Annotated in this window: 89 protein-coding genes; 36 read left to right on the top strand and 53 right to left on the bottom strand. The window is 60.1% G+C overall.

Annotation, left to right across the window (positions count from 1 at the left end):
• Window positions 1-122: 122 nt before the first annotated feature.
• The 5 genes from MRBLMU1_RS15315 to MRBLMU1_RS15295 form a co-directional block, all read right to left on the bottom strand.
• A complete protein-coding gene (locus MRBLMU1_RS15315) occupies window positions 123-413 on the bottom strand; it encodes an AraC family ligand binding domain-containing protein (RefSeq protein WP_363502804.1) in 291 nt (96 codons plus the stop codon).
• A 615-nt stretch (window positions 414-1028) separates the two neighbouring features.
• A complete protein-coding gene (locus MRBLMU1_RS15310) occupies window positions 1029-3077 on the bottom strand; it encodes a hypothetical protein (protein ID WP_363502802.1) in 2049 nt (682 codons plus the stop codon).
• 135 nt (window positions 3078-3212) lie between these two features.
• Window positions 3213-5789 (bottom strand): HD domain-containing protein, encoded by a 2577-nt coding sequence (locus MRBLMU1_RS15305; RefSeq protein ID WP_363502800.1) that lies wholly within the window; start codon window positions 5787-5789, stop codon window positions 3213-3215.
• Between the two features lie 191 nt (window positions 5790-5980).
• Complete coding sequence (locus tag MRBLMU1_RS15300) at window positions 5981-6376, bottom strand: hypothetical protein (RefSeq protein WP_363502798.1); 396 nt, start codon at window positions 6374-6376, stop codon at window positions 5981-5983.
• Between the two features lies 1 nt (window position 6377).
• Window positions 6378-7019 (bottom strand): hypothetical protein, encoded by a 642-nt coding sequence (locus tag MRBLMU1_RS15295; RefSeq protein ID WP_363502796.1) that lies wholly within the window; start codon window positions 7017-7019, stop codon window positions 6378-6380.
• A gap of 103 nt (window positions 7020-7122) precedes the next feature.
• Here MRBLMU1_RS15295 and MRBLMU1_RS15290 point away from each other — a divergent pair, with 103 nt between their 5' ends.
• Together MRBLMU1_RS15290 and MRBLMU1_RS15285 are read left to right on the top strand one after the other, a co-directional pair.
• Window positions 7123-7461, top strand: coding sequence for a hypothetical protein (locus tag MRBLMU1_RS15290; protein ID WP_363502794.1), 339 nt, complete (start codon window positions 7123-7125; stop codon window positions 7459-7461).
• A gap of 117 nt (window positions 7462-7578) precedes the next feature.
• Window positions 7579-7809: a hypothetical protein gene (locus tag MRBLMU1_RS15285; protein ID WP_363502792.1), complete on the top strand. Its 231-nt coding sequence runs from the start codon at window positions 7579-7581 to the stop codon at window positions 7807-7809.
• Between the two features lie 160 nt (window positions 7810-7969).
• Here MRBLMU1_RS15285 and MRBLMU1_RS15280 read toward each other — a convergent pair whose 3' ends face one another.
• Complete coding sequence (locus MRBLMU1_RS15280) at window positions 7970-8851, bottom strand: hypothetical protein (RefSeq protein WP_363502790.1); 882 nt, start codon at window positions 8849-8851, stop codon at window positions 7970-7972.
• A 261-nt stretch (window positions 8852-9112) separates the two neighbouring features.
• Here MRBLMU1_RS15280 and MRBLMU1_RS15275 point away from each other — a divergent pair, with 261 nt between their 5' ends.
• The 5 genes from MRBLMU1_RS15275 (at window position 9113) to MRBLMU1_RS15255 (ending at window position 18631) form a co-directional block, all read left to right on the top strand.
• On the top strand, window positions 9113-11206 hold the full coding sequence (locus tag MRBLMU1_RS15275; RefSeq protein ID WP_363502788.1) for a CHAT domain-containing protein: 2094 nt from the start codon (window positions 9113-9115) through the stop codon (window positions 11204-11206).
• Window positions 11207-11517: 311 nt separating this feature from the next.
• A complete protein-coding gene (locus tag MRBLMU1_RS15270) occupies window positions 11518-12018 on the top strand; it encodes a hypothetical protein (RefSeq protein WP_363502786.1) in 501 nt (166 codons plus the stop codon).
• The gene (locus tag MRBLMU1_RS15265) at window positions 12002-12862 is read left to right on the top strand and encodes a YecA family protein (RefSeq protein ID WP_363502784.1); all 861 of its coding nucleotides are present in this window, start codon (window positions 12002-12004) and stop codon (window positions 12860-12862) included. The genes MRBLMU1_RS15270 and MRBLMU1_RS15265 overlap by 17 nt, the downstream gene beginning before the upstream one ends.
• Before the next feature lie 592 nt (window positions 12863-13454).
• Window positions 13455-14612: a response regulator gene (locus MRBLMU1_RS15260; RefSeq protein ID WP_363502782.1), complete on the top strand. Its 1158-nt coding sequence runs from the start codon at window positions 13455-13457 to the stop codon at window positions 14610-14612.
• A gap of 8 nt (window positions 14613-14620) precedes the next feature.
• The gene (locus tag MRBLMU1_RS15255; protein ID WP_363502780.1) at window positions 14621-18631 is read left to right on the top strand and encodes a response regulator; all 4011 of its coding nucleotides are present in this window, start codon (window positions 14621-14623) and stop codon (window positions 18629-18631) included.
• 26 nt (window positions 18632-18657) lie between these two features.
• Here the strand turns inward: MRBLMU1_RS15255 and MRBLMU1_RS15250 are convergent, their stop codons facing one another.
• From MRBLMU1_RS15250 to MRBLMU1_RS15235, 4 genes are all read right to left on the bottom strand, one after another.
• Window positions 18658-20244, bottom strand: coding sequence for a hybrid sensor histidine kinase/response regulator (locus MRBLMU1_RS15250; RefSeq protein WP_363502778.1), 1587 nt, complete (start codon window positions 20242-20244; stop codon window positions 18658-18660).
• Between the two features lie 91 nt (window positions 20245-20335).
• Complete coding sequence (locus MRBLMU1_RS15245) at window positions 20336-20593, bottom strand: hypothetical protein (protein ID WP_363502776.1); 258 nt, start codon at window positions 20591-20593, stop codon at window positions 20336-20338.
• Window position 20594: 1 nt separating this feature from the next.
• Entirely contained in the window at window positions 20595-21383 is a 789-nt protein-coding gene (locus MRBLMU1_RS15240) for a metallophosphoesterase family protein (protein WP_363502774.1), read from the bottom strand.
• A gap of 142 nt (window positions 21384-21525) precedes the next feature.
• Window positions 21526-22062: a hypothetical protein gene (locus tag MRBLMU1_RS15235; RefSeq protein WP_363502772.1), complete on the bottom strand. Its 537-nt coding sequence runs from the start codon at window positions 22060-22062 to the stop codon at window positions 21526-21528.
• A gap of 584 nt (window positions 22063-22646) precedes the next feature.
• Here MRBLMU1_RS15235 and MRBLMU1_RS15230 point away from each other — a divergent pair.
• On the top strand, window positions 22647-22907 hold the full coding sequence (locus tag MRBLMU1_RS15230; protein WP_363502770.1) for a helix-turn-helix domain-containing protein: 261 nt from the start codon (window positions 22647-22649) through the stop codon (window positions 22905-22907).
• Between the two features lie 7 nt (window positions 22908-22914).
• Complete coding sequence (locus MRBLMU1_RS15225) at window positions 22915-24087, top strand: hypothetical protein (RefSeq protein WP_363502768.1); 1173 nt, start codon at window positions 22915-22917, stop codon at window positions 24085-24087.
• Window positions 24088-24405: 318 nt separating this feature from the next.
• Here the strand turns inward: MRBLMU1_RS15225 and MRBLMU1_RS15220 are convergent, their stop codons facing one another.
• The 12 genes from MRBLMU1_RS15220 to MRBLMU1_RS15165 form a co-directional block, all read right to left on the bottom strand.
• Window positions 24406-24879, bottom strand: coding sequence for a hypothetical protein (locus MRBLMU1_RS15220; protein ID WP_363502766.1), 474 nt, complete (start codon window positions 24877-24879; stop codon window positions 24406-24408).
• Window positions 24876-26849 (bottom strand): hypothetical protein, encoded by a 1974-nt coding sequence (locus MRBLMU1_RS15215; protein WP_363502764.1) that lies wholly within the window; start codon window positions 26847-26849, stop codon window positions 24876-24878. Before MRBLMU1_RS15215 ends, MRBLMU1_RS15220 begins: the two co-directional genes overlap by 4 nt.
• Before the next feature lie 2 nt (window positions 26850-26851).
• Window positions 26852-28819, bottom strand: coding sequence for a hypothetical protein (locus MRBLMU1_RS15210; protein WP_363502762.1), 1968 nt, complete (start codon window positions 28817-28819; stop codon window positions 26852-26854).
• Window positions 28812-30056, bottom strand: coding sequence for a tyrosine-type recombinase/integrase (locus MRBLMU1_RS15205; RefSeq protein ID WP_363502760.1), 1245 nt, complete (start codon window positions 30054-30056; stop codon window positions 28812-28814). The genes MRBLMU1_RS15210 and MRBLMU1_RS15205 overlap by 8 nt, the downstream gene beginning before the upstream one ends.
• Before the next feature lie 42 nt (window positions 30057-30098).
• Window positions 30099-32441, bottom strand: a complete 2343-nt coding sequence (locus MRBLMU1_RS15200; protein ID WP_363502758.1) for a DNA internalization-related competence protein ComEC/Rec2 — start codon at window positions 32439-32441, stop codon at window positions 30099-30101.
• A gap of 201 nt (window positions 32442-32642) precedes the next feature.
• Window positions 32643-33443, bottom strand: coding sequence for a CsgG/HfaB family protein (locus MRBLMU1_RS15195; RefSeq protein WP_363502756.1), 801 nt, complete (start codon window positions 33441-33443; stop codon window positions 32643-32645).
• A gap of 95 nt (window positions 33444-33538) precedes the next feature.
• Window positions 33539-34333 (bottom strand): TatD family hydrolase, encoded by a 795-nt coding sequence (locus MRBLMU1_RS15190; RefSeq protein WP_363502754.1) that lies wholly within the window; start codon window positions 34331-34333, stop codon window positions 33539-33541.
• Between the two features lie 4 nt (window positions 34334-34337).
• The gene (gene lolD, locus MRBLMU1_RS15185; RefSeq protein WP_363502808.1) at window positions 34338-35033 is read right to left on the bottom strand and encodes a lipoprotein-releasing ABC transporter ATP-binding protein LolD; all 696 of its coding nucleotides are present in this window, start codon (window positions 35031-35033) and stop codon (window positions 34338-34340) included.
• Window positions 35034-35058: 25 nt separating this feature from the next.
• Window positions 35059-36324: a lipoprotein-releasing ABC transporter permease subunit gene (locus MRBLMU1_RS15180; RefSeq protein ID WP_363502752.1), complete on the bottom strand. Its 1266-nt coding sequence runs from the start codon at window positions 36322-36324 to the stop codon at window positions 35059-35061.
• A 108-nt stretch (window positions 36325-36432) separates the two neighbouring features.
• Window positions 36433-37698 carry a lipoprotein-releasing ABC transporter permease subunit gene (locus MRBLMU1_RS15175; protein ID WP_363502750.1) on the bottom strand — a complete coding sequence of 422 codons (1266 nt, stop codon included), beginning with the start codon at window positions 37696-37698 and terminating at the stop codon, window positions 36433-36435.
• Between the two features lie 129 nt (window positions 37699-37827).
• Window positions 37828-38520 carry a PEP-CTERM sorting domain-containing protein gene (locus MRBLMU1_RS15170; RefSeq protein WP_363502748.1) on the bottom strand — a complete coding sequence of 231 codons (693 nt, stop codon included), beginning with the start codon at window positions 38518-38520 and terminating at the stop codon, window positions 37828-37830.
• Between the two features lie 62 nt (window positions 38521-38582).
• A complete protein-coding gene (locus tag MRBLMU1_RS15165) occupies window positions 38583-43313 on the bottom strand; it encodes an SdrD B-like domain-containing protein (RefSeq protein WP_363502746.1) in 4731 nt (1576 codons plus the stop codon).
• A gap of 360 nt (window positions 43314-43673) precedes the next feature.
• Here MRBLMU1_RS15165 and MRBLMU1_RS15160 point away from each other — a divergent pair, with 360 nt between their 5' ends.
• The 5 genes from MRBLMU1_RS15160 (at window position 43674) to MRBLMU1_RS15140 (ending at window position 47995) form a co-directional block, all read left to right on the top strand.
• The gene (locus MRBLMU1_RS15160) at window positions 43674-44753 is read left to right on the top strand and encodes a hypothetical protein (protein ID WP_363502744.1); all 1080 of its coding nucleotides are present in this window, start codon (window positions 43674-43676) and stop codon (window positions 44751-44753) included.
• The gene (gene recJ / locus MRBLMU1_RS15155; protein ID WP_363502742.1) at window positions 44750-46444 is read left to right on the top strand and encodes a single-stranded-DNA-specific exonuclease RecJ; all 1695 of its coding nucleotides are present in this window, start codon (window positions 44750-44752) and stop codon (window positions 46442-46444) included. Before MRBLMU1_RS15160 ends, recJ begins: the two co-directional genes overlap by 4 nt.
• Before the next feature lie 81 nt (window positions 46445-46525).
• Window positions 46526-46963 carry an antitoxin Xre/MbcA/ParS toxin-binding domain-containing protein gene (locus MRBLMU1_RS15150; RefSeq protein WP_090319512.1) on the top strand — a complete coding sequence of 146 codons (438 nt, stop codon included), beginning with the start codon at window positions 46526-46528 and terminating at the stop codon, window positions 46961-46963.
• Complete coding sequence (locus tag MRBLMU1_RS15145; protein WP_363502739.1) at window positions 46964-47653, top strand: RES family NAD+ phosphorylase; 690 nt, start codon at window positions 46964-46966, stop codon at window positions 47651-47653. It begins immediately after the preceding gene.
• Window positions 47654-47665: 12 nt separating this feature from the next.
• The gene (locus MRBLMU1_RS15140; protein ID WP_363502737.1) at window positions 47666-47995 is read left to right on the top strand and encodes a DUF2288 domain-containing protein; all 330 of its coding nucleotides are present in this window, start codon (window positions 47666-47668) and stop codon (window positions 47993-47995) included.
• Window positions 47996-48002: 7 nt separating this feature from the next.
• Here MRBLMU1_RS15140 and MRBLMU1_RS15135 read toward each other — a convergent pair whose 3' ends face one another.
• Window positions 48003-49847, bottom strand: a complete 1845-nt coding sequence (locus MRBLMU1_RS15135; protein ID WP_363502735.1) for a carbohydrate-binding module family 20 domain-containing protein — start codon at window positions 49845-49847, stop codon at window positions 48003-48005.
• A gap of 278 nt (window positions 49848-50125) precedes the next feature.
• On the opposite strand from MRBLMU1_RS15135, the gene MRBLMU1_RS15130 reads away from it, so the two are divergent.
• Entirely contained in the window at window positions 50126-51058 is a 933-nt protein-coding gene (locus tag MRBLMU1_RS15130) for a glycoside hydrolase family 43 protein (RefSeq protein ID WP_363502733.1), read from the top strand.
• Window positions 51058-51762 carry a hypothetical protein gene (locus tag MRBLMU1_RS15125; protein WP_363502731.1) on the top strand — a complete coding sequence of 235 codons (705 nt, stop codon included), beginning with the start codon at window positions 51058-51060 and terminating at the stop codon, window positions 51760-51762. Before MRBLMU1_RS15130 ends, MRBLMU1_RS15125 begins: the two co-directional genes overlap by 1 nt.
• A 157-nt stretch (window positions 51763-51919) precedes the next feature.
• Here the strand turns inward: MRBLMU1_RS15125 and MRBLMU1_RS15120 are convergent, their stop codons facing one another.
• The 8 genes from MRBLMU1_RS15120 to MRBLMU1_RS15085 all read right to left on the bottom strand — a co-directional run bounded on the left by MRBLMU1_RS15120 (window position 51920) and on the right by MRBLMU1_RS15085 (window position 59881).
• Window positions 51920-53944 carry an alpha/beta hydrolase domain-containing protein gene (locus MRBLMU1_RS15120; protein WP_363502729.1) on the bottom strand — a complete coding sequence of 675 codons (2025 nt, stop codon included), beginning with the start codon at window positions 53942-53944 and terminating at the stop codon, window positions 51920-51922.
• A gap of 65 nt (window positions 53945-54009) precedes the next feature.
• Complete coding sequence (locus tag MRBLMU1_RS15115; protein WP_363502727.1) at window positions 54010-55083, bottom strand: DUF4272 domain-containing protein; 1074 nt, start codon at window positions 55081-55083, stop codon at window positions 54010-54012.
• A gap of 14 nt (window positions 55084-55097) precedes the next feature.
• A complete protein-coding gene (locus MRBLMU1_RS15110; protein WP_363502725.1) occupies window positions 55098-55937 on the bottom strand; it encodes an aldo/keto reductase in 840 nt (279 codons plus the stop codon).
• 50 nt (window positions 55938-55987) lie between these two features.
• Window positions 55988-56392 carry a hypothetical protein gene (locus MRBLMU1_RS15105; protein ID WP_363502723.1) on the bottom strand — a complete coding sequence of 135 codons (405 nt, stop codon included), beginning with the start codon at window positions 56390-56392 and terminating at the stop codon, window positions 55988-55990.
• 669 nt (window positions 56393-57061) lie between these two features.
• Window positions 57062-57322: a hypothetical protein gene (locus tag MRBLMU1_RS15100; RefSeq protein WP_363502721.1), complete on the bottom strand. Its 261-nt coding sequence runs from the start codon at window positions 57320-57322 to the stop codon at window positions 57062-57064.
• A 436-nt stretch (window positions 57323-57758) separates the two neighbouring features.
• A complete protein-coding gene (locus tag MRBLMU1_RS15095; protein WP_363502719.1) occupies window positions 57759-58589 on the bottom strand; it encodes an Imm49 family immunity protein in 831 nt (276 codons plus the stop codon).
• A gap of 64 nt (window positions 58590-58653) precedes the next feature.
• Window positions 58654-58851: a hypothetical protein gene (locus tag MRBLMU1_RS15090; RefSeq protein ID WP_363502717.1), complete on the bottom strand. Its 198-nt coding sequence runs from the start codon at window positions 58849-58851 to the stop codon at window positions 58654-58656.
• A 46-nt stretch (window positions 58852-58897) separates the two neighbouring features.
• Window positions 58898-59881 carry a hypothetical protein gene (locus MRBLMU1_RS15085; protein WP_363502715.1) on the bottom strand — a complete coding sequence of 328 codons (984 nt, stop codon included), beginning with the start codon at window positions 59879-59881 and terminating at the stop codon, window positions 58898-58900.
• Window positions 59882-60011: 130 nt separating this feature from the next.
• On the opposite strand from MRBLMU1_RS15085, the gene MRBLMU1_RS15080 reads away from it, so the two are divergent.
• The gene (locus MRBLMU1_RS15080; RefSeq protein ID WP_363502713.1) at window positions 60012-60281 is read left to right on the top strand and encodes a hypothetical protein; all 270 of its coding nucleotides are present in this window, start codon (window positions 60012-60014) and stop codon (window positions 60279-60281) included.
• Here the strand turns inward: MRBLMU1_RS15080 and MRBLMU1_RS15075 are convergent.
• From MRBLMU1_RS15075 to MRBLMU1_RS15050, 6 genes are all read right to left on the bottom strand, one after another.
• On the bottom strand, window positions 60278-61000 hold the full coding sequence (locus tag MRBLMU1_RS15075; protein WP_363502711.1) for an ABC transporter ATP-binding protein: 723 nt from the start codon (window positions 60998-61000) through the stop codon (window positions 60278-60280). The two genes, MRBLMU1_RS15080 and MRBLMU1_RS15075, sit on opposite strands and share 4 nt — an antisense overlap.
• An 11-nt stretch (window positions 61001-61011) precedes the next feature.
• Window positions 61012-62961 carry a branched-chain amino acid ABC transporter ATP-binding protein/permease gene (locus tag MRBLMU1_RS15070; protein ID WP_363502709.1) on the bottom strand — a complete coding sequence of 650 codons (1950 nt, stop codon included), beginning with the start codon at window positions 62959-62961 and terminating at the stop codon, window positions 61012-61014.
• A 3-nt stretch (window positions 62962-62964) separates the two neighbouring features.
• A complete protein-coding gene (locus MRBLMU1_RS15065) occupies window positions 62965-63855 on the bottom strand; it encodes a branched-chain amino acid ABC transporter permease (RefSeq protein WP_363502707.1) in 891 nt (296 codons plus the stop codon).
• 83 nt (window positions 63856-63938) lie between these two features.
• Entirely contained in the window at window positions 63939-65096 is a 1158-nt protein-coding gene (locus MRBLMU1_RS15060) for an ABC transporter substrate-binding protein (RefSeq protein WP_363502706.1), read from the bottom strand.
• Between the two features lie 223 nt (window positions 65097-65319).
• A complete protein-coding gene (locus MRBLMU1_RS15055; RefSeq protein WP_363502705.1) occupies window positions 65320-65835 on the bottom strand; it encodes a tetratricopeptide repeat protein in 516 nt (171 codons plus the stop codon).
• Window positions 65836-65858: 23 nt separating this feature from the next.
• Window positions 65859-67859, bottom strand: coding sequence for a bifunctional 2',3'-cyclic-nucleotide 2'-phosphodiesterase/3'-nucleotidase (locus MRBLMU1_RS15050; RefSeq protein ID WP_363502703.1), 2001 nt, complete (start codon window positions 67857-67859; stop codon window positions 65859-65861).
• A 281-nt stretch (window positions 67860-68140) separates the two neighbouring features.
• On the opposite strand from MRBLMU1_RS15050, the gene prfB reads away from it, so the two are divergent.
• The 5 genes from prfB to MRBLMU1_RS15025 all read left to right on the top strand — a co-directional run bounded on the left by prfB (window position 68141) and on the right by MRBLMU1_RS15025 (window position 74333).
• Window positions 68141-69245, top strand: a protein-coding gene (prfB, locus tag MRBLMU1_RS15045) for a peptide chain release factor 2 (protein ID WP_363502701.1) whose coding sequence is annotated in 2 segments (ribosomal slippage) — window positions 68141-68221 and window positions 68223-69245 — 1104 coding nt in all. Because the reading frame shifts where the segments join, the coding sequence is not laid out codon by codon here.
• A complete protein-coding gene (locus tag MRBLMU1_RS15040; protein ID WP_363502699.1) occupies window positions 69246-69953 on the top strand; it encodes an HAD family hydrolase in 708 nt (235 codons plus the stop codon).
• 26 nt (window positions 69954-69979) lie between these two features.
• The gene (gene lysS / locus MRBLMU1_RS15035; protein ID WP_363502697.1) at window positions 69980-71509 is read left to right on the top strand and encodes a lysine--tRNA ligase; all 1530 of its coding nucleotides are present in this window, start codon (window positions 69980-69982) and stop codon (window positions 71507-71509) included.
• Between the two features lie 152 nt (window positions 71510-71661).
• Window positions 71662-72459: a glucose 1-dehydrogenase gene (locus tag MRBLMU1_RS15030; RefSeq protein WP_363502695.1), complete on the top strand. Its 798-nt coding sequence runs from the start codon at window positions 71662-71664 to the stop codon at window positions 72457-72459.
• On the top strand, window positions 72459-74333 hold the full coding sequence (locus MRBLMU1_RS15025) for a glycoside hydrolase family 15 protein (RefSeq protein ID WP_363502693.1): 1875 nt from the start codon (window positions 72459-72461) through the stop codon (window positions 74331-74333). The genes MRBLMU1_RS15030 and MRBLMU1_RS15025 overlap by 1 nt, the downstream gene beginning before the upstream one ends.
• Window positions 74334-74425: 92 nt before the next feature.
• Here MRBLMU1_RS15025 and ppnN read toward each other — a convergent pair whose 3' ends face one another.
• Window positions 74426-75796, bottom strand: a complete 1371-nt coding sequence (gene ppnN, locus MRBLMU1_RS15020) for a nucleotide 5'-monophosphate nucleosidase PpnN (RefSeq protein ID WP_363502691.1) — start codon at window positions 75794-75796, stop codon at window positions 74426-74428.
• Window positions 75797-76062: 266 nt separating this feature from the next.
• Here ppnN and MRBLMU1_RS15015 point away from each other — a divergent pair, with 266 nt between their 5' ends.
• From MRBLMU1_RS15015 to MRBLMU1_RS15005, 3 genes are all read left to right on the top strand, one after another.
• Window positions 76063-77562, top strand: coding sequence for a peptide MFS transporter (locus MRBLMU1_RS15015; protein ID WP_363502689.1), 1500 nt, complete (start codon window positions 76063-76065; stop codon window positions 77560-77562).
• A gap of 226 nt (window positions 77563-77788) precedes the next feature.
• A complete protein-coding gene (locus MRBLMU1_RS15010; protein ID WP_363502687.1) occupies window positions 77789-78703 on the top strand; it encodes a lipase family alpha/beta hydrolase in 915 nt (304 codons plus the stop codon).
• Between the two features lie 9 nt (window positions 78704-78712).
• Window positions 78713-79642, top strand: a complete 930-nt coding sequence (locus tag MRBLMU1_RS15005) for a lipase secretion chaperone (protein ID WP_363502685.1) — start codon at window positions 78713-78715, stop codon at window positions 79640-79642.
• A gap of 17 nt (window positions 79643-79659) precedes the next feature.
• Here the strand turns inward: MRBLMU1_RS15005 and glpD are convergent, their stop codons facing one another.
• A complete protein-coding gene (gene glpD / locus MRBLMU1_RS15000; RefSeq protein WP_363502683.1) occupies window positions 79660-81195 on the bottom strand; it encodes a glycerol-3-phosphate dehydrogenase in 1536 nt (511 codons plus the stop codon).
• A gap of 195 nt (window positions 81196-81390) precedes the next feature.
• Between glpD and MRBLMU1_RS14995 the strand changes: the two genes are divergently transcribed.
• On the top strand, window positions 81391-83745 hold the full coding sequence (locus tag MRBLMU1_RS14995) for a penicillin-binding protein 1A (protein ID WP_363502681.1): 2355 nt from the start codon (window positions 81391-81393) through the stop codon (window positions 83743-83745).
• A 29-nt stretch (window positions 83746-83774) separates the two neighbouring features.
• Here the strand turns inward: MRBLMU1_RS14995 and MRBLMU1_RS14990 are convergent, their stop codons facing one another.
• Window positions 83775-84455, bottom strand: coding sequence for a TetR/AcrR family transcriptional regulator (locus tag MRBLMU1_RS14990; protein ID WP_363502679.1), 681 nt, complete (start codon window positions 84453-84455; stop codon window positions 83775-83777).
• A 163-nt stretch (window positions 84456-84618) separates the two neighbouring features.
• Here MRBLMU1_RS14990 and MRBLMU1_RS14985 point away from each other — a divergent pair, with 163 nt between their 5' ends.
• Genes MRBLMU1_RS14985 through MRBLMU1_RS14975 form a run of 3 tightly spaced genes read left to right on the top strand, consistent with a single transcriptional unit; the run spans window position 84619 to window position 86983 of the window.
• Complete coding sequence (locus MRBLMU1_RS14985) at window positions 84619-85176, top strand: YfiR family protein (protein ID WP_363502677.1); 558 nt, start codon at window positions 84619-84621, stop codon at window positions 85174-85176.
• Window positions 85173-86429, top strand: coding sequence for a diguanylate cyclase domain-containing protein (locus MRBLMU1_RS14980; RefSeq protein ID WP_363502675.1), 1257 nt, complete (start codon window positions 85173-85175; stop codon window positions 86427-86429). Before MRBLMU1_RS14985 ends, MRBLMU1_RS14980 begins: the two co-directional genes overlap by 4 nt.
• An 8-nt stretch (window positions 86430-86437) precedes the next feature.
• On the top strand, window positions 86438-86983 hold the full coding sequence (locus MRBLMU1_RS14975) for an OmpA family protein (protein WP_363502673.1): 546 nt from the start codon (window positions 86438-86440) through the stop codon (window positions 86981-86983).
• A 7-nt stretch (window positions 86984-86990) separates the two neighbouring features.
• Here MRBLMU1_RS14975 and MRBLMU1_RS14970 read toward each other — a convergent pair whose 3' ends face one another.
• Together MRBLMU1_RS14970 and MRBLMU1_RS14965 are read right to left on the bottom strand one after the other, a co-directional pair.
• A complete protein-coding gene (locus tag MRBLMU1_RS14970; RefSeq protein WP_363502671.1) occupies window positions 86991-87548 on the bottom strand; it encodes a hypothetical protein in 558 nt (185 codons plus the stop codon).
• Window positions 87549-87791: 243 nt separating this feature from the next.
• Window positions 87792-88925: a GGDEF domain-containing protein gene (locus tag MRBLMU1_RS14965; protein WP_363502669.1), complete on the bottom strand. Its 1134-nt coding sequence runs from the start codon at window positions 88923-88925 to the stop codon at window positions 87792-87794.
• A gap of 162 nt (window positions 88926-89087) precedes the next feature.
• Between MRBLMU1_RS14965 and MRBLMU1_RS14960 the strand changes: the two genes are divergently transcribed.
• The 4 genes from MRBLMU1_RS14960 (at window position 89088) to MRBLMU1_RS14945 (ending at window position 95333) form a co-directional block, all read left to right on the top strand.
• On the top strand, window positions 89088-90032 hold the full coding sequence (locus MRBLMU1_RS14960) for a 5'-nucleotidase (RefSeq protein WP_363502667.1): 945 nt from the start codon (window positions 89088-89090) through the stop codon (window positions 90030-90032).
• 138 nt (window positions 90033-90170) lie between these two features.
• Entirely contained in the window at window positions 90171-93614 is a 3444-nt protein-coding gene (gene mfd / locus MRBLMU1_RS14955) for a transcription-repair coupling factor (protein ID WP_363502665.1), read from the top strand.
• Between the two features lie 67 nt (window positions 93615-93681).
• Entirely contained in the window at window positions 93682-94524 is an 843-nt protein-coding gene (gene serB, locus MRBLMU1_RS14950) for a phosphoserine phosphatase SerB (RefSeq protein ID WP_363502806.1), read from the top strand.
• Window positions 94525-94547: 23 nt separating this feature from the next.
• Window positions 94548-95333, top strand: coding sequence for an EAL domain-containing protein (locus MRBLMU1_RS14945; RefSeq protein WP_363502663.1), 786 nt, complete (start codon window positions 94548-94550; stop codon window positions 95331-95333).
• Here MRBLMU1_RS14945 and MRBLMU1_RS14940 read toward each other — a convergent pair.
• The 3 genes from MRBLMU1_RS14940 to MRBLMU1_RS14930 all read right to left on the bottom strand — a co-directional run bounded on the left by MRBLMU1_RS14940 (window position 95308) and on the right by MRBLMU1_RS14930 (window position 97391).
• Window positions 95308-96288, bottom strand: a complete 981-nt coding sequence (locus tag MRBLMU1_RS14940; protein WP_363502661.1) for an NAD(P)/FAD-dependent oxidoreductase — start codon at window positions 96286-96288, stop codon at window positions 95308-95310. The genes MRBLMU1_RS14945 and MRBLMU1_RS14940 overlap by 26 nt on opposite strands.
• Before the next feature lie 64 nt (window positions 96289-96352).
• Complete coding sequence (locus MRBLMU1_RS14935) at window positions 96353-96913, bottom strand: GNAT family N-acetyltransferase (RefSeq protein WP_363502659.1); 561 nt, start codon at window positions 96911-96913, stop codon at window positions 96353-96355.
• A gap of 1 nt (window position 96914) precedes the next feature.
• Window positions 96915-97391 carry a low molecular weight protein-tyrosine-phosphatase gene (locus MRBLMU1_RS14930; RefSeq protein WP_363502657.1) on the bottom strand — a complete coding sequence of 159 codons (477 nt, stop codon included), beginning with the start codon at window positions 97389-97391 and terminating at the stop codon, window positions 96915-96917.
• 80 nt (window positions 97392-97471) lie between these two features.
• On the opposite strand from MRBLMU1_RS14930, the gene MRBLMU1_RS14925 reads away from it, so the two are divergent.
• On the top strand, window positions 97472-98443 hold the full coding sequence (locus MRBLMU1_RS14925; RefSeq protein WP_363502655.1) for an AraC family transcriptional regulator: 972 nt from the start codon (window positions 97472-97474) through the stop codon (window positions 98441-98443).
• Between the two features lie 140 nt (window positions 98444-98583).
• The gene (locus tag MRBLMU1_RS14920) at window positions 98584-98946 is read left to right on the top strand and encodes a DUF4870 family protein (protein WP_363502653.1); all 363 of its coding nucleotides are present in this window, start codon (window positions 98584-98586) and stop codon (window positions 98944-98946) included.
• Here the strand turns inward: MRBLMU1_RS14920 and MRBLMU1_RS14915 are convergent.
• The 5 genes from MRBLMU1_RS14915 to rimO form a co-directional block, all read right to left on the bottom strand.
• Complete coding sequence (locus MRBLMU1_RS14915) at window positions 98943-100373, bottom strand: UdgX family uracil-DNA binding protein (RefSeq protein WP_363502651.1); 1431 nt, start codon at window positions 100371-100373, stop codon at window positions 98943-98945. The genes MRBLMU1_RS14920 and MRBLMU1_RS14915 overlap by 4 nt on opposite strands.
• Window positions 100370-101599, bottom strand: a complete 1230-nt coding sequence (locus MRBLMU1_RS14910; protein ID WP_363502649.1) for a putative DNA modification/repair radical SAM protein — start codon at window positions 101597-101599, stop codon at window positions 100370-100372. Before MRBLMU1_RS14910 ends, MRBLMU1_RS14915 begins: the two co-directional genes overlap by 4 nt.
• Window positions 101600-101831: 232 nt before the next feature.
• Window positions 101832-102890 carry a histidinol-phosphate transaminase gene (gene hisC / locus MRBLMU1_RS14905; RefSeq protein WP_363502647.1) on the bottom strand — a complete coding sequence of 353 codons (1059 nt, stop codon included), beginning with the start codon at window positions 102888-102890 and terminating at the stop codon, window positions 101832-101834.
• Window positions 102887-104056 (bottom strand): cystathionine beta-lyase, encoded by a 1170-nt coding sequence (locus tag MRBLMU1_RS14900; RefSeq protein ID WP_363502645.1) that lies wholly within the window; start codon window positions 104054-104056, stop codon window positions 102887-102889. The genes hisC and MRBLMU1_RS14900 overlap by 4 nt, the downstream gene beginning before the upstream one ends.
• A gap of 63 nt (window positions 104057-104119) precedes the next feature.
• Entirely contained in the window at window positions 104120-105529 is a 1410-nt protein-coding gene (gene rimO, locus MRBLMU1_RS14895) for a 30S ribosomal protein S12 methylthiotransferase RimO (RefSeq protein ID WP_363502643.1), read from the bottom strand.
• A 131-nt stretch (window positions 105530-105660) separates the two neighbouring features.
• On the opposite strand from rimO, the gene MRBLMU1_RS14890 reads away from it, so the two are divergent.
• On the top strand, window positions 105661-106689 hold the full coding sequence (locus MRBLMU1_RS14890; protein ID WP_363502641.1) for a LacI family DNA-binding transcriptional regulator: 1029 nt from the start codon (window positions 105661-105663) through the stop codon (window positions 106687-106689).
• A gap of 15 nt (window positions 106690-106704) precedes the next feature.
• On the opposite strand, the gene MRBLMU1_RS14885 is transcribed toward MRBLMU1_RS14890, so the two are convergent.
• The 3 genes from MRBLMU1_RS14885 to MRBLMU1_RS14875 form a co-directional block, all read right to left on the bottom strand.
• Window positions 106705-107667 (bottom strand): xylanase, encoded by a 963-nt coding sequence (locus MRBLMU1_RS14885; RefSeq protein WP_363502639.1) that lies wholly within the window; start codon window positions 107665-107667, stop codon window positions 106705-106707.
• Window positions 107667-108719 carry a bifunctional UDP-4-keto-pentose/UDP-xylose synthase gene (locus MRBLMU1_RS14880; protein ID WP_363502637.1) on the bottom strand — a complete coding sequence of 351 codons (1053 nt, stop codon included), beginning with the start codon at window positions 108717-108719 and terminating at the stop codon, window positions 107667-107669. The genes MRBLMU1_RS14885 and MRBLMU1_RS14880 overlap by 1 nt, the downstream gene beginning before the upstream one ends.
• Window positions 108716-109365, bottom strand: a 650-nt coding sequence (locus tag MRBLMU1_RS14875; protein ID WP_363502635.1) for a formyltransferase family protein, incomplete at its 5' end; no start/stop codon positions are given. The genes MRBLMU1_RS14875 and MRBLMU1_RS14880, both read right to left, overlap by 4 nt.

Genomic DNA, 109365 nt, shown 5'->3' with positions numbered 1-109365 from the left:
TTCTGCCTGCTTCAGGATGGCGATGATTTGGCTGTCGGTGAATCGGGAAGTCTTCATTGCAGAACTTTCAAAAAGCTAATTGAGAAAATTCTACTTCTGATGGCGATCATTTGCAGGGGGGATTACCGCTCGATAAACAGGCAATAACATTCCGTTTCTCCCGCCCCCCGGGCCGAGTGGAGCAAGTCTCCCGGTATCCATACGGCGCATTGCGGCGGAACGATCCAGACGCCGTCTTCGATTTCGCAGTTGAGGATGCCGCGCACGGAATAGATTAGCTGCGCCTTGCGGTGCTGATGCCTGGCATTTTCCCAGTCTTTTGTTACCGATGTAGCACCCAAGGCAACAACGGGGCGCGAGACGCTGTCGATGTCCCTAGGCACAGTTAGATCGGTGATGGCAATGCTCGACATGATGTATAGAGCCTCGGAGGGAAGATGAGGCGTTGGCCTGATTGCAAAATATTATGATCAACTTATTCAGTAACGTCCAGCCATTACACCGGAGAACCTCGAATTAACGATTTCGGCTTAAACAAATTTCCCGAAAAGCGGAGACGGCGCCGATCATCTTGATTTGGTGGTTGTGTTGCGCTCCGGAGCCGGCGTTCCGGACGGACATCGGAGTTAGAACGACACCCGCCACGTGTCGCCAAGCACGTTGAGCTTCGCTTCGCGTTCTTGGTTGGAACAGGCTGTATCTGATCATTGGAATCAGGTCAAAGTCGGGTCGCCAACGTAACGGCAAAACTGGGAAGGTTTTTCGAGGCGCCCGAATGCGATTAATTAACTAAGAAACCCAGGCCTCGCCACACACAAAATTTCTGACAGGTCCGATGGGCCGCTTGAATTACCTAAAACGCTAATATTTCTAGGCATCGTGACTCTACACTTTGTGATACCGCAGGTCTTCTATCGGCCATAGCGAACATGATTCTGTTCGCTTCTGGCAAGGCTTTGACGCACACTCAGCTGCGTAAGAAATACGATCGCCGCAGTTCTGAGGGCTGATCTCTGTTGAAATCCTGCTCAAGGAAGCGCTTTCACATTAACATATAGAGCTCTTAAATGTGACGATCCCATATCCAAAATGGGCTCATACATAAACGAGTTCAAATGAATATTTTCCGGAGTCATAAGATTGACTTGCTCAAGTTTTTCTATCTCATCCGGATTTCCAAGACTACGTCCTTTATATTCATTGAAAAGTTTCATTGTTTGATTATTATTGATCGAATTAACAAATTCTTGATTGTCAATTCTTTTAATCATGTGCTTTTCGGCAACCAATCGGATCGCGATAGAAATCACAATTTTCTGCTCTAACTCGATGTGATCGTCAGCCCCGGCAGCGATTTTTTCTGCTTCCTGAAGGAGAACGTTGATAACTGCCTGGTCTTCCGAAGGAAGAACCAATTCCGTTTTATCGGAAAGAACTTTCTTGTAAATGCTACAAAGATCTCCAATAGTAATTGTTTCGGAATCTCCTTTAACATGCAGTAACGAGGTCAATTTTGAGTATTCTGCAGCGTGACCGCAGTATTCGGCCAAATTCCGGACAAATGGAATAGCAGAAATACAATATGATGGTTCTTGCAAGTTATCCCTCCAGAACATAAAAGGATTATTCTGATATTTTTCTTGGTTTAGGATTAACTTTCTTCCACTTTTGGAAGCCATCAACTTGCACTCCCTCTTCAGGTTAAGGCGTCCGCTGATACTTCTATAAAAGTCGAAATTGTGCGATAGAAAAATGCAGTAGAATTTTCCTGATTGACTAATTTCTCTGAGGTACTCAATAATTGCATACTTATTTTTATAATCAAAAGAATCAGCAATATCATCTACCAAAAGAATTGTTATGGCACCTTGTTTCTGCCGAGACTGTATTTCAAAGAGCAAATTTAATATGTATAATGCTCTTTTTTCACCTTGACTAAGAACCTTCAATAACGAGTCTCTTGGAACTTCACCTTTACTTTCACCATCAGAAAACATAAATGCAATGGATGGTTTAGTTCCTTTAAGGATGACGTCTTCCTGATTTGCAACAGACATGGTGAACGGAACAAAAAATCGCTTATTAAAGGTAGAAACAACTTTTTCCCAGTCCGTTTGCTCTTCCTTGGCCTGCTTGACAGCCGCCTCAATAGTTACTTTGCCAGCCTTGTATTGGATTAAGAATTGATCGAATAATTCTTTCTGATTCACAAGATAGGCTACCCAAACATCTTTTTGTAATTGCCTAAAATTTTTCAATTCAGGCAACAGGTCTTGGTTGTCGAAAAGATAGTCTCGGAATTTGCGAAGTTCGACGTTTTGAATCTTTTTATCAATTGCATCGAATTTGGTTGCCAGGTCCTTATCAGAAAATATTTTTTGTCTTTCATCTTCAATTTTTTGTGCCAGCTCCTCGGCCGAACTGACTTCCTTCTTACCGCCTTTTGTATTCAGATTTATAGTGTGCTTAGCGGCAAAAAACCCGTTGTCCGTTAGCTGCTTATTGACAGTTCCGGCGCTATAGTGATTAAATTGTTTACTAAGAACATCTGACTTCGATACGAGATCATTATATTTTTGAATATACTCTTCAAGCTGATCTTTTATTGTCCCTGATTCAAGAAAAGCCGTAGTTTTTTCATTAAAAATCTCAGCATAGACTATGTCAGCCAACTTACTTGGCGCCGTTTCCCCTACTTTCTTTTCTAAAGATTCCAAGAGGTCAGCAATGCTTGTGGATCCAAAGGATCTCAAGAACTCCGTTTCAGGTGTGACAGTTCGACCGGCTAAGCCCGACAATTGTTTGAGCTTTGCAAACAAGACTGTCAATTTTTCAGAGATTTGTTTAAGCGCGTCATCATATTTTTGTTTAATTTCGCTATTAACTAACAGCAGGGAGGTTCGCTCTGAAGAAAAATCTTGGTTATAAGGTTCTATCACGAAAATTGACTCTGGAGCTATGTTCACTCCCGATCCGTCAGTAATCGTCCTTTCTGAGACACGATCTGAAAAGATTAGATCACTTGAATCCCTCTGCTTAGCATGATCTTCAAATGTTTTCGAAAGAGAAGTTTTCATGAAACCATTCGGCGCATATATCGCATACCCCGTACTTCCTGTAAAATCGAAGCAGTGCGTTAGGTCACTTATGCCATAACAGTTTTTTAGATCTACTTTTATCTTCACGAAGCCCCCAGAAATTATTATTTTATATCACAAATCATCTACCGAAATTTCAGTTCCATTTTTATAAATTTTGCAAGCGCGCCTAATTTCCTCACTATCAACGTGACCAATTACGACATCTTCTTCAAGAGAAACAAATTCCCCCCAGACTTTTTCTAAAGTCGCTTCTAACGCAGTGGATAAAGACCACGATATTGTGCACTTTTCATTAATCCGCACTTCTTCGACCCACTTCGGATTTTCTACAGATGCCAATTCAAGCAATTCTTCAACTTCCTGAAAATTATTATCAAATTCTCTTTTCAAAACATTGTCATCATCGCTATGATCAGCTTTGCCGTCATGCACAATTAGAAATTCCACATTTCTAAGTTTCTCTAAAAAATCGTCATAAGAATACGCAATTCCACCGAGATTTCCAAATGTGAGCCCATCAATTTCCGCACCAAAGCGGGCGAGCATGGCGCTTTCATTTTCATCTAATTTTTCAAATTTTCTCAGTTTTGTTTTCTGAGAATTTGCCCACAAGTTTAACTTGAAAATATCGATGTCTGGAGTTGCAGTTTTTCTAGCTAAGTCGGTTTGTGCCTTCGAAAATATCACGCCTGAAATTCCGCTTACCGATCCGGCATATATACCATTCACTACACCAACACCAGTTTCTGGCCCGTAAAAATAAGATGATCGTTGTGACTGCACACCACATCGACCTATCAGTTGACCTGTTTCAGAATAGATGTCCTCCAGATGTGACCAATTCCCAAAATTTTTGCCATCCGACTTTGCATATACTTTCGGTGAAACCCTGCGAAGAAGATCAATGGAATCCATCGTTTTCCAATCGTTCGCTTTAACTATACGTTCACGGGGTTCTGTGCCGATGCGCAGATAAAGATTGATATCAATAGTTGGAGCCAGCCGGGCACAGGTCTGAGCGAACGTCAACCGATCAAGAGTGCCACTCCAATGAACGATTGGGCACAGATTTTTAAAAGTTTCCTTAGATATTAGTACGGAGAGCCTGGTACCATCACGCTTTAACCTCTCATTGGATGAAGGAACACGCAAAACAGGCCTACGATTTGTCCCTGCCAAAAATTCTAATAACCATTGATCACTTTCCCCCTCTTTTGACTCATAACGGCGCGTGGCTACTCGAACGCGCTGACCAAGCATAAAGATTGAAAAGAAACCGATACCGAATTGACCGATAGCTTCGAAGGTAGTAACAGGCAGTGCTGCCCATTCAGCCCTTAGGTCTCCACTTCGCCAAAGAGATCGACCGAAGTCTAAAAGTACTTCAGTCAACACATATCGGCTCATTCCTATGCCCGTATCTGTTACCTGGAGCCAGTACCCTTCGGGAGCCTCGTCAACTGCAATTTCTATTTCCCCATCTTCCTCGCTTAGCCCCCCTAGCGCCCGACAAGCGTGAATAGCATCTACCGAGTTCTGTAGTATTTCGCGCAAAGCATTCGCGGGATCGTCTCCATATAATTTACTTCCCCCAAACCGCTCCACCATCGATTGAATGTCCGTAATTTTTATGCTTGTGTCGACTGGCGTCCAACCCTCAGTTGGCACCTTCCGAGAAAACGCTTCTGGACTATATGAGAACGCGACAGAGCGTACGGCCAATCGCTCACGATGGAAGTCCGCCAATAGCCTGTCTGCTGCTCTTAGTTCACGATCAATCATTCGGCAAGCATCGTATGCCATCCACCATGCATCCTGCTCGCTGGGCGGAAATGGATTTCCAGAAACTGTTAGGTCGTTTCTCGAGTTATCAGGGTCTCGTTTTACACTATGCATCCTTGACTGAAACTGCCAATGAGCTAAAGAGCTTCCACCTGGCTGCACAAGAGCCATAAGGAAACGGGGCGCCCTCCGTTCATCCAGATGGGCGGCATCGGCCGTTCGCAATAAGATTGCCAATTTAAAAATATCGACAGTCCACTGGGCCGGGTGCAAATATGTCGGAGCATTAATAATTCGAGTACTCAACGATTCTAGTTCATGCGGCGAATGCCAATGGCTTTCCGCCACAACGCCGATTGCGTCCCCAAATGCGAACCTTAATTCATCGTTTGCAATCAAATACATCGCCCCGCGCTGCTCAGAGTGCCACTCTATTCGTGGAAGGTTTCGAGCTTGCTTTGGATGCATGGCCCTGAGCACTTCGAAGAGTATTAACTGAAATTGTTCAGTTCCAGGCTCAACAGCGTCTGGGTCAACTTTTGCGTGAGAAGAGAAATATTTCCAATCAGGCAATTTCCTGATTTCATTGATGCCGCCAGGGTAAGCTGCAATGCAGTGGGCGGAATCGTGCAAGAGGAATGCGCCACCTAGAACAAAAGCCTCTGCAGGGTTTAGAACATACCCTTCCCCGGCGATTTCAGATGCGATCCACCACAAGGCATCAATGTGGGATATGTCATGTACAGTGAGAGACGGCATATCCTTATGTATTTGTCCCACCAAAAGCGCCACACGCGCTCGGAAGTCCATATATGCATTTTTTAGCTTGGAGCGTTGTACGTCAAAATTATCTCCAACGTCATCAAAGGCGTTCATCCAAAGTGGGGATAGCTGATAGTCGTCCATTTTTCCTCAGTTAATTTTGCAATATGAACGATGATGTCACGAAACTGCTTTCCTGTGCTTCGAAATTGAGCGCGTCAATTCACTTGAAAGCAAATTTAAGAAAAAAGGTAAAATTTCAAATCGCACTATTTACAATTTTTTGGCATGGATTTTCTCGGAAACACTCGCGAATCTTCAAAATCTAGTGGAAGTTAGAGAAAGGACCAGAGCCACCGCCCAACACGATAGACGTCGTAGCCCAGGTAGAGGACGAAGAGTACGGCCAACGCGAGAAATCCGTACAGCAAAGTTGCTGATACGATTGAAGACCAAAAAGACGCTTTTTCAACGACCATGCCATCATCAGGTCCCGGACACGGTCCTCTGTAACTGAACCTTATGCCCCCATACTTTTCTATCTCCTCTGGTCCTGCTAACACAATGCGACCGTCGGCCTTTTCCAGTTCCTTTTGAAGGCGTACGATTTCCAGCTCTAGCTTCGTGTTTTCTAACCGAACCTTACGCACCGTCCGTATTTGAATGGCAAAGCCAACCACTCCCGCTATCGGAGTTGCGACAGCAAGGAAGACTAGCCACAGCTCGTTCATTTTATGCTCCCGGCGCTATTGACCAACTGCGACCTACAGTCGCGCGGAGATCCTCCCTGCGTAGCAGTGGCAGCAGCTGCACGGCTCTGCGTAGCAGGAGCTGGAACTGCAGCGGCTCCTGAACCGTCGGAGATGTCATAGCCTGAGGCGCAGCTGGCACAGTGACCTGCGCCCATCCGCGACCGACGGCATACACGACGAGGCCGGACAACAGCAGCCGGTTTCGCCGTCTGTAGTCGCGCTTCACGGTATTAGCGTACTCGCGAGCCTTAGTTTTTCCGGCTTTCAGGCCATCTTCATATTGTGCAATCTTAGCTAAGTCGGCCGGCTCGCCCATAGCGTGATTTATTCTTTCTTGCTCTATCAGCTTGCTATAGCGGTCAGTATTCGTAGCGTCGGCTAGCGACATGCGGTAAATCTGGACACTCCCCTCAATGCGACGAAGTGCAAAATATGTTGAACCACAGAGCAATGCCAAGCCGACGGCTTGCAGGCCAGTCGACATGTTGAGCCCGGTCAACGTCATCGTTTGTACACCCCAGGCAGAAACCGCTGCCGCCACGGTAGCAATGTGATAATCGAACTTCTCTGCTGCTGGCTGCCACACCTTGTACGCATCCATCGCATGATTGCTATCTGCCACCACGTCCCCCCCCAAAAAATATCACTTGAGAAACCTCACTTTATCCCAACTTGTCACTTCGCAATTGCTATTTCTGCAGCAGTCAAACCACTAAGGGGAAATTATGATAAATCCACAACTACTTGCGCGCCAACCGGACGACCTGATTGACGGCAACGACATCGCAGATAAACGTGCGATTAAGCCGCGTGCGAACACTACCGGCGGCTCGTCGGTGACTGAAATTTTTCATGGCGGTGCGGAAGGCACGGCGCATGTCTCGCTGCATCACAGCATGGACAGCGAGGACCGTGGCGGGTTTGTACTACGACTGAAAATCGAAAGCGACGGCCAGGCCTTTGTGCCATATGCTGTGAACATCGACGGTGGGGTAGACATCCATGTTGCAGGGGAGACTGAGGGGAAACATATCCTGGCCGCGTTGAAGGCCGCGCTCGCCTAGAATTTCGAAACCTTATATAGACCTGGTCGGGGAAGCGGTGGCAAATCAATCGCTGACTCGTTGCACTCGCTGGGTTGTCTGAACGTGACCGTCGCACCAATTGAATTAGGATAAAAAATGGCAAGCGCAGAAGTGTTGAAGGAACTTGTTAAAAATGGCAGTAACCTCATTCTCGCCAGCGGAATCAGTACGGAAACTCTCTATGAGCTTGCGGAAATCGCTCAGGAATCAGGAGCAAAACTTTCCATTTCCACTTCAGTACGAAGTGAAGTTTTAATCGATTTAGCGCGAAAATATGGCAACACGATTACGTTTATCAATGGTTTAGCAAATTTCAAGAAGGATTAGTTTTTAATTTGCGTTGGCTGCTATAAATTTTCTGAATAATTAAATATAGAGATTGAGGCTGATCTTATTTTTCCTGTCTTGCTTGAATGACGCCCATGCTCCAACACCATTACATGTTAATTTAACTATTGTTTGAGATGTGCGTGCACTACTCTCCTCTTTAAAAATTGATCTTTCGATGCTCTGGATGAAACAAGTAATAAGACTCTTTTGCATGCGCCCATGCAGAGCTCAACTCTTCACGATACTTCGCTACCCAAGCAGACAACTGAGGTTCGTAATCTGCCGTTAAAGTCAAACTCTTGCCGGTCTCGATTTCGTAGGATAACTCCGTCCCGCCGTCACGGATAGTCACTGTTGGCGTTGCATCAGGTGCAGGGCAGAACGCAAGCGCTTTTGTGTAGCCGAGTGGATGCAATGGTTTAACGATCGCTCCGAGCTCTTGCAGCGCGGTAAACGAAGGTGCGAAGAAACCCAATTTCTCCATCGGGTGGCGAGCTAGCGCCTCGAAATCATATGGGCGATAGGCCATCTTCGCGTCACGAATATCGACCGCAGTGATAAACCGTGCCGACACTGGAAAGAACGAAATCCACCAAGTCTTTTCCTTAGTTGGTTGGGACTTCATCATTGCCTTAAGTCGCCGGTCATCTACTGTCGCCATGTCGGTGTAGCAGCTAAGACCGGTCCACTTCGCAAACAACTTCCCTCTCCCATCGGACATACCTTCACAGTAGTCAGTGAAGCGCAGTAGTTGCACCATGTCATCTTCAGGAACATCGAACGTTAGCCGAACCCTCATCTTGTCCGATGTGCTGCGATTCTTAGGCATTTCACCACGTAGCTTCGCTTGGTGAGCCATCTGGCGATCATTGAGCGTCTCTGCTCCATGTGTCAAGCCATGCCCTTCTGCCTTTGGATCGGTCGTTAGCCAAACCACCGGACCAATAATCCCGTTAAGGGTGTTCAAATGTCCGTGAGCCAGGTCAGAGACGAGAATGCCGTCAGCCAACGAGACCGAGGTGTAGTGGTAAAGACGCATATGAAGAAATTCGACGAGAAAAATATTGCTCTAGCATAACATCTATTCTTCCTAATTGCGTAACTGCTGGACGCAATGGCGACAGCAGGCCTTTTGGTGTTCAACACAGCGTCATACGAGTGAGCCGAGCTCAGCGCCACCGTAGTCAGACAAAAGGATCTTCTAGCGAGGCCGATCACGATTACGATGGCACAGAAGTATTTTGCTTGGATACCGTAACGCGGTCATAATCGAAATTACCTAATTCAAAGTGGGAATAATATGCATTTGCGCTATGTGCTTGTTGTGCCGGATGGCGGAGCAGAAGAAGATGCGACACCTTTTCAAGGGTGGAACCCAGTTGTTGGAGACCGTCGTTTTTTAGACTTAGTGCATCTCCTGGCTTGTTTGCCAGGCAGCATAAGTGAAATTTTCATGACGCAGGAAGAACTACTGATCTGGCGGCGCAATGAAGTTTTCAAGGATGTGATGGCTGTCGGCGCTCAATTGCTGAACGTCATTAATTTCTCCACAGACAATCAAATAACGGTATTCCTATTCCTTCCCGACCAATTAAAAGACGTGGCTGAGACTCAGTTGAAGCACGGGCGACTGACCTTACTGCTGTCGCCAGATGAGTGCCCAGGCGTACTAGACACCCGTTCGCTTTCAGATGATCACTATTGCTCGATTGACGATGCCCTGTTTAAGCTGTTTTCCAGACGAGGACAACCTGTGAGGAACCTGAGGGAGCGATACAGGTCTTATATTGACCTGCCAGCCCTCCACGGCATTGTCCTCCCTAATCAGATCCTACTTGAGAGCTTTGGTTTTACGCTACGGGGTCCAGAAGGAGTTGTGCTGGAATCTCATGAGCAGGCACTTCAGCTTGTGACGGAGACTTTACGATCAACCCTACTTGCATTGTATGGCGATCACTGGCAGGCCGGAGAAATTATCGTCTATGCACCGGCCGCTAAAGCATTTTTCTATGACTTCAAAAACAATGTATGGAACCAGGTCTTCCGGCAGATCAAAGAAAAATGGAAAAGGAAACTTATCGAAAACCTGCTGTTCAAAAACAAATCGTACTCATCCGCAGCTGTTGATATGGGTAGCGATGTTCCCAGCAATCCATTCGCTGACCCTATTTTCGGATCGATCATGCGCTGGCGACAAATAGAGGTCTACGCAACTTCGGCTGCAATTGGTTTGCTTTCAAATGTTGAAAATATTCCTAGTATTCGGCTACCTAATGCAATTAACTTACACCTGAGTGAATTAAAAAATCTGGAGCAGTTGTCCAAACGATTGGACGAAAAAGGGAAAACCCTGCTTCAGCGAAAATTTCTAGTGTTTAACAACGCGCTCCGTGCTGAAATAGGAAATGATATTTTAAAGCTTATGACTGAACAGGGCGATGCGTGCAAGCTGTGCAGCGACGTGCCGCTGGAATGGTTATACGTCGGTCGGCTGCCGTTGATGATAAGCCATCAAGTTTCGCGAATTCCCATGACACCTGGAAACATGCTGCTGCAGTACGCTGCGAGCTCACTTCCGATGCTGTTGCCCGTGCGGTTGGTCTACCAGGTGTTGATCATTCGTTCGTTTAAGCAGCATGACCCCCTTCGAGGTCATCTCGAAACGGCGGTGAGTGCATATAAAATCAGCGCGAAGATGACTATTACAATCGTAGATGTTGAAAGCGAGGCGGAGGCTATAGATGCGCTAAACGGTTTTGCTGGAGGAGTTGTGGTGTTTGACTGTCACGGTGGACATGGCGGACATGAGGCCGAAGGGTGGCTTCAGTTCGGTAACGAGCGTGTAAATACATGGGAGTTGGCCTACAGAGCGCGAATCCCACCGATTGTGCTCCTCAGCGCATGTTCGACGGCGCCGATCGGGGGATCACATATTTCAGTTGCGAATGGTCTTCTACGGTCTGGCGCGCGAAGTGTCATGGGTACTTTTTTAGACGTTGGCGGTGCTCATTCTGCAGTGTTAGTTGCTAGAATTCTATACCGAATCGATCAATTTCTGATGGCCGCGAAAGAGATGCAATACGAAGCGATCAGTTGGAGGGCGATGATCACTGGGATGCTGCGTATGTCATATCTTACAGAGGTGCTGTATCACTTCAAGGATGTGGAAAAAATCATCAATGATGAAGATTGGCGAGTCATCCACATGGAAGGAAGTCAAGGCATCAATCACTTGAATCCGAACTGGTATGAGGATGTCCTTACGAGTTTGGCGGAGCGAACAGGCCTCGACATCGACGCGCTCTCCGAAAAAATCACCTCTGACCACCCGCTAATGGAGACTATGTATTACAGCCAAATAGGTATGCCCGAACGGCTTACTATCGTTTTTTGATTTAAAGTAGCTCCAGCAAACACCACTAATTAAAAGAGACCGATGGGGGACCCGGGTTGGTGTCGATGAACTGCCTCGTGTAAGTTTTCTTTTACTTTTCGCATGAGCAAGATGCTATTCTATGACTGACGGCCGATTCGGTCGACAGTACCGTTCAGACTCAGACACCTAAGTTCGAAAGCGTTGGATAGCGATTTCGTTGGCGCGACGGTCGTGGCCTGCCTTGAACAAAACGAGTGCTACCCACCAGAGCACGGACACCGAAAATTTGGTGTCGCCCGATCCGGAAAATTTATTCGAGGTCATACTTGATGGCGAATCATACTCAACCTAGCTCTACTCTGTCCGTTCACACCGTCGAAGATACTGCGGCTTATTTAAAGTACTTCGAATCGAATAAAGATGGTATTGCATTAGTCCCTGAACCCTACGGAGAAACACCTCTCGGCTTAAAAGCCGACGGGGTAGATTTCGCAAAGTGGATTAAACAAACCACTCCAGAATTTTCAATCTCGCTACCAAGCTCTTCCCCCAAAATAGCTTTACATAGTGGGGATATCTGGCTTCCGTTGATATATCTCGCCGGAGATACTTCAATGTCCGTCCTTCTGAATATGGTTTCAAATTATTTTTATGACAGAATAAAAGGTAATTTGCTATCAGATCGTCCGAAGGTGCACATGACAGTTGTGTATCAGAATAAACGGGATGGCATTACTAAAAAATTCGAATTTTCAGGAGACAGCGATTCGCTAAAAAAGGCTGTTAAACGGTTTGATTTGGACAACTTTTTCAATGAATCTTCTGAATAGTGATGAAGGCATGCTGCTATTGACCAGCATGCAAGAAGTGATTAAAGCCCATCTCAATGAAATTGATGTGGGTGTCGGGGTGGAAGCGTCGCCTGAAATTGACAACTTGTTAGATGAATTAATTTCGGCGCGAGAGATTTACGCAAGTGGCTCCGATGAGATACAGAATGATATTTCCATTTTAGAGACATACATAGAATTCTTTCGTTCATATGGCAGTCTATGGAGAAAAATTTCTTCAGGACAGTACTCCGAATCATGGGTGGCGCTACAGGATGCCAACGATTCACTTCGCCTGATTCGTCGGTGGTCGGGAATAGCTTTAGATCCGCTAGCCGAACAGTTATGTGCGCTCGAATCACTCTATCCTTATAAAATATTCGCCAGTGTAGGATGGGCGGTCGGATGGTATGAATGCAGTATATGCGGACATGACATTGACTCTTTCGAATGTAGCCATCGCAGAAACGAACTCTACCGCGGGCAAAGGGCCTGCGCGATTGCAAGAGATATGCTTGCCATGGATCACGTGGCTTTAGTCGAGCATCCGGTCGATAAGCGTTGTGTGATTACAATTCCAAATAATGCGCCTGGCTTTAGTGGTATCAAATATTTAGCTAACGCACTTAATCGAAAGCATATCAGAATATCAAATTTCGGTGGAGTAGCTTGGGGGAAAAAGCAGGTACCAAATTCTGATTATACTAAGATCGGCAGAAATGATCTTTGTCATTGCCGAAGCGGGAAGAAATTCAAGCGTTGCTGCAGTGATAAGAAATTCAGAGAGATCAACCACGCGGAAATATTGCCTATGCGTTCTGTCTTCGAAAGAAGTGGACTATAACCTAATTCTAGCTTTCCACTCCGTTCCATCTCGGCAATTAATATTAGCCTTACTAAAAGCGCAAGCCCAGTTCTTCAGCAGACTACGAATTCAGCACGGCGTTTATACGCGATAGCCAGAGTTCGGCAGTCGTGTGATCAAAAATGCGAATCTCATAGAGAGGCTGTTGAGCGTTGCGCGTCTTAAAAACAAGGAAATTCTGGGTCCTCGACAGTCTGCCGTTGGTTGAGTATTCTCATCAATCCGGACAGCGATTCTCACGACAAGCAGGACACCGAATGGCATGACAAACCGGACACCTGTTCTTCAATCCGGACATCAAATTTCGTCTGGGTATAAGCGATGCGAAGGGCCGCTACGGCCCAAAGCAGAAAGTTCAGCTTGGTGGCGCAAGTCTCCCTAAGCGCACCCTTCCCACACCATCATTTTCGAAAGCTTGAGCGATGGAATCCAAACAACACCCAGTGATCGGAGAATGTAGTGTAGGACGGGAGCGATTCGCGTAGCAAAACCAATATGCAGTTTACTTGCGCACAGCACACAGATATAGTCTAGGCAACAAATTAGTGCAACCTGATTGGAGCGTTTAGGCATGAATCCATCTTCTACCCGTCCCATCAGGCCTGTAATCCTCGTCGTGGACGACACGCCGGATAATCTTCTGTTGATGGCCAACTTGCTCAAAGATAGTTATACGGTCAAAGCAGCAAATAACGGTGAGAAGGCGCTGCGCATCGCGCGGGATGCACCGCCGCCCGACCTCATCCTGCTTGATATCATGATGCCTGGGATGACCGGCCACGAGGTGGCGCAGGTGCTGCAGAGTGACCCGGCCACACGCGACATCCCCATCATCTTCTTGACCGCTATGGCCTCCAGTGCGGACGAGACTCACGGTCTGGAGCTGGGTGCGGCCGACTACATCACCAAGCCGATCAGCCCGCCAGTGGTGCTGGCGCGCGTGCGCACCCAGCTCAAGGTCAAAGACGCTGCCGATTTCCTGCGCGATAAGAACGACTACCTCGAACAAGAGGTGCAGCGCCGCACGCGCGAGTTAAGCGCGATCCAGGACGTCACGATCCATGCCATGGCCTCGCTGGCCGAGACGCGCGACAACGAGACCGGCAACCACATCCGCCGCACCCAGCACTACGTCAAGGTGCTGGCCGAACACCTGCGCGATCATCCGCGTTTCCGCGCTTTCCTCGACCCCGAAACCATCAAGCTGTTGTTCAAGTCGGCGCCGTTGCACGACATTGGCAAGATCGGCATCCCTGACCGCATCTTGCTCAAGCCTGGCCGCTTCGAGCCTGAGGAATTCGAAATTATGAAAACCCACACCACGCTTGGGCGCGACGCCATCGCCCACGCCGAGCAACAACTGGGCATGGACGTCGACTTCCTGCGCTTGGCCAAGGAGATCGCTTACTCACACCAGGAAAAATGGGACGGCAGCGGCTATCCTGAAGGCCTGGCCGGCGATGCCATCCCAATCTCCGCCCGCCTGATGGCAGTCGCCGACGTCTACGATGCCCTGATCAGCCGCCGCGTCTACAAGGAAGGCATGCCGCACGAAAAAGCGGTGGAGATCATAGCGGAAGGACGCGGCTCACACTTCGATCCCGACGTCTGCGACGCCTTCCTGGCCAACCTGCCTGCCTTCCAGCAGGTCGCCGCCCGCTACGCCGACAGCGACCACGACATGGCTAAGCAGGCAGCCGCCATCGCGCATACCCTACCTGCACAGTGAGCGCTCCCATGCGTTCGCCGCTGGCTTATCTCGAACGGCTGCGCCTGCGCCAGAAGCTGGCGGCCGGCTTTTGCGCGGTGCTGCTGCTGGCACTGGCTCTCGGGCTGCAAAGCCTGCGCACCCAGGACCAGTTGAGCAGCGACATGCAGCGACTGCTCAGCGAGGGCATGATCGGCATCGTGCAGGTCAAGGAGGCCCGCATCCAACTTACCCGCTTCGAGTTGATCCTGTACAAGCTGACCAACGCCCCGGACCCGATAGCCGCCGACGAGGCGCTCGAACAGCTCGACAAGGCGCGCGAGCAACTACACTTCACCGTCGACGAGGCTCGCGCCACGTTGCTGCGTGCCGATAATCAGCAACGGTACGCCGTCTTCGAAACCATGCTGGCGCGCGCCGAGCGCATCGCCGACGAGGCCATGGAGCTCACGCGCCTGAACCGCAACAGCGAGGCTAACGCCTTGCTCAACAGCGAGCGCTTCCAGCAAGCCCTGCGCACGGCCGACCTGCAGATGGCCGAGATCGCCGCCGTCAAGGATTCCAACGCCCGCAGCACTATCTACCACATCCGCCAGTTCGCGCTCACCAGCAGCACCCTCACATACGGCCTGCTGATCGGCGGCTTGGCGGTGGCGCTGCTGTGCGCTTGGTGGATCAGCATCTCGATTCGGCGACCGGTCAATCGCCTGCGCGAGGCGGTCGACGCGCTGGCTTCCGGCCAGCTTGACAGCGTAATCCCGCACACCGACTATCAGAACGAAACGGGCGACCTAGCGCGCGCCATCGCCAAGTTGCAGGTCGAATCGCGCCAGCTCGACATGCAGCGCTGGATCAAATCGCAGGAGGCCTCCATCCAGTCCGAGCTGCAACAGGCGGCCAGCCTGGACCAGGCCGCGCAACGCCTGCTGACCCTGCTTGCACCGGTGGTGCAGGCCGGCCAGGGGGCGCTTTACCTGCTTGATGACGAAGCCACCGGACTGCGCCTGGCCGCCAGCTACGCCGCAGACCCAGACCATCCGCCGGCGCCGCAACTGGCGCTGGGGAGCGGCCTGCTGGGCCAATGCGCGCTAGACCGACAGCCGCGCCAGCTCGACGCACTGCCGGACGACTACGCGCAAATCCACTCTCAGTTAGGGCAATCACGCCCGCGCCACTTGCAGGTGCTGCCGCTGCTGCATGGCGAACGTTTGATGGGCGTGCTGGAGTTGGCCGGCTTCGAGGCCCCCGGCGAGTCCGGACGCGTATTAATGGACGAGTTGCTGCCCAAACTGGCGATGTCGCTCGAGATCAAAGCGCGCAGCCACGCGGTGCAGACTATGGCCGGCGAGCTAGAAGCGCAGCAAGTGGTACTGAAAGCTACCGAGGCTTGGTATCGCGGCATCATCGAAGCCGCACCGGATGGCATGCTGGTGATCGACGCCAACGGCCTGATCCTGATGACCAACCCCCAGCTCGACCAGTTGTTCGGCTACGAGGCCGGCGAGTTGGCCGGCCTGCCGATCGAGACGCTGGTGCCGCCGGAGGCGCACGGGCGCCACGTCGGCTCGCGCGATGGTTTCATCGCGCAAGGCACATCGCGCCAGATGGGCATGGCAGGCGCCGACCTGCACGGTATGCGCAAGGATGGCAGCCGCTTCTCTGTCGAGATAGGCCTGTCGCGGCTGCCGGCCATCGCCGAGCGCGGCGTTTGCGTGTGCGCCTCGGTGCGCGACATCAGCGACCGCAAGCTGGCGGAGGCCGAGGTGCTGCGCGCCAAGGAGATCGCGGAGGACGCCACGCGCGCCAAGAGCGACTTCCTGGCCAACATGAGCCACGAGATCCGCACGCCGATGAACGCCATTATCGGCATGAGCCACCTAGCGCTGCGCACCGATCTCGATAAGAAACAGCGCAACTACATCGAGAAGGTTCACCGCTCAGCCGAGAACCTGCTGGGTATCATCAACGACATTCTCGACTTCTCCAAGATCGAAGCGGGCAAGATGAACATCGAGCAGGCCCCGTTCCGGCTGGAGGACGTACTGGAGAATTTCGCCAGCATGATCGGCCTGAAGGCCGAGGACAAAGGCTTGGAACTGCTGTTCGCCACCTCGGCCGACCTGCCGACCGCATTAGTGGGTGATTCTCTGAGGCTGGGGCAGGTATTGGTCAACCTCGGCAACAACGCCGCCAAGTTCACCGAACGCGGCGAGATCGTGGTGGGGATTGAGATGGCGGCCGACGCCGGCGATCAAGTCGAGCTGCACTTCTGGGTGCGCGACAGCGGTATCGGCATGACGACCGAGCAGTGCGAACGCCTGTTCCAGTCGTTCAGCCAGGCAGACAGCTCGACCACGCGCAAATACGGCGGCACCGGGCTAGGTCTGGCTATCTCCAAAAAGTTGGTGGAGCTGATGGATGGCCGGATCTGGGTCGAGAGCATGCCGGGCGAGGGCTCGACTTTCCACTTCAGCGCCCGTTTCGAGCGCCAGACCGAGGTACAGCCGCGCCGCATGTTCCACGCCGACGAGCTGCTCGGCCTGCGCGTGCTCGTGGTCGACGACAACGCCAGCGCGCGCGAAATCTTGTCGACCATGGCGCGCAGTTTCGGCTTGGAGGTGGACCTCGCCGATAGCGGCCACAGCGCGCTGCGCACCATGGTCGAGTCCGAGCGCAAAGGCCTGCCCTACGACTTGGTGCTTCTGGACTGGCGCATGCCGGGCATGGATGGCGTCGAAACGCTGCAGCGCATGCAGAGCGGCGCAGTGACTCACATCCCGTCTGTCATCATGGTCACCGCCTTCGGCCGGGACGACGCTCAGGAAGCGGCGGCCCTCCAGCAGGTGGCGCTGCCAGCCGTGCTGACCAAGCCAGTCACTCCGTCGACGCTGCTCGAAGCGATCGGCGAGGTACTCGGCAAGGGCGTGGTGGCCGAAACGCGCCAGGCAGAGCGACAGGACCGCAGCGCGGCCGACCAAGCCCGCATGGCCGGCGCCCGCCTGCTGCTGGCCGAGGACAACGATATGAACCAGGAACTGGCGCGCGAGCTGCTGGAAAGCGCTGGCATCGTACTCACCGTCGTAGGTGACGGACAGCAAGCGCTGGACCTGCTCGCCCATGCCGGTGCCGCCGCCTTCGACGGCGTGTTGATGGACTGCCAGATGCCAGTGATGGACGGCTATGAAGCCACCCGCCGCCTGCGCGCCCAACCCCGGTACGCGCAGCTGCCGATCATTGCCATGACCGCCAACGCCATGGCCGGCGACCGCGAAATGGCGCTGGCGGCTGGCATGAATGACCACATCTCCAAGCCGCTGAACGTCACCGCCATGTTCGCCACCATGAGCAAGTGGATCCACCCGGCGCAGCCGGCCATAGCAGCTCCCCCAGCGGTGCAGCCCGATGCTGCAGGCAAAATGGCCGCTGCCCTACCTGCCCAACTCCCCGGTATCGACCAGCGCGCCGGCCTGGCAACCAGCATGGGCCGGCAGGACCTTTACCTGCGCATGCTGGTGCGCTTCCGCGACGGCCACGCCAGACTGCGGGAGGATTTCGAGGCGGCGCGGCAAAGCGATGACCCCACAGCGGCGGCGCGGGTCGCCCACACCTTGCGCGGCACCGCCGGCAACGTAGGCGCCAAAGGCGTGGCGGCGACAGCTACCGCACTGGAACTGGCATGCAAAGCCGGTGTAGCCGAAGCCGAACTGGCTGCGCTGCTGACGGCGGTCGAAAACGAACTGGCGCCGGTGCTTTCCGGCCTGGCCGCACTGGGCAACTACGCGGCAGAGGCAGAGAACACCCCGGCCGAGGCCATCGCAGCGGCTCCCGCCCTGCCGCCGGACGCGGCCGCTACACTTGCCCAGCTGCGCAAGCTGCTGGCCGACAGCGACACCGCCGCGCTGGACGTGTTGGAGACATTGGAATCGCAAGCTGCCGGCCACCCGCTGGCGCGACAGCTGCGCAAAGTCAGCCAAGCAATTGAACGCTTCGACTTCGACGCCGCGCTGGAAGCGCTTGACGCCGTGGTGCAGCCAGCCTGACAAGCAAGGCCGCCGCGCGATTCGCCTCAGGCCGGGGGCGGCGCCGACGGCAGGCTGACGACCAGGGTGGTGGTCTGGAGTTCGTCATCGACGGCGAAGGCCACCTCGCCATATTGCGCGCGCGCCAGCAGGCGCGCGGAATACGTGCCCAGGCCGGTGCCGCCTGACTTACCGTCGGTGACGAACTTGTCGAAGAAGCGTTCGCGTATCGGTTCCGGGATCACACCCTTGTTGACGATCTCGATGCGCAGCGGGCTTCCGGTGTACAGCGTGGCAATGACGCGGGTGCGCTCGGGCGCTGCCTCGCAGGCGTTCTTGATCAGATTATTCAGCAGCGAATAGGTCAGCATGGCATCGCCCAGCGCCAGCGGGGCGTCGGTACCGACATCGAAATCGGTGTCGACCGCCAGCACCAGTTGCTTGCCCGCGTAAGTGGCACGCGCCGTCTCAACCACCCGCCGCAGCATGTCGCTGATGGGTAGCGGCGCTGCATGGAGCACGTATTTTCCCGTCTCGATCTTGTACAGCTCGGTCGACAGGTTGACCATGTCGGTCACCTGCAGCATGGCCTGCTCGGCCAGCCGCAAATTCTCAAGCTGTCGGCGGTCCAGGTCGGCGGCGTCGATCAGCGACTGCACTATGCCGATGGCGCCGGCCAGCGGGCCCTTGAGGTCGTGCCGCGTCATGGCCTCGACGTCATCGCGCAGGCGGGCGATGGCGAGCATATTGTCATAATCGGCTTGCAGGTGGCGGCGCAGCTCGACGTAGCGCATGAAGTTGTCGACCCGCAGCTTCAGCTGGACCGGGTCGATTGGCTTGGTAATGAAGTCCACCGCCCCCAACTCCATGCCTTGCAGGCGCGCGGCGTCGTCGGTAAGGGCGGTGACGAAGATTATGGGTACATTTTCCGCGCCGGGATGCTCGCGCATGCGGCGCGCCACTTCAAAACCGTCCATGCCGGGCATCATGACGTCCAACAGCACTAGGTCGGGCGGCGTGTCGCCACAGCACAAGGCCAGCGCTTTCTCGCCGTTGTGCGCTGCCTTGATGCGGTAGCGGCCCTTGAACACATTGGCCAGCATGTACAAGTTGTCAGCGGTGTCGTCGACCAGGAGCAATGTCGGCGGCAGCGGTTCCCTTGGGGGCAAATGGACCGCCGCCGGTGGCATGACGCTCACATCGTCCACGGGTGCGGCGGCGATACTCGTTTCCTTATCCGGCGCCGGTGGTGCAACCTGATGCGCCATCGCCCGCTTGATGCTGGTGGCCAGCCGGCCCGCCGTGTAGGGTTTGACTAGCAGGTCGCTGACACCGCTGCTGATGGCCGTTTCGATGCGGCTGCGCTCGGCCTCGGCAGTGATCATAATGAACGGCATGTGCACATGGCGCGGACTGGAGCGAATCATCTGCAGTAGGGCGATGCCGGTCAACGCCGGCATATTCCAGTCGGAGATCACCAAATCATAACGCTTGCGCTCAATCATGCGCCAAGCTTCGGCGCCATCGGCTGCGAGGTCCACCGGCCCATAGCCAAGCGAGGCCAGTTGGCCAGCCGTGACCTTACGCATTGTTTCGACATCATCGACCACCAGTATTCTCAGCACTTGTGCCATGTCTCCCCCCATGTGCGCCCTGCTACGTGGGGTAGCAGACCGTTTCATTTATTTATGCGGCATTTTTTTGTCGATTTGAAACGAAAGCAATTCAAGCCGTAAAGGTCGGCTTCTGGCCGATATCGCCTGAGGCAACAGGATACCAGCTTGCTGAGATGAAAATATCACACCTTTCTACAATTCGACGAGGAGGGCTGACCGCCGCATCATCCGCTACCTGTGGTTCGTCGCCCTGCCAGATCTGAAGAATTTCCCAGGCCAGCACACAAACCAGCATTAAACGCATTGAGGCAAAAATTCGCGGGTGGGACCGCAGTCCTGTGCCCCATTGATTGATCTGCCTGGTCATTTCAAGTGTCCGGTAACTCAACTACGAAGGCGGGATCAAACTGTGCATTCTCAGGCCCGCCACTCCGGTTGATATAGCCGCAGGGATTGCAGACGACACGACATTTGCCCACGCGGTAGTCCAGCGTCTCATGCATGTGGCCGTGTACCCAGAGATCGGATTGCGAGACTAGGTCGTCCATCTGCGAGGCGTAAGATGCAGAAGACAAATCGGTCCGGTATTGCTCTGGCACTGACTGCATGGACGGGGCCATGTGAGTGATCACCACCGTGATGCCAGCGAACGGCTCTGCAAGCTTGTTTTTGATCCATGACCTGTGCACCGCGTGGATCTGTGCCGTATCAGTTGCCCGCAGCTTTCTGTATCCTTTCGTTGCCAGGCGAATACGCTTGTAATCGGTCATGGCTGATTCCGCCTCGCGCATTGCATCTGTCCGCGTGTCATCGCCGAACAGTTTGAAGTCAGTCCACAAGGTTGCACCTATAAATCGAACACCCTCGTGGATGTACTCGCTGCAGTTCAAAAAATGTATATTAGGGACCGCCAGACAGGCTACCTCAATGTCATCCTGGACGTCGTCAAGATTTTTACCATACGCTTCGTGGTTGCCTGACACGTAGAGAACAGTTGCGTCGGCGAATGCGTTGGCGGCCCACTCCACAGCGTTGGCGCCACCGCTGATATCGCCAGCCAGTATGACTACGTCGGGACGACTGATCTTTGAATCGATATGCGGAGCTTTTTCGCGCCACAGCTCATGGTGAAGATCTGACAATATCAGTAAGCGCATCGGTCAGCTTGTATTGAAGTGGGAAGGCGAGCGAAGCTTCGGGTGCCCAAATAGGATGCCGCTGGACGCATCAGTCAGTACCCGCCGCTCGGTTCTGACATAGTAGCCGCACTAAAAGCAGGTGCCCAGCGTTTTCGGCGGCCTATGAATTCAACACAGCGTTCACGCGGGCCAGCCAGAGCTCGGCAGTGGCGTGATCGAATAAGCGGATTTTGTAGAGAGGCTGCTGCGCGTTGCGCGTCTTAAAAACAAGGATATTCTTGGTCTTCGACAACTGGCCATTGCTGTTCGATTTGGTGACCCACTGGTGCTCACACCTGAGGATGTCCGACCGATCATAGACTTGATAGGACATGGTAGCCGGCGCAACGAAAACAATTTTTCCAGACACCGAGTCAACTGCAAGCTCGTGGCGGAGCTCTAGATCAGTCCTTATCCCGTGCTTTTTCAAATGTGCTTTTGCGGTCGCGAAGCTTCTCTTGAGGCTGAAATACCGCCGCACGCCTCTGATGGCCGCTATTACAGCAAAGCCCGCGACCGACGCGAGCACAACCGTGGTCGTGTCGTCTGATAATGCCTGGGCCGCAAAAGCAGGGAGAGCAACAAAAACCGCGAGGTCAATCAGCCCCATAGTTTGGGTGAGTGGCACAGTGGTGTATTGGACGTTCTCGAATGCCATTGGCTGTTCCTTAGAAAAATTCTGGCCTTGCAGTGGTGACGCATCGTTGGACTAATGGGGACCTGTCAGTGCCACTGGAGCATGGGTGCCGTTTCTGCTCGTTGGGATTTTTCGGATGGTTCGATGCAAGGCGCGCTCAAGATCGTCTTTTTCTAGGTCCGATACGGTCACGTTGTGCATCGCGAGCGTCCTCAGTCGATACACCTTCCGGTTGGTTTCCAGGGTATGCCGGAAGAGGTCGATATCGGACGTCGCTGACATGTGGAGGTCTGCCAAAGAATCGACCCAACCTTCCATGCGAAGAATCAAGCGATCTTGTGCCGCAAGGACCGCTTCGAGCGCAGTCTCTCGCCGTTGGAGGCTATCGTTTAGCGCTTCCTGGAGTTGCTGGAAACGGATTGAAAAGGCAGTCTTTGTTAGGTCTACGCCCAACAGGAATTTTCTATTGCTCATATTTCGATAAAACAAGATTTTTACCTCGCAGGCGAAATATATATGTAAATTCGCAAAAAGTCACTTATAGTTGACAAAGAGTTCCGCATAGTTGGTGGACTGCCTTCACTCCTAGAATGAAGCTTGCAGTCATGGAAAAAACAAACCAACAGCTATCGGCAAGGGAAGTTTTCGGAAGAAATCTTCGCCGGGCTCGGCGCCTAAAAGACGTATCGCAGGAAGAATTGGCACTACGCGCGGACCTGAGCCGTACCTACGTCAGTGAAGTTGAGCGAGGCGTCAGGAACGTCTCCATCGACAACATGGGCCTGCTGTCGCAGGCGCTCGGTGTGCCACTTCGAGATCTCGTTGACCCCGCGCTGTTTAAGACCCTGGACGACTCATCTGAATAGGTCGCATATGCAAACCTCGCATCAATCTCTCGTCGCCCTTTGCCCATCCTGCGAAGCCCCGTTCCACTACCGCCAATGCATGTTTCAAATCGAGAACGATGCCGGTGGATGGGTGGTCACGTGCCCAGGTTGCACGCAGCCCTTTAAATTTCAGCTATTTAATCCAAGAGAGTCATCGACCAACGAACGGTGGCGGGTGACGGAGATCGATGGTTGGCCAGGCGATTATAACGTTCCGGTAGCCGCAGACATCGTGATGCACGATCGCCCGAATGCCAAGCTGAACTTGCAATTTAAGGCAGGAGCCCCCTCGCTCTACCGATGTGAACGCAACGACGCCGACCTCGACGCTGCGGCATATGGCGCGCTGAAGTTTGAGCGAGATCGGCTAGAGCAAGCGTGGCGCAATGCTGAGAACTTTCTGCTTTCAGCCGGAACTGGCGGCGCCTCATCGGACAGTATATTGGTGCAACTTGATGTTCCATGTAGCTGTGGTGTTTTGCATGTGGCCACCTTCAGCGCACGGATGTATTTGGGCGCAAGCGCTCAACCTCTGGCAGATCGCTGCCTCCTGGTTCATGTCGATGGCACTAATTTGGAAGATCGATTGAACTGTTTAGCAAGCAAGAATGATGCAATGGACCTGCTTGAAAAGCTCCTGATCCGCTGGCATGTTACTGCAGACCAAATTGTGCTTGCGAGCCCATTCGTAGGTCATCAGTTCATGAAGCCAGAAGATGTTCTAGCTGTTTGGGATTGGTTATTCTGCAATGTTGATCCGAAGCAGGTAACCGTTATAACCCGGAAGGCCACGTGGACCAAATTTAAGGAGGTTCACGATGCGAACGATGTGCCGTTTACAGAGCTTGCGCGTTATGGGCTAGAAGCCAAAGTTGTCACTGGAGGGCTTGCAAAGCAAGACTTTCACGCAAAATTCTTCGCTGGTATTTCTGGAAGTATTGTCGAAGTTTTAAGTGGATCTGCAAATCTCTTGCGAGGACCTTCAATTGAAAATATTTCGTTTCGGCGAATGTCTCCCGAGCGCTTCACAACTAAATATTTAGATGTCTTAAACAAACCAATACCCTTAGAAAGTAAGAAATACAAGATTGGTGACACTCTCAAACTTATCGACGGCAAGTGGATCAACACTGCATTACGAGCAGCGCCATGGGAGTGACGCCAGCACCAATTCGGTGGAACAACTCAATGCTGCGGTTACGCGGCGTACCAACGTGATTGGAATTATCTCATTGACCTAGATTTCATTCGGCTGGTCGGCGCCTTGATGCGGGACCAAAAAACGATAAGTGGTCGCCGCAGTGGCGGTATATTTAGCATGCAGGATTGCGATACTTTAGCGACAATCAGTCCGCAGACCTCGTGGGCGTGGTAAATTATTCGGCGGCCTAGCTCCTCGATAATCAATTTCATGCGCCACACTCGGAGGACACAATATCACTACGTCATAGCTCCAGATATTTCGACGTTGAAATCATCAAGGTGTAGCGTCACGCACCAGTTGAATATGTAATGCTTTTTCTTGTTGAGCACTTATCAGTTGCCGCTTCAACTGCGCAATTTCCCTGTCTTTCGCATCAATTGTCTTATCCCTCGCTTTCAAAGCTAAGCTCAAAACAAGTACTTCTTGGCGAGCGCCAGCGGCGTTTCTTTGTGACTCAACTCGCTCCGCAATTAGCTTTTTTCGCATCGCAATATTCGCCTCCTGAAGCTCCCGGTTCTTGTCTTCAATTGTAAAAGGCAATAGCGGGACATCGGTATTGCTCCGCGTTCTCGCCAGACGATACTCATCAACGACTTTCGCGTAACGGTTAAAAGTAGCACGCGATACACCAGCCTCCAACGCTATGTTCTTTTGAGTGACTCGTCCATCGGTAAGACGTGATTCTCCTATAAGCAGACGATCAAGCGCATCGATTAAGTTTTGTTCAGTGGTCTTTTTCTTGCTCATGCGGCGCCCTGCAATTTTTTCAGAACGCGTTTCACAACGTCCAAATCTCTCGACAGTGCGATACGCTGTGGAGTACTAATTCGTGGGTGATCTAGCATTGCACGCGCATCGGTGGCTTGGACCTCCCAAAGAGGCCGATGCTTCGTTGTTATACAACTATTAGCACAACGATCGGGATGACACGCACTCAGCATAGGTTGTAGGTTTCCTTGTTCTTTTTCGTTTAGACACAGGGCTCGCTCTGCATTGAACATGCAATAGTTAAAAAGTCCCACGTGCAAGTTCGCTCTGTTATTCTCGAGAAAATATTGATGTGCGTTCTTTTTCAAGTCACCAGCAACACCCGAGAACTCGCGCAGAAGGTCTTCTCCTTTCCCTCCTGCCAACGCCCCTTCGATCAACCCCTCGCAGATATCGTCAAGGAATTCTTCATTTGCTGCGATCTCTTCGTCATGAAGCTCCTTGATCCACTCTGGATCAGAACCCGCGTATCCAGCAAATGTGGTTATCCTTACATGCTTGTAGTGAAGCATGCCAGCGATCATACCGAAAGGCTCTCGCGCGATCCGTCCAGCCAATGACCGCCTTAGCATACGCATAATAAAATTCCAAGGCTTCCCATCGACGTGCGGAAGTTTGTACTGGCCGTCAAAAGCTTCGTCGAGATGGCTAGCAAAACGCCTCAGGTAACGTGTAAATGCGCCAGCTCCTACAGGAATCACAGCCAGGTGTCCGTGATTTTTCCCAATTAACTTGCTCTTACCGACTTCCATTTTGAAATAAGAGGACGGGCCCCGGTCCCAACCCTGAAGGAAAAGTTCTTTACTAGTGCTGTAAGCACGAGCGAAAGATGTAAGTTTTTCTAGAATTTTGCACGCCTTAAATACGGGCTCATTCACTTCCCACTCTTGATTCGTATCCTGCTTTCCTTTAGTCAAGCGACTAGCTATCCGATATCTTTTGCCAGGCCCGTCATTCGACGAGTATTCCCAGAACCCACCTATTTGGATCAGAGCGATTTCGGTCTCGCGCATTCCAGACAAGCTACCCACTACCACAAGGCACGCAGTATATAAAGCTCGCAGTTCATCGAGTGTTTCCTGGATTCCACTCCAACATTTCCGCCACGGCATTCCGGTAGCTGGATTGAGTGCGAACTTTTGGCGCATGCCCATCAGGGCAGGATCCGTGTGATCGCGACTAAAGTTACACGCATTAAACGTCGGCCGGTCAATATATAGAGGCAAAATATCCGCGCGCAAATTTTCGAGCAACAAATGGGCATCAATAATATCGGGAGCGTAATGCTCGACATAATCCAATGAGGCGCATAAATAGCGATTCCAAATATTCACAGGAATCACCGGCGTCCGATTATCGCCCCTTATGGGGCTCGGTTTTCCCAAGTGCTTATAAATGCTTTGGCCGTGTAAGGGATCTATCAATAACGGCTGGGACACTCTTTTGGCATACCGGAAGTACCAACGCAATCCGCGAATATGTTGCTCGACCCATTCGAGTGACGCCTGCTGTGTATCCTCGTTCTTACGGCGTTCCTCCCGCTTTTTAACAAGCCAAATTACGTAGTCACGCACATGATCATGTCCCAATTCAGACATCTCGTATAAATGACTTACCTGCATAAACTCGAGAAATCTTCCTAATAAGCTGACGTAGTTTGAGACCGACTTAGTATCCATCTGCAAGTCCTGCTCAACGGGATCGAAAATCATGGCATACGCAAACTCCATAAGCGAAACTACAATATGCGAATGCGTGCTACCGAAACGCTCAAATAAATATTCCCATCGGACGACCGCGCCTTTCGCCTTCGTTCTATCCACATATTCCGACCTATCCCATAAGAGGTCCGAAAAAACAGAAACGCTGCTGACTGGGGCCACCGCTGAAATTAGTTTGCTATATCTATTAGCTGCTGGTAAGGCGATGACGCTCGATTTGTTTATCATCTCTATAGCTCCCGCAAACGAGTCGGCACGTAGAAGGGCGACACCTCAGCCTCAGCCTTTGCCCATTCGATAGTCCGCGCTTGGAATCGGGGCAGTATCTCTTGAGTGATCGCCCTGTACGGCACACTGAATTTAGCCGCCCAATCAGTATGGGTTAAAAGATTACGTTGTTCCTCCATAAACCAGAGGAATTTAACCACGCGCGGAAGGATGCGTGACGTCCAAAGGCCATTTGAGCAACCAAAGCATGTCCAGGGGTCGTCGCAGGCTGTATCTGGCTTCCCGCCAGGCTTGTTGTAGAAGTCCTTACAACTTGCTATGAATACATCCTGTTCTCCATTGACTATCGCAATTACCTTTTTCGCTGGAACCTTTAGTTCCTTGCTTAATCGTTGGATCTCTAACTTATCAGGCTGATCGCCTGTAATTACACTGATTCGCGCGTCGAAAACAGCCTTGTCCTGCGCATTACGGACGGCGGCATCGTGAACGTGATGAGTGGCATCATTTGTTAGATAACACATGGCAGTTGTAGTTAATGCCTCTTTCCCATGATGCTTGAGGACTTTCTTACTTACGTTCGCCAGATTTCCATGTTTCAGGTAAGCGCTCGTGGCTTCTGTTTTTCTAGCGGCCATAAACGAAAATCGAAGTATCTCGCCATCTCTGCCACGAACGTTATGTTTTTCTAAGAACCCTTGTCTACGTTTTCCATGTTCGATCCCGCCGTTTATCAACGTGTTGAAGTGCGAGATATCGATTACGTCACCCTTGTTGGTCAAGTCATTGCGGCTCTTATCCTTTTGACCTTTTTTGAGCTGATGAGAAAGCCATAGATATTTTTGAATATCAGGTGCGGCAAGAACTACCAATTCTTGAGTTAGCTGCAAGACGAGCTTAATAAGTCCAACCGGACTATTTGCGCCGCGATGAGAGAATTTTCGGATTAAAATTTCATGTGTCCCTCGAGATTTCTTGTATTTAACCCAGGTCATGTGCCCTTCAGAACCTTGTAAGCAATCCCTCTCAAGCGTTAAAATTGATTCCGCGTTCAAACCAGTTTTGAGGCTGACGAGAGCGATGAACGGTACGATGTCGAACGAATGCAGATAAAGCAGATCGAAGGCGTCCTTCTTACGGATCGGCGCCCTTTTATTCAACAGAAACTTGACCAGTGGAGCTCGGGTGTCCTCGACAGGCTGAGCACACGGCATGCGGCCTTTCAGAACGTGCACGATATACCAAAGGATATTTGGTATACTATCCCATGCCGTTGAGTATTTTAATAAACGCCCACTGTCATTCCGTGTTGCGCCGTTTTGTTGAGGATCCTCCCCCTTACTCAAAAGACGCTTACCTTCATTCAAGCGTTCGATAGTGCCATTTATCGCTACTTTGCAAGCCGCTACAAGAGAAGCCTGTTCGTCGCTGGTATAAGGGCTAATCGCTGTATTTCCATATGCCCCAGGAAGTAGTGCTCTAGTCGGTATCTCTAAGTCTGAACGCACAGTGCCGGGCAATGGCGAGGCTTCCCCCCTCAATAAGAGGAGTGAGGCTACGAGCCCGCGATAAGATTTTCGAGCCGTATCTGGTTTGTACTGCGCGTATAACCAGGACCGGTACTCAATGAGCGTTTCGCGTTGAAGCTCGTATAACGTCGAAATATCTCGAGTACTTTGGTACTTGTGAGTTGACAGGAATTGGTCAAATCTTTCAAGGTATTGACGTTGATGGTAGAGGTTCGAATGGGACTTAGGCGGAATGCAGTCAACATTCCGCTGCCATATGGCGCAAATTAGAGGTCTGTAGACGCCGGGCCTATGGCTCACCGATTCGAACGAGAAGTCTTTTCCCTCTGGTATCAGACCTTCCAGTCTCCAAATCCATGGAACCAATGCCCGCGCTTGATCATGCTCACCCGGCACGCTATGGTGGAGAAACGGATTCCCACGTGTTTTCCCCTTAGCCATCGGTCGTCCTTACTGCCTCGTAACAGTCGTTGCCATCAAAGCCTTCCTCGTCCGAAGTCACATCAGCTATATCGTCAATATCGTCGACGTAATCCAGGTAAATAAACGTCGAGGTAATGCTAGAGTGCCCCAAGAGCATCTGCAATTTTCTAAGAGGGTCTTGGATCATACGTCGATACGCTTTTGCCGTTGGTGAGCCGCTTTTATATTCTCCCTCGATGAGCGCCGCAATCATGGCAGATAATTGATAGATTGCATAACTGTGGCGCAGCATGTGAGGATGTGCGTTGAAATTGAATCCAACCTTTGCGCCAGCGGTCCTCAACATGTCATACATCGCCGAATATGTGACTTGTGTGCCAGCAGAAGTGAGAAATAGCGAGCCTTTGTGTCCATGTACCTCTGCATTGCGCTTAGGATGCGCCTGCTTCCATGTTTCAACTGCGTCCTCACGATCCCAATCGATGTAGCGATACGCATCCCTCAGCCACGTTTTGGGCACACGTACCGTTCGCAGCTTTTGGCCCTTCCCGATGACTTCCATTGGACAGGTTTTCCGTCCGGCGTATCGGGGATTATCCGGGTCCGGAAGCTTTGCAAGTTTTAGCCCAATAGCCTCGCTAACCCGCAGACCTGAGCGCATCAGCAGCCTCGCGAATAGCGCGTTTCGAATACCGTGGCGAGTCTCGGTCACCGCTGGCAACAGTCGCTCTCTGAAGTCTTCCTCCGTGAGAAACTTAATGTCTTTTTGCCGAGCCTTCTCGTGGATATCGGTCGAGATTACCGAGTCGCCTGGGGCTCCGTACGCAGCCCTAGATTGGGCTTCTCTATAGTTAAAAGGAACTACAGGAATATGGCCTTTTCGTACTGCCCACTCATAGAACCGCCGACTTGCCGCAACGAATACATTCCAAGACCGAGCTGAAATTTTTAGCTCCCCTTCACCGACGCGCCGCAAGCGGTAGTAATGCAGCAGTTCGTCTTGCGTCGCGTCCCTCCAGGAAAGCGATCGACTGTCGAGGAAGCGAAAAAACAAACTCAACTGCTCGGCATAGGTACGCCAAGTAGCAGAACCACGCGAACTTGGTCCTACCAGATACAGGAAGAAATCGTTGAGGATTGGATCACACCTCCACTCGCTATCAACGGTGTAGGGCAAACCCTTAGGTAGAGAGAGCTGTGCAATCAGGCCTGTCAGGTGCGGTGTCAATTCCGCATCAAAATAGTAAATGTTCAATTAGACCATATGAGACAAATGAGACCGGCGAAGAATACAAGATTAACGAACCGGTGGGAAGGCTAAATGGAGTAATCGAAGCAAATTTGAGTATTTGAGACACCCGTGCATACTGAAGATAACATGATGCGGAACCAGCAAAACATCGGCACGTACCCGCTCCCGGTCGCGCGACACAAGTTGTGACTCTTGCAAGGCTTCGATATCGCCAGCCAGCAGCATAGACCTGCCACCGGCAGTAATCTTCAAGGTACACCCGCGCGCATTGGGTTTGAGAGTCAAGTCCGCATAGCTGACGGCCAGTGGATGCAGTATCTCGAAGCGCACGCCGTCCCAGGTCCACGCCTGTCCTGCCGTGCACCGCACGTGGCGCCGGGCCGCCGCCACTATCGGATGATCGGGCAGCAGCGATCCGAGCACCCAGCCGACCGGCAAGCCCTCCAGCACGGACAAGGCGCCGCCCGCGTGATCGATATCGCTGTGACTCACGATCATGCCGTCCAACGACCCGATGCCGCGCGCCCGCAGATACGGCAGGATGACGCGGTTGCCGGCGTTGATCTCAAGGCCGTAGCTTGGACCGGTATCGTAAAGCAAACGATGGTGGCTAGTCTCGATCAGCAACGCCATGCCCTGCCCCACATCGAAGGCAGTCACCGTCATGCGGCCCGGTTCGGGGTGCGATGGCTCGGCCACCAGCAACGGTATCCAAGTCGCCAAGCCAAGCCAACGCGCCGGCCAGCCGCGCGGCGCGAGCAGCCACAGGGTACCGAACATCGCCCAACAAAACAGCCATAACGGCGGTGTCGGCGCGCGCCAGACCGCGTAACGCAAACCGCTGAACCACTGCAAGCAAATGGTCAGCCACTCGACCAGCGAATGTGCCACGCCGAGAACGAAGCTGGCCAACGTCATCGGCAGCATACTGCCGACCAGCGCCAGCGGCGTAACGACCAGACTAATCAACGGTATCGCCACCGCGTTCGCCAAAGGGCTGATGACGGACACCTGCGCGAACAACAGCATCGTCAGCGGCACCAATCCAAGCGTGACGGCGTACTGGGTGTGTGCGCCAACACGCAGGGCCTGCCAGCATCGCGTAGCAAGCGTGCGCGCGGCATGCTCCTTCGGCTGTGGTTCGTCGACGCCAGGCGCGAGCCGGGCTGGCCGCAGCGCGGCGCGGCCGACGGTGGAATACAGGATGACGGCTACTGCGGCGAACGACAACCAAAAGCCAGGCCACAGCACCGCCCAAGGGTCAAGCAGCACCACGACTCCGAGCGCGGTGCACAGCACATGCGAAACGCTGGCGATCCGGTTCAGCCACAGCGCGACGGCGACGACGATCAGCATGTACAGGGTACGCTGCGCCGGCACGCCGAAGCCGGCCAGCAGCACATAGAACAAGGCGACGGCCGCACCGACCAGCGCCGCGACTTTTTGCGCCGGCATCATCAACGGCAATTGCGCGCGTGTGAAAAACGAGTACCGCCACAACGTAAAGGCGATCAGCGCGAACAACCCCGCCACCATCGTGATATGCAACCCGCTGATGCTGACAAGATGACCGATCCCGGTGTTGGTGAAGACCTTCCAGTCCGACTGATCGATTCCGCGCTGGTCGCCGACGACCAATGCGACGATCACACCGGCATACGGCTTATCCGGTAGCGCCGCCAGGATGCGCGCCCGCAGCGCGGCGCGGCAATGCTCGATGACGTTGCGGGCGCTGAAGACAAAACTATTAAGGCGCCGGTTGGCATTATTTGGCCGCACGTAGCCGGTCGCCCGCACGCCCTGCTCCAGCAACCAGGCTTCGTAGTCGAAGCCATATTCGTTGGCGTTGCCGTGGGGCCGCTGGAGGCGAACCGTCAGTTGCCAACGTTCGCCCGGCTGCACGCTCCCGACTTCCGTGATCCGGTCGCGAAAACCCGCGTACCAGGACAGCGCGATACGTGGCGGGACCGAGGGCGGCCCTGGCATCGTCGTCCGCGCCTCGCTCCGCCCATCCAGCACGCGCTCCACGGCGAAATTGAACCGCACACCCTGCGCAAAACGATAAGGCAAGTTATCGACGGTGCCAATCACCGTAAAATCACGCCCCTCGTCCGCGCTCGCCAGCTGCGATGACAACGCCACGTGCGCCAGCCAGGCCGCCCAATAGAAGCCGGCGATGGCGCCGACCAGCAAAGCGTGCGTCGCTCGCAAGGTCCGATGCCGGAGAATCCAGGTTGCGGGCAATCCGCGCTTGACCACCGTTTGCCATAGCGCGAGCCAGACCGCCGAAAGCCCGACAGCCCAAGACATGGCTGAGACGCCAGGCAGCACCGCCTGCGTTTGCAAGAACGCCGCCCCCGCCGCAAAGCCGATCATCGCCATCCGCATAGCTACTCCGCCCGTGCGTCGCTCATACATTCGAGCATCAGCCAGCCCGTCTGACCGACAGCTATACTATGCAAGCGCGTGCGGACCATTCATGCTGTCGCTGCCGCCTTTGATCCAAATCAATTTCAGGCGTACACAACGCAAACGGCGGCAGGAATGATCCTGCCGCCGTTCGATGAGGTTGCTAAGCCGGGGGCGCGGTTATTTCGGCGAGACGTCGGTCGCCTTCACGGCGATGCGTTCGGCGATGTTTTTCGCGGCGATGGTCTCGGTCAGGAACGACGTCGATTTCACCAGCAGGTCGCGCGCCACCTCTTCCAGCGGCGAGCCGCTGATGCTGGCGTGATTGCCACCCAGGCCGGTGCCGCCGCCCCAGCCCATCGCCGAGACGCCGAAGCCGGTCTTCTCGTTGTTGGCCTGGAAGGTCTTGGAGGCGATGATCTTGGCGCGGCGCACGTCCACCACGCGGATGTCCATGTTCATGTGGACCTTGGACTTTTTGTAGTCGACCGCGCCGGCCAGCATGCTGAGCGGGCCCTTGAGGAAGCTCAGGCCGCCCAGGCCGGTCGAGCTTTGCTCGAAGCCCAGCGATGTGATCGAGCCGGTGATCATGTAGTCGGCCGCTTCGGCTTCGACCTTTTTGCCGATCAGCGCCAGCTCCTTGTTGATCTCTTCCATCTCCGCGCGCTCCTGCACGTCGAAGCAGCCGGTCTGCGTCAGCGCGGTCGCCAGCATCTCGGTCATGCCGGTGCCCACGCCCGTGTAACTAGGCTGCGCCACGGTGCCCGAGCGCTCCCACCAACGGTACTGGCGCGGGTCCTGCTGGCCGGCGCCCGACGAGCAGTCCGCGGATTTGCATTTGAATTCGGTGAAGACGACCTTGGCCGCAGGAGTTTTGCACTTGGGCACGTCGATCTGGCGCTCCGACACCTCGCTGGTATCGGCGAAGCACATTGCGGGGATGAACAGGAGGGCGGCGGCTAGGCGAACGTCTGGTTTCATATGGATTTCCGTGGGTTGTTACAGGCAAATATTGGCGATTATGCACCGTCAACTCATCGGGAATTCTATCCAAATGTCACAAAATCACTTATCACCTAAGAAACTATCATCCGCGACAACGCCGTCCGGGCATTGGCGGTGGTCGCGCTGGCGACCTCTTCCACAGAAATGCCGCGCAATTCGGCCAGCACGGCGCCGATGCGAGGGATTTGATCGGGGCTGTTGCGGCCCGGATGTATCCAGCTGGGCGAAATGTCCGGCGCGTCGGTCTCCAGCACGATGGCGTCGAGCGGCAGCTCGGCCGCCATGCGGCGTATCTGCAGCGCGCGTGTAAACGTCATGGCGCCGCCGAAACCGAGCTTGAATCCCAGGTCGATATAGCCCTGCGCCTGCTGGAAGCTGCCGTTGAAGGCGTGCGCGATGCCGCCGGCCGGCCGGATCTGGCGCGCGTGCTTGAGCACCACGTCCTGCGAGCGGCGCACATGCATCAGCACCGGCAGTTCGAAGTCGCGGGCGATCTTGAGCTGCTCGCGGAAGAAAAAAATCTGCTTCTCGCGCATCGCCGGCTCGGTCAACATGGGGATGAAGAAATCCAGGCCGATCTCGCCCAGGGCGACGAAGCGCGGGTCGGCCAGCGCCGCCTCGACCTGCCCGCGCAGCACGTGCAGGTCGTCTTCCTTCGCGTTGGGAACATAGATAGGGTGGATGCCAAGCGCGTAACAGCCGTTATCGACGCTGGCCGCCAACTGCGCGACGATGGAGAAATTGGCCGTTTCCACCGCCGGGATCACGATCATGCCGACACCCTGCGCCCTCGCCTTCTCCGCCTGTTCGACGGATTCACCGCCGAATTCGTGCGCGTCGAGGTGGCAGTGGGTATCGATCCACATGATGTCAGTCCTGATAGGGTTTCAAGCCTTCGTCGGTCAGGCGCAACACGCGGTCGCAGCGGCGCGCCAGTTCGATGTCGTGGGTGACGATGACGAAGGCCGTGCCCAATGTGCGCGACAGCTCCAGCATCAGGTCGAAAATCTGCTGCGCGGTGGCGTGATCGAGGTTGCCGGTCGGTTCGTCGGCCAGCACGCACGCTGGCTGCGTGACCAGAGCGCGCGCCAGCGCCACGCGCTGACGTTCGCCACCGGACAATTCGCCCGGCACGTGCGTGACGCGCTTGGCCAGGTTCACCCGGGCGAGGATCTGCTGCGCCGCGCTGGTCGCGTCGCTGCGTTTGACGCGCCGTATCATCAGCGGCATGCCGACGTTGTCCAGGGCGGAGAACTCCGGCAGCAGGTGGTGGAACTGGTAGACGAAGCCCAGCGAGGCGTTGCGCAGATCGCCGCGCGCCGACTCGTTCAGGCTGGCGAAGTCCTTGCCCAGCAAGGTCACGCTGCCCGTGGTCGGCGTATCGAGGCCGCCCAGCAGATGCAGCAGCGTCGATTTGCCCGAGCCCGAGGCGCCGACGATGGCGACACGTTCGCCGCGCCGCACGTCGATGTCGATCCCGGCCAGCACCTTGACCGAGTAGCTACCCTGCGTGAAGGTCTTGCCCAGGTTGCGGCAGGACAGGACCACCGGTTCCGGATTGGTCATCGGGCCAATGGGGTTGGTCATTGGATCACTCATAGCGCAATGCCTCCGCAGGTTTGACGCGGGCGGCCCACCAGCTTGGGTAGATCGTGGCGACGAAGGCCAGCACCACGGCCACGCCGCCGATCTTGAAAACGTCCGGCCAGCGCAAGTCCGACGGCACGGTGCTGATGTAGTAAATATCCTTGGACAAGAACTGCACTCCTAATAAATGTTCGATAAACGGCACGATGACGTCGATGTTGAGCGCCACCAGCACGCCGCCCGCCACGCCCAGAATGGTGCCGAGGATGCCGACCAGCGCGCCCTGGATCATGAAGATCTTCATGATCGAGCGCGGTGAGGCGCCCAAGGTGCGCAGAATGGCGATGTCGGCCTGCTTGTCGGTCACCGTCATCACCAGCGTGGAAACGAGGTTGAAGGCGGCGACCGCGATGATCAACGTCAGGATGATAAACATCATGCGCTTTTCGGTCTGCACGGCGGCGAACCAGTTGGCGTTGAGTTTGGACCAGTCGCGCATCGTCAGGTCGCCGGACATCGTGCGTTTGAGGTCCAGCGCCACTTGCGGCGCGCGGTGCATGTCGGACAGGCGCAGGCGCAGGCCGGCCGGCGCGTCCAGGCGCAGCAGCTTTTCGGCGTCGGTCAGGTGCACGAAGGCGAGCGCGGAATCGAACTCGTTGTGGCCCGCTTCGAAGATGCCGACCACATTGAAGGAGCGCATGCGCGGCAGCACGCCGGCGGGCGTGGCCTGGCCCTGGGCCAGCGCCAGCGTGACCTTCTCGCCCAAGTTGACGCGCAGCGCGCGCGCCAGCTCGATCCCGAGCACGATATTGTAGGCGCCCGGCTGCAGCGCGTTGAAATTGCCCCTGCGGGTCTGCCTGGCGACGTCGGAGACGCTCGGCTCCTGCTCCGGCAGCACGCCGCGGATGATGGCCGGACGCAGGATATCGTCGCGCACCAGCATGCCCTGCGTCTCCGCGAACGGCGCGGTGCCGATCACCTCGGGATTCTTGCGCGCCTCGGCGGCTTCGGCCTGCCAGTTCGGCATCGAGCCGCGCGCGTCGAACACCTCCACGTGGGCCAGCACCGACAGCATGCGGTCGGTCACTTCCTTCTGGAAGCCGTTCATCACCGACAGCACCACGATCAGCGCGGCCACGCCCAGGCCGATGCCGGCCATCGAAATCAGCGAGATGAACGAAATAAAACTATTGCGCCCGCTGCGCTTGCCGGCGCGCGTGTAGCGCAGGCCGACCACCCATTCAAACGGTAGATTCTTAATGATACTCATGTGTTCCAGCGGACAAAATCGGCGAAGTCAGCAGTTTGCCATAATAAATGGTAATAGATGCGAGTGTTCCATGCGTGCGGCTCGGCACACAGCGGCCGTCCACCCGCCTCACTCGTAGCGCAGCGCCTGCGCCGGCTTGACGCGGGCGCCGCGCCAGCTCGGGTAGATCGTCGCCACGAACGCCAGCAGCACCGAGATCACGCCGATGTGGGTGACATCGCTCAGCCGCAAGTCCGAGGGCACCGAGCTGATCAGATAAATGTCCTTGGACAGGAAGTGCATCCCGAACAAGCCTTCGATGAACGGCACGATGATGTGGATGTTGACCGCCAGCACCGAGCCCAGCGCGATGCCGAAGCCGGTGCCCAGCACCCCGGTCAGCCCGCCCTGGATCATGAAAATCTTCATGATCGACGCCGGCGAGGCGCCCAGGGTGCGCAGGATGGCGATGTCCGCCTGCTTGTCGGTCACCGTCATCACCAGGGTGGCGACCAGGTTGAAGGCCGCGACCGCGATGATCATGGTCAGGATGATGAACATCATGTTCTTCTGGCTTTTCACGGCGGCGAACCAGGTCGAGTTGGCGCTGGTCCAGTCGCGCATGAACAAATCGCCCGGCATCGATTGCTTCAATTGACGCGCGACCTCGGGCGCGCGCTGCATGTCGGCCAGGCGCAGCCGCAGGCCGGACGGCGCGGCCACACCCGCCAGTTGCTCGGCGTCGCTGATATTGATGAGCGCCAGGCCCGAGTCGAACTGGTTGTGGCCGACCTCGAAGATGCCGCTCACGGTCAGGGACCGCACGCGCGGCTGCATGGCGCCGCCCGCGCCCGGCGCCTGGGCCCGCGCCAGCGTCACGGTCTGGCCGACCTTGACCTTGAGCGCCCGGGCCAGCTCGGCGCCCAGCACGATATTGAATTGACCCGGCTTGAGCGTGTCGAGGCTACCCTCACGCATGCGCTCGCCGACCTCGGAGACGTTCTTCTCGGCCTCGGGCAGCACGCCCCGCACCACCGACGGACGCAGGATGTCGTCGCGGATCAGCATGCCCTCGGTCTCGACGAAGGGCGCGGCGGCCCGCACCTCGGGGTTGGCGGAAGCCTGGCGCGCGCGCTGCTCCCAGTCCGGCATGGACCCGCGCAGGTCGAACACCTCGACGTGCGCCAGCACCGACAGCATGCGGGCGGTCACTTCCTTCTCGAAGCCGTTCATCACCGACAGCACCACGATCAGCGCGGCCGTGCCCAGGCCGATGCCGGCCATCGAAATGAGGGAAATGAAGGAGATGAAACTGTTGCGGCCGCTACGCTTGCCGGCGCGCGTGTAGCGCAGGCCGACCAGCCATTCAAACGGCAAATTCTTAACTATACTCATGGGCTAACGGGGCGATCAACTGAAGTGAGCCCGAAGTTTGCCATACAAATAGCATTTCATGGGTGAAACGCCGTAGGCTTGCCGACAAATCGTCGCTCCGCCAAGGATGGCGGCGCGACGGTCAAGCGATCAGGCGAACTTTTCGTCCTGGCCCGACTTGCGGCGGCCCATGAAGCCGATCAGACCCAGGCCCAGGCCCAGCATGGCCCAGGTGCTCGCTTCCGGCACCGGCGCGGCCATCTGCACGCCCAGCAGTTGTTGCGACGCCAGACCGTTGGAGCCGGTGCCGGTGAAGCTGGTGTAGGTGTACATATTGCTCAGCACGGTGTGCTTGGATGCCAGGTCCAGCATCTTGAAGGCGGCGTCGGCGCTCGAATCGGCACCGCTGATGAAGTACTGCGAGCCGCCGTTGTCGTAGATGTTGCCGTCGTCGGCGACCAATTCCCACAGCGCCAGCTGGAACGCCTTTTGGCCGTCGGTGTCCTTGATGGCGCTGGCGTACGAGGTTTCATACAGCGCCTTGACGTTGTCGTTCAGCACAGCGGCGGCGCCGGTGTAGACGGTGTGCGCCTGCAGGTCGGTATAAGGTTGGATGCAGAAGGCCAGGAAGCTATCCTGCGCATTGGCGGTATTGTTCAGCTCGATCACCGGGATGCCGACGAAAGGCGTGCCGTTGAAGTTCTTGCCGTCGAAGTTGACCACCAGGCCACCGGCGCCGACGATAGGGTTCGAATTGTAGGTCTCGTTGGCGAAGGCCGCGCCCGAGAGGGCCAGGGAGACGGCGAGGACGGCTGCTTTGATGGCGTTGAATTTGATTTGCATGATATTTTTTCTTCTATAAAAGTAAATGTCGTTGTAGTGCTCAGGGTGAAACCAATACAAACTTAGGCGAACTCGACCTGGCACTGCTGGCTTTGACCCACCAGTTGAACCTGCTGTGAACCATCGCCCATCAGGTCGGCCATGGTCGGCAGGGTGACGCCGGCCGCGGCCGCATCTGCCGCGGCGACGTTGAAGTACACGTCGGTCATGTCGACCGTTTTGCCATTGCCCATGGTCACGCTGCTGCGCTCCAAGTGCAGGTTGTCGTTGGCGTCGAGGAACGGCAGTTCGGTGTAGCCCACGTTCAGGCTGGCCACGCCGGCCGCCTTCAGCGACACCAGCTCGCCGGCGTCGGTCTTGCCGTTGCTGTTGGCGTCTTGCCAGATCAGCAGGCTGCCGAACTGCGCGTCCGAGGCGTTGACCACGCCATCGCCGTTGCTGTCGTAGCTGGCCAGCTTGGCGAAACCCGAGCCCTTGCCGGTGCCGCCGAACAGTTCGCTAATGCTGTCGATGTTGCCGTTGCCGTTGCTGTCGATGGCCAGGAAGCCGTCGTCCTTGGACAACCAGCCCGACTGGATCGCCTTGCCGGTGCCCAGCAGGTCGAAACTGCCCCGCATATCGCCACGGGCGATGGTGTGGATGCCATCGCCGTTCAGATCGATCGCGATCGGCGTGATGCCGGCGTCCCAGCTCATATCGTTCTCGCCCGAGCTCAGGTTGATGGTGTCGGTCTTGGTGACGTTGACCTTGGAAATCATGTCGCCGTTGACGTCGGAATCGATGGCGTCGTTGCTGCCGGTGTTCTTCACGCCCCACTTCCAGTCGTTCATGTTGTAGTTCTTGAAGATGACGTTGGACTTGTCGAACACCAGGTAATAGTTACCCGGAGTCAAATCCGCGAACTTGTAGTTGCCGTTGCTGTCGGTCTTGACGGTGCCCAGCTTGTTGTTGGCGGTGTCGTACAACGACACGCTGATGCCGCCGATGCCTTCCTCGCCGCTGTCCTGCACGCCGTTGTGGTTGCCGTCGCGCCAAACCTTGTCGCCGATGCTGGCCTTGCGGTAGATGCCGGCGTCGACCGTGCGCAGTTGCTCGCCGGTGGCCAGGTCGATCGTGTCGGTGCGGCCGCTGTTGCCGGAGACGCTGGTGACGTCCGAATCTTTGGTGTAGTCGCCGGCGTCGGCCTTGGTGAAGAACCAGCCGCTGCCCTTGACCACTTCGACCTTGTAGCCGCCTGCCTGCAGGCCGTCGAACAGGTACTTGCCGCCATTGGCGGTGACCACGGTCTGTTTGAGCACGTTATTGCCGTCGTACAGTTTGACCGTGACGCCGTCGACGCCCTTCTCGCCGGTGTCCTGCACGCCGTTGTAGTTGGCGTCTTCCCAGATGGTGTCGCCGATGCTGGCGGCCTTGACCAGGCCGGCGTCATGGGTCTTGTCGTTGACGCCCGAGGCCAGCGTGATCTGTCCGCTCTTGCCGCTGCTGTCGACGTCCGAGTCGAGGCTGTCGCTGCCGCCCTGGTTCTGCTTGGTGAACAGATAGCCGTCGACCGCAGCGAACTTGACCGAATACTTGCCCGGGCCGAGGTCGTTGAACGAATACAGGCCGCTGGCATCGGTGGTGGTGGTGCCGACTGCCACGTTTTTCTCGTTGAACAAGGTCACGCCCACGCCCTTGGCGCCGGCTTCGCCGCTTTGCTGGATGCCGTCGCCGTTGGTGTCGAACCACACTTTGTCGCCGATGCTGCCTTTTTGATAGATGCCGACGTCCATGTTGGTGACGTGCTGGCCGGCCGCGACGGTCACGCTGCCGAGGTTGCCGCTGGCGTTGGCGTCGCTATCGATGTCGTTGTTGACGCCGACGTCCTGCGTGGTGACGGTATAGCCCGTCGGCGTCTTGATGGCGACCGAATAGGTGCCCGCCTCGACGCTGAACTTGTAATTGCCCGCGTTGTCGGTGGTGGTGGTCTTGAGCACCTTGCCGGCGGTGTCGCGCAACTCGACGGTCACGCCGGATTTGCCCACTTCGCCGCTGTCCTGCAGACCGTTGCCGTTGTTGTCGATCCAGACGCGGTCGCCGATGGTGGCGGCCGCCAACACGCCGGCGTCGACGGTCTTGTCGACCTGGCCGGAAGTCAGCGTGAAGGTGTGCGACTGGCCGGCGGCATTGACGTCGGAATCGGCGGCGTCGTTGCCGCCCTGGTTGGCGGTGGTGAAGGCCATGCCTTCCGGCAGGCTCGCCTTGTCGAACACGACGCTGTAGCTGCCCGGCTTGAGGTTGCTGAACTGGTAGTTGCCGCTGGCGTCGGTGAGGACGCTGGCGCCGACCTGCTTGCCGTCGGCATCGAACAAGCTCACCTTGACATTGCCCACGCCCGCTTCGCCGCTGTCCTGCACGCCGTTCTTGTTGGTGTCGAGCCAGACGCGGTCGCCCACGCTGGCGTTCTTGTACAGGCCGGCGTCGATGGTGTTGTTGACGTCGCCCGCCTTCAGCGCGATGGTGTCGCTCTGGCCGGTGGCGCCGACATCGCTGTCCTTGGCGTCGTCGGCGCCGGCATCCTTGCCGGTGAAGACGTAACCGGCCGGCGCCTTGACCGAGACGGTGTAGCTGCCCGGATCGGCGGTGAAGTTGTAGCGGCCGCCCGCGTCGGTGCTGGTGGTTTGCACCACTTTGCCGCTGGCGTCCTTGAGCTCGACGGTCACGTTGGCGATGCCCGCCTCGCCGCTGTCCTGCACGCCATTGGCGTTCTTGTCTTCCCAGACGGTGTCGCCCAGCTTGGCCTGGACCACGACCACGCCGGCGTCGAGGTCGGCGCTGTTGGCGCCGGATACCAGGGTCACCTGCGCGGTGGCGCCGGTGCCGGCGTTGGCGTCGGAGTCGGCCGCGTCGTTGCCGCCCTGGTCGGCGGCGGTGAAGGTGTGGCCGGCCGGCAGGGTAGCCTTGTCGAACTGCACGCTGTAGGTGCCCGGCTTGAGATTGGTGAAGCTGTAGCCACCGTTGGCGTCGGTGGTGGCGCTGGCGCCGACCGGGTTGCCGCTGGCGTCGAGCAGGGTGACCTTGACGCCGGCCACGCCCGCTTCGCCCGCGTCCTGCACGCCGTTGCGGTTGGCGTCGAGCCAGACGCGGTCGCCCAGCGAGGCCGCGCGGTACAGGCCGGCGTCAATGGTGTTGTCGACCTGGCCCGGGGTCAGCGTGACCAGGCCGCTCTGTCCGGTCGCGTCGATATTGCTGTCGGTGGCCGTGTTGCCGCCGGCGTTCTGGCCGGTGACGATCATGCCGGACGGCGCGGTGACGGCGATCTTGTATTGGCCGGCATCAACGGTGAAGCTGTAGTTGCCGTCGGCGCCGGTGGTGGTGGTCGCGACCACGTTGCCATTGGCGTCGCGCAACTCGACGTTGACGCCGACCAGGCCCGCTTCGCCGGCGTCCTGGACGCCGTTGGCGTTGCTGTCTTCCCACACACGGTCGCCCAAGGTGGCCCGCTCGGCGACGATGCCGGCGTCCACGGTCTGGTTGTTCTCGCCGGAGGCCAGGGTCACCTGGGTGGTGCGGCCGGTGGCGTCGGCGTTCGAATCGAGGGCTGCGTCGGCGCCCTGGCCCTGCGCGGTGAACAGGTGGTGCGCCGGCAAGCTGGCCTGGTCGAACTGCACGCTGTAGCTGCCCGGCTTGAGGTCGCCGAACTGGTAGTGGCCGTTGGCGTCCGTGGTGACGGCGGCGCCGACCGGGTTGCCGTTGGCGTCGAGCAAGGTGACGCGCACGCCGGCCACGCCCGCCTCGCCGGCGTCCTGCGTGCCGTTGCGGTTGGCGTCGTACCAGACGGTGTCGCCCAGCGACGCTGGACGGTACAGGCCGGCGTCGGCCTTGTTGTTGGTCTCGCCCGGGGCCAGCGCGATCGCGCCGGTGTTGCCGGCGGCGTCGATGTCGCTGTCGGTGGCGTCGTCGCCGCCCAGGTCCTGGCCGACGGGTTTGAAGCCGGCCGGCGCCTTGACCGACACCGAGTAGGTGCCGGCGTCGACGTCGAAGTGGTACTTGCCGGATGCGTCGGTGGTGGTGGTGGCGACGACCTTGCCGGCTCCGTCCTTGAGTTCGACCACGACGTCGCCGATGCCCGCTTCGCCGGCGTCCTGCACGCCATTGGCGTTGCCGTCTTCCCAGACGAAGTCGCCCAGATGCGCCTTGGGCACGTTAAAGGTCAGGTAGTTCGGCGTGGCGCTGGTGTCGGCGGCGTTGCATCCGACCAAGCCGCCCGCGTCGCGGACCTTGAAGCCGATGTCGAAGCTGCCGGAGGTGCTCTGGCTAGGCTCGAAGGCGAGCTTGCCGGCGGCGATGTCGGCGGCCGACACCTCCGTATTGGCGGCGATGGCCACGCCGTTGAGCAGCAATTTGCCGGCGGTCGGCAGCGAGGTGATGATGACGGACTGGAACGCGTCGTGTTCGACGGCGTCGACGAAGCCGAAGTCGTTTTGCGACAGCACCACGGCGTTGCCGTTATCCAGATTGAAGGTTTTGTTGGCGGCGGTGGGCGCGTCGTTGACCGGATCGACGATCACTTGCAGGGTCATGGTCACGGTGTTGCCGCCGCCCTGGTCCACGACGAACTCGATCGTGGTGAACTGGCCGTTGTAGTCGGCGTGCCACTGGCCCGGACGGATGTAGACGGTGTCGGCGTCGACCTTGCCAAACAACGGGGTGTTCTTGGTCGACGTCGTGCCGTCCGGCAGCACGACGTACATGGCGCTCACGTTGAGTGACGAACTTGCCGCGTAGCCCGCCGCAGTCAGGATGTCACGCACATCGTAGGTACCTTCGGTATCTTCGCAAATGTGAATAGAGGTAGCAAGGTTGATCGAACTCATGTCGTAAAGCCTTCGTCTTCTTTTAAAAATTGGGGAGCTGAACTGCTGCTGTCACTTGGTTGAGGTGGTCAGCGGCGCGGCACGCGGAGGCATACACGGACGTTAAGTGATGCCTGCAAACCATCTAAGTTGCCCATCTTACATATTAATTCTATTTTGGACAATTGATTTTTATCCATGACAGTGATTTTATTTTCAATATCTTATTGGAATGTTGTATTTTAATCTTGACAACTTACCCGGATTTTTGGTGGAAAGAATTTTTCGCCCCCGGCCGCAATGCCCTACAATCTCGGCATGACCGAAATCACCCTTGTTCTGCCTTACGCGCTACCCCCGCCGGAGATGGCGCGCGATCTGATCCGCGCCCTGCAAACACCCGCCCTGGCGGCGCTGGTATCGCGCCACAGCGATTCCAATACTTCCACTTTCGACAACAACAGCCGCGTGCTGCCGCATGAGGCGTGGCTGAGCCACGCGCTCGGCCTGGCCCCGGCGCCCGATCATCCGGATACCGGCGCCCCGGTGGCCACCGCCGCCATGCGCGGCTGCGGTCCGGAGCTGGCGGCAGCGTCGGCCGGCGGCCACTGGTTCGTCGTCCAGCCGGCGAACATCCAGATCTCGCGCACCCATTCGCTGCTGTCGGATCCGCGCGCGCTGCAACTGACCGAGGACGAATCGCGCAGCCTGTACGACATCGCCCGCCCCTACTTCGAAGAGCTGGGCAAACCACTGCTGTACGCAGCGCCGGGGCTGTGGTTCGCCCGCGCGGACGACTGGTCCGGCCTGCGCACAGCGTCGCCGGACGCCGCCACCACGCAATACATCAGCGATTGGGTGCCGGAGGGCGAACGCGCGCGCGACTACCGCAAGCTGCAGAACGAGATCCAGATGCTGTGGCACGAACACCCGGTCAACGAAGCACGCCATGAACGCGGCCTGCAGCAGGTCAACTCGTTCTGGCTGTGGGGCGGCTCGGGACCGATGACGCCGGCGGCGCTGCCGCTGTGGGTGGCCGGCGCCGGCGCGCCGTCGTGGATGCAGGCGCTGGCCGCGCCAGGGCGGCGCGCGCCGGAGGCGGAGCGGCTGATCGCCGACGCGGGCAATGGCGACGGCGCCGTCACCGCCGTGCTGGCGGAGCTGATTCCGGCGGCGCAAACCGGCGACTGGGCCGACTGGCTGGCCCGCGTGCAACGCCTGGAGCAGGAGTGGTTCGCGCCGCTGCTGGCGGCGCTCAAGGATGGCAGCATCGACCGCGCCACCCTGGTACTTAGCCATCGTCACAGCTGGATGACCGTATCGAGCACCAAACTCGCCCAGCGCAAATTCTGGCGCAAGCAGAACCTGAACATTTTATTGAGCACCGTCCGCACATGACCCGTATCGCCATCCGCCCCTGCCCTTACCGCGAATCCGAAATGCTGCGCCAGGGAGGCATCCATCCGGTGCTGGCGCGCCTGTACGCGGCGCGCGGCCTGACAGACATCAAGGATTTGTCGAGCGAGCTGACGGCGATGATTCCGCCTTCGGGCCTGCTGCACATCGGCGCCGCCGCCGTCTTCCTGGCCGACGCCATCGCCGCCGGCAAACGCATGGTCATCGTGGCCGACTACGACTGCGACGGCGCCACCGCCTGCGCGGTCGCGCTGCGCGGCCTGCGCGCCATGGGCGCCAACATCGACTTCATCGTCCCCAACCGCTTCGAGTACGGCTACGGCCTGACGCCGGAGATCGTGGAACTGACGGCGCGCGAAAAGCAGCCCGACATCATCATCACCGTCGACAACGGCATCGCCAGCATCGACGGCGTGGCCGAGGCCAACCGGCGCGGCATCGAAGTGGTGGTCACCGACCACCACCTGCCGGCCGATACCCTGCCGGCCGCGCGCGTGATCGTCAACCCGAACCAGCCCGAATGCGGCTTCCCCAGCAAGCATATCGCCGGCGTCGGCGTGGTGTTCTACGTGCTGCTGGCGTTGCGCGCCGAGTTCCGCAAGCGCGGCGCCTACGAGACGCAGCCGCAGCCCAAGCTGGACAACCTGCTCGACCTGGTGGCCCTGGGCACCGTCGCCGACGTGGTGCGGCTGGACCCGAACAACCGCATCCTGGTGGCGCAGGGGCTCAAGCGCATGCGCGCCGGCCGCATGCACGCCGGCGTGGCCGCGCTGTTCCGCGTGGCCGGGCGCGAGCCGCGCACCGCCAGTCCGTTCGACCTCGGTTTCGCGCTCGGCCCGCGCCTGAACGCCGCCGGCCGGCTGGAAGATATGTCACTCGGGATCGAATGCCTGATCACCGACGACGAGGGCCGCGCCTGGGAACTGGCGCAGCGGCTCAACGAGATCAACCTCAAACGGCGCGAGATCGAGGCCGAGATGCAGGACACGGCACTGCTGCACCTCGATGCCTTCGAGCCGGCCAACAGCAGCACCATCTGCGTGTACGACGAATCGTGGCACCAGGGCGTGATCGGGATCGTCGCCTCGCGGCTCAAGGAAAAGTTCTTCCGCCCGACGATCACCTTCGCGCCCGGCGCCGACGGCTGGATCAAGGGGTCTGGCCGTTCGATCCCCGGCTTCCACCTGCGCGACGCGCTCGACCTGGTCTACAAGAAGGCCCCCAGCCTGATCGACAAGTTCGGCGGCCACGCCATGGCGGCCGGGCTGACGCTGCGCGCCGACGCCTTTGACGCCTTCGCCGCCGCGTTCGAGGAAGTCGGCCAGGCGTGGCTGAGCAAGCAGCAGCTCGAGCGCATCGTCGAAACCGACGGCCCGCTGGAGGACGCCTACTACACCACCTCCTTCATCGACCTGATGGCCGGCCAGGTGTGGGGCCAGGGCTTCGCCCCGCCGGTGTTCTGCGACGAGTTCCGGGTCGTCAGCCAGCGCATATTAAAAGAGCGCCACCTCAAATTGTTGCTAGAGAAGAACGGCGCGCGCTACGACGCCATCTGGTTCGGCCACGTCGACTCGCTGGGCGAACGGGCCAAAGTCGCCTTCCGCCTCGACGCCAACGAATATAACGGCGTAACAAAAGTGCAACTTCTGGTGGAGCACGCCGAACCGGCCTGAGGCCCCAAGCGCGGCCAGATTCACTCCTGGATTGCTATTCATCCGAAAAAGGAGTATAAGTACTCCATTAACGGAGGATCTATGAATCTGACCTATGCTTACCCTCGCAGCCGCTTCGAGCCGACCGTCTTGGTGGACCTCAACGCCAAGGCCGAGCGCGAGCGCTTGTCCAAGTCGGCCCTCAAAGGCTTTTTCAAGCTCGCCGCCACATGGCACGTGCGCGACGAGGACGCCCGCCAGCTGCTGGGCGGGCTGTCGAGCAGCGCCCTGTACGAATGGAAAAAGAACCCGGAACGCACACTGGAGGTGGACTGTATCACCCGCATCTCCTACCTGCTGGGCATCTACAAGGCGCTGCATATCATCTACGGCGACAAACTCGCCGACGAATGGGTCAACCTACCCAACAACAACCAGATTTTTGAAGGCCGCACGCCGCTGGCGTACATGCTGGGCGGCGGCCTGCTGGCGATGCAAACCGTGCGTCAATTATTAGATGCGCGCCGCGGAGGACTGTAAGTGCCGGTCAGCCTGATTCCACCCCTTACCACGCTGCGCCAGTTCGACACTTGCCGTTTGCTGCCATCCCGGTTCGCCGACCTGGAGGATTCCGTGCTGTCGCCGCTGGCCGACAGCGACGCCATGCTGCGCGACCTGTTCGACCTTGACAACGCCACCAACGCGCGCCTGCGCACGCAAAACGGCGGCTCGGCCGGCATCAATGTCGATGAACTGGTGTTCGGCGTGCCGAACTTCCGCATCGTAAACGCCGCCTTCACCTACGCGCACCCGCAAGGCAGCCGCTTCAACGACGGCCGGCGCGGCGCGTGGTACTGCGCCTTCGACGTGGAAACCGCGCTGGCGGAAGTGAGCTTTCACAAGGCGGTGGAATACGCGGAGATCAACCGCTTCGACGACAGCGTGCAGTATCAATGCATGCTGGCCGACTTCACCGCCACCTTCCACGACCTGCGCGGCCAGCCGCGTTATGACGCCTGCCTGTCGCCGGACAGCTACATCGAATCGCAGACACTGGCCGAACGCCTGCTCGACGGTGGCTCGCTCGGCATCATCTACCCAAGCGTGCGGCGTCCGAGCGGCACCAACCTGGCCTGCTTCCGTCCCGCCCTGGTGGGCAACGTGCGCAAAGGCGCCGTCTATCGCCTGACGTGGCAAGGCAGCCCGGAACCGACCATCGAGATTATCTGACTCATTTTTACCATGCAAACCAAACCTGAAAACGACACCGAACTGCGCCTTAAAGTGAACCGCGAGACCGCGCGCCTGCCGTGGACCGAACTGCTCAAGCATTTCGCCGCCGGTAACGTGGTGTGGATCGCCAACTCGCTCGACCTGGTCGATGTCGCCGTGCGCATCTCGCACGACGACAAGGCCAACATCACCCAATGGATGAACGCCGGCCTGCTCGCGCGCGTCAGCGACGAGCAGGCGCAGGCCTGGCTGGAAGCCAACGCCGACCTGTGGGCGGTCGTCGTCAGCCCGTTCATCCTGGTGCAGCAGGAAAAAGCGGTTCCAGCCAGCGTGCACTAAGCCGCGCTTAGAACTTGAAGCTCCCCGCGTCCAGGGTCAGCGACCCGCCGCACGCCGGCGTCGTCGCTTCGCGATTGCCGCTGGCGGTGGACTGATTGCTCTCCCACACCGTGCTCACGCCGTACTTCATGAACTTGTACTGGATGGCGGTTGCCGGTGGCAGCTGAAAGGTGCGCGACCACGGCACGTTGGCGCCACTGCCTTCGATGGTCAACTGGTTGCTGGTGCCCTGCACCCAATTACCCAGCTCCGCGCGGTTGCCGACCACATAAACGTTCTGCCCGACCACCGTGTTCGCGTTCGCGACGCGAAAGGTCACCGGCACCGTGGTGCAAGTGCCACCTCCACCGCCGCCCACCTTCTGGTTGATATGCAGCGCCAACGCCGGGACGACCGAACCGCCATTACCCGGAATGCTCACGCTGATTACGCCATTGGTGCCGACGGTCACGCTGTCGCTGGTGCAGGCGGTGCCGGCGGCGTTCAGCTGTCCGTGCACGACGTTGCAATAGGTCCCGGCGGGCAGTTGCGTTTGCAGCGACGCGTTCCACGCCGCGCCATCGTTATTGATCGCGACGTAGCCTTTTGCGCCACGGCCGAAGGCGATCTGGTTGCCGGTGCCGTTGGTGAAGTTGTCGACGCCCTGGCCGGACGTCACCGCGCGGAAGGCCACCATATTCGAGATATCGCTCCAGCGGTGGATGAAGTCCCACTGCTGGTTGATCAGCGGCACGCCGCTGGAATCGAATGGGCTGGCGCTCGGCGGACCCTGATCGTAGCTGGTGAAGCGGAAGCCCGAATGCAGCTGCGCCGCGCCGTAAGGCCACGCCAACATGAAGATATTCGCCAGATCATAGCGCTTGGTGCCCTGCGTGTCGTTGGGCGAGCCGGAGACGTAATTGCTGGCCACCAGGGAGCTGTTGTTGCGCTCCGTGTCCCAGTTGTTGACGAAGACCGTCGCCTTCTCGCTCGGGATGAAACCCCAGGTGCCGCCCCAGTTGCCCGGCGTGCCCATGATGGTGCGGATCTGCGACAGGTTGGCGCCGTTCTCGTTGCGGAACACGGCCTTGATCGCATACGTGTACTGGAACTCGTTCAACGTACCACCAGCGAAGTAGCTCGATCTCACCACATTGCTGTCCGGGATAACCTCCTGCGTCACCCACAGCGGCTCGCCGGACGTGGTGGTCTGCGTCACGCCGCTCATGATGGCCTGGATATCGGACGGCTGCATATGCTTGGCCGCGTCGAAGCGCAAACCGTCCACGCCCATGGAGACCAATTTGTTCAGATAGGTCTTCACCTGGCCCTGCACGTACGCGCCCTCGGTCTTCAGATCCGGCAGGCCGCTCAGGCGGCAGAACATCACATTGTTGCGATTACCCGGCGAGCCGTAGTCGCCGCCGGCGATATCGCAAGCCGGGTGGAAGTCGCTGCCGCTGAAGAAGGGATACGTCAGCGACGTCGAATTCCAGGTCGAGCCGTCGGTCGCGGTGCCGGCGCCCGCCGCCAGGTGATTGACCACCACGTCGACGTAGATGCGCACCTTGGCCGCGTGGCAGGTGTTGACCATGGCCTGGAACTCGGCCTCGGTACCCATATTACTTTTGAGCGAATTGAAGTTGACCGGCTGGTAGACATCCCACCACGTACCCAGGCTGGCCGCCGCCGTCGGCGGCGACACCTGCACAGCGCCGTAGCCCTGGGGCCCAAGCCAGTTGGTGCACTCCTTGGCGACGTCGTTCCACTTCCAGCGGAACATCTGCACCGAGGTATCGGGAGCGTTGAGCGCGGCATGCGCCGGCACCGCCATCAGGGCGCTCAACAAACCTGCGGCGCAAAGGGATTTCATCAGACTGCGTTGTGTCGAATTGATCATCATGTGTCCTTATCGTTATGTTTAGGGAAATGCTGTCTCCCGGACCAAATGTAGCAGAACTACAGTAAACATCAACAGGAATTTAAACTATTTTCTCCTATGGTGACTTCGAATATGTAAGGCGACTACATATATATATGTAGTCGTGATACAGATCGGAATATCAACCATGTGAAAAAAGTCATTAGACGGACACCCGTGCGTGGCACAGCATGGGGTGGCTGTACACACCAATAAAAACGGAGACAAACATGAGTAAATTCACGCACCTGAAGAAGTGGGCGGCGGTCGGCTGCCTCGCGCTGGCCTCCTCCTTCAACGCCGGAGCCACCACATGGACGCTCACCGGCGCGGTCGTCACGCACGATCCAAGCGTCTACAAGGAAGGCAACACCTGGTGGATCACGGAGACCAGCGACACCGGCATCGGCGTCAAGTACTCGCCGGATGGGCGCGCGTGGACCCAGGGCGTCAGCATCTTCGGTGGCGGCCTGTCGTGGTGGGGCCAATACAACGGCAACAGCAAAACCGTGTGGGCCCCCGACATCCACGTCTGGAACGGCAAGGCGATCATGTACTACGCGGTGTCAACGTTCGGCAACCAGAAATCGGCGATCGGTCTGGCCACCGCCAGCAGCATCGCCCAGGGTAACTGGACGGACAAGGGCGTCGTCATCACCTCCGCACCCGGCGACAATTTCAACGCGATCGATCCCAACTTCGTGGTCGACAAATCGGGGCAACCCTGGCTAAGCTATGGCTCCTTCTGGGACGGGATCTTCCTGACGCGGGTCGACGCCAACACGCTAAAGCCAATCGGCACCAAATACCGTCTGGCCGACGACGCGGCCGGCATCGAAAACCCGTTCATCATCGCCAATGGCTCCTACTACTACCTGTTCGTTTCCAAAGGCACCTGCTGCGCGGGCGCCAACAGCACTTATCACATCTCCTACGGGCGCTCCACCAGCATCACCGGGCCGTATGTCGACAAGAACGGCGTCGACATGCGCAACGGCGGCGGCACCGTACTCGACTCGGGCGGCGCGCGCTTCATCGCCCCGGGCGGCGAATCGATCAGCAACGGCGCGATGGTGCGCCACCGTCTCGACAGCCAGAACAACTACAACGGGGTACTGTTCATCAGCGACCTGTATTTCGCGAACGGCTGGCCGACTTTCTGATGACGTACCAGGCGGAGAAAAAGCGCTGGCCGGCGATGCTGGCGGCAGCAGCCGGCGGCATCCTCGGCGCGGCAGCGCTGATGTGGGCACGATGGCCGGACGACGAACCGGCTCCCGCGCCCGCACCTCCGCCGGCGACAGCGGCGCCTGTGGTAGCGGGCACCGCACCACCTCGCGGTGTATCGCCGCTGCGCGAGCCCGGTGTCATGTCGTCCGATATCGCGCTCACCGACAATCAAGAACTGATCGCCGACAGCGCGTTGCGTAAAGTGATGGATTCCTATTTACTCGGAGGCGGTGATAAAGGCGGCCTCCAGGCATTGCTGGACTACCTGAATCGGCACCTTCCCGCCAACGCCGCACGCCAGGCCGGCCAACTTGCGAGCAGCTACAACGCGTATTTAGGCGCGCACGACCAACTGCTGGCGGCGCAAAATTTTGGCGCCACGCCCGACCTCAATCGCCTGATCGGCTGGCAGCGGCAGCGGGAACAGCTGCGCAACCGCATGCTGGGCGAAAAGATCACGCTAGAGTGGTTCGGCAACGAAGAAGCCTATCTAACGCAAGCGCTGGAGGAACTGAGCCAGCGCCGCGACGGTACGGCACCGCCCTCAAACAGCACGGACGAAGACCAGATGAAGCACGACCAGCATATGCAGCAAGTACTGCGGGACGCGATCATCGCGCTAAGGCCAATGGGGTAACAAAAACCCACGGAGACACGTAGGGCGGATTAGCGGGCGAGGCCCGCTAACCGCCCCGGAGCCCATCGAAGGAACGCCCTACCTGCCGGTAGGGCTTAAGAGGCGGGACGCCGTAATCCGCCAATGCGTGCGTCGCCGATAACACAAGCAATACAGGTCAAGGCGCGAACAAATACCCGCACCCCTGATCCGAAGGATCGCGCGCCAATATCCGGTCATACAACCCAGCATTCTCCGCCAGCGTCCTCTCCACATCCTCCGGCAGCAGCAACCCCGCCGCCACCTGCCGCTCCGCTGCGGCCCGAACAGCCGCCACAAAGTCATCCCGCGTCGGATAGCGCACCTCCAAACTAGGCCGAGGATCGCCAGCCGCGACCCGCTCCGCCTCGGTCCGCGCGAACGGCACGAAACTACCATCGAAACGCGACGTAGCCCAAGCGAACCCCGTCTCCGGCGCCCGCAAGTTCCAACCCGTATGCGTCCCCAAAGGCGCCTGCAACTCCACCAGCCGCACCCCACCCCGGTCATTGCCATCGGCATCCGGCGTCGGTACCCGCGTCTCGTATTCATCGCCACGTTTAACCGGCACCCCGCCACCGATCAACCTCGGCTCGCGAAGATTCTGCTCCGGCGGCGTCAAACCCAGGCTCTTGGGGAAGATCGCACGGTAATCCGCAACCGTCGTCAACGAACCGTCGGCCAGTTGCGGATAAGCGCTGTCCGGCGGTTTTTTGCCGTCGACCACCCACTCCTCCAGCCCCACTATCAACGCCCGCATAGGCAAATAGTGATTGCTGGTGGAGACGCAAGCGGTGAACGGCGCACGAACGCGCGAACGGCCGACATAATGCTGCGCGCCCATGAAGCCATAGACACGCGCATTGTCCGCCGGCGCCACGTCGCGCGCACCATCCGTCGTGGTGGTGATCAGCGACGCACCGCGATTCCAGTACTCGGTCGACGTGTTCGCGTAGATCAGCTTCGGCAAATTCCCCTGCTTGTCCCGCGCCCGATCCAGCGTGGACGCCGTTTTGCCACTAACAGGATCGCGCGACGGCGCCGTGGTGAACGGGAATGCATCCGCCGGATACTCATGCTCCTCCATCATAGAAGGGTGACGCGTAGGCTGCACGAAGCGGCTATTGAACCCGGCCGAACCGCCAGCGCCGGGCACCTGCAGGTAAGCGCCGCTAAAAGCCAGCCGCCCCGACTCGTCGACATTCAAACCGTCATGCAGCATGCGGCCGATCACACGACCGGACTGGCTGATGCCAAACATGAGCACCGCCTTCGGCGCCGGTACGCCCTCAAACGGCGTATCACGGAAGTAGGCCAACAGATCGCGTATCCCGGCCAGCCCGGCGCCAGTGACGTAAGGGTCTTTCGCCACGTAGGTCAATTCATAAATAGTATCGGGCTTGAAGCCGCCGTCCAACCGCACGCGTCCAGGCCCGCCCTTCTTCTCCGGCTCGACGAAACTCCAGCTGCTGCGCGGGATGGGCTTGCGTTTATCGGCGGGCCGCGCGCGTTGGGTCAACTGCGCTTTGGGATCGCCAGGCCTGGCCGGCTCGTAGGTAAGCCCGCGCTGGCCGGCATAGACGGCGATATCGATCGGCGCGTTGACGGTGAATTCATTCTGCACCTTGCCCTTGATGCCCTTGGCGACCGGCGGCGCAAACACCAGCGGCCTTGCACCGGCAGCCTGCGGCGCCACATCCCACGTCCAGGCGGAGAACAGCAGCGAGTAACCATGGCGCATCAGGAAACCGTCGCCCGCATCGGCGGCGGTGGTGGGATCGTTGTTGACCGGACTGCGGCCATTGACCTGCCCCATAATCGCGATGCCGCCACGGTTGTTGACGTCATAGATCAAACTGGAGGGCTGGGCACCGGTTGGCCGCAGCAGTATGAACTCGCTGGAGAAAACCACGCGGCCGCGCGCATCGCGTGGCGCGTGCTTCAAATCCACGATGACGGCATTGGACTTCGACTTGGGATCCAACGCGTAGTAAGCGACGCCGCGTATCTTTTCATACGCACCGGCTTCGCCAAAAGTCATCCCCGCCGCGAACGGCGTGCGCTCGATCACTTCGATACGCTCCACCGCCGCCCGCGCTGGTACACAGAGTACCGCCATGGCGGTGGTGGTGGCCAGCAGTGCCAGCCGGTGCCTGTAAATCATCCCGCGCCTCTATCCGTTTGCAAAGCGTCTATCCTAGCAGACGTGGCGCACAGGTGAGACAGCCGTTATGTGGGCGTATCGACTTCGTCCCAATCACGGTCCTCGAACCGAACCAGCCAGTTCAAGGCGTGATGGCGCTCCTGCAGCACGCCATCGTTCAAGCCTGCCGGCGCGGGATGCTTCTTCAACAGCGCCTGGCGAGTGGCCCAATGCGAACGATAGTGCAAATCCAGCGCGTCCAGAATCTCCGTCGCCGACCGCATTACCGGCTGCTTGCGCAAGCCTTCGGTTCCGCGCTCGATGGCGGTGCGGGAGATCGACGACACATCACAGATCGCGTCCGCGAACGGCAGCGCATCCTGCAGCCCCAGGGCCCACTGCAACACCAGGATGGCCTCGTAGCGCCACAGGAATTGCGTGATTTCCTGCTGCGTAGGCGCCTCCTGCGCGAGGAATGCACGCTCCGCGTCCGACAGGCCGGCAAACGCCGGTGGGAAGCGTTGTTGAAGATCGGCGGCAGCGATAGGCGTCTCGCCGGTCAAGGACTCCGCGCGTATCGCCACCACGAACAAAGCCAGCATCCTTCGCAGCACATCCTCGGGCGCGCGCAGGCGCAGTTCCGGCTCGGACACCAGCGGCGGCAAATCCGCCGGCACCGTGACCTTGCGGGCGGGGAGCAGCTCGTCGCTACGCGCCTTGCGCTCCCAGGCCTGCGGCGGGTACGGCACCACAGCCTGCGCATCGCCATCATCCCCGGAAGCAGGTAAAAGAATGCGTCCCTGTGGATCGCGCACGCTGCCATCGGCCATGAACACGATGGCGTTGGCCGCCTTCGCCCACTTGGAGAAACGAGCCATCTCGCCCTCCTCCACGGCCAGGCTGACGTGCTGACGCACGCGCTGGAGGTGGCGGATAACGTGGTAGCGCACGCGCGTCATGTTGCCCTGGCCGGCGTCCGCCACGAAGTTCATGAAACCATTGAGATGCGGCTGCAATTCAGGATCGGACAAATCGCGTCGCGCGTTCAGCACATGCGCGAAATCGGGCTTGGGCGCGTCGGCCACGGTGCAGTAGGCGTTAAGCAGGATGTGGTTACTGATGTCTTTCGCGGCGAAGAATTGTTTGATTCGGTTTAGCATAAGTGATTCGTCATTTAACGCATATCCAGCGCACGGCGACGGCGCGGCGGTGGAAACGCTCGGTCCAGCGCCGCCAAGTCTTCCGCAGAGAGGCGGATATCGGCGGCGGCGCGATTAGCGCGCAAGTGTACAGGATCGACGGCCTTGGGGATGGCGATCACGCCCTCTTGATGCAGCACCCATGCCAACGCCACCTGCGCCGGCGTGACGCCATGCGCCTCGGCGACGGCGAGCAGGCCGGGATTGCCAAGCAGCGCGGCTTGTTCGCGGCCGGTCGACTCCAGCGGCGAGTAGGCCATCACCGGCATGCCCTGCTGGCGGCACCACGGCAGCAGATCGAACTCGATCCCGCGCTTCATCAGGTTGTACAGCACCTGGTCGGTCGCCACGGCGCCGCAATCAACGGCGTCCTGCATGCCCTCCAGGTCGAAGTTACTCACGCCGTACTCCTTGATCTTACCGGCCTTCTTCAACGCCTCGAAGGCGTCGAACGTCTCGTCCAGCGCGAAGCATCCGGGCCAATGCAACAGATAGAGATCAATGCAATCGACCTTCAACCGTTTAAGACTACGTTCGCAGGCCGCTTGCGTACCTTCCAGGTTGGCGTTGTGCGGATAGACTTTGGTGACCAGATAGACCTCGGACCGGCGGCCGACGATCGCCTCGCCGACGACGAACTCCGCGCCACCCTCGCCGTACATTTCGGCGGTGTCGATCAACGTCATGCCAAGATCGAGGCCCATTTGCAGCGCGCGGACCTCATCCTGCTTGCGGGACGGGTTCTCGCCCATGTTCCAGGTGCCTTGGCCGAGTACAGGCACTGCACGGCCTGATGGCAAACTGACAGTCTTCATTGCGGAATTCCTTTTTGAAGAAACCAGACTCGCCGCACGCCCTGCTGGGCTCAGTCGAACTGGAATCGAATATCTTTTACGATCTGGTGCTTGCCCCAGAAGAAATTACAAACTCTGGCCACCTCAGCACCGTCCTTGCTTTCGGGGAGGCAGCCGCCGCTGATCTTGACCACCTTCTCGCCTTGCTTCGACAACGGCAGCTCAATCGTCAAGCCTTCGGGGATAGTATGCGTCAACTCCACCTTTTCAACATAGTCATCGACAAAGGCTGCGATCAGTACCTTGTCGGCCTTGAGTGTGTACATGTCGTGCTGGAACGCGGCGCCAGGAACCAAGCAGATTTCTATGTCGGATTGTTCGACCTTCTGATGCCTGCACTGCTGGGTTGGCGACGCTATTACCGATGAGGTGGAGACAGTCAGTATCGCCGAGAGAAATAATTTCTTCATTTTCATAATTATATTTATAAACTATTTTGCATGTGTCGGGGCTGTATGCGCGCCACACTCTGCTGACAAATCCGGCCCTAGTTCAGCATTGGTCCTCAACTACGCAGTCATTTTTTTGCGATAACGTCTGGACCGACCGTATTTACAGGCCCTTCCACCCAACTACTTAGCAAAGGCTCATTATTCAGGCCGATATTTGAGAAAGAAAAATAGCAAATACGTCGTCCCTACTCGAATAATTCGAATTTTCTTAATGCATCCATCTTCTAGCAAAACACAATATCGTACCGGTAGAAAAACTAATGAGAGTTACTCTGAGCCCTGTCAATTTAAGACGTGAAAACGTAGGAAATTTATAAAGTTCATCATACAGAAGCCAGCGTAACGCAGGCCCCACGACTATCTCGACTAAGGCCATTATCGGCAACAGACAAAGCAACAATATTACTACCACCTTTAACCAAATCCAAAATTCATCTTTTATTTTCGCAAACATTATATCTATCGAGTTATTCCCACCTTGGCCAGCAACCCCTCCATTAAAGGATTCGCCCCATCATTAGCACTAGCCAAAGCCATTCCGAAAATGACAGTAATTTACCGCCGTCCATTAGTACCGACCGCTTTCAACGTATCACCTCAATCGATATACCATACTTATAGATAATAAAATATTCATATTAGTCCGCATGCAGCCATGTCCCGCTTCAGCATTTCAGCTTCGAGCGAATCGACTCCAATCAATAAATCTTCCAAGTTGAATTTGGAGAGTTGATCGTTGATTTTCCGCCGAACAAATTTATCAACATCTTCGTGCCAACCGCCGATTAGGACTAATTCGATAACGCAGTACATAAGTTGTTCCAGCGGATGCAGAAAAGCGTTTTCATATTCATAGTCAATGTACCCCATTACCTCAAGATGACTGACGCCCATTACCATTCCGCGATCTCTACAAAAATCGTAATATGTATCAAGTAGTTCAGACCTGATCGTGAAATAATCGTCCCTATCTTCAAATTCAGAAATTTTTAACCTCATCTAAGAACACCACAACCACAGCTTGAGTGAATCGAACAAAAATCCGCCGCAAATCAACAAGCTGGACAGGTGACGCCGTCACCGCCATAAAATAATTCCATCGAGAATTTTCTACGTTCAACGTCGACGGTGAATTGGCACGATTTCCATGGCCGTTGATTCGCAGACACGAAATATGCACTATTAAGACATGCGGGCTGGCTCACGACATATCACGTCATAGAACTGCACTTTCTTTTCAAAAAGTGTCTTATAAGCGTCATCGGTGCTGGTCAGATGGCTAATCTGATCGACCGTTAGCGCGATGCCGGGACGCAGCAGTAACGCTTAATTACCTTGATTTCTTACCGAACGCTTTCGTGAGTCGACGGGAAAGATCGGCAATCACACCCTGTGGCGGAGGCACCCACCCAGGTTTCAAAAAATCGTACACGTCATCGTAACGCTCAAGCGGCCTCATCGGCATGAGTTCCATCTGTACCCACGGACTATCAATATTCACGGGAATGTCCCTAAACCAACACAGCTTGGCCTCCAACGCCCCCTGGAATGACATGAAATTCTCGATGCGCGGCTCGGGACTCCTGATACTGGCATGTTTGCCAATACATTCCTCCAGCCCCACCTGATCACGCTTTAGTAACAAAGAGAAAAAATCTTTTCCCTCTTGGGATTCGATGCGAACGGGCTTTCGGCCATTCTTAGAGACCTTTGCGATCATCTCCCGCAAATTCTCGTCTTCTCCCCTGATTGCCAACTGCAGCATATAGACATACGATCGGCTATTCAGCGGATTATTTCGCTCCTTTAGAAGTTCAGGTACCTCGACCTGAGCTAAAGCAGAAATTGCATCGAGGTTATCTGACAACAGTGCGTACAGAAAGTCTGTTGCGACTTCGAAATTTGCACCGCCGTTTTGTCCAACACTTGCCAAGCTAAGTTTTGTCGCTAAATGGCAATGCTGTTTTAACGCAACTATATTATTTTTAATAAAATACGCGTGAATCGCTCTAGTACGCTCAATCCTCGCTATATTTAAGAGAATTGATCCCAACCCAACTCGCTTACGCTTATGCAGAAACCATTCGATTTGACGAGCAAAATCTTCCTCTTCGAAGTCCAACAAATTGCCAAGTCTTTCTTCACGAGTCAGCGCGTCCATTTAACTATCTTTTCCTTTTAATTTAACTACTGTCATACCGCGCTCATTCACGCCAGTCACCAACTTAACCAAGATTTCCTTTATCCCTTGCATCTTTCAATAGAGTAGAAGTTTTTATAGCATCTGGCGTGTTTGAGGCAGCCATACGTTCAATGGCGTCATTAACCCATTCATCACTCATTTGCGTCGATAGCGTACCATCCGGTCCATTTAACTTGATCGTCCCATCCGCCCTAAGTGGCTTGACTTCATTAATATACACAACATCGCCTTTGACATACACCCCATCAAAGCAATTGCTACCGCACTTACCCTCCAGTCGCGTAAAGCCGTTCCGCATGAAATAGCGCGCTGCCAGGTTTGACGGCGTCGTTGCCGGCGCGCGCCAGATAGACCTTGGGCACGAGCACCTGCTCGACGGTGCCATCAGGCAGCATGACGGTTTCAGTTTCTATCCAGACGATGTCGCTGGTCAGACGGCTGATCTGATCGGCCGTCAGCGCGATGCCGGGACGCAGGTCGAACTGCTGGGCGAAGCTCACGCCACTGGTCAACAGCGCCTTGTAGCGGCTGTCGTCGCTCTCGCCGGTGGCCGGGGCGCAGCCGGTCAGTTCGATCAACTGGTCACGCACCATTTTTTGCTCGTAGAAACCGTCGCCCAGCCGCTTATGGGGCGCCGACGGGTCCATCGCCAGCTGGTTGAGCAGGTAGTCGCTGCTGACCCAGTTGCCATGGTTGGCGCTGGCGGCGGTGGCGATGTTGTTACCGGTGGCGACGACATTGACGCTGTCGCGGATGTTGCCGGCCATGCCGGTGGTAACGTCGACGTTAGTGAAGCTGCGCCCGGTGATACTGACGCCTTTGCCGCCGGAGATGGTTCCGGCCGCCGTGCCGATCACCTCGTTCAGGGTGGGCATGGTATAGGCGGTCACATCGCCGTCGTAGGTCCTCCAGGTGCCATCGAAGGTGTGGGAACGGTACAGCGTGGCGCCTTCGTTGGTGATCGCCGCGCCGCCGTCGATGACCAGACTGCCATTGGCGATGATGTTGCCGTACTGATTCATCAACGACTGGCCGACGGTCATGTGCATATTGCCGCCGGACAGAATCTGCGCCAACGCGCCGGATGTCGGCGAGATCTGGTCTTCAATCGCCACGTGGGTCACCAGATACGTGGTTTTGAATCCGGTGCGCGCAGGCTTCGTTTCGTCCCCGGATGCCTGGCGGTGGAGCAGCCACGCTGGCGTGATGGGAACAGTCCCCGCGCCCGCGTGGCTGGATACTGTTTCCATCCTTCGGCAGTTCGGGAGGGACCGCGTTTCGGCGCGGGGCGCCTACCGCCGCCTCGTTATGGCGGGAATAGGCCGAGAGAGCCCGCTTAAAAACACCCGGCATCAATTGCTGCTCGGCGACGAAACGTTCATGGGCGAGACCCAAGACGCCGCACGGCAGGAGAAATTTCTCGCCGTCGCCAAAACGCAGCGTCGTGCCGTGAGCCTGTCCCTGGAGGAATATCAGGTGCGCTATCCGGACCGGAATGAGGCCATGGCACACGCCTACCACTCCACCGCCTATACGATGGAACAGATAGCGGCCCACTTCGGCGTTTCGTCGAAGACAGTCAGCAGAGCGGTGAACGCGCTCAGACGGATCAGCCCGTGTCCGAATGTCGGCACTGACCCCGGGGGTTAGTGTCCGCCGCCGAGATAGGCGGCGATCACCTTGGGATCGGTTTTCAGGCTCTCGGCCGGGCCGTGGACGGAGATGCTGCCGTTCTCCAGCACGTAGCCGTAATCGGCCACGTTCAGCGCGGCGGCGGCGAACTGCTCGACCAGCAGCATCGTCACCCCCTCGGACTTCAGCCGCAGGATGATGCGGAATACTTCCTCGACCAGAATCGGCGCCAGCCCCATCGACGGTTCGTCGAGCAGCACCACGTCCGGATTGAGCATGATGGCGCGCGCCATCGCCAGCATTTGCTGCTCGCCCCCGGACAAGGTGCCGGCCAGCTGCCCCTGCCGCTCCTTCAGGCGCGGGAACAGCTCCAGCGCCTTTTCCAGATCGTGCTTGATGTCGCCCCTGGGCCGCGCGCGCGTGAAGCGCGGGAAGGCGCCGAGCAGCAGATTGTCAGTCACCGTCATTGAGGCGAACACGCGCCGCCCCTCCGGCGAATGCGCCAGGCCCGCGCGGGCGATGCGGTGGGAGTCGAAGCCGGTGATGTCCTTGCCGTCCAGCGTGACCTTGCCGTCCTTCGGCTTGATCATGCCGGAGATGGCGCGCATGGTGGTGGTTTTGCCGGCGCCGTTGGAGCCGATCAGGGTCACCAGCTTGCCCTTGGGGACGTCCAGCGAGATGCCGTGCAGGACTTCGACTTTGCCGTAGGCGGCGTGCAGATTGGAGATCGATAGCATGTCTGTCCTCGTTAGTGTGCCGCCGGCGCCGCCGTGCCGCCGTGTTCTTCGCCGCTGCCGCCCAGGTAAGCCTCGATCACCTTCGGATCGCTTTGCACCGCCGCCGGCGCGCCCTCGGCGATCTTCTGGCCGAAGTCCAGCACCGTGACGGTGTCGGACAAGGCCATCACCACGTCCATGTGGTGCTCGATCAGGATGATGGTGATGCCGTGGTCGCGTATCTTGCGAATGATCGCCATCAGCTCCTTGATGTCCGGCGCGGTCAGGCCTGCCGCCGGTTCGTCCAGCAGCAGCAGGCGCGGACTGAGTCCGAGCGCGCGGCCGATCTCCAGCAGCCGCTGTTTGCCGTACGGGAGGTTGCGCGCCTCCTCGTTGGCCATCGCCGTCAGGCCGACGAACTCCAATATGCTGGCGGCGCGGTCGCGCGCAGCGCGCTCCTCGCGCTTGTAGCGCGGCGTCTGCAGCATCACGTCTAGCACATTCGACTTGAAGGTGTTGTGCAGCCCGACCAGAACGTTCTCTGTGGCCGTCATCTCGCCGAACAGCTGCACGTTCTGGAAGGTGCGCGCGACGCCGCCCAGCGCGATCTGCGACGGCGTGCGGCCCGAGATCACCGCGCCGGAGAACTTGACCTGGCCGGCGGTCGGTTTGTAGATCCCCGTCAGCACGTTCATCATCGTGCTCTTGCCCGAGCCATTCGGGCCGATCAAGCCGTGCACCGAACCCTGGATCACGTGCATGTCGACCTGGTTGAGCGCCTTGAGGCCGCCGAATTGCATCAGGATCTGGTTCACGTCGAGCAGCGTTTCGCCGGCGTTGCCGCCCTTGGCGCGCGCAAACGCTTCGGCGCCGCTGGCCTGCACCGCCTTGGCGTGCACCGCGCCCTTGCCCAGCAGGCTTTTGAGGAAGCCGACAATGCCGTCCTGCAGATAGTAGACGACGAACAGCGTCATTAAGCCGAAGATGGTCAGGCGCCAGTCGACGATGTTCTCCAGCTTGAACGAGAAGGCGGCCATGCCGATCGTCGCCACCAGCGGCACCAGGACCCCGCGCAGCGTGGCGCGCTTCTTCGCCAGCATGAACGCCGAACCGACCACGCCCAGCACGGCGGCGATGACGGCGATCTTGCGGAACAATTCGATGTCCGCCAAAAGGCTGGGCAGCATGACCACGATCAGCGCGCCGATCAGCGCCCCGGAACGCGTCTTGCGGCCGCCCATGATCACCGCCAGCAGGAACAGGATCGTCAGTTCGAAGTTGTAGGTGTTGGGCGAGATGTACTCCTCCGAATACGCGTACAGGCTGCCCGCCAGCCCGGCGAATCCGGCGCTGATGATGAAGGCGTAGACCTTGTAGCGGTAGACCGAGACGCCCATGCAGTCGGAGGCGATCGGGCTGTCGCGCAGCGCTTCGAAGGCGCGGCCGAGGTTCGATTTGAGTATCCGGTGCACGACGATCAGCGAGACCACCATCAGCGCGGCGCACATATAGTAGTACTCGACTTCATCCAACTTGTGGCCGAGGATCTCCGGTTTGGACAGCTTCAATCCCATCGGTCCTTCGGTCAGGAAGGTCATCTCGTTGATCAGGATCTGGATGATGGTGCCGAAGGCCAGGGTCACCATCGCCAGATAGGGGCCCGTTACCCGCAACGCCGGCAGCGCCAGCACGGCGCCGAACAGCGCCGCCCCCAGCACGCTGGCGGGAATGGCGATCCAGAACGGCGCGCCCAGTTTGAACACCAGCACACCGGTGACATAGGAGCCGATGCCGAACAAGCCGGCGTGGCCCAGCGACACCTGGCCGGTGTAGCCGACCACGATATCGAGCCCGAACAGCAGGATCGCGTAAATCAGTATGGTTTCAAAAAGATGGATGTAATAAGGATTCGGTATCAGCACCGGATACAGCGCCAGCACCGCCAAACCCACCACGCTTGCCGCGACGATCGTCTTGTTCATGGGTCAGACCTTTTTGATGGCGGCTTTGCCGAACAGGCCGGAAGGCTTGACCGCGAGTACCAGGAGCAGCAACAGCAATCCCGGCACGTCCTTGTAGCCGGTCGAGATGTAGTAGCCGGCGGCGGTTTCGGTAATACCCAAAATGAGGCCGCCGACGATGGCGCCGACACCGGAGGTCAACCCGCCGATAATGGCGACGGCGAAGGCTTTGAGCCCGAGCGAGGCGCCCATGGTGGCGCCGGTCAGCGTCAGCGGCGCCACCAGCACGCCGGCGAAAGCCGCGGTGGCCGACGACAGCGCGTACGAGAAGGTGATCACCATGCTGGTGTTAATGCCCATCAGCCCCGCCGCGTCGCGGTCGTTGGAGGTGGCGACGACGGCTTTGCCGTAGATCGATTTGCGGTTGAAGATTTCGACCGCCGCCATGATGGCGAGCGCGCCGACGATCACCGCCACCTGCATCGGCTGCACGTTGGCGCCGAAGACCTGGAACGGCGTGGAGCTGAGCGGCGACGGGAACGTGAGGTCGTCCTTGCCCCAGATGTTCTCGGCGACGTTCTTGAAGATGATGGCCAGCGCGATGGTCGACATGATCCAGCCGAACTCGGACTTGATCTTGATCGCCGGCCGCACGCCTATCCATTCGACAAACATGCCTTGCAATGCGCCGAAGATGATCACCAGGGGGATCATCAACAGATAACTCATATAAGGGCCGCCGTGGATGGTGCCGACCAGGCTAAGGCCGACCAGCGCGCCGAGCATCAGCGATTCGCCCTGGCCGAAGTTGAGCGTGCCGGAGGTGGCGAACGTGAGCTGGTAGCCGAACGCGATGACGGCGTAGATCATGCCAAGCGCGATGCCGCTGAATATCAGTTGTAACAGGATTTCCATGATGTCCACCACGGTGAGGAACACGAGAAAAAGGCCAGGCTTGAACGCTCAAGACTGGCCGGTGACGATGCGCCTTGCTTGCCTTACTTGACCGGAACGACTTTGCCGTCCTTGACTTCGCCGAAGACGGTGATGTCGGCGGTGATGGCCTCGTGGTTATCCTTGCTGAATGGTTTGTTGTACGACGTGACGACGCCGTCGATCTTCTCGTTGAGGTTTTCCAGCGCGGCCTTGATCTTCGGGCCCTCGGTGGAATTGGCCTGCTTGATGGCGGCCGCCAGCAGGTAGATCGAATCGTAGCCCTGGGCGGCCGATACCGGCGACGGCATGCGCCCGCCCGGCGGATTGTAAGCCTTCACGTAGGCGTCGATGAAGGCTTTGCGCTTGGGCGTGGTCGGCTCCTGGATGAAGGTTTGCGGCATGCGGGTGCCGTTGCCGTTCTTGCCGGCGTTGTCGATGAAGTTCCCCATCGACAGCGTCCAGCTGCCGATCATCGGCACTTTCCAGTTCAGCTTTTCCATGCCGTTGGCGATCTGCGCCAGCTCCGGACCGATGCCGTAGGTGAGCACCACCTCGGCACCGGCCTGCTTGGCCTTGAGCAGCTGGGCGGTCATGTCGACGTCCTTAATATTGTATTTTTCCGTGGCCACCGCCTTCATGCCCTTTTTATCGAGCGCCTTCTCCAGATCCTCGCGGCCCAGCTGGCCGTAGTTGGTGGAGTCGGCCAGGATGGCGACCTTCTTGAACTTGCGGTTGTCGACCGCCTCCTGGATGATCATCTGCGACTGGATCTGATCATTGGCGGCGTTGCGGAAGATGTAGTTCTCCGGCTTGTCGGCGAACTGCTTGGTGATGATCGAGCCGGTGGCGACGTTGTTCATGACCGGGATCTTGGCTTCCTGATAGAAGCGCTGCGACGCCAGCGCGACGCCGGTGTTGATGTAGCCGACGGTGGCGACCACCTTCTCCTTGTTGATCAGTTCCTGGGCGATCTGCACGCCGCGTTCCGGTTTGGCTTCGTCGTCACGCTCGACGATCTGCAACTGGCGGCCCAGCACCCCGCCCTTGGCGTTGATGTCGGCCACGGCCAGTTTGACGCCGTCGCGCATCGAAACGCCCATCGGCGCCGAGCCGCCGGTGAACGGACCGGCCACGCCGATCTTGATGGGGTCCGCCGCCATGGCGGAAGAAGAGAAACCGAGTACCAGTGCAGCGGCCAGCAAATTCAGTTTAAAATCCATTTGTCATCTCCTGTTACAACGTTTTTATAGTAGTCGTACGCTGGAAAACGGGCTGGAAAGTTGCCCCCATCGATGACTCATTGTAGGGGAGACAACGGGGGCCAGCAACAGATACATGTGCGGCATTGCAGCACGCGCGCCGCAAGGCACAAGGCCCGCGGCGTGTAAGCAAGCAGTAAGGAAGGATGGGGAGAAGATGACGGCGGCGGGATGCCGCCGGATGCTACATGCCGCCGGTGGGCTTCTGCTTCAAGGCGCGGTTGGCGAAGCGCATCTGGGTCTCGGCCAGCGCCTCGTTGCGTTCGAAACCCATGGAGCCGTCGCGCAGGCCGATGGCCATCGCCATCACCGCGTCCGGATAGTCAAGATCGGCGGCCTTTTCGATCAGGCGGCGCGCCGCCTGCTCGTCGCGCTTGACGCCATCGCCGCTCAGATACAGGTTCGCCAGCGCGAACATCGCCGCCGGCATCTGGCGGTTGGCGGCGAACTGCAACCAGTGCGCGGCGGCCTTGGCGTCGCGCGGGACGGACATGCCGTTCTGGTACATCATGCCGAGATAATAAGCGGCTTGGGGATCGCCGGCCTTGGCCGCCCCGGAGAACAGGGCGAACGCCTTCGGCAGATCGACACTGACGCCCTGGCCGCCGCGCAGGTACAAACGCGCCTCGTCCAGCGGCGCCGCGCAGACCGGCCCCACGCCCGCCGCCAGCAACGTCAATACCGCACATATTTTTCGCATGATGGGTCCCATGGGTCCTCCACTCACTTCGACAAATCGATGGCGTACAGGGCAAAGCCCTTGCCGCCGCCATCATCCGGTTCGATCTGCGAGACCGCCGTCAGGCCGGCCTCCCTGGCCAGTTCGATCATATTGGGCGGCGCGTGAAACACCACCGCTCCCTTGGTCGCCACCGGTACGAACCGCCAGCTTCGGGTCGACCCGTTGCGCGCGCGGGTCAGCGTCCTGGCTTGCTTGATATAAGAAATCAGCACATCCCGGCTGCTGTCCGGCGCCGCCAGCACCGTCTTGCCGCCATTCAGGCCGGGAAAATTGCCTCCGCCGCTGGCACGGTAGTTATTGGTCGCCACCAGGAACTCCTGCGACGGTGCGACCGGCGCACCTTTATAGTGCAGCGCGACGATGCGCTGGCCGGCCGGTTTGGTCACGTCGATCCGGTAACTGACGTCGGCGCTGGTCAGCATGTCGAAGTTAAAGCTGGAGAAGGACGAATTGACCAACTCCTGCTGCGCCCCGCTGGCGGGATCAATGCGGTTGAAGCGCTCGGCCGACTTTTCCAGCCATGCTTTGAGGCCGGCGCCGTCCAGCTTCACGGCGTGCAGCGCGTTCGGATACAGATACAGGTCGGCGGCGTTGTTGAGCGCCACGCCGCCGGCCTTGACGTCGGTGTAGTCTCCCACGCCCGCCGCGCCGGCCTTGAACGGCGACGCCATCGACAGCACCGGCAAGCCCGCGTAATTCGGCAGGCTGGCCTTGACGTAGTTCACAACATAGTCGGTCTGCGCCTGATTCACCAGCTGGATGGCGCTGACGTCGCCGACATCGGCGAAGTAGGACGACATCCGGAAGTCGCTGGTGCCCAGCGGCGCCCGCACGTAGCGGATGGTCGCCTCGTGCTCGGCGGCGATCAGCGCCCCGACCGCCGGATCGGCCGCGACGTAGCTGCGGTCGGGGTTCCGCGTGCCGCGCGCTTCGACCGTGGTGCGGCTTTTGTCGACGATCCAGGCCTTGCCGTCGTACTTCAACCGCAGGCCGATCACTCCCAGGTGCTTGCCCCACAGGCTGGCCATCACCGCCGGCACGCCTTGTACCGTGCCCGCGGCTTTGTCCACGCCCGGCAGATTGAACGAATCGACGGTGCTGGCCGCGTTCGGGAACTGCTGGTGCGCGTGGCCGATCAGCATCGCATCCACACCCGGCACCTGCGCCAGATGGTAATTGGCGTTCTCCATCTCAGGCGTGTACGGCGCGCCATCGAGTCCGCCATGCGAGATCGCCACCACCAGATCGGCGCCTTGCGCGCGCATTTGCGGGATGTACTTCAGCGCCGTTTCGCGCACGCCCTCGGCGTATACTTTTCCGTCCAGCCAGTGCTTGTCCCACGACAGAATGCCCGGCGGCGCGAAGCCGATGATGCCCACCTTGATGGTGGCCGTCACCGGTTTGCCATCCGGGGCGGTGGCGGCGATTCGGCGCGTGAGGATGCTGTATGGCGCGAACAGCGGCTGTTTGGTCCTGGCGCTGTAGATATTCGCCAGCACGATCGGGAAGGCGGGACCGGCGCAGCGCGGCGCGTCTGCGGCGACGCCTTCGACATCGAAATGGCTGCCAGTGACCTGGTTCAGGTACGCCAGGCCGTAATTGAATTCGTGGTTGCCGATGCCGGCGCCGTCGACGCCCAGCAGATTCATCGCCTTGTAGATCGCCGGCGGCTGGTCGCAGCCGACCGGCGCGACCAGCGCCTGATAGTCGGCCAGCGCCGTGCCTTGCAGCGCGTCGCCGTTATCGAGCAGCAGATTGTTGGGGAATTCGGCGCGCGCCTGTTTGATCAGCGTGGCGGTGCGCTCCAGTCCAATCGATGGATCGGCCTTGAGCTTGTAGTAGTCGTAACCGAGAACGTTCGCGTGCAGGTCCGTCGTCTCCAGCAGCGCCAGGGTGGCCTCGGTGCCGGCCGGCGTCGACCCGTGCTCCGGCAGGCTGCCGCAGCCGATCAGCAAAATGGGCAGGACGAGGGACGCGCGCATAGGTATCGATAAATGGAGTGGCAATTTTTTGGGCCGGGGTGACGGGACGCCAACGGCATTTCTTTGCATCAACATCGGTCACCGAATGGGTGCATATTTTATACCCCCCGTGACTAAAATGTCAGTATTTTACAACTCAGCGGTGACTGCCGGTATGCAAGAGCCGTGCCCGCCAGGCGCTTAGCCAGGCACTTTTCGCTGGCACGGACAGACAGGCGCCCGGCAACAACCCTCATCCGGTATAATCCAAGGTTTGATTTCAGCCTAGAGAAGAAGAAAACATGGAAGCCGAACGCATCAACGCCCTCTCCGCCCTGCTCGCCGATCTGACCACGCGCGAAGCCGAACTACGGAGGTATCTTTGACTTCGATAAAAAGTCAGAGAAACTCGAACAAGTAAACGAAGAACTGGAAGACCCGACGGTCTGGAACGACCCGAAAAAGGCCCAGGATCTCGGCAAAGAGAAAAAATCGCTGGAGGCGATCGTCAGCGCGCTGACCAAGGCCGACACCGACCTCAAAGACATGGGCGACCTGTTCGCCATGGCCAAGGAGGAAGGCGACGACGACACGCTCGAGGCGCTGATCGTCGACGCCGAGGAAGTGCGCAAGGTCATCGAGGGCATGGAGTTCCGCCGGATGTTCAACAATCCGATGGACCCGAACAACTGCTTCATCGACATCCAGGCCGGCGCCGGCGGCACCGAAGCCCAGGACTGGGCCTCGATGCTGCTGCGCCAGTACCTGCGCTACTGCGAGCGCAAAGGCTTCAAGGTCGAGATCATGGAGCAGTCCGACGGCGAGGTGGCCGGCATCAAGACCGCCACCATCAAGGTCGAAGGCGACTACGCCTACGGCTTCCTGCGCACCGAGACCGGCGTGCACCGCCTGGTGCGCAAGTCGCCGTTCGACTCTGCCAACGGCCGCCACACGTCGTTCACGTCGCTGTTCGTCTATCCGGAAGTCGATGACTCGATCGACATCGAGATCAATCCGGCCGACCTGCGCATCGATACCTACCGCGCGTCCGGCGCCGGTGGCCAGCACATTAACAAGACCGATTCCGCCGTCCGCCTGACGCACGGCCCGTCCGGTATCGTGGTGCAGTGCCAGAACGACCGCTCGCAGCACCGCAACAAGGCCGAGGCGATGGAAATGCTGAAGGCGAAGCTGTACGAAATGGAACTGCGCAAGCGCATGAGCGAGCAGCAGAAACTGGAAGACTCCAAAACCGACGTCGGCTGGGGCCACCAGATCCGCTCCTATGTGCTGGATCAGTCGCGCATCAAGGATTTGCGCACCAACTTCGAGACCGGTAACACCAAGGGCGTGCTGGACGGCGACCTGGACGACTTCATCTCCGCTTCGCTCAAACAAGGCGTATAAATGACATCAGCAGCATCTTCAACGGCGCGCGCGTTCATCTTCGATATGGACGGCACCATCGTCGACAACATGGCCTTCCACACCAAGTCGTGGCTGGCCTTTTTCGAGCGTCGCGGCCACACCCTGGACCCGGACGCGTTTTTCCGCGACACGGCCGGCCGCCAGGGCCATGAAATCATGCGCACCTACCTGGGCGACCACCTGACCAGGGAAGAAAGCGCGGCGCTCGACTTCGAGAAGGAATCGCTGTACCGCGAGCTGTATGCGCCGCACCTGGCGGTGACCAAGGGCTTCGACCTGTTCATCGCCGCCGCCAAAAGCGCCGGCATCAAACTGGCCGTGGCCACCGCAGCGCCCAACGAGAACATCGACTTCACGCTCGACGGCCTGGATCTGCGCAAGCAGTTCGACGCCATCGCCGGCGCCGCCGATGTGGCGCGCGGCAAGCCGAATCCGGACGTGTTCCTGCTGGCCGCCGAACGCGCCGGCGCCCTGCCCGCCAACAGCATCGTCTTCGAAGACGCGCCGCTGGGCGTGGAGGCGGCCCGCCGCGCCGGCATGCGTGCGGTCGTCCTGACCACCACCCTGCCGGCCGAAGCCTTCGCCGAATACGACAACGTCATCGCCGTGGCGCGCGACTTCAGCGAGCTCGATATCGACGCGCTGTTCGCGTCCGAGCCGTATGTTGACGCCGCGGCCGCCAACTAATCATCACCTCAACCTAGAAACAGACCATGACTACGGATCTTCAAGAACAAGCAGCAGCGCCCGACGAGAACAAGATCATCGCCGAGCGCCGCGCCAAGCTGGCCGCCCTGCGCGAACAAGGCGTCGCCTTCCCGAACGACTTCAAACCCCAGCACAAGGCAGCCGATCTGCACGTGCAATACGGCGAGAAGTCGCGCGAAGAGCTGGAAGCCAATCCGGTCTCCGTCGTTCTGGCAGGCCGCATGATGCTCAAGCGCGAAGCCGGCAAGAAGGCCGCTTTCGCCACGCTGCAGGATTCGTCCGGCCCCAAGGCCGACGGCCGCATCCAGATCTACGCCACCCTGGACCTGACCGGCGAAGCCGCGATGGCCGCGCTGCACCACTACGATCTGGGCGACATCCTGGGCGTGGTCGGCACGCTGTTCAAGACCAAGACCGATGAACTGACCATCAAGGTCAGCGAGCTGCGTCTGATCACCAAGTCGCTGCGCCCGCTGCCGGACAAATTCCACGGCCTGGCCGATCAGGAAACCAAGTACCGCCAGCGTTACGTCGATCTGATCATGAACGAAGAAACGCGCCGCACCTTCAAGGCGCGCACCGCCGCGATTTCGTCGATGCGCCGTTTCATGGAAAAGAACGAGTTCATGGAAGTGGAAACGCCGATGCTGCACGCCATTCCGGGCGGCGCGGCGGCCAAGCCGTTCATCACCCACCACAACGCGCTGGACATGCAGATGTTCCTGCGTATCGCGCCCGAGCTGTACCTGAAGCGCCTGGTGGTGGGCGGCTTCGACCGCGTGTTCGAGATCAACCGCAACTTCCGCAACGAAGGCGTGTCGATCCGTCACAACCCTGAATTCACGATGATGGAGTTCTACGCGGCCTACACCGACTACAAGTGGATCATGAACTTCACCGAGGAGATCATCCGCCAGGCAGCTATCGATGCCCACGGCACCGCGACCCTGACCTACGGCGGCAAGGAACTGGACCTGGCCAAGGCCTTCCACCGCCTGACCATCGTCGAGGCGATCAACAAGTACGCGCCGGGCTACACCCCGGAGCAGCTGAAGGACGCTGAGTTCATCAAGAAGGAACTGCTGAAGTTCGGCGTCAAGCCGTTCGCCACCGCCGGTCTGGGCGCGCTGCAACTGGCGCTGTTCGAGGAAACCGCCGAAGCGCAGCTGTGGGAACCGACCTTCATCATCGACTACCCGGCCGAAGTGTCGCCGCTGGCGCGCGCCTCCGATACGGAAGCGGGCATCACCGAGCGCTTCGAGCTGTTCATGGTCGGCCGCGAGATCGCCAACGGCTTCTCGGAGTTGAACGACGCCGAAGACCAGTCGGCCCGCTTCCTGGCCCAGGTGGCCGCCAAGGACGCCGGCGATGAAGAGGCGATGTTCTACGACGCCGACTACATCCGCGCGCTGGAATACGGCATGCCGCCGGCCGGCGGTTGCGGCATCGGCATCGATCGCCTGATGATGATCATCACCGACTCGCCGAACATCCGCGACGTGCTGCTGTTCCCGCACTTGCGCCGCGAAGAGTAAGCGTTCCGCAAAAACCGCTCCTCCGAGCGGTTTTTTTTCGTCCGGGATTTTGCGGCTTGCGTGCGGTGGGAGCATTACGTGATGATAGGCGCGCTGCAGGAATCGCCAGGCAGGCCTAGAATGGGATCACATCTTCGCAAGGAGCCCCCATCATGCACGTCACGCTGCAAAACCAAACCGCCATCGTCACCGGCTCCAATTCCGGCCTGGGACGCGGCATCGCGCTGGAATTCGCCAAGGCCGGCGCCAACGTGGTGGTCAACTACCACACCAACAAGGACCAGGCGGACGAAGTGGTCGCGCTGATCGCCGCCGATGGCGGACAGGCGATCGCGGTCCAGGCGGACGTCGGCGAAGAGAGCGACGTCCTAGCCCTGTTCGACGCGGCAGTGAAACGATTCGGCGCCGTCGACATCGTGGTGGCCAACTCCGGCCGCCAGGACGACGCTCCCAGCGCGGACATGACGCTGGCCCAGTGGGAAGGCATCCTTAAGACCAATTTGACGGGCCAGTTCCTGTGCATGCGCGAAGCCGTGCGCCTGTTCCGCAAACAGGGCCAGCGCGAAGTCTCGCGCGCGCTCGGGAAGATCATCTGCATGAGCTCCGTCCACCAGCGCATCCCGTGGGCCGGCCATGTCAACTACGCGGCATCCAAAGGCGGCGTGCACCTGCTGATGGAAACCATGGCGCAGGAAGTGGCGCCTGAAAAAATTCGCATCAATGCAATCGCGCCGGGCGCCATCAAGACCCCGATCAACGCCGAGGTGACCGCCGACGGCGGCAGCCCCGAACTGCTTAAACTGATCCCGTATGGCCGCGTGGGCAAGCCGGAGGATGTCGCCCACGCGGCGCTGTTCCTGGCATCCGACATGGCGGACTATGTGGTCGGCAGCACGCTGTTCGTCGATGGCGGCATGGCGCTGTATCCGGGCTTCGAGGACAACGGCTGATGGCCGCCGGCGCCAAGGCCAGGACGGCTGCCAAAACCCCACCAAAGCCAAAGGCGCCCGCTAAAAACGCGGAGCGCGCGGAACGCGACATCGCCGACCACGGCGTCATCGGCAATCTCGCCACCATCGCCCTGGTGGCCTGCGACGGCGCCATCGACTATATGTGCTGGCCCAACCTCGACAGCCCGAGCATCTTCGCCGGCTTGCTGGACGCCGCCAAGGGCGGCGTGTTCGAACTGTCGCCACGGATCGACGATCCGCGCATCGTCCAGATGTATATGCCCGACACCAACGTGCTGCTGACGCGCTGGATGGGCAGCGACGCCAGCGCCGAAATCACCGACCTGATGATCGACACCGACGATGTCGGCGAGGCTCCCACCCGGCTGGTGCGGCGCGTGACTGTCACCCGTGGCAAGGTGACGATCACCCTGCGCTGCACGCCGCGCTATGACTATGCACGCGTCGTCCCCTCGGTCTCCGTCAAAAAAGGCAGCGCGATCTTTTCCGGCAAAGGCAATCCATCGCTGCGCCTGAGCGGCGAGGCCGATTTCGTCAAGGGCGAAGGTGAAGTGAGCGCCAGCGTGACCCTGCGCGCCGGCCAGAGCGTGACCTTCATGCTCGACGAGCCGCACGAAGAACTAATCGACGCCGACGCCATCGGCCAGCTGATCGACGCCACCATCGCCCGCTGGCGCGTCTGGGCCGGGCAGTCGACCTACAAGGGCCGCTGGCGCGACGCGGTTACCCGCTCCGCGCTGGTATTGAAACTGCTGACGTCGCGCCGACACGGCTCGATCGCGGCCGCCGGCACCTTCGCCCTGCCCGAGGCGCGCGGCGGCATCCGCAATTGGGACTATCGCGCCGCGTGGATACGCGATTCGTCGTTCTCGATCTACGCGCTGATGCGGCTCGGTTATCACAACGAGGCCAAGGACTTCTATCGCTGGCTGGGCGACCGTGCGCTCCACTCCAGCAAGGGCGGGCAAATGCAAGTGATGTATGCGCTCGATGGCGGCGAGATTTCGCCCGAGACCACGTTGGAGCACCTGGGCGGCTACCACGGCGCGGCACCGGTCCGCATCGGCAACGACGCCGTCACGCAACTGCAGCTCGATATCTACGGCGAGTTGATGGACTCCATCTACCTGAGTAACAAGTATGGAGAGGCCATCTCGCACGACCGCTGGCTGGGCGTGTGCCGCGTGATCGACTACGTTTGCCGCCACTGGAACGAGGCCGACGCCGGCATCTGGGAGGTGCGCGGGCCACCGAGCCACCATTTGCATTCGCGGCTCATGTGCTGGGTTGCGATCGACCGGGCGATCCGGCTGGCCAGCAAACGCTCGCTGGCGGCGCCTTTCACGCGCTGGATGAAGGTGCGCAACGCGATCCACGACGACATCTGGACCAATTTCTGGAACGAGAAGCTGGGGCATTTTGTCGAGGAGCGCGGCGGCAAGGATCTCGACGCGGCGCTGCTGTTGATGCCGCTGGTGCGGTTCGTCGGCGCCACCGACCCGCGCTGGCTGGCCACCTTGGACGCCATCGGCACCCGGCTCACGGACGACGGCATGGTGTTCCGCTACAAGCGCGATGATGGCTTGCCGGGCAAGGAAGGCGCATTCTCGGCCTGTTCATTCTGGCATGTGGAGTGTTTGGCGCGCGCAGGACGGATGGACCAGGCGCGAATGATCTTCGAAAAGCTGCTGCGATATGCGAATCACCTCCAGTTGTATGCCGAGGAATTCGACGAGCGCGCCAAGTTGACCGGCAATTTCCCGCAGGGGTTCACACATCTGGCCCTGGTCAGCGCCGCGTTCTACATCGACCGCGAAATGGAGGGGCGCGGCCAGCGGGATTGGCCTGCGTGAAGAACCCCGAACCGTAAAAGGGGTCGTACTCCGTACGGGGTACGACCCCACCACCACGCACACGCGACATCACGCGCACGGACAATTGGGTTTTACTGGATCACGCGATAACAAGGCGTATACGCCTTGCCCGCCAACTTCATCCGGCTCTGCTCGACGAACGACGCCAGCAGCGCATCCATCGGCCCCATGATCTCCTTGTCGCCATGGATCTCGAAGTGGCCGAACTTCTCGATCGCGCGGATGCCCTCGTCCTTGACGTTACCCGCCACCACACCGGAAAACGCCCGGCGCAGGTTCGCCGCCAGCAGATGCACTTCCTGGTTCTTGTGCAGACTCAGATTGCGCATGTTCTCGTGCGTCGGCGCGAACGGCTTCTGGAACTCGCGGTCGATCTTCAGGCCCCAGTTGTAGTAATAGGCGTCGCTGCGGCTCTTGCGGAACTCGCGCACCTGCTTGATCCCGGCCTGCATCTCGCGCGCCACCAGTTCCGGATCGTCGATGATGATCTTGTAGCGCTGTTGCGCCTCGGGCCCCAAGGTATCGAGGATGAACTGGTTGATCTGCACGAAGTACTCGCGCGACGTCTCCGGTCCGGTGAACACCAGAGGGAACGGGATCTCCGCGTTATCGGGATGCAGCAGGATGCCCAGGATGTACAGGATCTCCTCGGCGGTGCCGGCGCCGCCCGGGAACACGACGATGCCGTGACCGGTGCGCACGAACGCCTCCAGGCGTTTTTCGATATCCGGCATGATCACCAGTTCGTTGACGATGGGGTTCGGCGATTCGGCGGCGATGATGCCCGGCTCCGTGATGCCCAGATAGCGGCCGTGGGCCAGGCGCTGCTTGGCGTGACCGATGGTGGCGCCCTTCATCGGGCCTTTCATCGCGCCCGGACCGCAGCCGGTGCAGATGTCCAGGTCGCGCAGGCCCATTTGATAGCCCACTTCCTTCGAGTAGTTATACTCGGCGCGGTTGATCGAGTGTCCGCCCCAGCACACCACCAGGTTCGGGTTCAACATCGGCTTGAGCACGCCGGCGTTGCGCAGGATGTGGAAGACCGCGTCGGTGATGTCCTCGGTGCGGCTCATGTCGAACTTCTGCGTATCGGTCACCTCGTTGCTGACGAAGACGATATCGCGCAGCACCGCGAACAGGTGTTCGTGGATGCCCTTGATCATCTTGCCGTCGACGAAGGCGATCGCCGGCGCGCCCTTGATATCGAGCTTGATGCCGCGCTCGCGCTGCACGATGCTGATCGAGAAGGACTCGTAACGTTCCAGCAGCTCCTTGCCGTCGTCGATGGTGCTGCCGCAATTGAGCACGGCCAGTGCGCAATTGCGAAAGACGTTATATAGGCCGCCCTGGCTTGTGTCGAGCAGCTTGTTCACTTCCGCCTTCGAAAGGATCTCCAGCTGTCCTTCGGGCGAAATCAAAGTATCGATAACGTCATGTTCCATGTTGCGTAAATCCTTATTCAGATTCGATGTCACGTAGTAGGCCTGCAATGCCAATATACGACAACTCGGCAATCTTTGGGCCGGAGATTGTGCGCCGCATCCATTCTTCACCGATTCGGGATTTATTATCACAAATGACACAACCTTGCAGCGGCCGCCACAAAAAGTGCGTCGCGCCGCGTTTGTAGATTAAAATGGCGCCCAATTTGGCCCCCCACAAGGGAGCCGGAGACACTTTTAATCGATCATAAATTAGGAGAAGCCGCATGAGCGGTGCTACCACCACCAACACGGAAGTCGCTATTCCCGAGTTCAAACAGATCATGGGCCACCCGGCCCCGCTCTGGATGTTGTTCATGACCGAATTCTGGGAGCGTTTCGCTTTCTACGGCATCCGTTGGGCGCTCGTGCTCTACGTCGTCGCACAATTCTATAACGGCGATTCGTCCGGCGAATCGGCCGCCAATCTGGTCTACGGCTCCTACCTCGCGCTGGTCTACGCCGCCGCGCTGTTCGGCGGCTATGTCGCCGACCGCGTGCTGGGATACCAGCGCTCCATCCTGGTCGGCGCGGCCTTCATGGCCGCAGGCCTGTTCATGATCGCCTTCCCCGACCAGACGGTGTTCAAGCTTGGCCTGGCCACCATCATCGTCGGCAACGGCATGTTCAAGCCGAACATCTCGACCATGGTCGGCAAGCTGTACTCCACCGGCGACACCCGCCGCGATTCGGGCTTCACCATTTTCTACATGGGTATCAACTCCGGCGCGATGGTCGCCCCGGTGCTGACCGAGTGGCTCGCCACGGCGATTTTCGGCACCAACGGCATGCCCGCTTACAAAGTGGTGTTCATGTCGGCCGGCGTCGGCATGCTGATTAGCCTGGTGTGGTTCTTCATCGGCCGCCGCAATCTGAAAGGCATCGGCGCCCCGGACGCGCAAAGCAGCGATCCAAAACGCCTGCTGTATGTGGTACTGGGCTCGCTGTGCGTGATCCCGGTGGTCTACCTGCTGCTCGCCGCCGGCGCCAAGAGCCTGCAGGCCGTGCTGACGGTGCTGTTCATCCTGCTGGCTGTCATGTTGATGATCGAGGGGATCAAGAACGGCAAGGTCGCGCGCGACCGCGTCATCGCCATGCTGCTGATCTTCTTCTTCAACATCATGTTCTGGATGTTCTTCGAGCAGGCGGGCAGCTCGTTCACCTTCCTGGCCGAGAAAATCGTCGACCGCGAAATGTTCAACTGGACCTTCCCCGTGGCCTGGTTCCAGACCGTGAATTCGCTGGCGATCATCACCTTCGCGCCGCTGATCGCCTTCATCTGGGTGGCCATGCGTAACAAGAATCCATCGATCCCGCGCAAGTTCGGTCTGGGCCTGCTGTTCAACGGCGCCGCCTTCGGCCTGTTGATGTACGCGCTGTCGATGCTGGTCGATATCGACAACAAGATCCCGTTCTGGACCCTGTTCATGGTCTACGTGCTGCAATCGATCGGTGAGCTGTGCCTGTCGCCGATCGGCCTGTCGATGGTGACCAAGCTGGCGCCTACACGCCTGGTGGGCCTGGGCATGGGCGGCTGGTTCCTGTCGACCGGTATCGGCAACAACCTTTCGGGCATCTTCGCCTCGGCGGTGTCCGGCGAAAGCGGCATGTCGGTGACGTCGGCGCTGTCCGGCTACACCTTCGGTTTCTACTCGCTGATGGCCGCCGGCGTGCTGTTGTTCATCATCGCGCCATTGATTCAAAAGCTGATGCATGGCGTGAAGTAAGCCGCCCGCCTTAATCAGCCGCTCCGCAAGGAGCGCGATGCCGCCCGGGTGATACCGGGCGGCATTTTTTTTGCTCTTCATCGTTTTTACCACGATATTGCGCCGCGTCATGCTTTCCTCGAATAAGGGTGCTACATTCAATTACCGAGCGCTTGCTTTGTTTTCGATCATGGCGCCGGCGACTTCCCAGCTTCTCATTTCCTAAAAAATAACTAACGGAGACAAAATGAAGAATCGCTTCTGGAAATACGTGGCAACGACCCTCATCGCCATCACCACCCTGCCCGCGTCGTCCTGGGCGGCCGGTTACACCCAAACCAAGTATCCGATCGTGATGGTGCACGGCTTTTTGGGCTTCGAGAGCGTCGGACCGCTCGAATACTTTTACGGCATCACCTCCGCCCTGCGCAGCGGCGGCGCCAATGTGTACGTGACGACCGTCTCGGCGGCCAACAGCACGGAGGTGCGCGGCGAGCAGATGCTCACCCAGGTCAAGCAAATCCTGGCGGTGACCGGAGCGGCCAAGGTCAATCTGATCGGCCATAGCCACGGCGGCCCCACGGCGCGCTACGTGGCCTCGGTCAGGCCGGACCTGGTGGCTTCGGTCACCAGCGTCGGCGGCGTGAACAAGGGCTCGAAGGTGGCCGACATACTGATGGATAACGCTCCCGGCGCCAGCGCCGTGGTGCTCGGCGCGGTCGCGAATCTGATGAGCATCGTGTCGAACAACACCGGCAAGCCGCAGGACGCCACGGCGGCCATGACCTCGCTCACCACCGCCGGTTCGCTGGCGTTCAACAGCCGCCATCCGGAGGGCGTGCCAACGTCGGCCTGCGGCGAAGGCGCCTACCAGGAGCGCGGCGTCCACTACTTCTCCTGGAGCGGCGGCAAACAGCTCACCAACGTGCTCGATCCGCTCGACGCGCCGCTCGCGTTGACGGCGCTGGCCTTCAACGGCGAGAAGAACGATGGTCTGGTCGCCAGTTGCTCCAGCCATCTGGGCCGCGTGATCCGCGACGACTACGCGATGAACCACCTCGATGAGGTCAACCAGACGGCCGGCCTGGTCAGCCTGTTTGAAACCAGTCCGGTGACGGTCTACCGCCAGCAGGCCAACCGCCTGCAGGGACTGGGCCTCTAGGAGCGGGTCATGCACACGAACGTGAAGAGAGCCGGGATGGCCGCCCTGCTGCTGGCCGGCTGCGCGCTGTATTTCAGCCGGGACGAGCCGCCGCCCCCGCCGGCGCAGGTTCGCGAACCCGGTTCCGGCCTTTTCGCGTTTGTGCCGTCGATGGAAGGCACGCGCCCGGACGGCGACATCAAAACGCTGGACGGCGAACAGCTGGTGGTCGACGCGGAGCTCGGGCACTTGTTCGACTACTATCTGGCGGGTCTGGGCGAAAAGGACCTCGGCGCGATCCGAACGGAGATCGAACGGGAGCTCGACCGGCGCCTCAAGCCCGAACCGGCGCGGCAGGCGAAGCGCCTGCTGTCAAGTTACCTGGCCTATAAACAGGCGCTGGCGGGCATCGAGTCGAAGCTGGCGCCGTCCGGCGACGTGGCGCAGTCGGCGCGCGCGCGGCTGGCGGCGATGCGCGCTCTGCGTTCGACGTATTTCACGCCGGAGCAAAGCGCGGGCCTGTTCGGCGCGACCGACACGGCGGACGACGACGCGGTGGCGCGGCTGGAGGTGGCCGTCGACAAGACCTTGAGCGCGGAGCAGAAACAGGCCAAAGTGGCGGAGCTGGACCGGCGCATGCCCGCGGCGTTGCGCGAGGAGCGCGAGGCGCCGGCCAAAATCATCCGGCTGGAGGAATCGGTGGCGCGGCTGCGGGCCGGCGGTGCCGGCGACAATGAGGTCTACAGCCTGCGCGCGGCGACATTTTCGCCGGAGGCCGCCGCGCGCCTGGCCGACGTCGACCGCGACGAGGCGGCGTGGAAGGCGCGCATCGGCGCATATCTAACGCAGCGCGCGACACTGATGGCACAACCGGCGCAACAGAAAGACGCCGCGTTACAGCAGTTGCGCGACACAAGTTTCACCCCGGACGAACAGCGCCGCCTGGGCGCCTACGAATAACCAAGCGTCAATCCAAATCACGTGCGTTGCATTGGATTGGCGTTCAACCATGCCTGCAGCTTGTCGCCGGTATCCGGCGGCAGATGCAGACCGAGTTTCGAGCGCCGCCAAAGGATATCCTGCGCCGTGCGCGCCCACTCGTAGCGACGCAAATACTCCACCTCCGTCGCGAACAACCCCGGCGCGATCTGCTCGCCCATATCGGCGACATCGGTGCGGTCGCACAGCAGCGTATGAATCCGCGTGCCATACGCGCGCGCGTAGCGCAGCACCAGCAGCGGCGGCAGCCACGCATAGCGCGCCTGCATGGTGCGCACCCACGCATCGAACTGCAGCACCGATTTATTCTGCGGCTCGGCGCCGTAAACGTCACCTCCCGGCAGACAGGCGTTGTGCGTCCATCCGCCATGGCGGTTGTCCAGCGACTTGGCGATCAAATCGACCGCCTCCTCGGCCAGCTTGCGGAAAGTGGTGATCTTGCCACCGAAAACACTGAGCATCGGCGGACCGTCGCTGTCGACCTCCAGCCGGTAGTCGCGCGTGACGGCCTTGGCGTCGGCGCCATCCTCGACCAGCGGGCGCACGCCCGAATAGGTCCACACCACGTCCGCCGGCACGATGGGCTTGACGAAATACTGGCTGGCCAACTGGCACAGATACGCGATTTCGTCCTCGCCGATGGCGACCTGGTTGGCGTCGCCGTGGTAATCGAGGTCGGTGGTGCCGATCAGGGTAAAGTCGCGCTCATACGGAATGGCGAAGACGATGCGCCCGTCCGGATGCTGGAAGATATAGGCGTTGTCATGCTCGAAGATGCGCTTGACGACGATATGGCTACCCTTGATCAGGCGCAGATGGCCGCCGCCCTCCTTGGGCAGCGCCGCGTGCAGCAGGTCGGCGGTCCAGGGGCCGGCGGCGTTGACCACGTAGCGGGCGTTGACGCGGATATTGCCGCAACTGGGCTTGTACAAGGTCGCCTCCCAGTCGGCGGCCTTGCGCACCAGCGAATTGCAGACCGCCTGCGTCAGGATGGTGGCGCCCTTCTCGCAAGCGTCGATGGCGTTCAGCACCACCAGCCGCGAGTCGTCCACCCAGCCGTCCGAGTAGATAAAACCACGCTGGAACTCGGGCTTGAGCGGCTTGCCGGCCGCGTGGCAGCGCAGGTTGACGCCCGACGACGCGGGCAGCAGCTCACGCTTGGCCAGCAGGTCGTAGAGCATCAAGCCGGCCCGGATCAGCAGCGCCGGGCGCTGTCCTTTCGCGTGCGGCATCACGAAACGCATTGGCCACATGATGTGCGGAGCGGCGCGCAGCAGCGTTTCGCGCTCGATCAGCGCCTTGCGCACCAGATTGAACTCGTAGTATTCCAGATACCGCAGGCCGCCGTGTATCAGCTTGGTCGACGCCGATGAAGTATGCGACGCCAGGTCGTCCTTTTCGCACAGGACCACCGACAGTCCCCGCCCCGCCGCGTCGCGCGCGATGCCGGCGCCATTGATGCCGCCGCCCACTATCAGGACGTCGCAATCGAGTGTGTGCTGCGGTTCCGCCATGTCTTCCCCGGTTGTATAGCCAAATTAACTTGAAACCCTCTAAGTTACTCTACGTTACGTGAAATTTACCATTCCTCATAGGGTGCGGCCCCCATTCCACCCCAAAAAGCCACGTTCGGTTAAGGGAGATCAAATTCGGGGCTTAAATTTGATGGTCTATAATCGGGCCAACAGTGACCACCACGAGATCAAGCTTTGACCGCTTCCCCTATCGCACTACCCAAGTGGCTGACCCGCCGCAACGCCATTCGCGGCTTCATCGTCGCCGGCGCGGCCGCCCTCATCGCCGGCGGCCTGCTACTGGCCTACCTGCTGCTGATCGTCGCGCCCAATCTGCCGGCGCTCGACGCCGTGACCGACTACCGGCCCAAGATCCCGCTGCGCATCTACACCGCCGATAACGCCCTGATCGGCGAATTCGGCGAGGAACACCGCGACTTCGTGCCGATCAAGGACATGCCGGAGCTGATGAAGAAAGCGGTGCTGGCCATCGAGGACAAGCGGTTTTACGACCACAATGGCTTCGATTGGCGGCGCGCGATGGGCGCCGCGCGCGCCAATCTGGGCGGCGCGCGGCGCCAGGGCGGCTCGACGATCACCATGCAGGTGGCGCGCAATTTCTTCCTGACGCGCGATAAATTCTATAGCCGCAAAATCAACGAGATCATGCTGGCCATGAAGATCGAGGCGGCGCTGAGCAAGGACGAGATCCTGGAGCTGTACATGAACCAGATCTACCTGGGCCAGCGCTCCTACGGCTTTGGCAGCGCGGCGCAGACGTACTTCGGCAAATCGCTGAAGGAACTCGATGTTGCCGAAATGGCCATGCTGGCCGGCCTGCCGCAGAATCCGGCCCGCCACAACCCGGCGGTCAATCCGAAACGCGCCAAACAACGCCAGCGCGTGGTGCTCAAATCGATGCGCGACCTCGATTACATCACCGAGGACCAGTACCAGAAGGCGCTGCACCAGACCCTGCGCGTGAGCACCCGCGGCCAGCAGTTCGACACCCACGCCGAGTACGTGGCCGAACTGGCGCGCCAGGCCGTCTACGCCCAGTTCAAGGAAGACTCGTACACCAAGGGCATCAGCGTCTACACCACCATCCTCAAGGCGGACCAGGACGCGGCCTATGAATCGGTGCGCCGCAATGTGCTTAACTACGACCAGCGCCACGGCTATCGCGGCCCGGAGGCCTTCATCACGTTGCCGGCCGACGAGGAGGAACGCGACGACGCCATCGAGGAAGCGCTGCAGAAGCGCCCGGGCAGCGACCGCCTGATTCCGGCCGTGGTGCTGGAGGCGAGTCCGAAGGCCGTAAAAGTACAGAACCCCGCCGGCGAGGAGATCACCATCACCGGCGACGGCCTGCGCCTGGCCGCCAACGCCCTCACCGACAAGGCCAAGGACGCCGTGCGCCTGCGCCCCGGCGCGGTGATCCGCATCATGCAGGGCAATAAGAACGCCTGGTCGATCTCGCAGGTGCCGCTGGTGGCGGCGGCCTTCGTCTCCATCGACGCCGTCAGCGGCGGCTACCACGCCCTGGTCGGCGGCTTCGATTACAACCTGCAGAAGTTCAACCACGTCACGCAAGCCTGGCGCCAGCCCGGTTCCGCGATCAAGCCTTTCGTCTATTCGGCCTCGCTGGAAAAGGGTTTTTCACCGGCCACCCTGATCAACGACGTGCCGCTCGACCTGACCGGCGCCGAAACCGGCAACGAACCATGGAGCCCGCGCAACGACGACGGCAAGTTCGACGGCCCGATCACCATGCGCTACGCGCTGGCCGAGTCCAAGAACGTGGTGTCGGTGCGCATCCTGCGCTCGATCACCGTGCCTTACGCGCACAACTACCTGGGCAAGTTCGGTTTCGACCTGGCCAAGCATCCGAAGAACCTGACCATGGCGCTGGGTACCGGCTCGGTCACGCCGGCGCAGATGGCCGGGGCCTACTCGGTGTTCGCCAACGGCGGCTACTCGGTCGAACCGTACCTGATCGCCAAAATCGTCGATGGCGAGGGCAAGATCATCAGCGAGACCAAGCCGCGCGCCACCCTGCCCGACGAGGCCCGCGTGATCGATCCGCGCAACGCCTTCGTCACCGACAGCATGATGCGCGAGGTCACGCGCACCGGTACCGGCGGCGCGGTGGCGCGCCTCGGCCGCCACGATATGGCCGGCAAGACCGGCACCTCCAGCGAGGCGGTCGACGGCTGGTTCGCCGGCTACGGGGGCGGCATCGTGGCGGTATCGTGGATGGGTTACGACGATTCGAAATCGTTGGGCGGCAAGGAGTTCGGCGCCACCGTGGCGCTGCCGATCTGGATCGATTACATGAAGGTGGCGATGAAGGACCGTCCGGCGCAGGACCGTCCGGTCCCGGCGGGCATGACGCAGGTTGGCGGCGAGTGGCTATACGACGAATTCACCGGCGACGCCGCGCGCACCACGCTCGACATCGAGGAAACGGCGCCTGGCGCCGAGAACGTCGTGCCGATGTCGACGGGCGCGGAGAACATCGCGCCCGTGCCGGCGCCGCGCGGCCAATAAGCTGGCCAACAAGCGGGCGACAGGGACGATCAGGCCGACAGATAGCCGCGCATCATCCGCACGGCGCTGTCGGCGAACATGTCGGGCGTGACATTGGCGGCGCGGTACTTCCAGCGCTTGACGTACCAGTCCTGGAAGGTGGCCATGATGTGCGCCGCGACCAGGTCCGCGCTGCCGGGCGGACGGCCGGGTATGCGCGCGATGACGTCGGCGAACAGCGACTGCACGTACAGCTCCGACGCCTTGGCCGTGTGCCGATGCTGCGCCTGCAGCACCCGCGAATCCATGAAGACGAAATAAAACCACGGCTGCAAAATCTCGGACACGTAGATCGACGCGCGTATCAGCGCCTCGAGCTTGTCGAGCGGCTCGACCAGGTCGTCGAACAGGCGCGGCATCTCGTGGGTGGCGTGGCGCACCACGTCCTCGATCATCTCCGCCAGTTGATCCTTGTTGCTGATATAGCCATACAGGCCGCCCATCGACAGGCCGGTCTCGTGGCACAGGTCGCGCAGGTTCATCGCGCGGAAGCCGACCTCGTTGGCCAGCTTGAAGGTGGCGTTGAAGATGCGCTCCAAGTTTTCCAGCGCCGGCTTGCGGCGTTTTACCGTGATGCGCTCGGCATTGCGGTCCAGCAGATAAGACCAGATATTGACGCCGTCGAGCGGCGTCATGCTCTGGAATTGTTCCAAGTTGAATTGTGCCCGCAAGATAGTCTCTGATGTGGTTTTATTAATAACGTATCCATCCATCTTAGCACAGGCCTCCCGCGCCCCCTCGCCAAAAATTGCTGCTTTACCCATATTTCACTTGTTTTCTGGATACAATAACAGCAAAATTCAATCTTCATTCCACCCCGACCATCCGGCTCCCTTGCAACTCCTCCGACCTCTTCCCGTCCGCCGCTTCCTGATCGCGGTCCTGTCGGCGGTACTGCCACAACTGCCGGGGGCCGCGCTGGCGCAGGCCACCGCCAACGCCGACGAGCTGGCCGACCTGGTGCTGGGCATCGTCCAATACACCCGTTGGCCGGGGGCGCCCGAGCCGATCACGCTGTGCCTGGGCGACAACGACGCCGGCGCCGCCGCGCTGGCCGCGTCCTTCGCCGCCATGACGCCGGCGCCGCCGCTCAAGGTCGCCATGCGCCGCATGGAGCCGGCGCTGGCGGCCGAGCTGTTCGGCTGCCAGGCGGTGCTGTTCCCGGACATGCCGACCGCTACCCAGCAAGGACTGCTGTTGAAATTGAATAAACGCCCCATCCTGACCCTGGGCCGGGGGGAGAATTTCTGCTCCTATTCCGGCCAGATCTGCCTGATCGAAAGCGCCAAGGGACTGCGCTTTCGGGCCAACCTGGACGCCATCGCCTTCAGCGGCTTGCGCCTGAATCCGCGCATGTTGCAGCTCGGTGTGCGCGACGGAGCGACGCGATGACGCCGGCACCGCAGAGCATCGCCGCGCTGGTGCGGCGCGGCCAATGGCGCAGCGTCCTGGTGGCGCTGGGCTGCGCGACCGCCTTGATGGGCGGCGTAACGCTGTACAGCCTGCAGCAGCAGGCCACCCACGCGCTGTCGCTGGCGGCGCGTTCGCTGGCCTACGCCGGCGAGCCGGCGTTGCGCTTCAAGGATACCGACGCGCTGATGGAACTGGTCAAGCCGCTGGCCGACAGCGAGCAACTGGCCACGGTCGAGGTGCTGGACCGGCGCGGCGCGGTGCTGCTGCACTACCGCCGTCCGCCGGCCGGCAAGCACGACGCGCTGGCGCGCCGGGTCGCCGCGTGGCTGCTGCCGATGTCGGTGTCGGCCCCGGTGGCGGCCGGCGCGCGGCCGCTGGGCGAGGTGCGCCTCAGCTCCGACGGCCGCGTCCTGCTCAACTCCCTGGCCGGCCTGCTGGCGGCGGTGCTGTCGTCGCTGGCCCTGAGCGCGGTGGCGGCGTGGTGGTGGTCGCACCGGCTGGCGCGGTTGATCGTCGAACCGGTGTCGGCGCTGGTGCGCCTGACCAAGGAGACGCGCGAACACCGCCGCTTCGATTCGCGCGCCGACATCGGTACGGTATTGGAGATCAATACGCTGGCCGAGGACTTCAACCACCTGCTGACGGAGCTGCAATCGCACCAGAACGAGATCGCCGAACGCCATGAGCAACTGAGCAGCGCCAACCTGCGCCTGCGCCATACCAGCCTGCACGACGGTCTGACCGGACTGCCCAACCGCCGCTATCTGGTCGAGCACCTGCGCGAGGTGCTGGCGCGTTGCCGCCGCCTCGACGAACGCGCCGCCGTGCTGTTCATCGACATGGACCGCTTCAAGCAGGTCAACGATTCGATGGGCCACGCCGTCGGCGACGTCCTGCTCGAGACCCTGGCGCAGCGCCTGCGCGCGTCCGTGCGGGAAACGGACTTCGTGGCGCGCCAGGGCGGCGACGAATTCGTCGTGCTGCTGCACCCGATCGGCGACTCGGACGACGTGCTGTCGTCGATCTCGCGCATCCGGCAATCGCTGCGGCAGCCGCTGCGGCTGGAGGACGGCCAGATCCTGCCGCTGGGCGTGACCATCGGCGGCGCCATCTATCCGGACCACGGCGACAGCATCGACGCCCTCGTCAGCTCGGCGGACTCGGCTATGTACGTGGCCAAAAGCCGCGCGCGCGGCAGCGACGCCCTTTTTCAACCACAAGTGATAGATTAATCGACATCATGACCGTATTTCACCGCCGCGCTTCGGGCGCCCTGTTCAACCTCGTGGCCGTGGCGCTGGCCGCCGGCCTGCTGGGCGCTTGCGCCTCCCCGAAACCGGCCGAGCCGGCCGCGCCGGTCATTACGGCGCGCCAGGCGGCCCTGCAGTCGCTGGGATTCAAGCCGACCACGCGCGGCTGGGAAAAAAGCCTGAGCACCGACGGCGGCGGCGAGGTCGGCGGACGCGTGACGTTTGGCTTCGACAGCGACAAGCTGACCGACGAGGGCGTGAAGGACATCGCCGCCACGGCGGCCGTGCTGTTGTCGGTCGGCGTCAGCGAGCTCAGTATCGAAGGCCACACCGACAACCGGGGCGCGGCGACCTACAACCAGGCATTGTCGGAGCGCCGCGCGGCCGCCGCCGCGCAGGTCTTCGTGACGGCGGGCTTCAAGGAAAGTAACATCCGCCGCGTCGGCTATGGCGACGCGCGTCCGATCGACGACAACGCCACCGAGACCGGCCGCGCGCAGAACCGCCGCGTGACCATCATCGTCAGCGCGATATGACGGCGGCTTAGGGGACGTAGCGCGCGATGAAGTAGACGCCGGTCATCAGCAGCGAGGCGAAACCGTACAGCTTCCACATGTGGGACATCTGCATCTTATACAAGGTGATCCGCTGTTCCGCCAGCGCATCCTTGAATTCTTCGCGCTGTTTGGCCAACGCGTCTTTGAATTCGTCGCGTTGAGTCGCTAACGCGTCTTTGAATTCGTCACGTTGAGTCGCTAACGCGTCCTTGAACTCCTCGCGTTGTGTCGCCAACGCGTTCTTGAATTCCTCGCGTTGGGCGGCCAACGCGGCGAAGAGGTCTTCCCGCTGCTTAGCCAGCGCAATATTGAACTCGAGCTTCTGCTCATGCAACGCGGTTATGATGCGCTCGCCGAACACACGAATCTCGTTGCGCAACGACGCCACATCTTCTTTGGTCGCAAAGCTCGTTCGTATCACCGCCACATCCACCTCCACCGCCGACATGCGTTTCTCGACCACGGCGAGACGCACTTCGACACGTCCATCATAGGCGCCATGGGGCGCGTTTTCAATCGGATTCTCTTCGTTGTTGGCAGGCATGATAGCTCCTCGGGGCACGGGCGGAACGACCAAGTTAACACGCGCGACACGCGCTTCGTTTGAGGCTTATCAGACAAAAAAAAGCAGCCACGGGGGCTGCTTCACTGTACTACTACGCCACGAAGTGGCTTGCTTATTGTTCGAATCACACACAATATGCGGGCCAGCGGATTGCACGTCAACAGTTATCGCACACAGTGTGGCGCGCCGGGGACAATCGCGACGGCGCGGCACCGCAGCAATTTAACCGGCGGTCACCCGGTTCCGCCCAGCCCGCTTGGCCTCGTACAAGGCCGCGTCGCCGGCCGAGATCAGCCGGATCAGGTCGTAGCCGTGCTGATCGGAGCACGCCACGCCCAGGCTGGCGGTCAAGCGCACGGTCACGTCCCCCATTGACGCCTCCGTCAGCTCGATGCGCGCCCGCAGCCGCTCGGCCAGCCGCAGCGCGTCGGGCAGGTCCAAACCGTCCAGCACCAGCACGAACTCCTCGCCGCCGAAGCGCGCCAGCACGTCCTGCGGGCGCAACTCCAGCCTCAGCAATGCAGACAAGTGGCGCAACACCTCGTCGCCGACGAGGTGGCCATGGCTATCATTGATCACCTTGAAATGGTCGACGTCGATCATCACCACCGCCAGGCTGCGCCCGCCGCGCAGGGCGCGCAGCCCCACCCGCTTGCCCTGCAGTTCCAGGCCGGCGCGGTTGAGCGTGCCGGTCAGCGTGTCGAGCGTCGACAGCCGGCGCAAGCGCTCGGCGTAACGCCGCATCACCATCACGATCAACCCGAACGAGATACAGATTTGCGCCAGCGGGATCACCAAGGCCGTCACGCCCATCATCAGCGCGTTGGTCGGATCGGATAAATCGGTATGCAGCAGCATGTGGGTACCGCGCAGCACCAGCGCGCAACCAAGCGCGATAAAGCCGGTCACGCCGATACAGTTGACACGCCAGCCACCGTGCCGCGCGATGGCGGCGGCGCACCACAAATCGAGCACGCCGAAATAGAAGCCGCTGAACACCAGGCGCGCGCCACGGCTGGGCTCGACCAGGGTGTAGTAACAGGGAACCAGCAGCGCGATGCCGGTGATAACCGCAATCATCGGCCACGACAAGGTGCCCGCGCCGTACACGCGCAAACCGCGCAGCACCAGCGCCAGGCCGAAGGCGATGATGCCGTAGCCGGCGACGCTGGTGAGCAACGGCGGCAAGGACTCGACCAGGGTCATGACCACGCCCACCGACACGCACAGATTGCCCGCCGCCCACCAACGCAGCTCGGGCGGGCTGTCCGCATAGTTCGCCGACGCCGCCACCAGCGCCGTGGTCAGCAAGGTCACGCACAAGTGAACCAGTAACAGGGTTTCGAGATGGAGCACGCCGGATGTCCGCGATGAGCGCGGGTTGGTCAAAAACAGCGCAGTATAGAACCAATCGAACAGTTGCTGCGATGAAATTTCCGATAGGCCCGCCGTTATCCGCGCGAATCGGGTAGAGTGGCACTTCTAGCAACCCGGCACAGCAACCTTTCCACTGTAACCATGGCTTACCCAATTGAGCATAAACTGGTCATCGGCATCGCCTCCAGCGCGCTGTTCGATCTGACCGAATCCCACAAGATCTACCTGGAAGGCGGCGCCGAGGAATACCGGAAGTATCAGGAACAGCATATCGACGTGATACTGGGCAAGGGTGTGGCGTTTCCGTTCATCCGGCGCTTTCTCGGCATCAACAAGCACTACGCGCAGTCCTCGCCGGTGGAGGTCGTGCTGCTGTCGCGCAACTCGCCGGAAACCGGCCTGCGCGTGATGAATTCCATCGCCCACTACAAGCTCGATATCTCGCGCGCCTGCTTCGTCACAGGCAAGTCGCCGTACACCTACCTGCCCGCCTTCAACACGTCGCTGTTTCTCAGCGCTAACGAGGAAGACGTGCGCAACGCGCTCGAGGCCAATTATCCGGCCGGGCTGGTGCTGCCCTCGCGCACCGAGGACGACGATGACGACACCGAACTGCGCGTGGCCTTCGACTTCGACGGCGTCATCGCCGACGACGAATCCGAAACCGTCTTCAAGCGCAACAACGACGTCGACGAGTTCCACGCCCACGAACGCGAACGGGTGGCGATCCCGCACCAGCCAGGGCCGCTGGCCGACCTGTTCCAGAAGCTGTCGCTGATGCAGCGGCTGGAGGAACGGGCGCAGCGCCGCGATCCCGGCTACAAAAAAATCCTGCGCATCGCCATCATCACGGCGCGCAGCGCGCCCTCGCACGAACGCGTCGTCACCACGCTCAAAAGCTGGGGTGTGTCCGCCAACGAGACATTTTTCCTTGGCGGCATGGAGAAATCGCGGGTACTGGCCATCTTCAAGCCGCACATCTTCTTCGACGACCAGCTTAGTCATTTGAAGTCGGTCGGCGGCAACATCCCGATGGTGCACGTGCCGTTCGGCGTGGCCAACCGGCCGCCCAAGCTGACCATCTGATCGACCGTCCGGCACCGGCTCAGGCCGGACCACGGCGCGGGCGGGCATCGTCTATAATGTCGGCACCGGCGTCGCCACCGCGGCGCCCCTGACCGTTGACTAACCACCCGTAACCGTTAAATCTGCGTCGCCCCTATTGTGCCCTTAGTCTTAGCCAAATCGATTCCCAAACCCGGTAACCGCTTCGCCCTGCCCACCTTGCACGGCTCGTCGGATGCCTACGCGCTCGCGCTCACCGCGCTCGAACTGAAGTCGCAGGGCCAGATGCTGGCCGTGATCGTCGCCAACGCCAGCGACGCCCAGCGCCTGCTCGACGAGATTCCATGGTTCGGCGGCGACAAGCTGCGCTGCCACCTGCTGCCGGACTGGGAAACGCTGCCCTACGACGCGTTCTCGCCGCACCAGGACCTGGTCTCCGAGCGCTTGGCCACCCTGCACGAGATCTCCAGCGGCCAGTGCGACGTGATGCTGGTGCCGGCCACCACGGCGCTGGTGCGCATGGCGCCGCCGTCGTTCCTGGCGGGGTACACCTTCTTCTTCAAAAAAGGCGAATCGCTCGACGAGGCGCGCCTGAAGTCGCAACTGACGCTGGCAGGCTACACCCACGTAACGCAGGTGATGTCGCCCGGCGAATACTCGGTGCGCGGCGGCCTGATCGACCTGTTCCCGATGGGTTCCGCGCTCCCTTACCGCCTCGACCTGTTCGGCGACACCATCGAGACCGTCCGCACCTTCGACGCCGACACCCAGCGCTCGCTGTACCCGGTCAACGAGGTGCGTTTGCTGCCGGGCCGCGAGTTCCCGATGGACGAAGCGGCTCGCACCACCTTCCGCAGCCGCTGGCGCGAACAGTTCGAGGGCGATCCTTCGCGCTCGGTGGTCTACAAGGACATCACCAGCGGGATCGCCTCGGCCGGTATCGAATACTACCTGCCGCTGTTTTTTGAAGACACGGCCACGCTGTTCGACTACCTGCCGCAAGGCGCCGCGCTGGCCCTGGTGGGCGACATCGACGCCGCCATCAAACGCTTCTGGACCGACACCGGCTCGCGCTACCGCTTCTTGCGCGCCGACCGCGAACGCCCCATCCTGCCGCCGGAGGCGCTGTTCCTGTCGGACGAGCAGTTCTTCACGCTGGCCAAGCCTTACGCCCGGCTGGCGATCTCGAAGGATGCGGACAGTGGCGCCTCCGAGCTGTCGGCGCCGGTGCCCAACATCGCCGTCAACCGCCACAGCGACGACCCGCTGACCAATCTGCGCGCCTACCTGCTGCAGGCCGGCCGCCGCGTGATGATCTGCGCCGAATCGAACGGCCGCCGCGAAACGCTGCAGCAGTATTTCACCGAGTACGACCTGGCGCTCACACCGGTGGAGGGCTTCGAAGGCTTCGCCACCTCGGACGCCAAGCTGGCCCTGGGCGTGGCGCCGCTGCACGCGGGCTTCGAGCTGTCGACGCCGAACGAGAACCTGATTTTCATCACCGAGACCGAACTGTATGCGGGTTCGGGCCGCCGCGTCGGCAAAAAGAAGCAGGAAGCCGTCACCCAGGTCGAGTCGATGGTGCGCGACCTGTCGGAGCTGAAGATCGGCGATCCGGTGGTGCACATCAACCACGGCATCGGGCGCTACATGGGCCTGACCAGCATGGACCTGGGCGAAGGCGAAACCGAATTCCTGCACCTGGAATACGCCAAGGACACCAAGCTGTATGTGCCGGTGTCGCAGCTGCACGTGATCTCGCGCTACTCGGGCGCCTCGCCGGAGGACGCGCCGCTGCATTCGCTCGGTTCGGGCCAATGGGAAAAGGCCAAGCGCAAGGCCGCCGAGCAGGTGCGCGACACCGCCGCCGAGCTGTTGAACCTTTACGCCCGCCGCGCGCTGCGCGAAGGCCACGCGTTCGAATATTCCGCGCACGACTACGAGCGCTTCGCCGACAGCTTCGGCTTCGACGAAACGCCGGACCAGCAGGAAGCGATCAACAACGTCATCAAGGATATGACGTCGGGCAAGCCGATGGACCGGCTGGTGTGCGGCGACGTCGGCTTCGGCAAGACCGAGGTCGCCCTGCGCGCGGCCTTCATCGCCGTCATGGGCGGCCGGCAGGTCGCCATCCTGGCGCCAACCACGCTGCTGGCGGAACAGCATGCGCAAACCTTCGCCGACCGCTTCGCCGACTGGCCGGTGCGCATCGCCGAAATGTCGCGCTTCCGCACCGGCAAGGAAATCACGCAGGCGATCAAGGGCATGGCCGACGGCACCCTGGACATCGTCATCGGCACCCACAAGCTGCTGTCGGACGACGTCAAGTTCACCCGGCTTGGCCTGGTCATCATCGACGAGGAACACCGCTTCGGCGTGCGCCAGAAGGAGGCGCTCAAGTCCTTGCGCGCCGAAGTCGACGTACTGACCCTGACCGCCACGCCGATTCCGCGCACCCTGGGCATGGCGCTCGAAGGCCTGCGCGACTTCTCGGTCATCGCTACGGCGCCGCAAAAGCGGCTGGCGATCAAGACCTTCGTGCGCAGCGAGGGCGAATCGATCATCCGCGAAGCCTGCCTGCGCGAGCTGAAACGCGGCGGTCAAGTGTATTTCCTGCACAATGAGGTCGAGACCATCCAGAACCGCATGGCGATGCTCACCGAGCTGCTGCCGGAGGCGCGCATCGCCGTCGCCCACGGCCAGATGCACGAACGCGACCTGGAAAAGGTCATGCGCGACTTCGTGGCGCAGCGCTTCAACATCCTGCTGTGCACCACGATCATCGAAACCGGTATCGACGTGCCGACCGCGAACACCATCATCATGCACCGCGCCGACAAGTTCGGCCTGGCGCAGCTGCACCAGCTGCGCGGGCGCGTCGGCCGCTCGCACCACCAGGCCTATGCCTACCTGTTGGTGACCGACGTGCAGTCGCTGACCAAACAGGCGCAGCGCCGCCTCGACGCCATCCAGCAGATGGAAGAACTGGGCAGCGGCTTCTATCTTGCGATGCACGACCTGGAGATCCGCGGCGCCGGCGAGGTGCTCGGCGACAGCCAATCCGGCGAGATGACCGAAATCGGTTTCCAGCTGTATTCGGACATGCTCAACGAAGCCGTGCGCTCGCTCAAGGCGGGCAAGGAGCCCGACCTGGCAGCGCCGCTGGCCACCACCACCGAGATCAACCTGCACGTGCCGGCGTTGCTGCCGGCCGACTTCTGCGGCGACGTGCACGAACGCTTGTCCATCTATAAACGCATGGCCAACTGCACGGTCCAGGATAAGATCGACGACATGCAGGAAGAGATGATCGACCGCTTCGGCAAGCTGCCGGACGCCGTCAAGGCGCTGATCGAAACGCACCGCCTGCGCATCGCCGCCAAGACGGTCGGCATCGTCAAAATCGACGCCCACGGCGAGGCGGCAACCCTGCAGTTCATGGCCAAGCCGCCGATCGATCCGATGCGCATCATCGAGCTGATACAGAAAAACCGCCAGATCAAGCTCAACGGCCAGGACAAGCTCAAGATCACCGCCAATATGCCGGATCTCGCCGCGCGCGTCGCGCAGATCAAAGGCGCCATCAAACAGTTGACCGCTTGAGGCTGGCGTCGTACCTTGATGTCATAGCCCAAACAACGCTAATTTTATGAAAAACGCAAAAGACACCATGAACCTGGTTTTACAGGGTCTCGACGATTGTAAGGCCCGACTCGAACGTATCGCCGCCCTCACCGCACCGAAAACCGTCACCTGGATCAACGAGCGCGCGCTGCGCTGCGAAGGCATCACCTTTTCGCCGGCACTGCGCCAGACCATCGAGGTGGCCGCCCACGCGGCGCAACTCGACGCCACTTATTCCATCGGCATGCACAAGATGAGCGAATTCAAACTCGTCGCCATGGATATGGATTCGACCCTGATCACCATCGAGTGCATCGACGAAATCGCCGACATGCAGGGTTTAAAGCCGCAAGTGTCCGAGATCACCGAGGCGGCCATGCGCGGCGAACTCGATTTCGCCGAAAGCCTCAAGCGCCGCGTCGCGCTGCTCGAAGGACTGGACGCGTCGGCGCTGGAGCGCGTCTACGACGAGCGTCTGCAATTGTCGCCGGGCGCGGAGACCATGCTCAAGGCGGTGCGGCAGGCCGGCCTGAAAACGCTGCTGGTGTCGGGCGGCTTCACCTTCTTCACCGAGCGGCTGAAAAAACGCCTGGAGCTGGACTACACCAACGCCAACGAACTGGAAGTGGTCGACGGCAGGCTGACCGGCAAGGTGATCGGCGCCATCGTCGACGCCGAGGAAAAGAAGCGCACGGTCGAACGCGTGTGCGCGGAACTGGGCATCGCGCCGTCGCAGGCCATCGTCATGGGCGATGGCGCCAACGACCTGAAAATGATGGGCATCTCGGGCATGTCGGTGGCGTTCCGCGCCAAGCCGGTGGTGCGCGAACAGGCGAATGTGGCGTTGAACTTTGTGGGTTTAGACGGTATCCTGCCATTACTATCCTGATTTCACCTTGAGTGGCCAAAGCCATGTCCGACGACCATCCCAACGAACATGGCAAACCACCCGCTCCGGCGGGCTGCGCGCAGTGTAGAAAAGCCGAGCCGCTGCCGTTCAACTTCGCCTTCGCCTACCAGCCCATCGTCGAACTGGGCACGCGCTCGATTTACGCCCATGAGGCGCTGGTGCGCGGGCCGAACGGCGAATCGGCATGGTCGGTGCTGTCGCAGGTGAACAACGATAACCGCTACGCCTTCGACCAGGCCTGCCGCGTCGCCGCGATCAAGGGCGCGGCCGAGCTGGATATGCAGGGTTATCTGTCGATCAACTTCCTGCCGAACGCCGTGTATCGGCCAGAGGCCTGCATTCGCAGCACCTTCGACGCCGCCAGGCAATACAACTTTCCGACCGAACGCATCATCTTTGAGGTGACGGAGGGCGAGCAGATACAAGACCGCCCGCATCTGGTCAACATCTTCAGGGAATACCGACGTTTCGGCTTTCAAACCGCGATCGACGATTTCGGCGCCGGTTACGCGGGCCTGAACCTGCTGGCCGAATACCAGCCGCATATCGTCAAGATCGACATGGACCTGGTGCGCGGCATCGACAACAGCGCGGCGAAACAAGCCATTGTGCGCGGCATCGTCGCCATCTGCCGTGACCTCGACATCAAAGTGCTGGCGGAGGGCATAGAAACCGTGGCCGAACGGGATTGCCTGCGCGGCGCCGGCATCGATCTGATGCAAGGTTATCTGTTCTGCCGACCGGCGCTGCGAGCCGTCGGAGTTATCGATCCGGCTTCCTGGGACTGAGGTCAGGCTCCCCGGCGCCGGCCGGGTCGCGCCAGCGCGGCGGCAAGCTAGCATGGATGTTGGTCGCCGCCACCGCGCCTTGCCCCATCGCCACGCTGATCTGATTCAAGCCCCTCACCACGTCGCCAACCGCATACAGTCCCCGCACGCTGGTGCGCTGGTATTCATCGACCAGCAACTCGCCGCATTCCGGCTCGGCCGGCGCGCCGAGCGCGGTCGCCAGCGCCGAGCGCGCCGACTCGCCCAGCATCGGATACAGAACGTCGAAATGGTGCTCGGCGCCGTCCTCGGTGCGCAGCACGGGTGTCATCAGCGCCGTCATGCCCACGCCCTTGACCGGCGCCTGCACATAGCGCACGCCGGCCTGCTGCAGGTGGATACGCTGTTCGGCGTCGAGCGGCGCGGTGTCGTCACGCTCGAACAGCGTCACATCGGCTGAAAAGGTCCGCATGAACACGGCATGGCCGACCGGATTGGCGGGCGACGTGATCACCGCGATCTTTTTGTCCAACACGTCGTAGCCATCGCAGACCGGGCACAGTCGCACGGCGCCGGAGCGCACGGCCTCGCGCCAGTTCTCGACCGGCAGGCCGGCGTTGGCCACGCCGGTCGCCAGGAGCACCATGCGCGCGAACACGCGCGTGTCGTTGAAATCGGCGATAAAGCTATCGCCCTCCTCGGCGAGGCGGGTCACTTCGCCCGAGGTGACATGGGTATCGTAGCGCGCCAGCTGATCGCGCAAGCGCTGTTGCAGCTGATGCCCAGGTATGCCGTCCGGGAATCCACCGTAATTGTGCGTCACCGGTATCAGGGACAGGCGGCTGTGGCCCTTATCGACAATCACGACGCTGCGCTGAAACCGGCGCAGATAGATCGCGGCCTGAAGCCCGCCAGGGCCGCCGCCGACAATCAGGACATCGCAGGAAATTGGGCCGCCGGGGCTGATGATATTCATGAGTCCAGTATCCGACAAACCGGCTGAACATCCCATCGGCGCGCCGCCCACATCGGCGTGGGAATTAGCCGACAGCGCCGCGCCGGCGGGCCACAGCGGGCAGCAGCGAATACATCGCCGCCGGTATCGGCACGCCGCGTATGACCAGGCGATTGTGCAGGATGCCTTCGAAGCGCGCGCCCGCCTTCTCGGCGACCTTGCGGCTGCGCTCATTCTGCTCGGCCGCGACGATCTCCAGCCGCGTCAGGCCAAGCTTCTCGAAACCATAGGCGGCCATCAGCCGCGCCGCGCGCGGCGCGATCCTCTCGCCCTGGCGCGATTGCCGCACCCAGAAACCCAGGTTGGCAAAATCATGTTCGCGATTGATATGGTTGATGCCGATGCCGCCGAGGTAGTCGCCGCCGTCGGCGTCGAAGATTCCGACGCTGAAGGCATTGCCCTCGGCGCGATCGGCGTCGCAGGTCTGCACCCAGTGCTCGGCGTCGGCCAGCGTAAAGGAAGCGTCGCACCACGGCAGCCAAACACCCACCGTCGATACCGATTCCAGCGCGGCGCGCGTCAGCGCCGGTGCGTCCGCCATCAGCAGCGGACGCAGGCAAAGGCCGTCGCCTGTCAGCACCGCCATGCTACTTCGCCCGCAGCAGCGCGATCAGACCATCCGAGGCGTCCTCGATATAGTCCAACACCAGATCGAAACCCCGCCCGCCGCCATAGTAGGGATCGGGAACGACATCCGATCCGCTGCGGCTGGCATGCGCCATGAACAGCCCCAGTTTATGCCGGTGTTGCGGCGGGCAGGCCGCCTCCAGCAGGCGCAGGTTGTCGTGGTCCATCGCCAGCACGTGGTCGAAAGCCTCGAAGTCGGCGGCCGTCACTTTGCGCGAGCGCTGGGCCGACAGGTCGTAGCCGCGCTTGGCGGCGAACTCCATCGAGCGCGCGTCCGGTGGCTCGCCGACGTGGTAGCCGTGGGTGCCGGCCGAGTCGATGACGAACCGCTCGGCCAGTCCGGCGGCCTCGACGCGGTGACGGAACACCCCTTCCGCCGTCGGCGAACGACAGATATTGCCCATGCAGACAAACAACACCGAAACAGCTTTGCTCATGACGACACTCAATAAACGGCAGAAGCGGCTACTTTACGCCAGCCGCCAGTGGAATGCTATCGCATTGCTATAATTAGCAGATGACCAACATCTCCTATCCCTCGCCGCGCGCCGAATATACGCGGCGCATGAACCGCGTCCTGAACTATATCGACCAGCACCTGGACCAGCCGCTGGACCTGCGGCAGCTGGCCGAGGTGGCTAACTTCTCGCCGTATCATTTCCACCGCGTGTTCGCCGCGTGGATGGGCGAAACCCTGGGCGACTACGCGCGCCGGCGGCGGCTGGAGAAGGCGGCCTTTCGACTCAGCTGCAAACCAGCCGTATCGGTGCTGGAAACGGCGCTGGCCACCGGCTTCGGCTCCGGCGAAGCCTTTTCGCGCGCCTTCAAGCTCAAATTCGGCTGCACGCCGACCGAGTGGCGGCGGGACACACGCCAGCGCCTGGCCGCGCAGGCGCTGCCGACCGGCGGCCGGCCCGCCGACAGCAATCTGGATCAGGTACTCGGCAAGTTCGATCAGACGCCGCAACGCGACATCGACGACGATGACATCTCCAACAACGCCCCAGGAGATTTCCACATGAACGTCAATGTCATCGACCTGCCCGCCGCGCGCGTGGCCTACCATCGCTATATCGGACCATACGGGCCCGGCATCGGCGTATTCTGGCGTGCCACCGTTTCGCCATGGATACAATCTCACGGCCTCGGCCAGCAGACTTGCTACGGCGTGGGCCTCGACGACCCCAGCATCACGCCGCCCGACAAGTGCCGCTACGACGCCTGCGTCGCGGTGCCGGACAATTTCGACACCGGCGGCTCGGCCGACATCGCCACCCTGCCCGGCGGCCGCTACGCCGTGGCCCGCTTCGAGGGCCAACCGACGGCCATCGCCGACGCCTGGACCTGGCTGACGCGCAACTGGCTGCCGGAAAGCGGCCTGCAATGCGACGACCGCCCGTGCTTCGAAATGTTCAGGCAAGACACCGTGACCAATCCGCAAAATGGCCAGTTGGTGTGCGACATCTGCATCCCGGTGCGGCCGCTGTAACACCCAAGACCTCGGCCGGTAAGTGTGCGGCGCCGCACGGTTGCCGGTCCTCGGCGGGAATTTCGCTGCAATTTGTACGCCCAAGCCGAAATCACGTTGCTATAATCTCAACCAGGTCCATCAACTTTAAAGGAAATACCATGTCGCAGGAATTGGTTCTGGATAGCCGGGTCGGCTCCGCTAAGACCACCGCATGGTGGCTCTACGTGGTCCATGGCGTGAGCTTCGTATTTTCGCTGGGCTTGTTCTCCGTGATCCCGCTGATCATCAACTACGTGCAGCGCCCAAGCACCGAAGGCACGTTCGTCCACAGTCACCATACATGGATGATCCGCTCGTTCTGGTGGTACGTCGTCTGGATGGCCGTTGGCGGCTTGCTGGCGGTCACCATCATCGGCATTCCGGTCGCCTGGCTGGTGTGGGTCGGCGCCTGGATCTGGAAAGCCTACCGCCTGATCGTCGGCTTCATCCGCCTGAACGAAAACTCGGCGGCAGCCGTTTAACCGCCCAGCAGGCGTTTCGCCTGCCGCAGGCCTTCGACGATCACCTCGTAAGCCTGCCGGCGCGTGGCCTCGTCCGGGGCGCGCAGCACATACGACGGGTGATAGACCGTCACCACCCAGCGGCCGTCGTGCTGGACTGGCGCGTCCATCACCGATTTCATCGTGACGCTGCCGTCCTGCAACACCGACTTCAGCGCCGTGCTGCCAAGCGCCACCACCACATCCGGGCGCACGCGCGCCAACTCCTCCTCCAGCCACAGGTGGCAGGCGGAGATTTCCTTCTGCGCCGGCGTCTTGTGCAGCCGGCGTTTGCCGCGCAGCTCCCATTTGAAGTGCTTGACGGCATTGGTCAGGTAGATGCTGTCGCGCTCCATGCCCGCCTGCGCCATGGCTTTATCGAGCACCGCGCCGGCCGGACCGACGAACGGCAGGCCCTGCAAATCCTCCTGGTCGCCCGGCTGCTCGCCGACCAGCATGATGCGCGCCCGCTTGGGCCCGACGCCGGGCACCGCCTGGGTGGCGTTTTCCCACAGGTCGCAGCGGCGGCATTGATCGAGCGTGGTCGGCTGCTCGCGTTGCGGTTGCGCGCGTTCGGCCGCGATCGGAATCGTTGTCGCACCGCCGCGCCGGCCCACCGTACCGGTTTGGCCGGTGCGCCGCTCGCCATTGGCGGCGGCGCTGACCATGGCCGGCACAATCACCCCTTCCGGCAGATTCTTCCAGAACCGCGACGGAATATGGCTGCGCAGCAGGTCGGCGTTCAGGCGCGCCGGGTTGAAGATGCTGCGGTAGTAGGTCAGCCACAGCGCCTCGCCGGCGTCCTCGATATCGGCGGCGCTGCGCATCAGCGACGGCGCCTCGTGCAGCTGCTCGCCGTCCCACAGCACGGCCGCCGACGGCGTGGCGATCATCCACGTGACGTTGCCCATGCGGCGGGCGAAATGCCGCGCCACCTGCGGCAGCACTTCGTGGGTCGGTTCGAACCAGGCGACGAAGCGCGGCGCGCCGTCTTCCTCCTTGCGCTCGCGGAAACGTACATACGCATGCATGTCATGCTCCTCCCGATGAACAGCCTTCACCATCCCGTGCAGCCGCGCGCCATCGGGATCGGCCGGCGAAATCACATCGCGTTCGCCCAGGTGCCAGCGCCAAATCACCTTGTATAAAAAAGACCAGCGGTCCGGCGCGCTGAAACACGCGGCGCTGACGAGTAGTTCCATCAACTGGCGCGGCAACCGCAGGGATGTCGCCGGTGGCGCATTTACATCGGGCGCGACGCCGGCTTCGTCCAGCGGCTCGGCCGAAAACAAATCGCCATCCGCCGGCTGCGATACCCATTCTACGAATTCGGGCGCGACATGGCGCGCGATTAGCTCGCGCGCCGCATCGCGCCATTCGTCGAACGACCGGACTACCCGCCGCATCATGCCGCCCGCAGCTCCGGCCACAGGTTCATCTGCTGCGGCGCGTCGGCCATCGCGCGGCGCAGATGCTCGGACGGGCCGGCGTCGTTGGACGGGAAGTAATCGGCCGTGATGATGAAGGGCGAAATCTTCTTCATACTGCAGCGCAGACGCGACAGATCTGCGTAACGGATCTGCCGCAGCCGCCGCAGATCGATCAAGCGCTGGGCGTTGCGCAAGCCGATGCCTGGAATGCGCGCGATCATGTGCGGCTCCGCGCGGTTCAGGTCCATCGGAAAATGCTCACGGTGCTCCAGCGCCCACGCCAGCTTGGGATCGATGTCGAGCGCCAGATTGCCGGTCGCCGGCAGCAGCTCCTTGACCTGGAAGCCATAGCTGCGCAGCAGGAAATCGGCCTGGTACAGACGGTGCTCACGCAGCATCGGCGGCGGCGCCAACGGCACGCTTTTCGGACTTTGCGGAATCGGGCTGAAGGCGGAGTAGTACACGCGTTTGAGCTTGTAGCTGCCGTACAGCGTCTCCGCCGTCGTCAATATCTGCTGGTCGTCGCTGGCGTCGGCGCCGACGATCATCTGCGTGCTTTGACCGGCCGGAGCGAAACGCGGCGACTTGGGCTCCTCAGCCTTCTCATCGAGCTTGCGGCGGATGGAACCCATCGCCAGCTTGATCGTGTGGACGCTTTTTTCCGGCGCCAGCTTTTGCACGCTGTCCTGCGTCGGCAGCTCGATATTGACGCTCAAGCGGTCCGCATAGCGGCCGGCCGCCGCGATCAGCGCCGGGTCGGCGTCGGGAATGGTTTTAAGATGGATATAGCCGCGGAACTGGTGCACCTCGCGCAGTTCGCGCGCCACCTGCACCAACTGCTCCATCGTGTAGTCGGCCGATTGGATGATGCCGGAACTAAGGAACAGCCCGTCGATGTAATTGCGGAGATAAAAATCGGTGGTCAATTTCACCACTTCGGCCACCGTGAAGCGCGCGCGCGGCACGTTCGAGGTGCGGCGGTTGACGCAGTACTGGCAATCGTACAGGCAGTAATTGGTCAACAGGACCTTCAGCAGGGACACGCAGCGCCCGTCCGGCGTATAGCTGTGGCAAATGCCCATGCCGGTGGTCGCGCCGAAACCGTCCTTGCCGATCGAATTGCGCTTCGGCGCGCCGCTGCTGGCGCAGGAGGCGTCGTACTTGGCCGCATCGGCCAGGATCTCCAGCTTGTCCGTCAACTCCATGCTTGCCTCGGTTTTTTGATACTGTATAAAAACACAGTATAGCAATGATCGAGGTCAAAAGGGATTGGAGTGTGCGGTTTGTCCGGATATTGACCCGGTATTCCACCACAAGAGTCGACTCCCCCACGATTCCACGTAGGGCGGATTAGGCGGAACGCCGTAATCGGCCATGCATGAGCCGCCAACGGCGCATGCATGGCCGATTACGCTACGCTAATCCGCCCTACGTGATTCAGACGACTATCATCTTTAACGCATCGATCAGCGCCGCGCACTCCTCGTCGGTGCCGATCGAAATGCGCAGGAACTGGTCGATACGCGCTTGCTTGAAGTGCCGCACCAGGATGGCCCGCTCGCGCAGCGCCGCCGCGATGCCCGCGCCGTCGTGCCCCGGATGGCGCGCGAAGATGAAGTTCGCCCGCGAAGGCAACACCTCGAACCCCAGCTCCACCATCCGCGCCGTCAACCACGCCCGCGTGGCGATAATGGCTTGCGACGTCTGCTCCATATACGCCACGTCCTCGATCGCCGCCACCGCGCCGGCCTGCGCCACCTGCCCCAACGGATAACAGTTAAAACTGTTCTTCACCCGCTCAAGCCCGGCGATCAAATCCGGATGGCCGACGGCGAAACCGACCCGCAGACCCGCCAGCGAACGTGACTTGGACAATGTCTGCACCACCAGCAGATTGTCGTAGCGGTCCAGCAGCGCGATGGCGCTATCGGCGCCGAAGTCCACATAGGCCTCGTCGACCACCACCACCTGGTCCGGATGCGCGGCCAGCAGCGCCTCGATCCGGTCCAGCGGCAGAGCGATACCGGTCGGCGCGTTCGGATTGGCGATGATGATCGCGCCGCACGGCTGCGCGTAGTCGGCGACGTCGATCTCCAATTGCGCGTTCAGCGGCACCTGGCGCGCTTCGATGCCATACAGGCTGCAGTAGGTCGGATAGAAGCTGTAGCTGATATCCGGGCATAGCAGCGGCTTCTCGTGCTTGAGCAGTGCATGGAAGGTATGCGCCAGCACCTCGTCCGAGCTGTTGCCGACGAAGACCTGCGCGCGCGTCAGGCCGAAGCGCTTGGCCACGGCATCCTTGACCGCCGTGCTGGCGGGATCGGAGTACAGCCGCAGCGAGTCGCCGACGGCGGCCTGCATCGCCGCCAACGCCTTCGGCGACGGACCATACGGATTCTCGTTGGTGTTCAGTTTAATCAGATTGGGCATACGAACCTGCTCGCCCGGCGTATAGGGCGTCAGTTCGTGAACGATGTCACTCCAAAAACGGCTCACTGCATTACTCCCATTGCGCGTTCGATATCCGCGATCAAATCATTGACGTCCTCGAGGCCGACGTTGAAGCGCACAAGAATACCCTGGTCCTTCCAGTCCTTGCGCATGTGTTGTATCCGATGCGGCATCACCAGGCTGTTGGCTCCCCCCCAGCTGTAACCGATCTTGAAGAGTTCCAGCGCATCGACGAAGCGGTCGGTCTGCGCTTCCGTGAAGCGCGGATCGAACAGCACCGAGAACAAGCCCCCGGCCCCGCTGAAATCGCGCTTCCAGATGTCGTGGCCCGGACAATCGGTGAAGGCCGGATGCAGCACCCGGGTGATCTCGGGACGAGCTTGCAGCCACGCCGCCAGCTTGCGCGCGGCGGCATCGTGGGCGTCGAAGCGCAGGCGCATCGTCGGTAAGCCGCGTAGCACCAGATAGGCGTCGTCCGCGCCCACGCCCATGCCGAGCCGCATATGCGCCATGCTCAAACGCTCGTTGAGCGCGGCGTCGCGCGTGATGACGGCGCCCATCAGCACATCCGAGCCGCCGGACTGATACTTGGTCAGCGCCTGCATGATGATGTCGACACCCAGATCGAAGCCGCGCAGCGCCAAACCGGCGGCCCAGGTGTTATCCAGTGCGACCAGCACGCCGCGCGCGTGCGCAGCCTGGCAGATCGCCGGCAGGTCAGGCACCTCCATCGACACCGATCCCGGCGCCTCGGTCCAGATCAGCTTTGTGTTGGGCTGGATCAGCGCCGCGATGCCGGCGCCGATCAGCGGATCGTAGTAGCGCGCGGTGATGCCGAAATCGGCCGACAGCCAGCGTCCCAGCTCGCGATTGGGATTGTAGACGTTATCCGGCAGCAGCACGTCGTCGCCGGCCTTGAGCACCGCGAAATCGACCATGGCGATGGCCGCCAGCCCGCTCGGCGCCAGCAGGCAGTGCTTGCCGTCCTCGATTTCGGCCAGCCGCGCCTCCAGCGTGAAGGTGGTCGGCGTGCCGTGCAGCCCGTAGGTATAGGCGTTCTTCTCTTTCCAGTCGCCCGAGCGCATGGCGGCGACATTCTTGAACAGTACCGTCGAGGCGTGATGGATCGCGCTGGGGAAAGCGGCGAAGCCTTCCGGCGCTTGGTAGTCGGAGTGGATCAGTGCCGTTTGCGGGGATTTTTTAATCGTCATGTCCAAAATACATAAGCCAGGTGAAAAAAAAGGCGGACCACAGCGGGTCCGCCTTCATGCAGGTTACTGCGCCTCGCCCCACAGGTCGTGGGCGTCGGAGGTGGTGATCTTGACGTCGACGAACTGGCCGACCACCAGCTTCTTGTGCGGCTCGTACGGCGGCTTGACATACACCACGCCGTCGATTTCCGGCGCGTCGGCGCTGGAACGGCCGATGCCGCCGCTGCGGTTGACTTCATCGATCAACACGCGCACGGTCTTGCCGACCTTGGCCTTCAGGCGGTTCTTGGAAATCTCTTCCTGCAGCAGCATCACGCGGCCGCGGCGCTCTTCGCGCAGCTCTTCCGGCACCGGGTTGGCCAGTTCGTTGGCTGTGGCGCCTTCGACCGGCGAGTAGGCGAAGCAACCCAGACGGTCGATCTGCGCTTCCTTCAGGAAGTCCAGCAGGTACTCGAATTCGGCGTCGGTCTCGCCCGGGAAGCCGGCGATGAAGGTCGAGCGGATCGTCAGGTCCGGATTCATCTTGCGCCATGCTTGGATGCGGTCGAGGTTTTTCTCGCCGCTGGCCGGACGCTTCATGCGCTTCAAGACGTCGGGATGCGCGTGCTGCATCGGGATATCCAGGTAAGGCAGGATATGTCCGTCGCCCATCATCGGGATGACCTGATCCACGTGCGGGTACGGATAAACATAATGCAAACGCACCCAGGCGCCGTACGACTTGGCCAGCTCGCCCAGCGCTTCGGTCAATTGGGTCATGTGCGTCTTGATCGGACGGCCGTTCCAGAAACCGGTGCGGAACTTGACGTCGACGCCGTAGGCGGAGGTGTCCTGCGAGATGACCAGCAGTTCCTTCACGCCCGACTTGAACAGGTTTTCCGCTTCCAGCATCAGGTCCGCGATGGGACGCGACACCAGGTCGCCGCGCATCGAGGGGATGATGCAGAAGCTGCAGCGGTGGTTGCAGCCTTCCGAGATTTTCAGGTAGGCGTAGTGCTTCGGCGTCAGCTTGATGCCCTGCGCCGGCACCAGGTCGATGAACGGCTCGTGCGGCTTGGGCAGGTGGAAGTGGACCGAGTCCATCACCTCTGCCAGCGCGTGCGGGCCGGTCACGGCCAGCACCTTCGGATGCACCTTCATGATGATATCGTCGCCGGCGGCGTCTTTTTTCGCGCCCAGGCAGCCGGTCACGATCACCCGGCCATTTTCGGCCAGCGCTTCGCCGATGGCGTCGAGCGATTCCTGCACGGCGGCGTCGATGAAGCCGCAGGTGTTGACGATCACCAGATCGGCGCCATCATACGACTTGGCCGTCTCGTAGCCTTCGGCACGCAGCTGGGTGAGGATCTGTTCGGAGTCGACCAGCGCCTTGGGGCAGCCGAGCGAGACGAAGCCGACCTTCGGTGCGGCACCCGTCACGGAGGTGCTGGCGGCGGCGGGCTTGGTGATGCGGGAGAGTGGTTGCGATTGCATGATAGGTTGCCTGGGGTTGCTAAATGCGCCATGAAAATTACGAGCAATCGACGATTATACCCTATTCTCATAGGGAGATCATGCTAGGATAGCGCTTCACCAATATAGATTGACTAAGCTCGGGAGAACGTGTGGCAACGCTGAAAGACGTCGCAATGCTGGCCGGCGTGGGCATGTCGACGGCATCGCGCGCCATTTCAGGCGCCGGCCCCGTGTCCGCCGAGTCGATGAAGAAGGTCCAGGCGGCGATCGAGCAGCTCAATTTCCGCCCCTCGTCCATCGGCCGCTCGCTGTCGGCACAATCGCTGGGCATCATCGGCATCTACGTGCCGTCGTTCTTCGGCGCCTACTACGGCACCATCCTCAAACAGACCGACATCGAACTGCGCGCCGTGCGCCGCCACGTGGTGGTGGCCACCGGCTGCGGCGACGGCACGCCGCGCGACGAGGCGATCGAAGCGGTCAAGTTCCTGATCGGCCGCGATTGCGACGGCATCGTCGTGCTGGGCCACGACCTGCACGACGAGGACATGCTGGCGCTGCGCAAAATGCATCCCAAGCTGGCCTTCCTCAATCGCCACAGCGCACAGCTGGAGGAAGCCTCGTTCTGCCCGGACCACCGCCAGGGCGGCAAACTGGCGGCGCGAACGCTGCTCGACGCCGGACACCGTCAACTGGCCGTCATCTCCGGCCCGTCCGGCACTTCCGACAACCAGGCGCGCATGGAAGGTTTCTTCGAGGAGCTTGAGCGCCATGGCATCGGGCGCTTCGCCGTGCAGTCGATCGAATCGGATTTCTCCCGTGAAGGCGGTTTCAGCGCCACGCGCCGCCTGATCGAAGCGCGCAGCGCGGGCGAAGAAGGCCACCGGTTCACCGCCCTGTTCTGCGCCAATGATGAAATGGCGGTCGGCGCGATGGCCGCCTTCCACCGCGCCGGCATCAACGTCCCGGACGAGGTCTCCATCGTCGGCTACGACGACGACTATTCGGCCGAATACTCGTCGCCCGGCCTGACGTCGGTGCACATACCGATGCAGCAGCTGACACAAAACGCCGTGCGCTGGCTGCTCAATCAATGCTACGGCACCGAGCACGCCATCTCGCGCGATTTCCCTGTCACGATGTCGGTGCGCGGCTCGGTCGCCAGCCCCACCCGATAGAAGCGCCATGCGCCGTCATGGCGTCCCGCCCTGCATGATCACGCGCCCCGAGCGCCCCGGCAGCTCCCCCCAGCCCAAGGGCGCGGCCGGCAGTTCGGTGTGCTTGATCTTTTCATGATAGTCGCCCATGGAGCCAAGTCGATACCCCTGCGCGCGCCAGCCGCTCAATAGCCGCTCGAACACGGGCGCCAGCTTTTGGCCCTCCAACTCCGCGTGCAAGGTGTAGACATGGTCGCGCCGCTGGTCCGCCGTCAGCGACAAAACATGCCCCGCGACGTTATCCACGGTGATCAATCTGCCGTCGATCTCTCGACCTAGCAACTCGTCGAGGGTGGGCAAGGTGGTCGGCAGCTGGACACAGGCCCCCGCAACCCCGCCCGCCAATACGCGGTGCGGGCCGCTGGCCGGGTCGATCAGCGCGCCCCGGTCGTCGAGGGCGGCGCGCCCGTCGGAGGCATAGCGGTAGCCTGCCGCCTCGTGCTCGGCAAAGGCGGCGGCGTTCATCTGCCAGCCGGCCGCGCCATGGGTGTGCGGCGCCACGCCGAACACCGCAATATGGCGGCGCGCCGCCTTGCGCATCATCTCGCGCGTCCAGGCCTCGTCGCGCGCGGCCACGTTATCCTGCCACAGCACGTGGTCCCAGGTGTGGATGCCGCATTCGAAGCCGGCGTCGCGCACCGCCCGCAGTTCGGACGCACAGCGCAGGCCGATGTCGGGACCGGGCAGCAAGGTGCCGTACATCAGGGTCTTCAAGCCGTAATGCTCCACCACCGACGTGCGCGCGACCTTGCTGAAAAAACCGGGCCGCAGCGCGCGCCGCAAGGCCCATCCGGTGTGGTCCGGACCGAGCGAAAACAGGAACGTGGCGTTGGCGCCGTGCGCGCGCAGCGTGCGCACCAGGTTGTCCACGCCCAGCCGGGTGCCGCGATAGGTGTCGACGTCGATCTTGAGCGTCAGCAGCGGTGATGTCGCCACCATCAGTCGATCAGCGCCCGCGCCTGCGCGACCTGGCCGCGATAGGCGTCGAAGATGCGCCGCAGCGCGTCGGCCATGCCGGTGATCGGCTTCCAGCCCAGGTCCGCGCTGGTGTTGGTGATCTTCGGCACGCGGTTCTGCACGTCCTGGTAACCGTCGCCGTAATAGGCGCCGGACGTGGTCTCGACGATCCTCACCCGCCGCACCGCCTCCGCGTACTCCGGGTAGTCGGCGGCCAACTCCAGCATCATGTGGGCCAGTTCGCGGATCGAGTAATTGTTGACCGGATTGCCGATATTGTAGATCTTGCCGCTGGCGACGCCGCCGGTGTTGGCGATGATGCGCACCAGCGCGTCGATGCCGTCGTCAATGTAGGTGAAGGCGCGTTTTTGCGCGCCGCCGTCGACCAGCGAGATGGCCTCCCCGCGCACGATGTGGCCGAAGAACTGCGTCACCACGCGCGACGAGCCCTCCTTGGCCGTGTGGATCGAGTCGAGCCCCGCGCCGATCCAGTTAAAGGGACGGAACAGCGTGAAGTTCAGTCCCTCCATGCCGTAGCCCCAGATCACCCGGTCCATCAACTGCTTGGCGTTGGAATAGATCCAGCGCGGCTTGTTGATCGGCCCGCACACCAGTTCGGACTGTTCCGGATCGAACTCCTCGTCGTGGCACATGCCGTACACCTCCGACGTCGACGGGAACACCAGGTGCTTGCCGTATTTGGCGGCCGAGCGCACGATCGGCAGGTTGGCCTCGAAATCGAGTTCGAACACGCGCAACGGCTGCTTGACGTAGGTCGACGGCGTGGCGATGGCCACCAGCGGCACGATCACGTCGCATTTCTTGACGTGGTATTCGATCCATTCCTTGTTGATCGTGATGTCGCCCTCGTAGAAATGCATGCGCGCCTTGTAGGCCGGGTTCTCCAGCAGGGCCGTGATGCGGTCGGTGTGCATGTCCATGCCGAACACCTCCCAGTCGGTGGTTTCGAGGATGCGCTTGGACAGGTGGTGGCCGATAAAGCCGTTGACGCCAAGGATAAGGACTTTTTTCATGGGTGTACTCGGGTGATGTCGATCTGCGCCGCCGAACTGGCCAGCATGGTTTGTAACTGTTGTGGCGATACTTCCGCCGCGCCGTGCAGCAACGAGGAGATGGCCAGCATGCGGCCGTCGCCGCACACGCCGACGATCTCGCCGTCGAGCACGGCCAGGCCGGGCGCCATGCCGGACGCCAGGCAGCCCGGCAGCAGGCGCGCGCGCGCCAGCGTCAGCGACACGCCGCCCACCTCCGTGTGTGCGCCCGGATACGGCGGCGCCACCGCGCGGTAAAGGTTGAAGACCGTCTGCGCGTCGCGGCGCCAGTCGATGCGGCCGTCGGCCGGCGTGCGCCCGCCGAAGTAACTGCCCTGCCGCAGGTCGTTGTGGCGGCGCGGGGCGTCGCCCGCCAGCAGCGCCGGCAGCACGCCCCACAAGGTCTGCTCGGCCGCCACGGTGACCTTGGCGAACACCTCGAAGGCCGTGTCGTCGGGCAGGATGGGCACCGCCGTCTGCGCCACGATGGCGCCGGCGTCGGGCTTGACGGTCATCTCGTGCAAGGTGGCGCCGGTGCGGTCGGCGCCATGCAGCACGGCCCAGTTGACCGGCGCGCGGCCCCGAAACTTCGGCAGCAGCGAACCATGCATGTTGTACGCCGGCGCCA

The organism is Burkholderia sp. LMU1-1-1.1, assembly GCF_040675865.1.
In the GTDB taxonomy this organism is placed as follows: Bacteria; Pseudomonadota; Gammaproteobacteria; order Burkholderiales; family Burkholderiaceae_D; genus Rugamonas.
Note: the sequence above shows the minus strand (reverse complement) of the source record. Positions and strands in the feature narration are given on the sequence as shown.

Excerpts from the sequence above, each read along its gene's own strand:
- MRBLMU1_RS15315 (WP_363502804.1), bottom strand. The coding sequence starts at position 413 with ATGTCGAGCATTGCCATCACCGATCTAACTGTGCCTAGGGACATCGAC.
- MRBLMU1_RS15310 (WP_363502802.1), bottom strand. The coding sequence starts at position 3,077 with ATGAAAACTTCTCTTTCGAAAACATTTGAAGATCATGCTAAGCAGAGG.
- MRBLMU1_RS15305 (WP_363502800.1), bottom strand. The coding sequence starts at position 5,789 with ATGGACGACTATCAGCTATCCCCACTTTGGATGAACGCCTTTGATGAC.
- MRBLMU1_RS15300 (WP_363502798.1), bottom strand. The coding sequence starts at position 6,376 with ATGAACGAGCTGTGGCTAGTCTTCCTTGCTGTCGCAACTCCGATAGCG.
- MRBLMU1_RS15290 (WP_363502794.1), top strand. The coding sequence starts at position 7,123 with ATGATAAATCCACAACTACTTGCGCGCCAACCGGACGACCTGATTGAC.
- MRBLMU1_RS15285 (WP_363502792.1), top strand. The coding sequence starts at position 7,579 with ATGGCAAGCGCAGAAGTGTTGAAGGAACTTGTTAAAAATGGCAGTAAC.
- MRBLMU1_RS15280 (WP_363502790.1), bottom strand. The coding sequence starts at position 8,851 with ATGCGTCTTTACCACTACACCTCGGTCTCGTTGGCTGACGGCATTCTC.
- MRBLMU1_RS15275 (WP_363502788.1), top strand. The coding sequence starts at position 9,113 with ATGCATTTGCGCTATGTGCTTGTTGTGCCGGATGGCGGAGCAGAAGAA.
- MRBLMU1_RS15270 (WP_363502786.1), top strand. The coding sequence starts at position 11,518 with ATGGCGAATCATACTCAACCTAGCTCTACTCTGTCCGTTCACACCGTC.
- MRBLMU1_RS15265 (WP_363502784.1), top strand. The coding sequence starts at position 12,002 with ATGAATCTTCTGAATAGTGATGAAGGCATGCTGCTATTGACCAGCATG.
- MRBLMU1_RS15260 (WP_363502782.1), top strand. The coding sequence starts at position 13,455 with ATGAATCCATCTTCTACCCGTCCCATCAGGCCTGTAATCCTCGTCGTG.
- MRBLMU1_RS15255 (WP_363502780.1), top strand. The coding sequence starts at position 14,621 with ATGCGTTCGCCGCTGGCTTATCTCGAACGGCTGCGCCTGCGCCAGAAG.
- MRBLMU1_RS15250 (WP_363502778.1), bottom strand. The coding sequence starts at position 20,244 with ATGGCACAAGTGCTGAGAATACTGGTGGTCGATGATGTCGAAACAATG.
- MRBLMU1_RS15245 (WP_363502776.1), bottom strand. The coding sequence starts at position 20,593 with ATGACCAGGCAGATCAATCAATGGGGCACAGGACTGCGGTCCCACCCG.
- MRBLMU1_RS15240 (WP_363502774.1), bottom strand. The coding sequence starts at position 21,383 with ATGCGCTTACTGATATTGTCAGATCTTCACCATGAGCTGTGGCGCGAA.
- MRBLMU1_RS15235 (WP_363502772.1), bottom strand. The coding sequence starts at position 22,062 with ATGGCATTCGAGAACGTCCAATACACCACTGTGCCACTCACCCAAACT.
- MRBLMU1_RS15230 (WP_363502770.1), top strand. The coding sequence starts at position 22,647 with ATGGAAAAAACAAACCAACAGCTATCGGCAAGGGAAGTTTTCGGAAGA.
- MRBLMU1_RS15225 (WP_363502768.1), top strand. The coding sequence starts at position 22,915 with ATGCAAACCTCGCATCAATCTCTCGTCGCCCTTTGCCCATCCTGCGAA.
- MRBLMU1_RS15220 (WP_363502766.1), bottom strand. The coding sequence starts at position 24,879 with ATGAGCAAGAAAAAGACCACTGAACAAAACTTAATCGATGCGCTTGAT.
- MRBLMU1_RS15215 (WP_363502764.1), bottom strand. The coding sequence starts at position 26,849 with ATGATAAACAAATCGAGCGTCATCGCCTTACCAGCAGCTAATAGATAT.
- MRBLMU1_RS15210 (WP_363502762.1), bottom strand. The coding sequence starts at position 28,819 with ATGGCTAAGGGGAAAACACGTGGGAATCCGTTTCTCCACCATAGCGTG.
- MRBLMU1_RS15200 (WP_363502758.1), bottom strand. The coding sequence starts at position 32,441 with ATGCGGATGGCGATGATCGGCTTTGCGGCGGGGGCGGCGTTCTTGCAA.
- MRBLMU1_RS15195 (WP_363502756.1), bottom strand. The coding sequence starts at position 33,443 with ATGAAACCAGACGTTCGCCTAGCCGCCGCCCTCCTGTTCATCCCCGCA.
- MRBLMU1_RS15190 (WP_363502754.1), bottom strand. The coding sequence starts at position 34,333 with ATGTGGATCGATACCCACTGCCACCTCGACGCGCACGAATTCGGCGGT.
- lolD (WP_363502808.1), bottom strand. The coding sequence starts at position 35,033 with ATGACCAATCCGGAACCGGTGGTCCTGTCCTGCCGCAACCTGGGCAAG.
- MRBLMU1_RS15180 (WP_363502752.1), bottom strand. The coding sequence starts at position 36,324 with ATGAGTATCATTAAGAATCTACCGTTTGAATGGGTGGTCGGCCTGCGC.
- MRBLMU1_RS15175 (WP_363502750.1), bottom strand. The coding sequence starts at position 37,698 with ATGAGTATAGTTAAGAATTTGCCGTTTGAATGGCTGGTCGGCCTGCGC.
- MRBLMU1_RS15170 (WP_363502748.1), bottom strand. The coding sequence starts at position 38,520 with ATGCAAATCAAATTCAACGCCATCAAAGCAGCCGTCCTCGCCGTCTCC.
- MRBLMU1_RS15160 (WP_363502744.1), top strand. The coding sequence starts at position 43,674 with ATGACCGAAATCACCCTTGTTCTGCCTTACGCGCTACCCCCGCCGGAG.
- recJ (WP_363502742.1), top strand. The coding sequence starts at position 44,750 with ATGACCCGTATCGCCATCCGCCCCTGCCCTTACCGCGAATCCGAAATG.
- MRBLMU1_RS15150 (WP_090319512.1), top strand. The coding sequence starts at position 46,526 with ATGAATCTGACCTATGCTTACCCTCGCAGCCGCTTCGAGCCGACCGTC.
- MRBLMU1_RS15140 (WP_363502737.1), top strand. The coding sequence starts at position 47,666 with ATGCAAACCAAACCTGAAAACGACACCGAACTGCGCCTTAAAGTGAAC.
- MRBLMU1_RS15135 (WP_363502735.1), bottom strand. The coding sequence starts at position 49,847 with ATGAAATCCCTTTGCGCCGCAGGTTTGTTGAGCGCCCTGATGGCGGTG.
- MRBLMU1_RS15130 (WP_363502733.1), top strand. The coding sequence starts at position 50,126 with ATGAGTAAATTCACGCACCTGAAGAAGTGGGCGGCGGTCGGCTGCCTC.
- MRBLMU1_RS15125 (WP_363502731.1), top strand. The coding sequence starts at position 51,058 with ATGACGTACCAGGCGGAGAAAAAGCGCTGGCCGGCGATGCTGGCGGCA.
- MRBLMU1_RS15120 (WP_363502729.1), bottom strand. The coding sequence starts at position 53,944 with ATGATTTACAGGCACCGGCTGGCACTGCTGGCCACCACCACCGCCATG.
- MRBLMU1_RS15115 (WP_363502727.1), bottom strand. The coding sequence starts at position 55,083 with ATGCTAAACCGAATCAAACAATTCTTCGCCGCGAAAGACATCAGTAAC.
- MRBLMU1_RS15110 (WP_363502725.1), bottom strand. The coding sequence starts at position 55,937 with ATGAAGACTGTCAGTTTGCCATCAGGCCGTGCAGTGCCTGTACTCGGC.
- MRBLMU1_RS15105 (WP_363502723.1), bottom strand. The coding sequence starts at position 56,392 with ATGAAAATGAAGAAATTATTTCTCTCGGCGATACTGACTGTCTCCACC.
- MRBLMU1_RS15100 (WP_363502721.1), bottom strand. The coding sequence starts at position 57,322 with ATGGGCGTCAGTCATCTTGAGGTAATGGGGTACATTGACTATGAATAT.
- MRBLMU1_RS15095 (WP_363502719.1), bottom strand. The coding sequence starts at position 58,589 with ATGGACGCGCTGACTCGTGAAGAAAGACTTGGCAATTTGTTGGACTTC.
- MRBLMU1_RS15085 (WP_363502715.1), bottom strand. The coding sequence starts at position 59,881 with ATGGAAACAGTATCCAGCCACGCGGGCGCGGGGACTGTTCCCATCACG.
- MRBLMU1_RS15080 (WP_363502713.1), top strand. The coding sequence starts at position 60,012 with ATGGGCGAGACCCAAGACGCCGCACGGCAGGAGAAATTTCTCGCCGTC.
- MRBLMU1_RS15075 (WP_363502711.1), bottom strand. The coding sequence starts at position 61,000 with ATGCTATCGATCTCCAATCTGCACGCCGCCTACGGCAAAGTCGAAGTC.
- MRBLMU1_RS15070 (WP_363502709.1), bottom strand. The coding sequence starts at position 62,961 with ATGAACAAGACGATCGTCGCGGCAAGCGTGGTGGGTTTGGCGGTGCTG.
- MRBLMU1_RS15065 (WP_363502707.1), bottom strand. The coding sequence starts at position 63,855 with ATGGAAATCCTGTTACAACTGATATTCAGCGGCATCGCGCTTGGCATG.
- MRBLMU1_RS15060 (WP_363502706.1), bottom strand. The coding sequence starts at position 65,096 with ATGGATTTTAAACTGAATTTGCTGGCCGCTGCACTGGTACTCGGTTTC.
- MRBLMU1_RS15055 (WP_363502705.1), bottom strand. The coding sequence starts at position 65,835 with ATGCGAAAAATATGTGCGGTATTGACGTTGCTGGCGGCGGGCGTGGGG.
- MRBLMU1_RS15050 (WP_363502703.1), bottom strand. The coding sequence starts at position 67,859 with ATGCGCGCGTCCCTCGTCCTGCCCATTTTGCTGATCGGCTGCGGCAGC.
- MRBLMU1_RS15040 (WP_363502699.1), top strand. The coding sequence starts at position 69,246 with ATGACATCAGCAGCATCTTCAACGGCGCGCGCGTTCATCTTCGATATG.
- lysS (WP_363502697.1), top strand. The coding sequence starts at position 69,980 with ATGACTACGGATCTTCAAGAACAAGCAGCAGCGCCCGACGAGAACAAG.
- MRBLMU1_RS15030 (WP_363502695.1), top strand. The coding sequence starts at position 71,662 with ATGCACGTCACGCTGCAAAACCAAACCGCCATCGTCACCGGCTCCAAT.
- MRBLMU1_RS15025 (WP_363502693.1), top strand. The coding sequence starts at position 72,459 with ATGGCCGCCGGCGCCAAGGCCAGGACGGCTGCCAAAACCCCACCAAAG.
- ppnN (WP_363502691.1), bottom strand. The coding sequence starts at position 75,796 with ATGGAACATGACGTTATCGATACTTTGATTTCGCCCGAAGGACAGCTG.
- MRBLMU1_RS15015 (WP_363502689.1), top strand. The coding sequence starts at position 76,063 with ATGAGCGGTGCTACCACCACCAACACGGAAGTCGCTATTCCCGAGTTC.
- MRBLMU1_RS15010 (WP_363502687.1), top strand. The coding sequence starts at position 77,789 with ATGAAGAATCGCTTCTGGAAATACGTGGCAACGACCCTCATCGCCATC.
- MRBLMU1_RS15005 (WP_363502685.1), top strand. The coding sequence starts at position 78,713 with ATGCACACGAACGTGAAGAGAGCCGGGATGGCCGCCCTGCTGCTGGCC.
- glpD (WP_363502683.1), bottom strand. The coding sequence starts at position 81,195 with ATGGCGGAACCGCAGCACACACTCGATTGCGACGTCCTGATAGTGGGC.
- MRBLMU1_RS14980 (WP_363502675.1), top strand. The coding sequence starts at position 85,173 with ATGACGCCGGCACCGCAGAGCATCGCCGCGCTGGTGCGGCGCGGCCAA.
- MRBLMU1_RS14975 (WP_363502673.1), top strand. The coding sequence starts at position 86,438 with ATGACCGTATTTCACCGCCGCGCTTCGGGCGCCCTGTTCAACCTCGTG.
- MRBLMU1_RS14970 (WP_363502671.1), bottom strand. The coding sequence starts at position 87,548 with ATGCCTGCCAACAACGAAGAGAATCCGATTGAAAACGCGCCCCATGGC.
- MRBLMU1_RS14960 (WP_363502667.1), top strand. The coding sequence starts at position 89,088 with ATGGCTTACCCAATTGAGCATAAACTGGTCATCGGCATCGCCTCCAGC.
- serB (WP_363502806.1), top strand. The coding sequence starts at position 93,682 with ATGAACCTGGTTTTACAGGGTCTCGACGATTGTAAGGCCCGACTCGAA.
- MRBLMU1_RS14945 (WP_363502663.1), top strand. The coding sequence starts at position 94,548 with ATGTCCGACGACCATCCCAACGAACATGGCAAACCACCCGCTCCGGCG.
- MRBLMU1_RS14940 (WP_363502661.1), bottom strand. The coding sequence starts at position 96,288 with ATGAATATCATCAGCCCCGGCGGCCCAATTTCCTGCGATGTCCTGATT.
- MRBLMU1_RS14935 (WP_363502659.1), bottom strand. The coding sequence starts at position 96,913 with ATGGCGGTGCTGACAGGCGACGGCCTTTGCCTGCGTCCGCTGCTGATG.
- MRBLMU1_RS14930 (WP_363502657.1), bottom strand. The coding sequence starts at position 97,391 with ATGAGCAAAGCTGTTTCGGTGTTGTTTGTCTGCATGGGCAATATCTGT.
- MRBLMU1_RS14925 (WP_363502655.1), top strand. The coding sequence starts at position 97,472 with ATGACCAACATCTCCTATCCCTCGCCGCGCGCCGAATATACGCGGCGC.
- MRBLMU1_RS14920 (WP_363502653.1), top strand. The coding sequence starts at position 98,584 with ATGTCGCAGGAATTGGTTCTGGATAGCCGGGTCGGCTCCGCTAAGACC.
- MRBLMU1_RS14915 (WP_363502651.1), bottom strand. The coding sequence starts at position 100,373 with ATGATGCGGCGGGTAGTCCGGTCGTTCGACGAATGGCGCGATGCGGCG.
- MRBLMU1_RS14910 (WP_363502649.1), bottom strand. The coding sequence starts at position 101,599 with ATGGAGTTGACGGACAAGCTGGAGATCCTGGCCGATGCGGCCAAGTAC.
- MRBLMU1_RS14900 (WP_363502645.1), bottom strand. The coding sequence starts at position 104,056 with ATGACGATTAAAAAATCCCCGCAAACGGCACTGATCCACTCCGACTAC.
- rimO (WP_363502643.1), bottom strand. The coding sequence starts at position 105,529 with ATGCAATCGCAACCACTCTCCCGCATCACCAAGCCCGCCGCCGCCAGC.
- MRBLMU1_RS14885 (WP_363502639.1), bottom strand. The coding sequence starts at position 107,667 with ATGGTGGCGACATCACCGCTGCTGACGCTCAAGATCGACGTCGACACC.
- MRBLMU1_RS14880 (WP_363502637.1), bottom strand. The coding sequence starts at position 108,719 with ATGAAAAAAGTCCTTATCCTTGGCGTCAACGGCTTTATCGGCCACCAC.